Source organism: Thalassospira sp. CH_XMU1458, assembly GCF_037027205.1.
Lineage (GTDB): Bacteria > Pseudomonadota > Alphaproteobacteria > Rhodospirillales > Thalassospiraceae > Thalassospira > Thalassospira tepidiphila.
In genome coordinates this window covers 743,942-857,104 of the sequence record NZ_JAYMDW010000002.1, presented here as the reverse complement: position 1 = coordinate 857,104, position 113,163 = coordinate 743,942, and the positions used below count along the sequence as shown (strand labels likewise).

The 113,163-nt window shown below is 54.3% G+C and carries 116 protein-coding genes and 1 tRNA gene (2 of these 117 only partly in view); 80 read left to right on the top strand and 37 right to left on the bottom strand.

The features are described from left to right. Window positions 1-1,728, bottom strand: partial view of a lytic transglycosylase domain-containing protein gene (locus tag WBY09_RS11425; protein WP_197147416.1) — the 5' portion only. Its footprint begins 309 nt before the window's first position; the window shows 1,728 of its 2,037 coding nt (coding positions 1-1,728); the start codon lies at window positions 1,726-1,728; the stop codon falls past the left edge of the window. A gap of 208 nt (window positions 1,729-1,936) precedes the next feature. Between WBY09_RS11425 and dapA the strand changes: the two genes are divergently transcribed. From dapA to WBY09_RS11405, 4 genes are all read left to right on the top strand, one after another. Next, window positions 1,937-2,818, top strand: a complete 882-nt coding sequence (dapA, locus tag WBY09_RS11420; protein ID WP_064789137.1) for a 4-hydroxy-tetrahydrodipicolinate synthase — start codon at window positions 1,937-1,939, stop codon at window positions 2,816-2,818. A gap of 17 nt (window positions 2,819-2,835) precedes the next feature. Beyond that, window positions 2,836-3,312 (top strand): SsrA-binding protein SmpB, encoded by a 477-nt coding sequence (smpB, locus tag WBY09_RS11415; protein ID WP_008891158.1) that lies wholly within the window; start codon window positions 2,836-2,838, stop codon window positions 3,310-3,312. Between the two features lie 123 nt (window positions 3,313-3,435). Next, window positions 3,436-4,095, top strand: coding sequence for a sulfite oxidase-like oxidoreductase (locus WBY09_RS11410; protein WP_336232753.1), 660 nt, complete (start codon window positions 3,436-3,438; stop codon window positions 4,093-4,095). Window positions 4,096-4,159: 64 nt separating this feature from the next. After that, entirely contained in the window at window positions 4,160-4,651 is a 492-nt protein-coding gene (locus WBY09_RS11405) for a glutathione peroxidase (protein WP_008891155.1), read from the top strand. Window positions 4,652-4,692: 41 nt separating this feature from the next. Here WBY09_RS11405 and recQ read toward each other — a convergent pair whose 3' ends face one another. The 3 genes from recQ to WBY09_RS11390 form a co-directional block, all read right to left on the bottom strand. Further along, window positions 4,693-6,525: a DNA helicase RecQ gene (recQ, locus tag WBY09_RS11400; RefSeq protein WP_064789277.1), complete on the bottom strand. Its 1,833-nt coding sequence runs from the start codon at window positions 6,523-6,525 to the stop codon at window positions 4,693-4,695. 19 nt (window positions 6,526-6,544) lie between these two features. Next, the gene (locus tag WBY09_RS11395; protein ID WP_008891153.1) at window positions 6,545-7,186 is read right to left on the bottom strand and encodes a uracil-DNA glycosylase; all 642 of its coding nucleotides are present in this window, start codon (window positions 7,184-7,186) and stop codon (window positions 6,545-6,547) included. Between the two features lie 84 nt (window positions 7,187-7,270). Next, window positions 7,271-7,879, bottom strand: a complete 609-nt coding sequence (locus tag WBY09_RS11390) for a LabA-like NYN domain-containing protein (RefSeq protein ID WP_008891152.1) — start codon at window positions 7,877-7,879, stop codon at window positions 7,271-7,273. Window positions 7,880-8,078: 199 nt separating this feature from the next. Between WBY09_RS11390 and folK the strand changes: the two genes are divergently transcribed. From folK to WBY09_RS11315, 15 genes are all read left to right on the top strand, one after another. Next, on the top strand, window positions 8,079-8,627 hold the full coding sequence (gene folK / locus WBY09_RS11385) for a 2-amino-4-hydroxy-6-hydroxymethyldihydropteridine diphosphokinase (protein ID WP_082923512.1): 549 nt from the start codon (window positions 8,079-8,081) through the stop codon (window positions 8,625-8,627). Window positions 8,628-8,736: 109 nt separating this feature from the next. Further along, on the top strand, window positions 8,737-9,069 hold the full coding sequence (rpoZ, locus tag WBY09_RS11380) for a DNA-directed RNA polymerase subunit omega (RefSeq protein WP_008891150.1): 333 nt from the start codon (window positions 8,737-8,739) through the stop codon (window positions 9,067-9,069). A 403-nt stretch (window positions 9,070-9,472) separates the two neighbouring features. Next, window positions 9,473-11,617: a RelA/SpoT family protein gene (locus WBY09_RS11375; protein WP_063089421.1), complete on the top strand. Its 2,145-nt coding sequence runs from the start codon at window positions 9,473-9,475 to the stop codon at window positions 11,615-11,617. Window positions 11,618-11,796: 179 nt separating this feature from the next. Continuing rightward, on the top strand, window positions 11,797-12,459 hold the full coding sequence (locus tag WBY09_RS11370) for a DUF2062 domain-containing protein (protein ID WP_231959728.1): 663 nt from the start codon (window positions 11,797-11,799) through the stop codon (window positions 12,457-12,459). After that, a complete protein-coding gene (locus WBY09_RS11365) occupies window positions 12,456-13,205 on the top strand; it encodes a pyridoxine 5'-phosphate synthase (RefSeq protein ID WP_008891147.1) in 750 nt (249 codons plus the stop codon). Before WBY09_RS11370 ends, WBY09_RS11365 begins: the two co-directional genes overlap by 4 nt. Next, a complete protein-coding gene (acpS, locus tag WBY09_RS11360) occupies window positions 13,206-13,601 on the top strand; it encodes a holo-ACP synthase (RefSeq protein WP_064789141.1) in 396 nt (131 codons plus the stop codon). Between the two features lie 25 nt (window positions 13,602-13,626). After that, a complete protein-coding gene (gene lepB / locus WBY09_RS11355) occupies window positions 13,627-14,373 on the top strand; it encodes a signal peptidase I (RefSeq protein ID WP_008891145.1) in 747 nt (248 codons plus the stop codon). Continuing rightward, window positions 14,373-15,056, top strand: coding sequence for a ribonuclease III (gene rnc / locus WBY09_RS11350; RefSeq protein WP_008891144.1), 684 nt, complete (start codon window positions 14,373-14,375; stop codon window positions 15,054-15,056). Before lepB ends, rnc begins: the two co-directional genes overlap by 1 nt. Further along, entirely contained in the window at window positions 15,049-15,987 is a 939-nt protein-coding gene (gene era, locus WBY09_RS11345) for a GTPase Era (RefSeq protein WP_008891143.1), read from the top strand. Before rnc ends, era begins: the two co-directional genes overlap by 8 nt. A 49-nt stretch (window positions 15,988-16,036) precedes the next feature. Next, the gene (locus WBY09_RS11340) at window positions 16,037-16,267 is read left to right on the top strand and encodes a hypothetical protein (protein ID WP_008891142.1); all 231 of its coding nucleotides are present in this window, start codon (window positions 16,037-16,039) and stop codon (window positions 16,265-16,267) included. Next, entirely contained in the window at window positions 16,267-16,434 is a 168-nt protein-coding gene (locus WBY09_RS11335) for a hypothetical protein (protein WP_156518943.1), read from the top strand. Before WBY09_RS11340 ends, WBY09_RS11335 begins: the two co-directional genes overlap by 1 nt. Before the next feature lie 9 nt (window positions 16,435-16,443). Further along, window positions 16,444-17,199, top strand: a complete 756-nt coding sequence (gene recO, locus WBY09_RS11330; RefSeq protein ID WP_336232751.1) for a DNA repair protein RecO — start codon at window positions 16,444-16,446, stop codon at window positions 17,197-17,199. 130 nt (window positions 17,200-17,329) lie between these two features. Beyond that, window positions 17,330-19,573: a DNA topoisomerase IV subunit A gene (gene parC / locus WBY09_RS11325; protein WP_008891140.1), complete on the top strand. Its 2,244-nt coding sequence runs from the start codon at window positions 17,330-17,332 to the stop codon at window positions 19,571-19,573. Between the two features lie 237 nt (window positions 19,574-19,810). Then, on the top strand, window positions 19,811-20,356 hold the full coding sequence (locus WBY09_RS11320; RefSeq protein ID WP_063089431.1) for a TRAP transporter small permease subunit: 546 nt from the start codon (window positions 19,811-19,813) through the stop codon (window positions 20,354-20,356). Continuing rightward, entirely contained in the window at window positions 20,356-21,729 is a 1,374-nt protein-coding gene (locus tag WBY09_RS11315; RefSeq protein WP_120226012.1) for a TRAP transporter large permease, read from the top strand. Before WBY09_RS11320 ends, WBY09_RS11315 begins: the two co-directional genes overlap by 1 nt. A 148-nt stretch (window positions 21,730-21,877) precedes the next feature. On the opposite strand, the gene WBY09_RS11310 is transcribed toward WBY09_RS11315, so the two are convergent. The 4 genes from WBY09_RS11310 to motA all read right to left on the bottom strand — a co-directional run bounded on the left by WBY09_RS11310 (window position 21,878) and on the right by motA (window position 25,886). Continuing rightward, window positions 21,878-22,972 carry a TRAP transporter substrate-binding protein gene (locus WBY09_RS11310; RefSeq protein ID WP_008891137.1) on the bottom strand — a complete coding sequence of 365 codons (1,095 nt, stop codon included), beginning with the start codon at window positions 22,970-22,972 and terminating at the stop codon, window positions 21,878-21,880. A 184-nt stretch (window positions 22,973-23,156) separates the two neighbouring features. Continuing rightward, window positions 23,157-23,897 carry an arginyltransferase gene (locus tag WBY09_RS11305; RefSeq protein ID WP_064789146.1) on the bottom strand — a complete coding sequence of 247 codons (741 nt, stop codon included), beginning with the start codon at window positions 23,895-23,897 and terminating at the stop codon, window positions 23,157-23,159. A gap of 119 nt (window positions 23,898-24,016) precedes the next feature. Continuing rightward, window positions 24,017-24,991 (bottom strand): flagellar motor protein MotB, encoded by a 975-nt coding sequence (locus WBY09_RS11300; protein WP_336232750.1) that lies wholly within the window; start codon window positions 24,989-24,991, stop codon window positions 24,017-24,019. A 40-nt stretch (window positions 24,992-25,031) separates the two neighbouring features. Continuing rightward, window positions 25,032-25,886, bottom strand: a complete 855-nt coding sequence (motA, locus tag WBY09_RS11295; RefSeq protein ID WP_008891134.1) for a flagellar motor stator protein MotA — start codon at window positions 25,884-25,886, stop codon at window positions 25,032-25,034. 256 nt (window positions 25,887-26,142) lie between these two features. Between motA and WBY09_RS11290 the strand changes: the two genes are divergently transcribed. Further along, window positions 26,143-26,625: a flavin reductase family protein gene (locus tag WBY09_RS11290; protein WP_336232749.1), complete on the top strand. Its 483-nt coding sequence runs from the start codon at window positions 26,143-26,145 to the stop codon at window positions 26,623-26,625. Between the two features lie 95 nt (window positions 26,626-26,720). Here WBY09_RS11290 and WBY09_RS11285 read toward each other — a convergent pair whose 3' ends face one another. Beyond that, a complete protein-coding gene (locus tag WBY09_RS11285; protein WP_064781451.1) occupies window positions 26,721-27,941 on the bottom strand; it encodes a threonine ammonia-lyase in 1,221 nt (406 codons plus the stop codon). Window positions 27,942-28,295: 354 nt separating this feature from the next. Then, window positions 28,296-29,783 carry an aldehyde dehydrogenase family protein gene (locus tag WBY09_RS11280; RefSeq protein WP_336232747.1) on the bottom strand — a complete coding sequence of 496 codons (1,488 nt, stop codon included), beginning with the start codon at window positions 29,781-29,783 and terminating at the stop codon, window positions 28,296-28,298. Window positions 29,784-30,033: 250 nt separating this feature from the next. Between WBY09_RS11280 and WBY09_RS11275 the strand changes: the two genes are divergently transcribed. After that, window positions 30,034-31,206 carry a type III PLP-dependent enzyme gene (locus WBY09_RS11275; protein WP_063090104.1) on the top strand — a complete coding sequence of 391 codons (1,173 nt, stop codon included), beginning with the start codon at window positions 30,034-30,036 and terminating at the stop codon, window positions 31,204-31,206. A gap of 158 nt (window positions 31,207-31,364) precedes the next feature. Continuing rightward, window positions 31,365-32,882: a malonate--CoA ligase gene (locus WBY09_RS11270; RefSeq protein ID WP_336232745.1), complete on the top strand. Its 1,518-nt coding sequence runs from the start codon at window positions 31,365-31,367 to the stop codon at window positions 32,880-32,882. 107 nt (window positions 32,883-32,989) lie between these two features. Here WBY09_RS11270 and WBY09_RS11265 read toward each other — a convergent pair whose 3' ends face one another. Further along, window positions 32,990-33,148 carry a DUF1127 domain-containing protein gene (locus tag WBY09_RS11265; protein ID WP_081579314.1) on the bottom strand — a complete coding sequence of 53 codons (159 nt, stop codon included), beginning with the start codon at window positions 33,146-33,148 and terminating at the stop codon, window positions 32,990-32,992. Between the two features lie 479 nt (window positions 33,149-33,627). On the opposite strand from WBY09_RS11265, the gene WBY09_RS11260 reads away from it, so the two are divergent. Further along, entirely contained in the window at window positions 33,628-34,599 is a 972-nt protein-coding gene (locus tag WBY09_RS11260; protein ID WP_336232743.1) for an HAD-IIA family hydrolase, read from the top strand. 75 nt (window positions 34,600-34,674) lie between these two features. Here WBY09_RS11260 and hemB read toward each other — a convergent pair whose 3' ends face one another. The 4 genes from hemB to WBY09_RS11240 all read right to left on the bottom strand — a co-directional run bounded on the left by hemB (window position 34,675) and on the right by WBY09_RS11240 (window position 39,147). Continuing rightward, window positions 34,675-35,682 carry a porphobilinogen synthase gene (gene hemB / locus WBY09_RS11255; protein ID WP_197147424.1) on the bottom strand — a complete coding sequence of 336 codons (1,008 nt, stop codon included), beginning with the start codon at window positions 35,680-35,682 and terminating at the stop codon, window positions 34,675-34,677. 56 nt (window positions 35,683-35,738) lie between these two features. After that, the gene (locus tag WBY09_RS11250; protein ID WP_336232742.1) at window positions 35,739-36,932 is read right to left on the bottom strand and encodes an MFS transporter; all 1,194 of its coding nucleotides are present in this window, start codon (window positions 36,930-36,932) and stop codon (window positions 35,739-35,741) included. A gap of 34 nt (window positions 36,933-36,966) precedes the next feature. Then, entirely contained in the window at window positions 36,967-37,728 is a 762-nt protein-coding gene (locus tag WBY09_RS11245) for a DeoR/GlpR family DNA-binding transcription regulator (protein WP_336232741.1), read from the bottom strand. A gap of 132 nt (window positions 37,729-37,860) precedes the next feature. After that, a complete protein-coding gene (locus WBY09_RS11240; RefSeq protein ID WP_064781443.1) occupies window positions 37,861-39,147 on the bottom strand; it encodes an O-acetylhomoserine aminocarboxypropyltransferase/cysteine synthase family protein in 1,287 nt (428 codons plus the stop codon). Between the two features lie 227 nt (window positions 39,148-39,374). Between WBY09_RS11240 and WBY09_RS11235 the strand changes: the two genes are divergently transcribed. The 10 genes from WBY09_RS11235 to WBY09_RS11190 all read left to right on the top strand — a co-directional run bounded on the left by WBY09_RS11235 (window position 39,375) and on the right by WBY09_RS11190 (window position 48,966). Beyond that, complete coding sequence (locus WBY09_RS11235; RefSeq protein ID WP_336232740.1) at window positions 39,375-40,514, top strand: acyl-CoA dehydrogenase family protein; 1,140 nt, start codon at window positions 39,375-39,377, stop codon at window positions 40,512-40,514. A 3-nt stretch (window positions 40,515-40,517) separates the two neighbouring features. After that, window positions 40,518-41,609: an enoyl-CoA hydratase/isomerase family protein gene (locus WBY09_RS11230; RefSeq protein ID WP_336232739.1), complete on the top strand. Its 1,092-nt coding sequence runs from the start codon at window positions 40,518-40,520 to the stop codon at window positions 41,607-41,609. 83 nt (window positions 41,610-41,692) lie between these two features. Further along, window positions 41,693-42,583: a 3-hydroxyisobutyrate dehydrogenase gene (mmsB, locus tag WBY09_RS11225; RefSeq protein WP_286792477.1), complete on the top strand. Its 891-nt coding sequence runs from the start codon at window positions 41,693-41,695 to the stop codon at window positions 42,581-42,583. 123 nt (window positions 42,584-42,706) lie between these two features. After that, window positions 42,707-42,898 carry a DUF6898 family protein gene (locus tag WBY09_RS11220; protein ID WP_008891119.1) on the top strand — a complete coding sequence of 64 codons (192 nt, stop codon included), beginning with the start codon at window positions 42,707-42,709 and terminating at the stop codon, window positions 42,896-42,898. 352 nt (window positions 42,899-43,250) lie between these two features. Continuing rightward, window positions 43,251-44,174, top strand: a complete 924-nt coding sequence (locus WBY09_RS11215; protein ID WP_008891118.1) for an ABC transporter permease subunit — start codon at window positions 43,251-43,253, stop codon at window positions 44,172-44,174. Further along, window positions 44,174-45,694, top strand: a complete 1,521-nt coding sequence (gene livM / locus WBY09_RS11210) for a high-affinity branched-chain amino acid ABC transporter permease LivM (RefSeq protein ID WP_286792478.1) — start codon at window positions 44,174-44,176, stop codon at window positions 45,692-45,694. Before WBY09_RS11215 ends, livM begins: the two co-directional genes overlap by 1 nt. Further along, window positions 45,691-46,545: an ABC transporter ATP-binding protein gene (locus tag WBY09_RS11205; protein WP_063089455.1), complete on the top strand. Its 855-nt coding sequence runs from the start codon at window positions 45,691-45,693 to the stop codon at window positions 46,543-46,545. The genes livM and WBY09_RS11205 overlap by 4 nt, the downstream gene beginning before the upstream one ends. Window positions 46,546-46,565: 20 nt before the next feature. Then, entirely contained in the window at window positions 46,566-47,276 is a 711-nt protein-coding gene (locus tag WBY09_RS11200) for an ABC transporter ATP-binding protein (RefSeq protein WP_008891115.1), read from the top strand. A gap of 11 nt (window positions 47,277-47,287) precedes the next feature. Then, window positions 47,288-47,644: a DUF6867 family protein gene (locus WBY09_RS11195; RefSeq protein WP_008891114.1), complete on the top strand. Its 357-nt coding sequence runs from the start codon at window positions 47,288-47,290 to the stop codon at window positions 47,642-47,644. Window positions 47,645-47,850: 206 nt separating this feature from the next. Further along, window positions 47,851-48,966 (top strand): branched-chain amino acid ABC transporter substrate-binding protein, encoded by a 1,116-nt coding sequence (locus tag WBY09_RS11190; protein ID WP_008891113.1) that lies wholly within the window; start codon window positions 47,851-47,853, stop codon window positions 48,964-48,966. A 122-nt stretch (window positions 48,967-49,088) separates the two neighbouring features. Here the strand turns inward: WBY09_RS11190 and WBY09_RS11185 are convergent, their stop codons facing one another. Next, the gene (locus tag WBY09_RS11185) at window positions 49,089-49,508 is read right to left on the bottom strand and encodes a MucR family transcriptional regulator (RefSeq protein WP_064781437.1); all 420 of its coding nucleotides are present in this window, start codon (window positions 49,506-49,508) and stop codon (window positions 49,089-49,091) included. A gap of 464 nt (window positions 49,509-49,972) precedes the next feature. Between WBY09_RS11185 and rpiB the strand changes: the two genes are divergently transcribed. The 9 genes from rpiB (at window position 49,973) to thiL (ending at window position 57,092) form a co-directional block, all read left to right on the top strand. After that, window positions 49,973-50,416: a ribose 5-phosphate isomerase B gene (gene rpiB / locus WBY09_RS11180; RefSeq protein ID WP_008891111.1), complete on the top strand. Its 444-nt coding sequence runs from the start codon at window positions 49,973-49,975 to the stop codon at window positions 50,414-50,416. Window positions 50,417-50,503: 87 nt separating this feature from the next. Continuing rightward, window positions 50,504-51,778, top strand: coding sequence for a serine hydroxymethyltransferase (glyA, locus tag WBY09_RS11175; protein WP_336232737.1), 1,275 nt, complete (start codon window positions 50,504-50,506; stop codon window positions 51,776-51,778). A gap of 24 nt (window positions 51,779-51,802) precedes the next feature. Next, a complete protein-coding gene (nrdR, locus tag WBY09_RS11170) occupies window positions 51,803-52,276 on the top strand; it encodes a transcriptional regulator NrdR (RefSeq protein ID WP_008891109.1) in 474 nt (157 codons plus the stop codon). Next, window positions 52,276-53,397 (top strand): bifunctional diaminohydroxyphosphoribosylaminopyrimidine deaminase/5-amino-6-(5-phosphoribosylamino)uracil reductase RibD, encoded by a 1,122-nt coding sequence (gene ribD, locus WBY09_RS11165; RefSeq protein WP_336232734.1) that lies wholly within the window; start codon window positions 52,276-52,278, stop codon window positions 53,395-53,397. The genes nrdR and ribD overlap by 1 nt, the downstream gene beginning before the upstream one ends. Before the next feature lie 4 nt (window positions 53,398-53,401). Next, a complete protein-coding gene (locus WBY09_RS11160) occupies window positions 53,402-53,989 on the top strand; it encodes a riboflavin synthase (RefSeq protein WP_336232733.1) in 588 nt (195 codons plus the stop codon). A gap of 6 nt (window positions 53,990-53,995) precedes the next feature. Next, complete coding sequence (ribB, locus tag WBY09_RS11155) at window positions 53,996-55,150, top strand: 3,4-dihydroxy-2-butanone-4-phosphate synthase (protein ID WP_336232732.1); 1,155 nt, start codon at window positions 53,996-53,998, stop codon at window positions 55,148-55,150. Between the two features lie 4 nt (window positions 55,151-55,154). Then, window positions 55,155-55,619, top strand: coding sequence for a 6,7-dimethyl-8-ribityllumazine synthase (gene ribH / locus WBY09_RS11150; protein ID WP_008891105.1), 465 nt, complete (start codon window positions 55,155-55,157; stop codon window positions 55,617-55,619). After that, the gene (nusB, locus tag WBY09_RS11145) at window positions 55,619-56,116 is read left to right on the top strand and encodes a transcription antitermination factor NusB (protein ID WP_063089462.1); all 498 of its coding nucleotides are present in this window, start codon (window positions 55,619-55,621) and stop codon (window positions 56,114-56,116) included. The genes ribH and nusB overlap by 1 nt, the downstream gene beginning before the upstream one ends. A 1-nt stretch (window position 56,117) precedes the next feature. Further along, a complete protein-coding gene (gene thiL / locus WBY09_RS11140) occupies window positions 56,118-57,092 on the top strand; it encodes a thiamine-phosphate kinase (RefSeq protein ID WP_336232731.1) in 975 nt (324 codons plus the stop codon). A 29-nt stretch (window positions 57,093-57,121) separates the two neighbouring features. On the opposite strand, the gene WBY09_RS11135 is transcribed toward thiL, so the two are convergent. Then, window positions 57,122-57,571 carry an outer membrane protein assembly factor BamE gene (locus WBY09_RS11135; protein ID WP_008891102.1) on the bottom strand — a complete coding sequence of 150 codons (450 nt, stop codon included), beginning with the start codon at window positions 57,569-57,571 and terminating at the stop codon, window positions 57,122-57,124. Window positions 57,572-57,736: 165 nt separating this feature from the next. On the opposite strand from WBY09_RS11135, the gene WBY09_RS11130 reads away from it, so the two are divergent. The 7 genes from WBY09_RS11130 (at window position 57,737) to WBY09_RS11100 (ending at window position 62,314) form a co-directional block, all read left to right on the top strand. Further along, entirely contained in the window at window positions 57,737-58,309 is a 573-nt protein-coding gene (locus tag WBY09_RS11130) for a ubiquinol-cytochrome C chaperone family protein (RefSeq protein WP_008891101.1), read from the top strand. Continuing rightward, window positions 58,302-58,880, top strand: coding sequence for a YceD family protein (locus WBY09_RS11125; protein WP_008891100.1), 579 nt, complete (start codon window positions 58,302-58,304; stop codon window positions 58,878-58,880). The genes WBY09_RS11130 and WBY09_RS11125 overlap by 8 nt, the downstream gene beginning before the upstream one ends. 255 nt (window positions 58,881-59,135) lie before the next feature. Then, complete coding sequence (gene plsX, locus WBY09_RS11120; RefSeq protein WP_063089467.1) at window positions 59,136-60,215, top strand: phosphate acyltransferase PlsX; 1,080 nt, start codon at window positions 59,136-59,138, stop codon at window positions 60,213-60,215. Between the two features lie 41 nt (window positions 60,216-60,256). Then, complete coding sequence (locus WBY09_RS11115) at window positions 60,257-61,228, top strand: beta-ketoacyl-ACP synthase III (RefSeq protein ID WP_336232730.1); 972 nt, start codon at window positions 60,257-60,259, stop codon at window positions 61,226-61,228. A 155-nt stretch (window positions 61,229-61,383) separates the two neighbouring features. Further along, on the top strand, window positions 61,384-61,674 hold the full coding sequence (locus tag WBY09_RS11110) for an integration host factor subunit alpha (protein WP_008891097.1): 291 nt from the start codon (window positions 61,384-61,386) through the stop codon (window positions 61,672-61,674). 12 nt (window positions 61,675-61,686) lie between these two features. Continuing rightward, entirely contained in the window at window positions 61,687-62,169 is a 483-nt protein-coding gene (locus WBY09_RS11105) for a MerR family transcriptional regulator (RefSeq protein WP_336232729.1), read from the top strand. Window positions 62,170-62,237: 68 nt separating this feature from the next. Then, window positions 62,238-62,314: transfer RNA gene (locus WBY09_RS11100), tRNA-Pro, on the top strand. A 46-nt stretch (window positions 62,315-62,360) separates the two neighbouring features. On the opposite strand, the gene WBY09_RS11095 is transcribed toward WBY09_RS11100, so the two are convergent. After that, on the bottom strand, window positions 62,361-62,939 hold the full coding sequence (locus WBY09_RS11095) for a histidine phosphatase family protein (protein WP_336232728.1): 579 nt from the start codon (window positions 62,937-62,939) through the stop codon (window positions 62,361-62,363). Window positions 62,940-63,056: 117 nt separating this feature from the next. Continuing rightward, window positions 63,057-63,302 carry a hypothetical protein gene (locus WBY09_RS11090; protein WP_064781426.1) on the bottom strand — a complete coding sequence of 82 codons (246 nt, stop codon included), beginning with the start codon at window positions 63,300-63,302 and terminating at the stop codon, window positions 63,057-63,059. A gap of 103 nt (window positions 63,303-63,405) precedes the next feature. Here WBY09_RS11090 and cutA point away from each other — a divergent pair, with 103 nt between their 5' ends. Together cutA and WBY09_RS11080 are read left to right on the top strand one after the other, a co-directional pair. Further along, window positions 63,406-63,762 (top strand): divalent-cation tolerance protein CutA, encoded by a 357-nt coding sequence (cutA, locus tag WBY09_RS11085; protein ID WP_008891093.1) that lies wholly within the window; start codon window positions 63,406-63,408, stop codon window positions 63,760-63,762. A gap of 63 nt (window positions 63,763-63,825) precedes the next feature. Beyond that, window positions 63,826-64,389 carry a septation protein A gene (locus WBY09_RS11080; protein ID WP_120226037.1) on the top strand — a complete coding sequence of 188 codons (564 nt, stop codon included), beginning with the start codon at window positions 63,826-63,828 and terminating at the stop codon, window positions 64,387-64,389. 83 nt (window positions 64,390-64,472) lie between these two features. Here the strand turns inward: WBY09_RS11080 and WBY09_RS11075 are convergent, their stop codons facing one another. Next, a complete protein-coding gene (locus WBY09_RS11075; RefSeq protein WP_336232727.1) occupies window positions 64,473-65,678 on the bottom strand; it encodes a bifunctional 2-C-methyl-D-erythritol 4-phosphate cytidylyltransferase/2-C-methyl-D-erythritol 2,4-cyclodiphosphate synthase in 1,206 nt (401 codons plus the stop codon). Window positions 65,679-65,794: 116 nt separating this feature from the next. Here WBY09_RS11075 and ccsA point away from each other — a divergent pair, with 116 nt between their 5' ends. The 11 genes from ccsA to WBY09_RS11020 all read left to right on the top strand — a co-directional run bounded on the left by ccsA (window position 65,795) and on the right by WBY09_RS11020 (window position 78,963). Continuing rightward, complete coding sequence (ccsA, locus tag WBY09_RS11070) at window positions 65,795-66,601, top strand: cytochrome c biogenesis protein CcsA (RefSeq protein ID WP_063089477.1); 807 nt, start codon at window positions 65,795-65,797, stop codon at window positions 66,599-66,601. Between the two features lie 275 nt (window positions 66,602-66,876). After that, complete coding sequence (gene dusB, locus WBY09_RS11065) at window positions 66,877-67,887, top strand: tRNA dihydrouridine synthase DusB (protein ID WP_336232726.1); 1,011 nt, start codon at window positions 66,877-66,879, stop codon at window positions 67,885-67,887. Window positions 67,888-67,943: 56 nt separating this feature from the next. Next, window positions 67,944-69,089 (top strand): two-component system sensor histidine kinase NtrB, encoded by a 1,146-nt coding sequence (locus WBY09_RS11060; RefSeq protein ID WP_008891088.1) that lies wholly within the window; start codon window positions 67,944-67,946, stop codon window positions 69,087-69,089. Beyond that, the gene (gene ntrC, locus WBY09_RS11055) at window positions 69,086-70,534 is read left to right on the top strand and encodes a nitrogen regulation protein NR(I) (RefSeq protein WP_336232725.1); all 1,449 of its coding nucleotides are present in this window, start codon (window positions 69,086-69,088) and stop codon (window positions 70,532-70,534) included. Before WBY09_RS11060 ends, ntrC begins: the two co-directional genes overlap by 4 nt. Next, window positions 70,531-72,807: a sensor histidine kinase NtrY-like gene (locus tag WBY09_RS11050; RefSeq protein WP_336232724.1), complete on the top strand. Its 2,277-nt coding sequence runs from the start codon at window positions 70,531-70,533 to the stop codon at window positions 72,805-72,807. Before ntrC ends, WBY09_RS11050 begins: the two co-directional genes overlap by 4 nt. Before the next feature lie 47 nt (window positions 72,808-72,854). Next, window positions 72,855-74,234, top strand: a complete 1,380-nt coding sequence (ntrX, locus tag WBY09_RS11045) for a nitrogen assimilation response regulator NtrX (RefSeq protein ID WP_008891085.1) — start codon at window positions 72,855-72,857, stop codon at window positions 74,232-74,234. 42 nt (window positions 74,235-74,276) lie between these two features. Beyond that, window positions 74,277-75,656: a Trk system potassium transporter TrkA gene (trkA, locus tag WBY09_RS11040; RefSeq protein ID WP_008891084.1), complete on the top strand. Its 1,380-nt coding sequence runs from the start codon at window positions 74,277-74,279 to the stop codon at window positions 75,654-75,656. Between the two features lie 63 nt (window positions 75,657-75,719). After that, complete coding sequence (locus tag WBY09_RS11035) at window positions 75,720-76,406, top strand: HAD family hydrolase (RefSeq protein WP_197147446.1); 687 nt, start codon at window positions 75,720-75,722, stop codon at window positions 76,404-76,406. 121 nt (window positions 76,407-76,527) lie between these two features. Next, complete coding sequence (gene hfq, locus WBY09_RS11030; RefSeq protein WP_008891082.1) at window positions 76,528-76,785, top strand: RNA chaperone Hfq; 258 nt, start codon at window positions 76,528-76,530, stop codon at window positions 76,783-76,785. Between the two features lie 7 nt (window positions 76,786-76,792). Beyond that, window positions 76,793-78,124 (top strand): GTPase HflX, encoded by a 1,332-nt coding sequence (gene hflX, locus WBY09_RS11025; RefSeq protein WP_414716644.1) that lies wholly within the window; start codon window positions 76,793-76,795, stop codon window positions 78,122-78,124. A gap of 14 nt (window positions 78,125-78,138) precedes the next feature. Beyond that, window positions 78,139-78,963 carry an inositol monophosphatase family protein gene (locus WBY09_RS11020; RefSeq protein ID WP_252724118.1) on the top strand — a complete coding sequence of 275 codons (825 nt, stop codon included), beginning with the start codon at window positions 78,139-78,141 and terminating at the stop codon, window positions 78,961-78,963. Window positions 78,964-78,969: 6 nt separating this feature from the next. Here the strand turns inward: WBY09_RS11020 and mazG are convergent, their stop codons facing one another. The 5 genes from mazG to ectA form a co-directional block, all read right to left on the bottom strand. Next, complete coding sequence (gene mazG, locus WBY09_RS11015) at window positions 78,970-79,794, bottom strand: nucleoside triphosphate pyrophosphohydrolase (RefSeq protein WP_197147448.1); 825 nt, start codon at window positions 79,792-79,794, stop codon at window positions 78,970-78,972. Between the two features lie 159 nt (window positions 79,795-79,953). Then, window positions 79,954-81,459, bottom strand: a complete 1,506-nt coding sequence (locus WBY09_RS11010) for an aspartate kinase (protein ID WP_197147449.1) — start codon at window positions 81,457-81,459, stop codon at window positions 79,954-79,956. An 83-nt stretch (window positions 81,460-81,542) separates the two neighbouring features. Continuing rightward, a complete protein-coding gene (locus tag WBY09_RS11005; protein ID WP_008891076.1) occupies window positions 81,543-81,944 on the bottom strand; it encodes an ectoine synthase in 402 nt (133 codons plus the stop codon). Between the two features lie 66 nt (window positions 81,945-82,010). Continuing rightward, window positions 82,011-83,294, bottom strand: a complete 1,284-nt coding sequence (gene ectB, locus WBY09_RS11000) for a diaminobutyrate--2-oxoglutarate transaminase (RefSeq protein WP_197147450.1) — start codon at window positions 83,292-83,294, stop codon at window positions 82,011-82,013. Between the two features lie 126 nt (window positions 83,295-83,420). Continuing rightward, window positions 83,421-83,969 carry a diaminobutyrate acetyltransferase gene (gene ectA, locus WBY09_RS10995; protein WP_286792491.1) on the bottom strand — a complete coding sequence of 183 codons (549 nt, stop codon included), beginning with the start codon at window positions 83,967-83,969 and terminating at the stop codon, window positions 83,421-83,423. A gap of 322 nt (window positions 83,970-84,291) precedes the next feature. Here ectA and WBY09_RS10990 point away from each other — a divergent pair, with 322 nt between their 5' ends. Together WBY09_RS10990 and WBY09_RS10985 are read left to right on the top strand one after the other, a co-directional pair. Then, window positions 84,292-84,780 carry a MarR family winged helix-turn-helix transcriptional regulator gene (locus WBY09_RS10990; protein ID WP_008891073.1) on the top strand — a complete coding sequence of 163 codons (489 nt, stop codon included), beginning with the start codon at window positions 84,292-84,294 and terminating at the stop codon, window positions 84,778-84,780. 198 nt (window positions 84,781-84,978) lie between these two features. Continuing rightward, window positions 84,979-85,917 carry an MBL fold metallo-hydrolase gene (locus tag WBY09_RS10985; RefSeq protein ID WP_252724119.1) on the top strand — a complete coding sequence of 313 codons (939 nt, stop codon included), beginning with the start codon at window positions 84,979-84,981 and terminating at the stop codon, window positions 85,915-85,917. Window positions 85,918-85,936: 19 nt separating this feature from the next. Here WBY09_RS10985 and WBY09_RS10980 read toward each other — a convergent pair whose 3' ends face one another. The 3 genes from WBY09_RS10980 to WBY09_RS10970 all read right to left on the bottom strand — a co-directional run bounded on the left by WBY09_RS10980 (window position 85,937) and on the right by WBY09_RS10970 (window position 87,992). Further along, window positions 85,937-87,031, bottom strand: a complete 1,095-nt coding sequence (locus tag WBY09_RS10980) for a YeeE/YedE family protein (protein WP_197147453.1) — start codon at window positions 87,029-87,031, stop codon at window positions 85,937-85,939. A gap of 110 nt (window positions 87,032-87,141) precedes the next feature. Continuing rightward, window positions 87,142-87,504, bottom strand: coding sequence for an ArsR/SmtB family transcription factor (locus WBY09_RS10975; RefSeq protein WP_040823953.1), 363 nt, complete (start codon window positions 87,502-87,504; stop codon window positions 87,142-87,144). A gap of 113 nt (window positions 87,505-87,617) precedes the next feature. Beyond that, a complete protein-coding gene (locus WBY09_RS10970; RefSeq protein ID WP_197147454.1) occupies window positions 87,618-87,992 on the bottom strand; it encodes a transcriptional regulator in 375 nt (124 codons plus the stop codon). Between the two features lie 120 nt (window positions 87,993-88,112). On the opposite strand from WBY09_RS10970, the gene WBY09_RS10965 reads away from it, so the two are divergent. From WBY09_RS10965 to WBY09_RS10915, 11 genes are all read left to right on the top strand, one after another. Further along, window positions 88,113-88,847 (top strand): cytochrome c biogenesis CcdA family protein, encoded by a 735-nt coding sequence (locus WBY09_RS10965; protein ID WP_197147455.1) that lies wholly within the window; start codon window positions 88,113-88,115, stop codon window positions 88,845-88,847. Between the two features lie 10 nt (window positions 88,848-88,857). Then, entirely contained in the window at window positions 88,858-89,475 is a 618-nt protein-coding gene (locus WBY09_RS10960; protein WP_197147456.1) for a SoxW family protein, read from the top strand. A 196-nt stretch (window positions 89,476-89,671) separates the two neighbouring features. Then, entirely contained in the window at window positions 89,672-90,133 is a 462-nt protein-coding gene (gene soxX / locus WBY09_RS10955; RefSeq protein WP_064781412.1) for a sulfur oxidation c-type cytochrome SoxX, read from the top strand. Between the two features lie 19 nt (window positions 90,134-90,152). Further along, the gene (gene soxY / locus WBY09_RS10950) at window positions 90,153-90,608 is read left to right on the top strand and encodes a thiosulfate oxidation carrier protein SoxY (RefSeq protein ID WP_008891065.1); all 456 of its coding nucleotides are present in this window, start codon (window positions 90,153-90,155) and stop codon (window positions 90,606-90,608) included. A 20-nt stretch (window positions 90,609-90,628) separates the two neighbouring features. Further along, window positions 90,629-90,955 (top strand): thiosulfate oxidation carrier complex protein SoxZ, encoded by a 327-nt coding sequence (gene soxZ / locus WBY09_RS10945; protein WP_336232721.1) that lies wholly within the window; start codon window positions 90,629-90,631, stop codon window positions 90,953-90,955. Window positions 90,956-91,016: 61 nt separating this feature from the next. Then, window positions 91,017-91,877 carry a sulfur oxidation c-type cytochrome SoxA gene (gene soxA, locus WBY09_RS10940; protein ID WP_197147457.1) on the top strand — a complete coding sequence of 287 codons (861 nt, stop codon included), beginning with the start codon at window positions 91,017-91,019 and terminating at the stop codon, window positions 91,875-91,877. Between the two features lie 118 nt (window positions 91,878-91,995). Beyond that, complete coding sequence (soxB, locus tag WBY09_RS10935; protein WP_197147458.1) at window positions 91,996-93,690, top strand: thiosulfohydrolase SoxB; 1,695 nt, start codon at window positions 91,996-91,998, stop codon at window positions 93,688-93,690. Between the two features lie 94 nt (window positions 93,691-93,784). After that, window positions 93,785-95,080: a sulfite dehydrogenase gene (gene soxC / locus WBY09_RS10930; RefSeq protein WP_286792493.1), complete on the top strand. Its 1,296-nt coding sequence runs from the start codon at window positions 93,785-93,787 to the stop codon at window positions 95,078-95,080. Next, complete coding sequence (locus WBY09_RS10925) at window positions 95,064-96,164, top strand: c-type cytochrome (protein ID WP_336232719.1); 1,101 nt, start codon at window positions 95,064-95,066, stop codon at window positions 96,162-96,164. The genes soxC and WBY09_RS10925 overlap by 17 nt, the downstream gene beginning before the upstream one ends. Further along, window positions 96,164-96,610 (top strand): c-type cytochrome, encoded by a 447-nt coding sequence (locus WBY09_RS10920; protein WP_286792495.1) that lies wholly within the window; start codon window positions 96,164-96,166, stop codon window positions 96,608-96,610. Before WBY09_RS10925 ends, WBY09_RS10920 begins: the two co-directional genes overlap by 1 nt. Before the next feature lie 49 nt (window positions 96,611-96,659). Further along, complete coding sequence (locus WBY09_RS10915) at window positions 96,660-97,934, top strand: NAD(P)/FAD-dependent oxidoreductase (RefSeq protein WP_286792496.1); 1,275 nt, start codon at window positions 96,660-96,662, stop codon at window positions 97,932-97,934. A gap of 27 nt (window positions 97,935-97,961) precedes the next feature. Here WBY09_RS10915 and WBY09_RS10910 read toward each other — a convergent pair whose 3' ends face one another. From WBY09_RS10910 to WBY09_RS10885, 6 genes are all read right to left on the bottom strand, one after another. Next, a complete protein-coding gene (locus WBY09_RS10910) occupies window positions 97,962-99,083 on the bottom strand; it encodes an AbrB family transcriptional regulator (RefSeq protein WP_336232717.1) in 1,122 nt (373 codons plus the stop codon). Further along, window positions 99,083-100,765 (bottom strand): methyl-accepting chemotaxis protein, encoded by a 1,683-nt coding sequence (locus tag WBY09_RS10905; protein WP_336232716.1) that lies wholly within the window; start codon window positions 100,763-100,765, stop codon window positions 99,083-99,085. The genes WBY09_RS10910 and WBY09_RS10905 overlap by 1 nt, the downstream gene beginning before the upstream one ends. 34 nt (window positions 100,766-100,799) lie before the next feature. Further along, complete coding sequence (locus tag WBY09_RS10900; protein WP_008891055.1) at window positions 100,800-102,338, bottom strand: tripartite tricarboxylate transporter permease; 1,539 nt, start codon at window positions 102,336-102,338, stop codon at window positions 100,800-100,802. Further along, the gene (locus WBY09_RS10895; RefSeq protein ID WP_336232715.1) at window positions 102,331-102,819 is read right to left on the bottom strand and encodes a tripartite tricarboxylate transporter TctB family protein; all 489 of its coding nucleotides are present in this window, start codon (window positions 102,817-102,819) and stop codon (window positions 102,331-102,333) included. Before WBY09_RS10895 ends, WBY09_RS10900 begins: the two co-directional genes overlap by 8 nt. 44 nt (window positions 102,820-102,863) lie before the next feature. Then, a complete protein-coding gene (locus tag WBY09_RS10890; RefSeq protein WP_197147460.1) occupies window positions 102,864-103,862 on the bottom strand; it encodes a tripartite tricarboxylate transporter substrate binding protein in 999 nt (332 codons plus the stop codon). A 317-nt stretch (window positions 103,863-104,179) separates the two neighbouring features. Beyond that, window positions 104,180-104,860, bottom strand: coding sequence for an IclR family transcriptional regulator (locus WBY09_RS10885; protein ID WP_197147461.1), 681 nt, complete (start codon window positions 104,858-104,860; stop codon window positions 104,180-104,182). Window positions 104,861-104,978: 118 nt separating this feature from the next. Between WBY09_RS10885 and WBY09_RS10880 the strand changes: the two genes are divergently transcribed. Continuing rightward, the gene (locus tag WBY09_RS10880) at window positions 104,979-106,196 is read left to right on the top strand and encodes a CaiB/BaiF CoA transferase family protein (RefSeq protein WP_197147462.1); all 1,218 of its coding nucleotides are present in this window, start codon (window positions 104,979-104,981) and stop codon (window positions 106,194-106,196) included. After that, a complete protein-coding gene (locus WBY09_RS10875) occupies window positions 106,193-107,038 on the top strand; it encodes a citryl-CoA lyase (protein ID WP_197147463.1) in 846 nt (281 codons plus the stop codon). The genes WBY09_RS10880 and WBY09_RS10875 overlap by 4 nt, the downstream gene beginning before the upstream one ends. 24 nt (window positions 107,039-107,062) lie before the next feature. On the opposite strand, the gene WBY09_RS10870 is transcribed toward WBY09_RS10875, so the two are convergent. Then, window positions 107,063-108,121, bottom strand: coding sequence for an ABC transporter substrate-binding protein (locus tag WBY09_RS10870; RefSeq protein WP_245227857.1), 1,059 nt, complete (start codon window positions 108,119-108,121; stop codon window positions 107,063-107,065). A 209-nt stretch (window positions 108,122-108,330) separates the two neighbouring features. On the opposite strand from WBY09_RS10870, the gene WBY09_RS10865 reads away from it, so the two are divergent. Both WBY09_RS10865 and WBY09_RS10860 read left to right on the top strand, forming a co-directional pair. Then, on the top strand, window positions 108,331-108,996 hold the full coding sequence (locus WBY09_RS10865) for a response regulator transcription factor (protein ID WP_008891048.1): 666 nt from the start codon (window positions 108,331-108,333) through the stop codon (window positions 108,994-108,996). Beyond that, a complete protein-coding gene (locus WBY09_RS10860; protein ID WP_197147464.1) occupies window positions 108,993-110,414 on the top strand; it encodes a sensor histidine kinase in 1,422 nt (473 codons plus the stop codon). Before WBY09_RS10865 ends, WBY09_RS10860 begins: the two co-directional genes overlap by 4 nt. Before the next feature lie 41 nt (window positions 110,415-110,455). On the opposite strand, the gene WBY09_RS10855 is transcribed toward WBY09_RS10860, so the two are convergent. Both WBY09_RS10855 and WBY09_RS10850 read right to left on the bottom strand, forming a co-directional pair. Continuing rightward, window positions 110,456-111,190: a response regulator gene (locus WBY09_RS10855; RefSeq protein WP_063089521.1), complete on the bottom strand. Its 735-nt coding sequence runs from the start codon at window positions 111,188-111,190 to the stop codon at window positions 110,456-110,458. Further along, window positions 111,171-112,376, bottom strand: coding sequence for a GAF domain-containing sensor histidine kinase (locus tag WBY09_RS10850; RefSeq protein WP_197147465.1), 1,206 nt, complete (start codon window positions 112,374-112,376; stop codon window positions 111,171-111,173). Before WBY09_RS10850 ends, WBY09_RS10855 begins: the two co-directional genes overlap by 20 nt. A 439-nt stretch (window positions 112,377-112,815) precedes the next feature. Here WBY09_RS10850 and WBY09_RS10845 point away from each other — a divergent pair, with 439 nt between their 5' ends. Further along, a protein-coding gene (locus WBY09_RS10845; RefSeq protein WP_063089524.1) for a substrate-binding domain-containing protein crosses the window boundary here: on the top strand, window positions 112,816-113,163 show its 5' portion. It continues 765 nt past the right edge of the window; only the first 348 of its 1,113 coding nucleotides appear in the window; its start codon is at window positions 112,816-112,818; its stop codon lies beyond the right edge, outside the window.

Below are 113,163 nucleotides of genomic sequence, written 5' to 3'. Positions count from 1 at the left end.
CTCGATCAGGCGATCGGTGTCGTAATCAAGCTTGAGCGACTGTGCCATGCGTTTTGCCGTGGCGGGCATCAGCTGCATCAGACCACGTGCGCCAGCAGATGAGACCGCCTGCGGGTTAAACAGGCTTTCCTGACGCATGATGGCATGGACCAGTGCCGGATCCGGGGCACGGCCCAGCGGAACCTGTTCATGGATCGGGTAGGCGGCATCAAGATAACCGCTGCCAGTCCGGATGCTGCGTTTGGCGGCAAGGATGCCCAGATCGGTGCGGCCATATTCGCGCGCCAGATCGGTCGCCATGGCGAGGTATTCCGGTTCATCATGTTCGTAAACCAGTGCCATGATGAAAGGACGGATGATATTGCCAAGGCCCATCGCGCCGAGCTTGCGGACAACCTGGGTCAGTTCCTGTGCTTCGAATTCGGCGCGTTGTTCGGCGGTCGGGACCGGCTGTTCAACCGAATAGGATGGCTTGCTGCCCAGTTTGTCGATGGCAAGCTGCCCATAGAAGGTGTGGGCATGTTCAGCCGCGATTGCATACCATTCCTTGGCGCGTTTCTGATCGCCAAGCGCCTCGTTTGCGCGCCCGGCCCAGTAAGAGCCGCGCGACAGGCTGATCGGGTATTGAACGACATCATAAAGGTTCTGGAAATGGGTCAGCGCGATGTCGGCATCACCCAAAAATTCAAGCGCGATCCAACCCGCATACCATTCGGCCTCGGCGATATCGCCCGGATCAACCTGCCCGTGGTTGGCGACCAAGCGATAGGCATCGGTAATATGGCCCTTTTGCAGGGCGCGGCGGGCCAGAATGGCCTTTTCCAGCCACCAGTATTGCGGCCGGATCGAGATATAGGCGAGGTCATTGGCCTGCGAGAGCAGAAGATCACGCGCATCCTGATCGCGGTCCTTCTTGCGGCGCCAGCGCACACGTTCGTAAATCAGGCCGGGATCGTCGCGGTATTTTTCCGGTACGCGATTGATCGCACCGTCAACACCGCCACTCATGGCGCGCAGGGCAGCGCGGGCCTCGGCCAGGCGACGGTAATCGTCGCTGACATATTTCATCATACGCGCGGCCGTCGTCAGACGACCTTCCCATAACAGGCGATCAAGGCGCTGTTGATGGGTTTCCTGATCAATATATTCGCCGTAGCGATCAAGGAAGCGGCGTTCCTGACCGCTGCCGAAATTCTCGTTAATCCAGCTATGGCGGACCAGTGCGATGGCCGCCGATTCCTGTCCAGCACCCAGCAACGCCTTGATCTGGCGGGTTGCGCCATCAGCCGTCACGGGGGCGGATCGTTTGAACCAGGCCAGAATTTCGTCATCGGGCACGGCATCGGTCATGGCTTCTTCGGCGCGCTGTCTTAGCAGCGCCTGATTGGGCCATTTCGGATGGGCATCGATGAAGGCGGTGATTTCTTCAAAGCTGTGCCCGGAATTGGGGGCGGTCAGCAGCATCCATTCCGCTGCCTTTTGCAGCAGGGGATCATCGAAGTTGGTCAGGAGTTGTTCGAAAATGTCGGTCTTGCCATCTTCAACCGCGTCCAGAAAGGCGTTCAGGCGCGCCCGGCTGACAGCAGAATACAGCGGCGAGGGCGGCTGCGTCTGAAGAACGTTGTCTTCATTCGTTGCGGCCTGCACCTGATAACTGCCTGGTATCAAGATCGAAAAGCCCAGTGCCAATGCGCAGATCGAAATCTTGCGGAAAGACGCTTGCGCCATGTGATGTTCCCCTTGTGCCTTGCGGCAACGAATGCTCTCTCGAGCCGGGCATTATGGCAGCGAAATTGATAAAAGCCAAACAGTCCTGACGGGAATTTTCAGACCCGATCCCGGATCGCCCGGATTATTGGATACAGTGCTTGCGGGAAACCCCAACAGCGGCTATTTTCGCGACCGCTTTCAATATATCCCGAATTTGGAGATCTCTATGTTTAAGGGTTCAATCACAGCTTTGATCACACCATTCACGCAAGATGGTGCGATTGATGAAAAGGCGTTCCAGTCTTTTGTGGATTGGCAGCTTAAACAGGGCACGACAGGTGTTGTGCCTGTCGGAACCACCGGTGAATCTCCGACCCTTAGCCATGCCGAGCATCATCGCGTTGTCGAACTGGCACTTGAAGTTGCCAAAGGCCGCGGTCCAGTTATTGCCGGCACGGGTTCGAATTCGACCGCAGAAGCGGTGTCGCTGACCCGTCATGCGCAGAATGCCGGTGCGGATGCCGCACTTGTGGTAACGCCGTATTACAACAAGCCGACCCAGAAAGGCCTGTATGCGCATTACAAGGCAATTCATGACGCGACCGATATCCCGATTGTGATTTACAACATTCCGGGCCGCTCGATCGTCGATATGCATGTGGATACCATGGCGCAGTTGGCCAAATTGCCGCGGATTGTCGGTGTTAAGGATGCGACCAGCGATCTGGAACGCCCGGCATTGACTCGCCTGGCAGCGGGTGCCGATTTCTGCCAGCTGTCGGGTGAAGACGGTACGATTGTGCCATTCCTGGCACAGGGTGGTCATGGCTGCATTTCCGTCACGTCGAACATCGCGCCGAAATTGTGTGCTGATCTGCACACGGCTTGGGCTGCGGGGAACATTTCGAAAGTTCAGGAGTTGAACTATCGACTGATGCCGGTTCACAAGGCGATGTTCTGTGAATCCAGCCCCGGACCGGTGAAATACGCAGCAGAGCTTCTTGGCCTGTGTGGCAGCCATATGCGTTTGCCGATGGTCGAGATTGCCGAAGAATCCAAACGCAAGGTCGAAGCCGCACTTAAGAATGCTGGTATTCTCGGCCAGTAAGCGATAACAAGCGTCTTATGGCACCCAAGAAAGAAACAAGTAACAACAAGATTGTCGCGCAGAACCGGCGGGCCCGCTTTGACTTTTTCCTAACGGAAACGTTTGAAGCCGGCATCGCCCTGCGCGGTACCGAAGTTAAATCGCTGCGCGATGGCAAGGGGAATATTCAGGAATCCTATGCCGAAGCGAAGAACGGCGAAGTGTGGCTGATCAACGCTTATATCCCTGAATATCAAAGCAAAATGCCGTTTGGCCACGAAGAGCGCCGACCGCGCAAGCTGCTTTTGCATAAGCGTGAAATCACCAAGATGCATGATGCCCTGAACAAGAAGGGGTTCACCCTTGTTCCGGTCAAACTGTATTTCAATGAGCGCGGTATTGCGAAACTTGAACTCGCCATTGCCGAGGGCAAGAAAAAGGCCGACAAGCGTGAAGCGGTCAAAGAACGTGACTGGCAGCGCGACAAGGCGCGTTTGATGCGCGACTTTGGCTGATTGAAAGATCGGTCGCGGGCATGTGACTTGCCGTGGCCCTGTGAAAAGAGATTAAATGGCGCTGACATGGTGAACGTGTTGGCGCCATTTTTCGTATGTCGATCATCAACCAAGGAATATCCAGTGACCGAGAGCTTTTCAGGCAAGATCAAAGACAAACTGATCGCGGCCAAGCGCAAGTGGGCCGAAGACGGGCGCTTGATGACCGGCGCGCCGGATACTGAGCGTGCGAAGCGTTTGCCGCCGGGCCAGCGTCTTGTCACGGATTGGCCGGTTCTGGATCTTGGTATCACGCCGCATGTGTCAGCGGATGACTATCAGCTTGAAATCAACGGGCAGGTCAGAAAGCCGATGACATTGAGCTTTTCCGATCTGCTTGATTTGCCGCATGTGACGGCCAAAAACGACATTCACTGTGTGACCAGTTGGTCACGATACGAAAATCGCTGGCAGGGCGTGTTGGCCACAACGCTGGCAGAGCTTGTTGATCCATTACCCGCTGCGCGTCACGTCCTGTTTACCGCCCATGACGGCTATACGACCAATGTCCGGATCGAACAGTTTCTGGATGATGATGTGCTGTTGGCCCATCATTGGGAGGGAGAGCCGCTGAGTGAAGAACATGGCGGGCCGCTTCGTGTTGTGATCCCGAAGCTTTATTTCTGGAAAAGTGCCAAATGGGTGAAAAAGATCACCTTTGCCCGTGATGACAAACCGGGCTTCTGGGAAGAACGCGGATATCACAACAATGCCGACCCATGGACGGAGGAGCGCTATGAATAGGCGGCAATTCGTTGTATTCTTTGTCTTTACTATTGTTGTCGTGAGTTTGTCCTGGAGGGAGACAATGGCATCGGATGATGCGCCATCTGCATACGACTTTTCTTTCCCGGCGATTGATGCCGGTGAAATCCATCTTTCAGAGTATAACGACAAAGTCGTTTTGCTGGTAAATACCGCCTCGATGTGCGGGTTTACGCCACAATATACCGGCCTGCAGAAACTGTGGGAAGATTACCGTGACGAGGGGCTTGTTGTCCTTGGTGTCCCGTCGGCCGATTTCGGCGGGCAGGAATATAGCGAGGATGCTGATATCCTTGATTTCTGTGAGGTCAATTTTGATGTCGACTTCCCGCTGACATCAAAAACCACGGTCAAAGGCCCGGATGCGCACCCGTTCTATAAGTGGGCAGAGCAGGAATTGGGGGCGGAAAACGCCCCGCAATGGAATTTCCACAAATATCTGATTGGCCGCGATGGCAAGCTTATTCAAAGCTTTGACAGTCGTACCAAGCCGGAAGATGAGGAAATTGTCAGCGCCATTCGCGCAAGCCTTTAGGGCAAAACTGCCAAAAGACGATTTGATGACGGGACGGCGGGTTACCGCCGTCCGTCCATGACATCAAGAAATGCCAATCCGTACTGATCAAGCTTTTTGACGCCGACACCGTTGATGGATGCCATATCTTCAAGGGTGCGGGGTTTGAAACGCACCATTTCCCAAAGTGTCCGGTCACTGAAGATCACATAGGGCGGCACATTCTGGCTGGTTGCCAGTTCGCGGCGGAGCGTGCGCAAACGTTCCCAAAGATCGCGGTCTTCCTCGTTTTCGAACTCTGTATCGAAATCGCGCAGGCGCTTGGTCATGGCGCGTTTGCTTTCGCCCGGGTCCTTGCGCATTTCGACGACTTTTTCGCCGCGCAGAACCGGTCGGGACTCCTCGGTCAGATAGACGCCGCCATGTCCTTCGACATCGACCTCGAGATATCCCATGGCAAGGAGCTGTCGGAAGACCGAGCGCCATTGTGGCTGGGCGATATCCTTGCCAATGGCATAGACCGAAAGCTTGTCATGGCCGTTTTGGCGAATTTTTTCGGTCTTGCGGCCCATCAGGACTTCGATGACATGCGCCGGGCCAAAGCGTTGGCCAGTGCGATACACCGCCGACAGCGCCTTGCGCGAGGCCTGGGTTGCGTCCCAGGTATCAACCGGTTCAAGGCAGGTGTCGCAGTTGCCGCACGGCTCGTGGCGATCTTCACCAAAATAGGACAGGATCACCTGACGGCGGCAACGGGTGGTTTCCGCAAGCCCAACCAGCGCATCGAGTTTACGCGATTCAATGCGTTTCTGGGCTTCGGGGGCGTCGGAACCCGCCACCATGCTTCGGATCGAAACGATATCAGACAGATCGTAATTCATCCACGCATTGGCCGGCAGTCCATCACGTCCGGCACGCCCGGTTTCCTGATAATAGGCTTCCATGCTTTTGGGCAGGTTGAGATGGGCGACAAAGCGGACATTGGGTTTGTCGATCCCCATACCAAAGGCCACAGTGGCACAGATGATCAGCCCGTCTTCACGCAGGAAGCGGTCCTGATGAAGTTGGCGTGTTTCCTGTGCCAGACCTGCGTGATACGGCAGGGCCGGTCGACCATTTTCCGAAAGCCATTGCGCGACGTCTTCGGTTTTGCGCCGTGACAGGCAATAGACAATCCCGGCATCCTTGGCATGTTCGCGATTAAGGAACGACAGCAGGCGTTGCTTGGCATTGCCCTTGGTTTCAATGCGATAGGTGATGTTCGGGCGGTCAAAACCGGTGATAAAGCACTGTGCATCTGTCAGATGCAGGTTTTCGGCAATGTCTTTGCGGGTGGGCGTATCGGCCGTTGCAGTCAGCGCAATGCGCGGCACATGGGCAAAGCGGGTTGGCAGCAAATCAAGGCGGCGATATTCCGGGCGGAAATCATGACCCCATTGCGACACACAGTGGGCTTCATCAATTGCAAACAGTGAAATGCTGATCCGGTCGAGCAGGTTCAAAAACCGGTCAGAGGCAAAACGTTCCGGCGCCACATAGAGAAGATCGATATCACCATCGACGGCACGCGTTTCAATTTCGCGCGCGGCATCGGGGGCAAGGGTCGAATTGATAAAGGCCGCCTTGACGCCCAGCTGATTAAGCGCATCGACCTGATCCTTCATCAACGCGATCAGCGGGGAAACGACAACTGCCGTTCCCGGACGACACAGGGCGGGCACCTGATAGCAAAGCGACTTGCCGCCGCCGGTCGGCATCAGGACCAGTGCATCATTTCCAGCGATGACATGATCAATGATTTCAGCCTGTTGGCCACGAAAGCTGTCATAGCCGAACACTTCTTGCAGAACGTCAATCGGCTGACGTTGTACAGGTCGGTCGAGAAGGTCGGGCATGGGCAATGTATCGGGCAAATTAACCGTCCAGATGTGCGCGAATTCCGGCAAAGACGTTTTCAAACATCTCTGGCGTCAGGCGATAGGTCTGGGTGTTGTAGCGCGAACAGTGATAGCTATCAAACAATGTGATGCCATTTTCCATTTTATGCGATGCGCCATGGCCAAATTTCAGCGATGAAAGCTTGAGCCCGAAGGTGCGCAGCATCGCCTGATGGGCCACCTGCCCAAGGCAAAGAATGGCCGACAGGTTCTTCATGGCATCAAATTCGCTGATCAGGAACGGACGGCAGGTATTGGCCTCTGGCCCGGTCGGCTTGTTTTCCGGTGGCACGCATTTCACCGCGTTGGTGATGCGGCAATCAAGCAGTTCAAGGCCATCATCCGGGCGTTTGTCATAGGTGCCCTTGGCAAAGCCGAACTTTTTAAGCGTGTCATACAACAGATCACCAGCATAGTCGCCGGTGAAGGGGCGGCCGGTGGCATTAGCCCCCTTAAGCCCGGGGGCAAGGCCAACGATCAGAAGACGCGCATCAAGCGGGCCGAAAGGACGCACCGGCCCGTTGTAGAATTCGGGAAACTTTTCCTGATTCTTGCGGCGGAATTCAACAAGGCGCGGGCAAAGCTGACAATCGATATCGGGTTGCTGATAGGCGGTCATGGCAAGTCTGACGTTTTGCCGGTTACAGTGCGGGCTGTAACCGGTGGTGATCAGGGCAGGGTGACGGGCGACGCGGTGTCGCGATCAATCGTAATCGAATTCTTCGAGATCGGGATGTTCGGGATGATCGTCGATATCGGGGTGATCGTCGTCGCGTCGTTGCTGAACCTTGCGCGCAATCGTGCCTTCAAGGGCGGTCAGTTCGATAAAGTTATCGGCCTGACGGCGCAATTCGTCGGCAACCATTGGCGGATTTGATTTGACGGTAGAAACAACAGTGACGCGCACACCTTTGCGCTGCACGGCGTCGACCAGACGGCGGAAATCACCATCGCCCGAGAAAATAACAACATGATCAAGGTGTTGCGCCATTTCCATGACGTCAATTGCCAACTCGATATCCATGTTGCCCTTGATCTTGCGGCGACCGGCGGCGTCGGTGAATTCCTTGGTCGGTTTGGTGACCATGGTGTAGCCGTTATAGTCCAGCCAATCGACAAGCGGACGGATCGGGGAATACTCCTGATCTTCAATCAGGGCGGTGTAGTAGAAGGCCCGGATCAGCTGACCTTTCTGGGCGAAAAGATCCAAAAGACGTTTGTAATCAATGTCAAAACCAAGGGCACGGGCAGCGGCATAAAGATTGGAGCCGTCGATAAATAACCCGATGCGTTCTTGCGGGTAAAAAATCATCGTTAAATTCCTCAAACATCAAATTTAATTATGCAGTTCCTAAAATACGGAACTTTCAAATACAGACCTTTCATGTTTACCGTGGGCACCGGGACAAAGAAAGGCGAAAATATCGTGGACAGAGCAGGGTGGCTCCCTTAGATATGCCGTCTTTCCGAACCTTGTCATACGCCCAATCACCGAACCGAAGGTCTTCTTTGTGCGCAATTCTTCACCGTCAGACACCAGCATGATCGCGGATGACGCTATCCTGATTGCTTTCGGTGCAAATTTGCCTACCGAAGAATATGGTGCGCCTGCACAAACATTGAAAGCCGCACTGCGTCGATTGGCCGAAAATGGCGACATTTCGATCGATCAGGTGTCATCGTTTTATGAAACGGCACCGGTGCCGATTTCCGATCAGCCTTGGTACGTGAACGGTGTTGCACGCATTTCGACGGGCTTGTCAGCGCATGATCTGCTTTTGCGGTTACATGACGTTGAGGCCGAATTCGGGCGTGTTCGGCGGGAACGCAATGCCGCGCGCGTCATTGACCTTGACCTGATTGCTTATGGGCGGGAACTGGTGCGTGAAGAGGGCGGCATTCAGGTGCCGCACCCGCGCATGGCGGAACGGGCGTTTGTCTTGCTGCCGTTGCGCGATGTGGTTGCCGACTGGGTTCACCCGGTTTTGAACCGCACCGTTGATGATCTGATTTCCGATCTGCCGGCCGATCAGCAGATTCGCAAACAAACGAATGGCTGATAAAGCATGCGAAAACCTGATCGAAAGAGTGGTTTCGCTGTTGCAACACACGTGATCCGACGCTATAAAGCTCGGTCTGGACACCCCAAAAGTATTTCTGGAGACATTTATGGCGCGCGTTACCGTCGAAGATTGCGTTGACAAGATTCCGAACCGCTTTGAGCTTGTAATGCTTGCAGCTCAGCGTGCACGCAACATCTCGGCCGGTGCAGAACTGACCATTGATCGTGACAACGACAAGAACCCGGTTGTTGCGCTGCGTGAAATCGCCGAAGTAACGGTTGATTTTGACGATCTGCGCAATGGCATGGTGCAGGGTCTGCAGCGGCATGTTGAAGCCGATGAGCCGGAAGAAACCGAAGACGATTTCGGTCCGAAACTGGTTGCTGAAGCTGTTGAAGAAGCTTCCGCTGGCGTTGTTGCTCCGTCGGAAGAAGAATAAGGTCAGACTGATTTTGATCTGAACCTTTCCAAAAGAAGAGCCACGGTGTTTATCTTCCGTGGCTTTTTTTTGTCCAGATCGTACTATCTTATGAAAGGGGATGGATTATATCCCCTTAGGGTCGAAACTCATTCACATGACCGATCCGGCAACTGATATGAGAGAAAAAGCTAGGAAAAGCCCGCAGAACGGGGTGATCCCCGATCAAGGGATTTGACGCAGAGGCTTTCTCTCATATCAGTTGTCCTTCGGATCTCCCGGATTTGCACGGGCTACTTTGTCGCAAAACCTTGAAAGATGTATATCTTTCTGCAGTTTTGCTTCGCGTATCCGCACAAATCCGGGAGACCGGAGCGATTATGTGAATGAGTTTGGACCCTAGAAACTGCGGAGACGCCCCTGAATGATGCGGCAATACGAACTTGTTGAACGGGTTAAGGCATACGACCCCGATGCGTGCGAAACCACGCTGAACCGGGCCTATGTCTATGCGACCCAGAAACACGGTTCGCAAAAACGCGCATCCGGTGACCCGTATTTTTCCCATCCGATTGAAGTCGCAGGCATTCTGACCAATTACAAGCTTGATTGCGACACGATCATCACGGCCCTTTTGCACGACACCATCGAAGATACCGATGCGACCCCTGAAGAGATCACCAAGCTTTTCGGGACCAACATCATGAAGCTGGTCGATGGTGTGACCAAGCTGACCCAGATCGAGCTTAAATCAGCCGATTCCAAGCAGGCAGAAAACTTCCGCAAGTTGCTTTTAGCGATGTCCGAAGACATTCGCGTGTTGCTGGTCAAGCTGGCCGACCGACTGCACAACATGCGGACGTTGCATTATATCTCCAAGCCGGAAAAGCGTGTGCGGATCGCTGCTGAAACGCTTGAGATTTATGCCCCGCTTGCCGAGCGCATCGGTATGCATGACATCAAGGAAGAGCTTGAAGATCTGGCCTTCCAGCATATCAATCCCGAAGCACGGGATTCGATCCTCGCCCGCCTGGAATTCCTGCGCGAGAAGGATGACAACGTCGTCAGCCGGATTGTTTCCGAACTGACCGAAGTCATTTCGCGTCAGGGGCTTAAGGTCGACATTTACGGGCGCGAAAAGCGGCCCTATTCGATCTGGCAGAAGATGCAGCGCAAGAACATCACCTTCGGTGAGCTGTCTGACATCATGGCGTTTCGCGTGCTCGTCGATGACATGCCCAATTGCTATGAAGTGCTGGGCTATCTGCACGCCAATTACAAAGTGGTGCCGGGCCGGTTCAAGGATTATATCTCGACGCCGAAACCCAACGGATATCGTTCGATCCATACCACGGTGCTCGGCCCGGAAAATCACCGGATCGAGGTTCAGATCCGCACCCGCCAGATGCACGAGGTCAACGAAAACGGTGTGGCCGCGCACTGGGCTTATAAACAGGAAGCACCGACCGGACAGCAGAAGGAAGGGGTGCAGTATCGTTGGCTGCGTGACCTTCTTGATATTCTGGAACATGCGTCCGAACCGGAAGAATTCCTTGAACATACCAAGCTTGCGATGTTCCAGGATCAGGTGTTCTGCTTTAGCCCGAAGGGCGATGTGATCGCCCTTCCGGCCCGCGCAACCCCGGTCGATTTCGCCTATATGATCCATACCCACATTGGGGATACCTGTGTTGGGGCCAAGGTCAATGGGGCGATGGTGCCGTTGCGTACGGTGCTCAATAACGGTGATCAGGTCGAGATCGTAACATCGAAGGCGCAAACGCCGAATCCGACCTGGGAACGGTTTGTTGTTACCGGTAAGGCGCGGGCGCGAATTCGTCGCTTTATCCGCCAGCAGCAGGAAGACCAGTACAAGGATCTTGGCAAGGCGATCTTGCAAAAGGCGTTCCGTCAGGAAGGCTATGACTATTCCGACAAGGCGCTTGAAGGGGTTCTTAAAATCTTCAAGCAGCCATCGGTTGATGCACTTTTGACCCTTGTGGGGGCCGGGCATCACACCGGGCGTGAAGTTGTTCATGCCGTGTTCCCGGGCACCAAGGACAAGGAAACGGCGCGCAAGGTTGTGCCACTTGATAAGGTGCGCGCCCGCAAACATGATCACGCCATCCCGATCAAGGGCCTTATTCCCGGTATGGCCGTGCATTATGCTGGCTGTTGCCATCCGTTGCCGGGGGACCGGATTGTCGGGATTGTTACAACCGGCAAGGGTGTGACAATCCATACGATTGACTGCGATACGCTTGAAACCTTTACCGAGCAGCCGGAACGCTGGCTTGATGTCGGGTGGGATAACGAGGGCGAACCGGAACACTTCATCGGTCGCCTTGGATTGACCGTGGGGCATGAGCAGGGGGCGCTTAGCTCAATCACCAGCGTGATTGCCAAGAACCATGGCAATATCACCAATCTGCGCTTTACCAATCGCACGACAGACTTCTTTGAAATGCTGATTGATATCGATGTGGTCGATGTCAAACACCTGACCAATATCATTGCCGCATTGCGTGCCACACCGGTGGTCAATGCCGTTGAACGCGCGCGCGGGTGACGGCGAACTGTAAACGCCTTCACCTTTTAGGCGAATTTGGCGCAAAAGCCTTGCCAATCGCGCAGTCAGCACTTACGCATATGCTTCAAGATTTTACAGCATTACGTGATTAGATCCAGAACTGACCCCGCATGTTTCGGCGCCGCAGCAAACCTTCATCCTTTCAGCGTGTACGCAACGTGGTATGGCCGCGCGGCGGATGGCGTCGTTCGTCACAGTATTTTGCCCATCGGGTCGCCCGTTTGCCGGGATCGCCCTATAGCATCGCTTCAGGTTTTGCGATCGGGGCGGCGGTGTCTTTCACGCCGTTTATCGGGTTCCACTTTGTCATCTCGACACTGCTGAGCCTTTTGACGCGCAGTAACGTGGTGGCGTCGCTTTTGGGGACAGTGGTTGGCAATCCCTGGACGTTTCCGTTTATCTGGTTGTGGCTTTATACCTGCGGCAATTGGATCCTTGGCGCGCATTCGGCAAGTTCGACAGTGCATTTCGATATGGCGGTGCTGTGGGAATTCGTTGTCCTCGGCCTGAACTATGTCGGTGGCGGGCTTATTTTCGGTAATTGGGATGTCAGCGATCAGCAGGCACTGGGGCAACTTTGGGCCAGCATTGTTGATATCATCTGGCCGATGGTGGTTGGCTGTATTCCGACAACGATTGTTATCTGGATACTGTTTTACTTCCCAATCCGCCGTGCGGTTGTGATTTATCGCCATAACCGCATTTTGCGCCGGATGAAAAAGACCGAGCGTCATGGCCTTGGCCCGATGCTTGAAAGTGCCAAGGAAAAGATCGGAACCGCCGCAAAGCACGCCACCAAAAAGCAGGATGAAACATCATGAATGCGAAGCTGCGCCTCGGGGTCAATATTGACCATGTTGCGACCATTCGAAATGCCCGCGGCGGCGATCTGCCCGACCCGGTGCGGGCAGCAGAGCTTGCAAAGGCGGCTGGTGCGGATGGTATCACCGCGCACCTGCGCGAAGACCGTCGCCATATCCGTGATGCGGATATGCAGCGCCTGCGCGAAGAAGTTGATTTGCCGCTTAATTTCGAGATGGCGGCAACCGATGAAATGCTGGCCATCGCAATTCAGACCAAGCCGCACGCGGTTTGCCTGGTGCCGGAAAAACGCGAAGAACGCACGACCGAAGGCGGGCTGGATGTTGCCGGTGGGCATAATCATCTCAAACGTTTTGTCTCGGACCTTGGTGATGCCGGCATTCGCGTTTCACTGTTTATCGAGGCATCCGAGGCACAGCTTGATGCGGCCAAAAGCCTTGGCGCGCCGGTGGTGGAAATCCATACCGGCGCCTATTGCGATGCGAAGACCGATGAAGAACGCGCCCGCGAACTGGACCGTATCCGCCATGCTGTGCAATATGGGGCAGGGATCGGACTTGAAATCCACGCCGGTCACGGTTTGAATTTCGAAACCGTCAAGCCGATTGCCGCCATGCCGGAAATTGCCGAGCTTAATATCGGGCATTTCCTGATTGGTGAGGCGGTGTTTGTCGGGCTTGAAGCGGCGATTGCCGAGATGCGCCGTTTGATGGATGAAGCACGCACGCAGGCAGGTTATGCGTAAATGATCATTGGGATTGGCACAGATTTATGCGATATCCGTCGGATAGAGGCTACTCTTGAACGCCATGGCGAGCGTTTCATGAAGCGTGTCTTTACCGATATCGAGATTGCGCGTGCCAAACGCAAGCCGCACCGGACTGCCTCGTCGCTGGCCATGGCGTTTGCCGCCAAGGAAGCCTGTTCAAAGGCGCTTGGGACCGGTTTTCGTCGCGGTGTTTATCATAACACCATGGGTGTGGTACATCAGCCCAGCGGCAAGCCCGATATGGTTTTGATTGAAGGTGCGCAAGCACGACTTGAAGAATTGACCCCGGATGGGAAAACTGCCTCTGTGTATGTGACCCTGACGGACGAATATCCGATGGCCAATGCGGTCGTTGTGATTTCGGCAGATTGACAAAAATTGATTGGTTGAACACGGAATGGAAAAGCTTGTGCATAAGAAGAAAACGGGTGGTTTGCTCGACACCTTGAAGACCGTTTTCTGGGCCATTGTCATTGCACTTATGGTTCGGACCTTTGCTTTCGAACCGTTTAATATTCCGTCTGGCTCGATGATCCCGACCTTGCTGGTGGGGGATTATCTGTTTGTGTCGAAATTCTCTTATGGGTATTCGAAGCATAGCATGCCGTTCAGCCTGCCGATCATTCCCGGCCGTGTATTTGAAAGCGAACCGGAACGTGGCGATGTGGTTGTCTTCAAACTGCCGTCTGATACCTCGCAGGATTACATCAAGCGTGTGATTGGTCTGCCGGGCGATACGGTTCAGGTCAAGGAAGGCCGCCTTTACATCAACAACAAGATGATCGAGCGCGAGCGCATCGAGGATTACATCCTGACCGATGGTGGCGGGCGATCGGCCGCAGTGCCGCAATATATCGAAACCCTGCCCAATGGCCGTGTGCATCGTATTCTTGAGATGTTTGGCGATCAGGGGCCGAGCGACAACACCGAAGCTTTCACCGTTCCCGAAGGTCATTTCTTCATGATGGGTGATAACCGCGACAATTCGGCAGACAGCCGTGCGTTCCCGTCGCGCTTCCGGTTTGTTCCGATTGAAAACCTGGTCGGGCGTGCTGAATTCCTGTTCTATTCCAAGGACAGCTCTCAGCCGGTTTATGACCTTGGCAGCATCCGCTTTGATCGCCTGTTCCAGGGGGTTAACTGATGAGCGACGGCCTGCCGGTGATCGCCGAGATTGATCACGGTTTTTCCGATCCCGACCTTTTGCGTGTGGCGCTGACCCATCGCAGTGCCGCCAAGGGCAAGGATATGCTAAGCGGCGGCAACGAGCGCCTTGAGTTCCTTGGCGACCGTGTGCTGGGTCTTGTCGTGGCAGAGATGCTTTATACCCGGTTCGGACGTGAGCGCGAAGGTGCCATGGCCAAACGGTTTGTCGCACTGGTGCGCCGCGAGACTTTGGCGCGCGTGGCAGAACAGATCAAACTGGGTGAACACATCCAGATGGCCAAGGGTGAACGCGCAGCAGGGGCGGATACCAATCCGGCGATTTTATCTGATTGCATGGAGGCGGTGATTGCCGCACTCTATCTTGACGGTGGTCTTGAACCGGCGCGGCGTTTCATTGAAAAGCTGTGGACGCCGCTTTTGGATGAAGCCAACAAGCCGCCGCAGGATGCCAAAACGCAATTGCAGGAATGGCTGCAAGGGCGGGGCAAGCCGTTACCGAAATACGAGATGGTCGGCCGTGAAGGCCCGGCCCACGCGCCGTTATTTACCATCGAACTGACGACCGGCGACGGTGACAGTGTCAGTGCGGAAGGCAAATCGAAACGCGAAGCGGAACAACTCGCCGCAAAATTGATGTTGGATAAACTTAGTGATGAATGAGGTTCCCACACCGGTGGCCGAAGACAGATTACCTTATCAGCAACGTTGTGGCTTTGTGGCCCTCGTTGGTGCGCCGAATGCCGGCAAATCGACACTTTTGAACCAGTTGGTTGGTACGAAAGTGTCCATCGTCTCGCCGAAGGTCCAGACGACGCGGACGCGCGTGCGCGGTATCGTCATGACCGAAGACGCGCAGATTGTTTTCATTGATACGCCGGGCATCTTTGCACCCAAACGCCGTCTTGACCGTGCGATGGTCAAGGCCGCCTGGAATGGGGCAGATGACGCGGACCTTGTTGTTCTGGTGATTGATGCCGGAAGCGGCATCACGGACGAAGACCTGGCCATCATCAAGACGCTTAAGGAACAGAACCGCAAGGCGATTTTGGCGTTGAACAAGGTCGACAAGGTATCGGACAAGGAAAAGCTTCTGCGTCTGTCCCAAGACCTGTTTGCCCATGAAGTCTTTACCGATGTCTTCATGATTTCGGCCAAAAAGGGTGCGGGTACGCAAGATCTGGTGAATTTCCTTGCCGCCAAGATGCCCGATGGCCCTTGGATGTTCCCGGAAGATGATGTTTCGGATATGCCGCTGCGACTGCTTGCGGCCGAAATTACCCGTGAAAAGCTTTATTACCAGCTTCAGCAGGAACTTCCTTATTCAGCAACGGTCGAGACCGAGCTTTGGGAAGAGCGCAAGGATGGATCGGTCAAGCTTGAACAGACCATCTTTGTCGAGCGTGAAGGCCAGAAGGCGATCATCCTTGGCAAGGGCGGTAAACGTATCAAGGCGCTTGGCAGTGACGCCCGCAAGGAACTGGAAGCCATTTTCGAACGCCGGGTACATTTGTTCCTATTTGTGAAGGTGCGTGAAAACTGGGGCGATGATCCCAACCGCTTTGCCATGTGGGGTCTTGATCACAACGCCTGATCGCGTTGACTGGTCCCATATCGAGTGACCACAAATTGCCGGGTAAGTAATGGAAATCGGATCCGTCTGGGGAATTGTCATGATCATTGTTGGCGCTGCTGCCGCAATGATTGTTGCGCGCGTCGCCAGACGTCCGTTCCGCAACCGCAATTCCAGTGCGTCTGTGCAACGTGAAAAATCGTTCCTGCACAAACCACTTAACCTGATTGCACTTCTGATCGCGATCGCCGTCTTTGTGCTGGGCCTGTTCTGGCGCATGACGGGTGGAGGCCCGACCTAATGCGTAATGACTCATCTGATCCGCTGTCTGATGCCATCGAAGAAATCCCGAACCGCCCGATCCTGCGCAAGGTTGTGTTCGGTTTGGCGTTGTTCAGTCTTGCGTCCTGCCTGCTCGGGTTCTTCTTCCTTGTCACCCGCCTCATTGTACCCAGCGGCTTTTTCTAAGGTACGCTGATGGATTGGCGGGATGACGGTATCGTTCTTTCGACACGCAAGCTGGGTGAAAATTCAGTCCGTCTTTCCGTCCTGACCTGTGATTATGGCCGCCATGCCGGTCTGGTACGGGGTGCTACCAGCAAATCCATGCGTGGTACCCTTGAACCCGGCAATGAAATCCGGGTGGGGTGGTCTGCCCGGTTGGCGGAACATCTGGGGCAATTTCGCTGTGAATTGACCGGCGCGCATGCCGCGGACCTTTTGCTGCATGCTGGCCCCTTGATGGCGATGAGTTCGGCCTGTGCGATGCTTGATGCGACGCTTCCGGAACGCGAAGCCCATCCGGATCTTTATCGCGGAACCGTCGCGCTGATTTCGGCACTCAAGTCCGAGCAATGGTTGCCTGCCTATATCCGTTGGGAAGTCGGGTTACTGGAAGAGCTCGGTTACGGATTGGCACTGGATCGATGTGCCGCGACCAACGAGACCGAAAACCTTGCCTTTGTATCACCCAAAAGCGGCCGCGCCGTTGGCGAGGCATCAGGGCAGGCGTATCGTGACCGGATGTTGCCGTTGCCGGCCTTTCTTGCTTCTGGGCGTGCGTCTCAATTGTGCAAGGAAATGTCTTTATCAGAACAGTTGCGCGATGGCCTGAAACTGACCGGTTTTTTCATTCACCGCGATATTTTCGAAGCAAAAGGTATCAAACCTGTTGCTGCTCGGGACCGACTTGTCAGCCATGTCTGGCGCACGGATATCGGAGCAGAAAAATAAATTCGGCAATTTGCGCGCCATATGTTGACCAAGACCATGCCCGGCGTAGTATGTTGCCAATAACGTAAGGTGTTCGGGTCCGAACGCACTTGCACATGTCCATTTTGACAAGCAACAAGAAAAATCGTTCATGAGCACCAAGACTTCCGATCCGGCCAGTGCCGGACAAATCCGGGAAACCCGGCTTGCAGACGCGCTGAGCGAACGATATCTCGCCTATGCGATGTCGACAATCATGTCGCGTTCCCTGCCTGATGTGCGTGATGGCCTTAAGCCAGTGCATCGTCGTCTTCTTTACGCCATGCGTCAGCTTAAACTGAACCCGGAACAGGGGTTCAAGAAATGTGCGCGTGTTGTCGGTGACGTGATCGGTAAATATCACCCGCATGGTGATCAGTCGGTCTATGACGCGCTGGTACGTCTGGCACAGGATTTCGCGGTTCGTTATCCGCTTGTTGATGGTCAGGGCAACTTCGGCAACATTGACGGCGATAACGCGGCGGCAATGCGTTACACCGAAGCCCGCATGACAGCGGTTGCCGCGGCGTTGATGGATGGCCTTGACGAAGATGCCGTTGATTTTCGCCCGACCTATGACGGCGAGGAAAAAGAACCGGTTGTGATGCCGGCTGCTTTCCCGAACCTTTTGGCCAATGGGGCCTCTGGTATTGCCGTGGGTATGGCGACCAACATCCCGCCGCATAATGCAGGCGAGCTGTGCACGGCCCTGATCAAGCTGATTGATGATCCGGAAACCTCGATTGCGCAGCTTGTTCGTTGCGTGCCGGGGCCGGATTTCCCGACCGGTGGTGTTCTGGTCGAGCCGCGTGAGAACATTCTCGAAGCCTATGCGACCGGGCGTGGATCATTCCGCCTGCGTGCAAAATGGGAAGTCGAGAAGCTTAGCCACGGTCTTTATCAGGTGGTGATTACCGAAATTCCCTATCAGGTTCAGAAAGCCAAGCTGGTTGAACGGATCGCCGATCTGATGGTGGCAAAGAAATTGCCGCTTCTGAACGATGTGCGCGATGAGTCGACCGATATCATTCGTCTGGTTCTGGAGCCACGGACCCGCGCGGTTGAGCCGGAACATCTGATGGAGATGCTGTTCAAGAATACCGAACTGGAAATCCGGTTCGGTTTGAACATGAACGTTCTGGACGGCGATAACACGCCACGCGTGATGAACCTGCGTGAAGTTCTGCGCGCATTCCTAGCACATCGTCAGGACGTTCTGATCCGTCGTTCCAATCATCGCTTGGCCAAGATCAATCACCGTCTTGAGGTGTTGGAAGGCTATCTTGTTGCCTATCTGAACCTTGATGAAGTGATCCGGATCATCCGTTATGAGGATGAGCCGAAAAACGCATTGATGAAGGCGTTTGACCTGACCGAAGTGCAGGCTGATGCGATCCTTAACATGCGTCTGCGGTCGTTGCGCAAGCTCGAAGAGATGGAAATCAAGAACGAGCATGCCAAACTGACCGAGGAAAAGCAGGGTCTCGAAGCACTGCTGGCCAGCGAAAGCCTGCGTTGGGAGAAAATCCGCGACGAGATCGAGGTGATGCGTGAAAACTTTGGCAAGAAAACTGCCATTGGCAAGCGTCGCACCGAGATTGGCGATGCGCCGGAAGAGATTGAAGTTCCGCTGGAAGCATTGATCGAACGTGAACCGATTACGGTGATCTGTTCGAAAATGGGCTGGGTGCGTGCGCTTAAGGGCCACGTTGCCGATATCAGCGACCTGAAGTTCAAGGATGGTGACGAGCATCGCTTTGCGCTTAAGGCATTTACCACCGACAAGCTTCTGATCCTGTCGACAGCCGGGCGTTGTTACACCATGTCGTGTGACAAACTGCCGGGTGGGCGTGGCCATGGGGAGCCGATCCGTCTTTCCATCGATTTGCCGCAGGAACATGACATTGTTTCGATGGTGGTGCACAAGGAAGGCCGTAACCTTCTGGTGGCAAGTTCCGGTGGACGTGGCTTCCTAGTGGCCGAGAAAGAAGTGGTTGCGCAGACCAAAAACGGCAAGCAGGTGCTTAACCTTGGAACTGGTGAAGTTGCCAAGATCTTCCTGCCGGTTGAGCAAGATCATGTTGCCGTTCTGGGCGATAATCGCAAATTGCTGATTTATCCGGTTTCGGAAATTCCGGAAATGACGCGTGGCCGCGGTGTGATCTTGCAGAAATACCGCCAAGGCGGGCTTTCGGACCTTATCCTGTTTAACCTTGAAGAAGGTCTCAGCTGGACCATGGGCGGCAGCGAAGGTCGTACCCGGACTGTGACCGAACTGGCCGAATGGATTGGCAAACGGGCCGGGGCAGGGCGCCTGCCGCCAAATGGCTTCCCGCGGTCCAACAAGTTTGAATAACGGGTGTTAAAACGCCTTGATAAAAGCCGGGTGGTGCCAAGCCATCCGGCTTTTTCTTTGCCTGAATGACGAAAATTGATGCACTACCTGTGATTTGTTGCATTTCCCGGCAGAAATGGCCGAAATTCGGTGCAAAAGATATAGCGTTTTCGGTGGTTAATCTGTAACTTCCCAACCTGTTTAACAGGAAGCCCGCAATTTTCCTGTGAGATTCAAAAAAGGGCTTGGGAGTGAAAAGTGAAGTTTCTGGGAAATTTCGTCCGCGCCGTCGACAGTCTTAATGACTGGATCGGACGCGGAGTAGCCTGGCTGGTGATCCCCATGGTGGTGATCACATTTTTGGTGGCAACGTTGCGTTATGGCTTTGCGGTCGGCTGGGTGTCGATGCAGGAAAGCTATATGTGGCTTTACGGCATCATGTTCATGGTCGGCGCGGGTTACACGCTGCTGCATGGGGGGCATGTGCGTGTTGACGTTTTCTATCGTCCGGCATCGGCGCGCTACAAGGCATGGGTAGACCTTTTTGGTTCCCTGTTCCTGCTTGCGCCTGTGGTTATCATGATCCTGATGTACAGCTATCCTTACGTTGTCACGAGCTGGCACCGTCTGGAAGGATCGCATGAAACCGGCGGGCTTCCGGGACTGTTCCTGTATAAGTCTGTGATTTTGGTCTTTGGTGTCCTGATGCTGCTGCAGGGGCTGTCTTTGGCAGCGCGCAGTGTTCTGGTCCTGACCGGTCACAAAGAGTTTGAAATCAAAGAAGAAGAGCACGAGGGCGTCTGATGACGGGGGAAATTCTTAGCCTGGTGATGTTCGCCGTAGCTTGCGGCGTGCTTCTTCTTGGTTTTCCGGTTGCTTTCTCACTTGCGGGCACCGGTCTTGCTTTTGCGCTTATTGGCAACGCCATGGGCACATTCGATATGCCACTTCTGGGCTCTTTGCCGTCACGCTATTTCGGTGTGATGACCAACGAGCTTTACGTTGCGATCCCGTTGTTCGTGTTCATGGGCGTCATGCTTGAACGCGCACGGATCGCCGAGAAGCTTCTGACCACCATGGGCATGCTGTTTGGCACCATGCGTGGCGGCCTTGGTATTTCGGTCGTGATCGTCGGCATGTTGCTGGCGGCATCCACCGGTATTGTCGGTGCGACGGTTGTGACCATGGGCTTGCTCAGCCTGCCGGCGATGCAAAAAGCCGGTTATGATCCGAAACTGTCGACCGGTGTGATCTGTGCATCGGGTACGCTGGGTCAGATCATTCCGCCGTCGATCGTTCTGGTTCTGCTGGGGGATATCCTGCAGGGGGCCTATGCCGAAGCGCAGCGTGCGCTGGGCAACTGGGCACCGGAACCGATTTCGGTGATGGATCTGTTTGCCGGTGCCTTCATTCCGGGAATTATGCTGGTTGCCCTTTATATCGGCTGGATCATCATCAAATCCCTGATTGATCCGGAATCTGCACCCGCACTTGTCGAAGGCAAACGCCCTGCAGGCCTTTGGGGTGAAGTGCTGCGCGCATTGCTGCCGCCGGCATTGCTGATCGTGGCGGTTCTGGGCTCCATCCTGACCGGGATTGCAACGCCGACGGAATCCGCGGCATTCGGCTCGGTCGGTGCGACCATTCTGGCTGCGTTCTATCGCCGTCTTGATATGCCTGTGCTGCGCCATGTGGTGCGCCAGACGGTTCAGGTCAGTGCGATGGTGTTTGTCATCCTTTTGGGTGCGTCGGTGTTCTCGCTGGTGTTCCGTGGTCTGGGTGGCGATCATCTGGTTGAAGAACTGCTGCACAACCTTCCGGGGGGTGTGTTCAGTGCGATGCTGGTCGTGATGTTGCTGATGTTCGTCATGGGCTTCTTCCTCGACTTCATCGAGATCGTGTTCGTTGTGATCCCGATTGTCGGCCCGATCCTGCTTAAGCTTGATGTCGATCCGGTCTGGCTGGGTGTGATGATTGCAATCAACCTTCAGACCAGCTTCCTGACACCGCCATTCGGCTTTGCGCTGTTCTATCTGCGCGGTGTGGCCCCAGCGGCGATCAAGACGTGGGATATCTATCGCGGGATTGTACCGTTCGTGGTTATCCAGATGCTTGGCCTGTGCCTTGTGGCTGCCTTCCCGTGGTTGGCAACCTGGCTTCCGAGCGTTCTGTTCTAAGAACGACGGCGACATATCATCAAAGAAAAAGGCACCCGTCACGGGTGCCTTTTTTGCATCAGTGACCGGCTCTGATAGGTTTGGAGCAGGCCCAAATAAAAAGGGCTGGCAAATGCCAGCCCTTTGTTGTTTTCCGAAGTCGGAGAACTTAGTATTTGAACGGCAGGACACGTGCCTGTGCGAATGCCGCTTCCGAGAATTTCGACCATGCGATCGACTGGGTACGGAAGGCGATAAGGCTTTCGAAGACTTCCTGCGACAGCGGGTTCGACGAAACCAGGTCACGCAGAACTTCACCCGACAGTTTGCCAAGGCCGGTCAGAATGTCGTCAGAGAACGGACGAACATCAACGCCGTGCTTGTTACGCAGGGTGTCGAGTGCCTGAACGTTACGTGCGGTGAATTCGGACAGAACCATCTGGTTCACAGCGCGGTTTGCCTGCTCGACAATGGCTTTCAGATCATCCGGGAGTGCATTCCATGCATCCAGGTTGATGAAGTTGTCGAGAACGGTCGCCGGCTCGTGCCAGCCCGGATAGTAGTAGTATTTGGCCGATTTATAGAGGCCAAAGGCCAGATCGTTATACGGACCAACCCATTCGGTTGCGTCAATCGCGCCCGACTGAAGTGCCGGCGGAATTTCACCACCCGGAAGGTTCACAACGTTGGCGCCAGCAGCTTTGACAACTTCGCCACCAAGGCCCGGAATACGCATTTTCAGACCTTTATAGTCGTCAATGGTGTTCATTTCCTTGTTGAACCAGCCGCCCATCTGGGTGCCGGTGTTGCCCGACGGGAAGAACTTACAGTTCAGTTCCGCATAGACCTTATCGGCCAGTTCCTGACCACCACCCCACTGGAACCACGCATTCTGTTCCTGTGCGTTCAGACCGAACGGCATTGCTGCGATATACTGGGTCGCGTCGACTTTGCCTTTCCAGTAGTAAGGCGCGCCGTGGCCCATTTCGACGGTGCCGTTGCCAACCGCGTCGATGGCTTCGAATGCCGGAACAATTTCACCTGCGCCAAAAACGGTAACTTTCAGGCGACCTTCGGATGCCTTGGTGATGTATTCAGCAAGAAGGTTTGCGCCGGTGCCAAGGCCCGGAAAGTTTTTCGGCCAGGTGGTGACCATCCGCCATTCGCGGACGTCCTGGGCAATTGCCGGTTTGGCGAAAGTTGACGCGGCAGCAGCAGTCGCACCTGCTACGGCAGCGCCGGAAAGAAATTGGCGACGTTTCATTGGTTACAACCTCCCAAAGATGCAAGCTCATGATTTATCTGTAAAAGCTGGATGATCAGCTTTGAGACGAAGCTTATATGCGTCTTTACGGGCAGGCAACCGAGGATCGAGTTGTTGTATGGTACTTTAGTCTAATTGGGGAAAGTGGTTCGCGCAATTGGTGCAGAACACGAACTTTTACAGCTTAGTCCGCGTCGCTATCAGCGTCTTCCATCGAGACCCACTGACCATCGCGGAAGCCTTCAAGGGGTTGGAAGCGCATCTTATACGACATCTTGCGGCAATCGCCGATCCAGTAGCCGAGATAGACATGCGGAAGAGAGAGCATTCTGGCTTCGTCGATCAGATCAAGCACGATGTAGGTACCCAGTCCGCGACGGTCTTCTTCCGGGTCAAAGAAGCTGTAAACAGCAGATAACCCGTCGGCCAGAATATCAACCAGCGCCACAGCAATAAGGCTGTCATCATCCCGGCGATACTCGAAGATCGAGGTTTCCACAGTGCTGTCTTCGATCATTGCGCGGTAATCACGGGCATCCATACGCGCCATGTCACCATTGCCATGTCGGGCATCCTGATAGGTGCTGAACAGCTGATATTGTTCCTGTGTCGCGGACGGTGGCATCACCTTGCGGACAAGATCGTTGTTTCTGTTCTTGATGCGGCGGAACGACCGGCTGGGTTCGAACCCGTCACAACGGACGCGAACCGGAACGCAGGCATTGCAATCACTACATGCCGGCAGATAGGCGATTGAGTGGCTGCGGCGGAATCCTGCACGCGACAACAGATCGTGGACGTTGTTGGCCTCGGGCCCGCGCAACTCCGTGACCAGTTTACGTTCGAACCGGCCGGGCAGGTATGGGCACGGCATCGGTGCGGTCATAAAATAGTGCTGTGTCAAGCGCCGCTGATTAACTGTCATTTGATCCGATCAGTCCCGGTCACATCAAAGAGAACTATTCTATGAGATTAGGTGTTGTTTATGACAGTTTAAAGGCCTGACGGTCAAAAGGGCACCGATTTCTGTAACCGGATTTCAAATCACCGTTGTGACGGAACCGAGAAGGTCGGGCGGCGCTGGTTTTCACCCTGTGCCGGTTGTTGGGTAGGCGATGGTGCCGGGCCAGCGGGCGCTGCACCAGTCGGTGCAGTTTGTCCGTTTTGGCCAGCTTCGCCGGTGCCTTCAAGCGCGGAACGTTCGCCGGTACCACGCAGCAAGGTGATGCTGATGCGGCGGTTGCTTTCATTTTCCGGTGCCTCGGGCAGGAGCGGATCGGTATCCGACAGACCGGCAACCTTGGCAAAGCGTCCGGTTTCAAGCCCCATGTCTTCAAGCGCACGACGGGTGGCCAGCGCACGATCAGCTGACAGTTCCCAGTTGGAATATCCGTCTGTCCGGTTGAACGGCACGGCGTCGGTATGGCCTTCGATCGAGACATCCTGTGGCATATTTTCAATCACGCCTGCGACTTGTTGCAGCAGAAGGCGGGTATGATCAGCCATGGCGGCACTACCGCTGGGGAACATGGCGGTGCCGTCTTCGTCCAGGATCTGGATGCGAAGTCCCTCATCGGTGTTTTCGATGCGGATGTTCTTTTCAAGGCCCTGAAGTTCCTCGTTGGCTTCGATTGCCTTAAGAAGTTCTTCTTGGGCCTTGTTGAATTCCTGTTCTTCCATCTGGGCAACACGGATGGCTTCGCGTTCTTCCGGTGTTTCGACCGGCGGGATTTCCATGCTGATGGATGGTGATCCGAATTCGGAACGCAGTGCACCTTCTTCGGCAAGGCTGGTGCCGCCCAGCAAACCGCCAGAACCCGATTCATTTTGCGAGATGGTTTCGGGCGTGAAATACATCGACACGCCTTGCAGCTGTTCCTCGGTCGCGCTTGAAAGCAGCCACAGCAACAGGAAGAATGCCATCATCGCCGTCACAAAGTCGGCATAGGCAACTTTCCAGGCACCACCATGATGCCCGTGCCCACCTTTTTTGATCTTTTTTATGACGATATCGGGCATTTGCTGCGTTGTCCTCTAAACCAGATCTTTTATCGCAAAATCAAGCCGTGGGCGCGTCTTGCAGCGCTTCGTCAAGCTCTTTGAAGCTGGGTCGAAGATTATGCGGGAGGGTTTTACGGGCGAACTCCACCGAGACCTGCGGGGCATATCCCTGCATGTGACCAACCAGGGCGGCTTTGATGCAGCTGTAATATTTGCCGTCAGCGTCCACGGTGTTTTTGATGATCGAGGCGGTCGGTCCGACAAAGCCATAGGCACCCAAAATACCAAGGAAGGTACCGACAAGGGCCGCCGCAATCAGGCCACCGAGAATTTCAGGCGGTTCTGTCACCGAGCTCATGGTGACGATAACGCCAAGAACCGCCGCCACAATGCCAAGTGCCGGCAGGCCGTCACCAGCCGTTTGCACAGCAGACGCAACTGCGTGTTCTTCTTCGTGATGGGTTTCAAGTTCCTGATCCATCACCGCTTCAAGTTCATAGGCGTTGGTCGTGCCAAGGGTAAGCAGGCGCAGATAGTCACACATGAATTCCATCGCATGATGATCTTTCATCAGCATCGGAAAATTGGAAAACAGACTGGAGCTTTCCGGGTTTTCAACGTGGCTTTCAAGCGCAAGATCGCCTTTGGATTTCGCAAGGCGGAAAATCGCATAAAGGCAGATCAGAAGTTCCAGATAGGCGGCCTTTTTCTTTGGGCCTTTCATGGCGCGAATGGTGTAGGTGAAGGATTTCTTCACGATGCCAAGCGGGTTGGCAGTCAAATAGGCACCAAACGCAGCCCCGAAAATGATCAGAACTTCAAGCGGTTGTACAAGAATGCCAAAGTCGCCATGCGGCAGATAGCCACCCAAGACAGAGCCGACTACGACGATATAACCAATGATCAAGAACATTCTTTTTTCTTCTCCGCTACCCCAAGCCAGATACCTGAACGATCAACCCCGAGTTCATCGAAACATCTGCCTTCTGCGGCAGTGCAGAACGTGTTTCTGATATCTATATGCTCTTATTAAGTTTTAATCTTATTAACATCGCGTTTAAATTAGCTGCGAGTTAGGTTTGACAGCGCGGTGAATAGACGCCATTTTCCCCAAGCTCCATTCGGGACGCGTCACCCATCCATATTGGTATACGAGAGCTTCCTTCAATATGTCTTTCTCTGCGCGCGATTTTCGCGATTGCCTTGGTCAATTCACAACCGGCGTTGCCGTTGTAACCACCCGCGCCCAAGACGGTGCAAAAGCGGGCATTACCATCAACAGCTTTGCCTCGGTGTCGCTTGATCCAGCACTGGTATTGTTTTCGGTTGATCACCGTGCGGCGACTCACGCGCTGTTCACTGGGGATGCCAAACGGTTTTGCATCAATATCCTGAGCCAGAGCCAAAAGCAGGTATCCGAGCTGTTTTCAGCCCCCGGGCAGGATGGTTGGGACAATGTTGCATATGAAGATGACAGTCTTGGCATGCCGCGCCTTAAAGGCAGTGTTGCGGCCCTTACCTGCGAACGTCACGCGCTTCATGAAGGCGGTGATCACAGCATCATCGTTGGTCATGTTCAGGAACTGGTGATGGGCGAAACCGGTGCGCCGTTGCTGTATTATGGTGGGCGGTATCGCACGCTGGGTGACTGATTTTGTTGCTTGCGATGTGATGTAGTTCACAAAACAAAAAGGGCCGTGGTGAAACACCAACGGCCCTTTGTCGTTTTCAGATGCAGGGGGCGGCCTTAGTCGAGGGACGTGTTGCCAAGCAGGCGGCCACCGAATCCTTCCTTGATCAGGCGGTCGATCACCTGTTGCCCATGCTGGGTGTCGCGTACTTCAAGCACCATGTCGACATCTGTCTGTTTTGCCGGCACGTCATAGAAATGGCGCTGGTGATAGACTTCAATGATGTTGGCGTCTTCTTCGCCGATCAATGCACTGATCGTGGATAGTGCGCCCGGCACATCCGGAATTTCGATCCGGACACGAACAAGGCGGCCTTCACGGGCCATGCCGCGCATCAGGACTTGGGCCAGCAGGCGGGTGTCAATGTTCCCACCACTGATAATCAGGCAGACTTTCTTGCCCTTGAAGCGATCCGGGTGATCAAGCAGGGCGGCAAGCGGAGCGGCACCGGCACCTTCGACAACGCTTTTCTCGATCTCGATCATCATCTGGATGGAGCGTTCGATCGAGCTTTCTTCGACCAGAACGACGTCATCGAGCTTTTCTTTACAGATTTCAAGCGTCAGGCCGCCGGGCTGTTTGACAGCGATGCCTTCGGCAATGGTGACGCCACCGCCGGTGAATTCTTTGCCATGTATGCCTTCATACATGGACGGGTAAAGCTTGGTCTCAACCCCGATCACTTCGATGTCGGGGCGGCGCGACTTGATCGCGGTGACAACGCCCGATGCCAGACCGCCACCGCCGATCGGTACGACAACCGTATCGATGTCTTTGTTTTCATCAAGGATCTCGAGCCCGACAGTGCCCTGGCCTGCGATGATATGCGGATCATCAAACGGATGGACGAAGGTCAGACCGCGTTCTTGCTGGATGCGGCCGGCGGCCTCAAGGCTTTCGGCAAAGACGTTGCCGGTCAAAACGACTTCGGCACCATGCGAGCGCGTATGGTGGACCTTGGTGTAGGGGGTGTTTTTGGGCATCACGATGGTGGCCGGAATGCCAAGTCGTTTGGCGTTATAGGCAACACCCTGTGCGTGGTTGCCAGCCGATACGGCGATAACACCTTTTTCGCGTTCTTCCGGAGTCAGGCTTGCCAGTTTGACATAGGCGCCACGTTCCTTGAAAGACGCGGTATATTGCTGATTTTCAAGTTTCAGATAAACATCGGCCTGGCAAATGTTTGAAAGCGTTAATGATTTTACCAGTGGTGTTTTCGCAACAATGCCTTCGAGCAGGCCCGAGGCGCGAACAATATCGTGATAGGAAACAGTCATGATTTCCGTACTCCTGCGGCCATCCGCAATCTGATGCGATGGCTATAGTAATATTTTATGGCGTGAATAGCGGTATTAAACCGGTCCTGTCATCCGCAGATGACAGGGATCACATTCGCAGGTCGGAAATACCCATAATCATGGCGATCACACCGGCACGAAGAGGCGGGCAAGAGTGTGATGCGAGGATGTCAGTAGCTGCAGACATAGCCATGTACTTTCCGGGTTTCGATGTGTTTGAGAAACGCACCTTTGCGGATTGCGCGCGCAAGGTCAAGCACCGGAAAAGAAAAACCGGGTTGCGTCACGTGCAACCCGGTTTCTTGTGGTCAATCGTTTCAAGCGACAGACAGGTTATTCCATGTTCAGGATAATGGTCTTCTTGTAGGTGAAGTGTTCGAGCATGCTTTCAAGCGATGCTTCCTTACCCAGACCGGAAAGCTTGATGCCGCCATAAGACAGGTTCGGCTGGACAACAAGGTTCTGGTTGACCTGAACGAAACCGGCTTCGAGGCGCTTGGTGGCGACAAGAGCGGTTTTAAGATCCGTCGTCCATACGGTCGCAGCCAGGCCAAAGTCGCTGTCATTGGCAAGTTCAAGGGCCTCTTCAAAGGTTTTGAACTTGAACACACAGGCAACAGGACCAAAGATTTCTTCACGGGCAATCCGCGCGTTCGGATCGACATTGGTGAAGATCACCGGACGGACAAACAGGCCATCGGAAAGGGTGCTGTCAGTGGGAAGGGCGCTTAGTTCATTCTTGGTCGCACCCTCTTTTTCACCGACTTCGATATAGCCACAGACCTTGTCGAACTGTTTGCGGTTGATGATCGTGCCGATGTCGGTTTCTTCATCCAGCGGATCACCCATTTTAAGGGTGTTGACCTTATCAATCAGGCGTTTGACGAATTCATCATGCAGGCTTTCATGCACCAGCATGCGTGACGCCGCCGTGCAGCTTTGCCCCTGACGGGTAAAACGCATGCCGCCAATCGCACCGGCAATCGCCTTATCAAGGTCGGCATCACCCATGACGATCATCGGGGATTTGCCACCCAGTTCAAGGGTGACCGGAATGAGTTTTTCGGCAGCGGCGCGATACACCGTGCGGCCGGTTTCAACCGATCCGGTGAAGGAAACCTTTTTGACATCCTTGTGTTCGACCAGCGGGCCACCGCAAGACGGACCAAAGCCCGACAGGATGTTAAAGACGCCAGCCGGAAGAACTTCCTGCATGATCTGACACACGCGCAGAACCGCAAGCGGGGTGTCTTCGGCGGATTTGACGACGACTGCGTTGCCGGCAACCAGTGCCGGGGCGACCTTGATCGCCATCAGCATCATCGGAACGTTCCACGGAATGATCGCACCGACAACGCCAACAGCCTCACGCGTGGTTAGGGTCATCATGTTCGGATTGAACGGAACTGTTTCACCTTTAAGCTCTGACGCAAGTCCGCCGAAAAAGACGAACATGTCGGCCAGAACCGATGCCTCGACCCGGCTTTCGGTGCGAAGGGCCTTGCCCGATTCAAGGGCGACCAGACGTCCCAATTCCTCGGCATGGGACATCAGGATACGACCGCATTCCGCCAACAGCTTGCCGCGTTCACGCGCAGGGCGTTCGGCCCAATCTTTCTGGGCGGCCTTGGCGGCTGCAACCGCAATCGCGACATCGTCGGCGTCACCGTCGGCAGCCTGACCGATGACCTTGCCCGTGGCAGGATTAAGAACATCAAAGGTCTTGCCGTTTTTCGGGGCGACAAGTTTACCGTTGATCAGATGATAACCGGACAGCTCCTTGGCCAGAACGGATGGATCAAGGATCGGATCGATGGGCATTTCAGGCTCCCTGTGGGTTGGCGTGCATCTGCGGTAAACCGCGCGGGGCGCACGATATTGGTTATTTGGTATTGGTTTACCAAATTATCGACAGGGCGATGCAATATCAAGCGCAATTAGTACCCTAATCGGTGTGGTGCACATGCAAGTCGCATGACAGGCGGCAAGAGGGCTGTTACCCTAACTCAAAGGCCAGCCCGGCGGCGGTACGTGTCTGGGCGCCTGATATTGGTAAACGATGGAGTATATTGTGCCACGTCATTTCGATACGACGTTCGATGTTGTTAAGGAACTTAAGCCTTCCTATCCGGTGTATTGCCTTAGACCCAATATTCTTCGAGAAACAGCGCAGCGCTTTGTCGAAATGTTCCCGGGAGACGTCCTGTATGCGGTGAAATGCAATCCGCATCCGGAGGTCATGCGATATCTTCACGAAGGCGGGGTGCGTCATTTTGATACCGCTTCGCCTGAGGAAATCTCTATCGTGCGGCGCCAATTCCCGGGGATGAAGGCCTATTTCATGCATCCGGTCAAAAGCCGCGATGCCATCCGCAATGCCTATCGGGTATTCGGGATTGATCACTATGTGATTGATACCGCCGAAGAGCTTGAGAAAATCCGCGAGGAAACCGAGGGTGACACGAACCTGGTGATCCATGTGCGCCTTGCAACGCCGCCCGCCGGTGCGACCTATAACCTGTCAGCCAAGTTTGGTGCCCGCCCGATGGTGGCGGCCGAGCTTCTGAAAAAGGTTGATGAATATGGTTACCATGCGGGCTTGTGTTTCCATGTCGGGTCGCAATGCACGACACCGACCGGGTATCGGATCGCTGTCGAGCTTATCCGTCAGGTCGTTGATTTTTCCGGTGTGAAGGTCAAGCATATCGATGTTGGTGGCGGTTTCCCCGGCCAGTATATGAACCAGCGCGGTGCCAGCCTTGAAGAGTTCATGGACGAGATCAAGGATTGTATACGTTGGCTTGATATGCCCGATACGACCTATATGTGCGAACCGGGCAGGGCGCTGGTATCGAGCGGTATTTCCCTGATCACGCAGGTTCACTTGCGCAAGGAAGATACGCTGTTCATCAATGACGGTGTTTACGGCAGCCTGTCGGAAACCGTGACCGGGCAATTGCGTTATCCGGTGCGTCCGCTGCGCATTGAGGGTGATTTCGATCCGGAAGAAACGCTGGAATTCACCATCTATGGGCCGACCTGTGACAATATGGATGTCTTGCCGGCGACCGTGACCTTGCCCGCCGATATCCGCGAAGGCGACTGGATCGAGTTTGGTCACATCGGGGCATATAGCAATGCGCTGGCCACCCATTTCAACGGCTTCCATCCCGAGGTGCAGGTGACGGTCAGTGAAGCGTTCCCGTATATCGACGGGGAGTTCCCGTCGGTTGCGCTGGACTAGCGCCGCAAGGCAAAAACAGTCTGATCGACAGACAAAATCGATCATTGCGGTAAAAAGGTACTTGTTTACCTATAATGGTTGGTTGCACTATGCTGCCCGCAGAAAAGACCGGCAGGGGAAACCTGCCGGTCAAAACGAATTCTCGGGGAAGCAGTACAGTGACCAACAGCCTTTTCATGCGCATCCGCGACCGGTTTCCGGCCGATCTGTCTTCAGTTCTGATTGAGACGCCTGATGGCAAGACCTATAGCTATGGCGATGCCAACACAGCATCGGCACGGATCGCCGGTCTTCTGACGTCGCTTGGTGCGAAAAAGGGCGACAGAGTTGCCGTTCAGGTCGATAAATCCCCCGAAGCACTGTTTCTTTATCTTGGCTGCATTCGTGCGGGCCTTGTTTATTTGCCGCTGAATACCGCGTATCAGGCGGGCGAGCTTGCCTATTTCATGGATAACGCGTCGCCGGTGATCTTTGTTTGTCAGCCCCATCGCGAAGATGAGGTCAAGGCCATCGCGGACGAGCAGGGCGTTGCGCATGTTCTGACACTGGGCATGCAGTCTGAGGGCAGCCTTATGGACGGGGCGGCATCGCAAGCATCTGACTTTGCGCCGGTCGCGTGCGAAGACGATGAATTGGCGGCCATTCTTTATACGTCGGGCACAACGGGCAAGCCCAAGGGTGCGATGATGACCCAGATGAACCTGTGGTCGAACGCATCAACGCTTGAAAAGCTTTGGGGCTTTAAGGGTGACGATACCCTGCTTCATGCCTTGCCGATCTTCCATACCCACGGGCTTTTCATTGCGTGTCATTGTGTGATGCTGTCGGGATCGAAGATGTTTTTCCTGCCGAAATTTGATCGTGACCAGGTGATGGCGCTTTTGCCGCGCAGTACGGTGATGATGGGCGTTCCGACGTTCTATGTGCGTCTGTTGTCGGGCGATGATTTCACCAAGGATGTCACCGCAAACATGCGTCTGTTCATTTCCGGGTCTGCGCCGCTTTTGCCAGAGACATTTACCGCCTTCAAGGAACGAACAGGAAAGGCGCTTTTGGAGCGCTATGGCATGACGGAAATGGGCATGGCGACATCCAATCCGCTCAATGGCGAACGTATCGTTCACACCGTCGGCCCGGCATTGCCAGACGTCGAAGTACGCGTGTGTGATGAAGACGGCAATGTTCTGGCGACGGATGAGATTGGCGTGCTGGAAGCACGCGGGCCGAACGTTTTTGCCGGTTACTGGCAGATGCCCGAAAAAACCGCCGAGGAGTTCCGCAAAGACGGGTTCTTTATCACCGGCGATATCGCCAAGATCGATGCCAAGGGATATGTCCATATTGTCGGGCGCGCAAAGGATCTGGTGATTTCCGGCGGGTTTAACGTTTATCCCAAGGAAATCGAAACCCTGATCGACAAGATGGAGGGCGTTGTTGAAAGTGCCGTGATTGGCGTTCAACATCCCGACTTTGGCGAGGCGGTTGTAGCCGTGATCGTGCCGGAAGTAAAAGGTGGCTTAAGCGAGGAGGGCGTGATTGGTGCGATCAAGTCGGAGCTTGCCAACTTCAAGGTGCCCAAGCGTGTGTTCTTTGTCGATGAACTGCCGCGTAATGCGATGGGCAAGGTGCAGAAGAATGTCCTGCGTGAAGAGCACAAGGCCCTGTTTGCCAACTAAGACGATGCAGGCAAAGCGGATCTTTTCGCGGCCATCCCAAAATCCGGACAAAGAAAAACCCCGACAGATACTGTCGGGGTCTTCCTCATGGACGCTACGGTCGTGGCTTAGCGACCGAAAGCAACACGGTGTGCTACATCATCGATCATGTCGCGGTTCAGACCGATGTCTGCCAGTTCGCGCGGGTCAAGCTTACGCAGCGCAGTCTGGGTCTGGTACTGAACGCGCAGAGCGCGAAGGAAAGCAAAAATCTTGGTTACGATCATTTCATCACCTATTTCAAACCGGCCGATTATTCGGCGTCTGTTCAGTTAACCGGCATGTTCTCACCGAGATATTCCGCACAGGAATAGTTAGCTGGTTTGACGTGTCGGTTTGCATGGGATGTATCGAATGATCAACTGCTTGGTGGCGCATTCATCAGTCGATACGTCCTATTCATTTCGTGAAGGCAATCTAAGGGTGATTGCGGATATAATCCAATGCGTTTTTTGCATGTCAGCGGATTGAAAAGCGCAGAAATCCCTGAAATCTCTCGTTAACTGTTCTAAAGTGGATGGCGGACGCAGGTTTGATACTATTTATTGCCATGCGTGTGGTGCATGGGTAATGAAGTTGCGTGATGTGTTCTGGTTGATTATCCGCGTTTGTGGTGTTGCGAATAATTTTGGGTGTAATTAACGCGCTAATCGGTTTGAATACGCCAGAATTTTAATAACGTGCCGTTCGTGTGGGAGAAATGACGATGAGTGCCAATCGGTTGCAACTGGATTTTGCGCAGGCCCTGGATGCCTATTTGCGCTATGCACCGCGTCTGCCAAAGGTCACGCCCGATGCCGTTCCGGCAGCAACCGATTATGTCGACAACCTTCTGGCGATTGCCGATCAGTTTGATCTGATCGTGTTTGATGCCTTTGGTGTGCTAAATAGCGGGCAAAGTGCCATTCCCGGTGCGGTCAAGACGGTCGCGACCTTGCAGGAAATGGGCAAGAAGATCGCGGTTGTTACCAATGATGCCTCAAGCTCGGGCGAGGCCATTCTGGCGCGTCATCGCAAGCGCGGTTTTGATTTCGACAATAACAGCCTGATCAGCAGCCAGCAGTTTGTTGCCCCGCTGATGGGCGAATATGCCGACATCACCCATTGGGGGGCAATGGCGCCGACCGACTGGCCGTTTGATATTCTGCCCGGTCGGGTCGAGCCGCTTGGCAGTGATCCTGCGCTTTACGATGCGGTTGGTGGTTTCCTGTTGATCGATTCAGACAGTTGGACCGATACCCAGCAAGCCCTTCTGGAGCAGAGCCTTAAGGATAATCCGCGGCCGGTTCTGGTGGGGAATCCCGATATCTGTGCGCCGATGGGTGATTTCCTGTCAGTTGAGTCGGGCTATTTCGCGCATCTGGCGGGGGATGCATCCGGTGTCATGCCGCAATGCGTTGGCAAACCATATCACCACGTGTTCGAGGAAGTCCTGAAACGCCATCCCGGTGTTGATCGCAGCCGTGTGCTGATGGTTGGCGATACGGTGCATACCGATGTGCTGGGTGGATTGGCGTCGGGCATCAAAACCCTTTTGGTCCATCAGGGCGGGTTCCTTGATGGGCAGGATATCGAAGGCGTATTTGCCCGGTCCGGCCTGCGCCCGCATTTTTGCGCGCGGGCGATTGGCCATGGCATTGAAGATGATGCGGATGGCATTGCGGCGAAGTCCGCATGATTTGATGTTCGCCTCCCAAAACAAAAGGGCCTCGATTGAGGCCCTTTTTTATTGCTTGTCGTGGTGGCGGGGAGATCAGCTTTCCAGTGCCTCGGCAACTTCAATCGCGCTATAAGTCAGAACACCGGATGCCCCGGCGCGCTTGAAGCAGGACAGGGTTTCAATCGCGCAGCCGATATAATCAAGCCAGCCATTCTGACCGGCCGCACGCATCATCGCGTATTCACCAGAGACCTGATAGGCAAAGACCGGAACGCCAAATTCCTGTTTGACGCGATAAAGCACATCAAGATAAGGCAGGCCCGGTTTGACGATGACCGAGTCTGCACCTTCATCAAGGTCATAGGCGACTTCGCGCATCGCCTCATCACTGTTGGCCGGATCAAGCTGATAGGTTTTCTTGTCGGCCTTGCCAAGCGCACTGGCTGAACCAATCGCATCACGGAACGGACCATAGAAGGCGGATGCGTACTTGGCCGAATAGGCCATGATCTGAACGTTTTTGAGGTTTGCTTCCTCAAGAATCTTGCGGATCGCACCGATGCGACCATCCATCATGTCGGACGGTGCAACCACGTCACAGCCTGCCTGCGCCTGAACAAGGGCCTGACGGACAAGGGCCTCGGTCGTTTCGTCATTGAGGATTTGGCCGTCGACAACAATGCCGTCCTGTCCGTCGGCGTTGAAAGGATCCAGCGCGACGTCTGTGATCACGCCCAGATTGGGGCAGGCGTCCTTGATCGCCTTGACCGCGCGGCACACGACGTTGTCGGGGTTATAGGCTTCGCGGGCGTCCTTGGTTTTCAGGCTGGCATCGATATAGGGAAACAGGGCAAGGGCCGGAATGCCGAGCTTTTCGGCATGTTTGGCGGTTTCAACCAAGATATCGACCGACTGGCGTTCAACGCCGGGCATGGACGGGATCGGGGTGCGTTCGTTTTTGCCGTCAATGACAAAGACAGGCAGGATCAGATCATGGGAGGTCAACCGCGTTTCCGCGACCATGCGGCGCGACCAGTCGGTCATGCGGTTGCGGCGCTGCCGGGTGCTGGGGAAGGTGCCATAGGCGAATTTGTTGACCATGATCTGTTCTCTATAATGTGAGGCTGGGCAATTTATGGGACAGATTGCGCCGTTGATCAACCATTGGCCGCAATTTGCAAACGCCTGCGCATGGTTAACAGGTAAACCGGGATAATCATGGCCAGGAATGCCGATGTCAGGGCAAAGGCCGTGACCAGCCCGAGGGCTTCACCAATGGCACCGATCACCGGTGGCCCGGCCATGATGGCGGAATAGCCGGTTGCGGCAATGATCGAAACAACCGCACCACCACCTTTGCCCGTTGTCTGGGACGCCGCAGACAGCAACAGCGGCAGAATCACCGCAAGCCCCATGCCGGCAATCCCGCAGCCGATCCAGGCGATGACGATATTGGGAGACAAGGTCAAAACAAGGGTGCCAAGGGATGCCAGCACCGAACTTGTCAGCAATACCGGCACGCGACCATACCGGGTGACCAGTGCATCACCGGACAAGCGGGTGGCGGCCATGGCAAAGGAATAGATGGCAAAGCCGACGGCGGCCAATGTCGGGCCGGACGACAGTTCGGAATTCATAAACACCGTCGCCCAGTCGGTCAGGACACCTTCACCGAATTGGCCGATAAAGGCGCAGACCCCGAACGGCAACAGCATCAGGAACAGATTGCGATCCTTGGTCTTTGCGGCTGTGGTTTGGCTGGCATCCTTCGGGCCAGACAGATGTTCCGTTGCCGCCTGATCCGACAGAAGGCCCGCTTGTGCGATGATGTGCGCGATCAGAAACAGCGAGAGAACGATTGGCAGATGGAATTCATTGCCAACGGGCAGGGCGAACCAGGCGGCGGCAATCCCTGCGCCGACAAAGCCACCGAGACTCCAGAAACCATGTAACCCGGACATGATGCTGCGGCCCTTGACGCGCTCGACCTGCAGGCCATTGGCATTCATCGCGACATCCAGAAAGGCACCGGAAAAGCCCAGGGCGAACATCGCGATCGAAATGCTGAGATAATCGGGCATGAAGGCAGGCACGCCAACCGCGATGAAATAAAACAGCCCCGAATAACGCACCACGCGTTCGCTGCCAAACCGGTCTGCCAGTCTTCCGGCGATCGGCATCACGGCAAGCACCCCGATGGCCGCCGCCAGCAAAATGCCACCAAGTTCGTCATGGCCAAGGCCAAGACGTTCCTGCACCAGTGGGATATGCGGCACCCAACTTGAAAAAGCGGCACCATGTAAAAAGAAGATGGCGCGCACCCGGTTATGGGCAGTGGCGTGGGTTTGCATTTAACGAGTTTCTCCGCAAGGCGAGGGAAGGCGATCAGGCCTGAATGACGTTCAAACCACGCCGGGTGTAATTGGCAAGATAGCCGGTTGAAAGTTTGCGCCCGGTGACGAGATGGGAAATCGCATCAATGTCGCAGACCCGGTGCGGTAGGCTGGTTTCAAGTTTGTCGGCGGTGGTGATGGCAATGACTTCGGCCGATTGGGCGATCATGGCCGCCTTGGTGGCGCGTTCTTCGGTGCTGCTGGTCGAAAGGCCTGCCTCCGGGTGAAGCGCGCAGGTGCCAAGCAGTGCGATATCGGCATTAAAGTTTCTAAGCTGATCAAGGGTCGTCGGGCCGCACACCACCATATCTGTTTTGCGAAGCGTGCCGCCCAACATGATGACTTCGGCATTCGGATGACTGGCGAGCTCGACCGCGATCATCGGATTGACTGTAATCACCGTGCCGCGAAAGGAAGGTTTGAGGTTGCGTGCAACTTCACAAACGGTTGTGCCGCTATCGAAAAATGCCACGCAATCATCGGGGATCAATTCGCGTGCGGCCTTTTGGGCAATCGCAGTCCGTTCGGGTTGAAGTTCCTGCGCCCGTTCCGCGTAACTTTCCTGTGCCAAATTGGGCAGGACCGCACCCCCATGAATGCGGCGTAAATAACCATCTTCCTCCATCTGGCGCAGATCACGCCGGATCGTATCAAGGGATGCGTGAAACAGGGCGGCCAGATCGTGGATATGAACCGTGCCCTGACTGCGCAGAAGTTTCTGGATTTCGTCCTGACGGCTTGAAACGCTCGACATCGGTATGCCTGTTTTGCATGTTGTGCATGTATTGCCGATATGGGTTAGCCCGGACATGGAAAAGCGTCAATAGAAAAACCGGCCAGACGAAGGTCTGACCGGTTTGTCCGTAAAGCAATCTTTGGCGGTTTATCAGGCTTTATCAAGCGCCTGGGTCAAATCCGCCAGAATGTCATCAATATGTTCGATGCCAATCGACAGGCGGACATAGCCATCAGTCACACCCGATGACAGGCGATCTTCTTCTGAGAGCTGGCTGTGAGTCGTGGTGGCCGGGTGAATGGCAAGCGACCGCGTGTCACCGATATTGGCCACGTGGTAGAACAGCTCCAGCGAGTTGATGAATTTCTCGCCGGCATCTTTGCCGCCCGCCAGTTCAAAGCCCATCAAAGAGCCCAGACCACCCTTGAGGTATTTGTCGGCACGACGGCGGGCTTCGCCATCCTGTTTGCTGGGATGGATGACCTTGGTGACTTTCGGGTGGGATGCCAGGAAGTCGGCAACCTTAAGGGCGTTTTCGCAATGGCGTTCCATCCGAAGCGGCAAGGTTTCCATGCCCTGAATGGTTTGGAAGGAATTGAACGGCGATGCCGCCGCACCAACATCACGCAGCAACGTGCAGCGCAGTTTGATCGCGTATGCCACCGGTCCGATCGGTTTGACAGCCTCGGTCCAGACAGCACCGTGATAGCTCGGATCCGGTTCGTTCAGAAGCGGGAAGCGTTTGGCGTGTTTTTCCCAATCAAACTTGCCCGAATCAACAACGATGCCGCCAACCGAGGTGCCATGCCCGGCGATGAATTTGGTGGTCGAATACATGACGATGCTGGCGCCGTGGTCGATCGGTTTACAGATCACCGGGGCGGCGGTGTTATCGACAATCAACGGAATACCCAAATCATCCCCGATATCGGCAACCTCGCGGATCGGGAAGACCTGCAGTTTCGGGTTGGGCAGGGTTTCGGCATAGAACGCACGCGTCTTGTCATCGGCAAGGCGACGGAAGTTTTCCGGATCGGCCGGATCGGCAAAGCGGACTTCGATGCCCATTTGCTTGAAGGTGTTGGCAAACAGGTTCCAGGTGCCACCATAAAGATCGGTAGAACTGACGATGTTGTCACCCGCCTGCGCGATGTTCAGCACCGCAAAGGTCGAGGCCGCCTGGCCCGATGCCAGTGCGACCGCCGCAGCACCGCCATCAAGGGCCGCCACGCGTTGTTCAAGCACATCATTGGTCGGGTTCATCAGGCGGGTATAGATGTTGCCCAGTTCCTTAAGCGCAAAAAGGTCTGCGGCATGCTGGGTGTCACGGAACTGATAACTGGTGGTTTGATAGAGCGGGACGGCGACAGAACCGGTTGTCGGTTCGGCGCGATAGCCTGCATGAAGGACAATTGTTTCCGGCTTGGTCGAAGACATGATGACTGTTTCCCTGATTTATTGTGATTCCTGAGGCGAGGAGGGTATGCGCAGCGGCCCTGTATTCGCAAGGAAGATTTGGCGAAATGCCAGAGTGCTATGCACGTGAGGGGCGTTCAGGATGAGAATTGTGATAATTCGGTACGATTATACCGAATGAATTGACAAGCAGCAGATTTCACGTTTACGTAAAGGGAAAATAGAAAATCAAAAGAGGCGGCGATCCAATGGAATTCAACCTGTCTGAAGATCAGCAGGCATTTGCCCAAGCTGCGCGTGATTTCGCGCAGAATGAAATGGCGCCATATGCGGGCGACTGGGATGCCAATCATACATTTCCCGAAGAAACCCTGCGCAAGGCAGCCGAACTTGGCTTTGCCGCGATCTATACCGGTGAGGAGCATGGTGGCACAGGGCTTGGGCGGCTTGATGCGGCTGTTATTTTCGAAGAGCTTGCGGCAGCTTGCCCGTCAACAGCGGCCTATATTTCGATCCATAATATGGCCTGCTGGATGATCGATACGTTTGGCGATGATGCGCAACGTGCGAAATATCTGCCCAAGCTGGTCACGATGGAGCATTTCGCGAGTTATTGCCTGACCGAGCCGGGGGCAGGATCGGATGCCGGGTCTCTTCGCACCAGGGCCGAACGCGATGGCGATCATTATATCCTGAATGGCGAGAAGGCGTTTATTTCCGGCGGGTCGCGCAGCGATATCTATGTCGTCATGGCGCGCACGGGCGATGACAGCCCGAAAGGCATATCCACCTTTATCGTGCCAAAGGATGCCGAGGGGCTATCCTTTGGCAAGCTTGAAGAAAAAATGGGCTGGAACAGTCAGCCGACCGCAGCCGTTATCTTTAGTAATTGCAAGGTGCCGGTCGAAAACCGTCTGGGTGACGAGGGCGAAGGTTTCAAATTCGCCATGAAGGGCCTTGATGGTGGGCGGTTAAATATCGCGGCCTGTTCGATCGGTGGTGCGCGTGCGGCAATGGAACATGCCCGTGAACACATGAAAGTCCGCAAACAATTTGGCAAAAGCCTTGATCAGTTTCAGGCATTGCAGTTCAAATTTGCTGATATGGTGACCGAACTCGAAGCCGCCCGGCTGATGCTTCATAAAGGGGCATGGAAGCTGGATCACAAAACCGATGATGCCACGCAATTCTGTGCGATGGCCAAACGGTTTGCGACCGATGTCGGCTTTAATGTCTGTAACGAAGCACTGCAGCTTCATGGCGGATATGGTTATATTCGCGAATACCCCATCGAGCGGCTTTTGCGTGACTTGCGCGTGCACCAGATCCTTGAAGGTACCAATGAAATCATGCGCCTGATCATCGCGCGTGCAGCCCTGAAAGACTAGGTTATGAGCACAGTTTCAAATTCGCCGACTGAGACCGCAGACGCACCGGTTCTGTTTTCGCAGGACGGGCCGGTTGGGCGTATCCTGTTGAACCGTTCCAAGGCGCTAAACGCGCTTGATCTGGTGATGGTCGATATGATGCTGGCGCAGCTGAAATCCTGGGAACAGGATCCTTCGGTGAAAGTCGTCATCATTGAAGGGATGGGGGAGAAGGCATTCTGCGCGGGTGGTGATATCCGCGGCCTTTATGATGCCCGCAAAGTTGATGACGAAGAGATGCTTGATGCGTTTTATCGTCGGGAATATCACCTAAACCATTATATCGCGACCTATCCAAAGCCCTATATCGCGCTGATTGATGGGATCACCATGGGCGGTGGTGTCGGGGTTTCAATCCATGGCCGGTTCCGGGTCGTGACCGAACGGACGTTGTTTGCCATGCCTGAAACCGGCATTGGATTTTTCCCGGATGTGGGCGGCGGCTATTTCCTGCCACGGTGTCCTGGCAAAATCGGGATGTATCTTGGTTTGACTGGGGCGCGGATCAAGGCCGCAGATTGCCTTTATGCCGGACTTGCAACCCATGGGGCGGAAAGTGCGAAACTGGATGCCATCAAGAATGCGCTGGCAAGTGCGGCGTGGGACGGTGATGGCTTTGCGACTGCCGAGGATATCCTCAACAAGCATGAAACGCCGTTCGGTTCAGCGCCACTTTCAGAAATTCGTAGCGAGATCGATCATTGCTTTGCTGGCGACAGTGTCGCGGCGATCTTTGAAGCCTTGCGGAATGCGGCCAGTGCATTTGGCACAGAGACCCTTGAGACGTTGCTGGGCAAATCGCCGACATCCCTTTGCGTCAGTTTCGAGCAAATCCGTCAGGGCAGTGATATGTCGTTGGCAGAAGTCCTGAACATGGAATACCGAATGTCGCAGCGCATGGTGTGCAAGCCGGATCTGTTTGAAGGTGTGCGGGCGGTGATTGTTGATAAGGATCACGCGCCGAAATGGCAGCATGGCGATATCGGTCAGGTCGATCCACGCGAAGTGGCGGAATATTTCGAAAAGCTGCCAAAAGACAAAGAGCTTAATCTTTAGACTATTGGGCTGGGAACATCACCCTGCCAGATCACCATAAATCAGAACAAAACACCCAGATAGGGTGTCAGAGGAGACTTCAAATGGCGAATATCGGTTTTATCGGTCTGGGCAATATGGGCGGCCCGATGGCGGCCAACCTTGTGAAGGCTGGACATGCGGTCAAGGTCTTTGATCTGTCGGCAGATGCGGTGGCAAAGGCCGTGGAGGCCGGTGCCTCAAAGGCGGCATCGGTCGGCGCAGCGGGCAGTGATGTCGAATTTGTTGTCACTGTTTTGCCCGCGGGCAAGCACGTGCTGGGCGTTTATGATGGACCGGACGGTGTCATTGCACATGCCAAGCCGGGCACCGTTCTGATCGACAGTTCGACAATTGATGTGGACTCGGCCCGCAAGGCAGCCGAACTGGCCCGTGCGGCGGGTCTTGGTGTTGTTGATGCCCCGATCTCTGGCGGGACGGCCGGTGCGGCGGCAGGTACGCTGACATTCATGGTTGGTGGATCTGAGGCGGACTTTGCCAGTGCACAACCCATTTTGGCGGGCATGGGCAGCAATATCATCCATGCCGGTGACAGCGGTGCCGGGCAGGCGGCAAAGATTTGCAACAACATGGTGCTTGGTGTCAGCATGATTGCGGTTTCCGAGGCCTTCATGTTGGCAAAGCGCCTTGGCCTGGATGCCCAGAAGCTGTTTGAGGTGTCTTCAAAGGCATCAGGTCAGTGCTGGGCTTTGACAAGTTATTGCCCGGTCCCGGGGCCGGTTCCGACGTCCCCGGCCAACCGCGATTATCAGCCGGGCTTTGCGGTGGATATGATGCTGAAGGACTTGAAGCTTGCCCAGCAGGCATCAGCGGCATCTGGTGCAACAACCCCGATGGGGGCGTTGGCCGAAAGCCTTTATGCGCTTTATTCAAATGGCGGCAATGGTGGCATGGACTTTTCGGCCATCGTTAAAATGCTGGATGGCGACAAATAGAAGTACCCAGAAGCGGTACCAAACGAGCGGGTCCGGATTTCCGGGCCCGTTTTGTTATATGTTGCGTTGTCTGAAAATGGGAGCACAATAGACAAGTCCATTTTTGATAACAGCAGTGCATCAATGACCTCACGCTATAACACCTCGAACGAGATTTATTTTGAGCTTCGGCAAGTCGGCACCTATCTGCGGTGTACGGCCATTGACGGCAAAACTGGCGTGGAAGTGACTGTTGCCGGACCTGTCAGCCGGAATCCGGAACAACTGAAGCGCGTTGCTGCACAAAAACTTGAATACGTTCTCAAAAAGGGATAATTTATACAATATAAAGCGTGGGTGACTTTCGAAGTCAGTGTTTTATGCCAATTTCAAATCCTGTTTTGGTGATTTTCACTAAAATGTCAAAGCGGCTTGCAGGGTTTGAAATCGTGTGTCTAATGTCCTCGCTCTAATCGCGCTCTTTATGTAATGGTCGCAAAAAGAATGACCGGCATAGAGGGTTAAAACCGGGGGTTACCCGATAACAATAAGACGGAGGCTTTGCGGGTTTGCCAGGGGGCTATGGGGAGACAGTGTCTCATCCAATCATTACATCTGTGTGTGAATTGATACCTTCTGCTGATCTGGCGAAGTCCTTGTATGTCTGTGCCAAATCTAAGGTTGTGCAATGGATTGGGCTTATTTCCTACAACAATTGATCAATGGTCTGACGCTGGGGGCCATTTATGGTCTGATCGCCATCGGTTACACGATGGTTTATGGCATTATTGGCATGATCAACTTTGCGCACGGTGAGATCTATATGATCGGTGCGTTCCATTCCCTGATTACCTTCCTGATCTGTCAGGCTGCCGGTATCAGTGGAATTCTACCTCTTACCCTTCTTTTGATGCTGTTCGTTTCAATGGTTCTGACCTCTGTCTATGGTTGGGGCGTGGAACGAGTGGCATATCGGCCGCTGCGCGGCTCATTCCGTCTGGCAGCTTTGATTTCTGCCATCGGGATGTCCATTTTCCTGCAGAACTTCGTTCAGATTTCGCAGGGCGCGCGCGTGAAACCGATGCAGCCGCTTGTTGAGGGCGGCATTACCCTGATGGAAAGCGCGAATTTCGACGTTCAGCTTAGCTATATGCAGATCGTGATTATCGTTCTGACATTTGTGCTGATGGTTGTCTTCTCGCTGCTGATTGCCAAAACGTCCCTGGGCCGCGCACAGCGTGCCTGTGAGCAGGACCGTACGATGGCAGGCCTTCTGGGTGTTAACGTTGACCGCACCATCTCGACCACGTTTGTCATGGGGGCTGCCCTGGCATCGGTCGCGGGAATGATGGTGACGTTGTATTACGGCGTGATCGACTTCTATATCGGCTTCCTTGCCGGTGTTAAGGCGTTCACCGCAGCCGTTCTTGGCGGTATCGGATCTTTGCCGGGCGCAATGCTTGGCGGTCTTCTTATCGGCCTGATCGAGGCCTTCTGGTCGGGTTATCTCACGATTGAATACAAGGATGTCGCAACGTTTGGCATTCTGGTTCTTGTGCTGATCTTCCGTCCGTGGGGTCTGCTCGGCAAGCCGGAGGTGGAGAAAGTCTGATGTCTGCTGCATTTGCTTCTTCTCGTACCAATGGCTCGGAAGTGGTCAAGGAACTTGCGTTCTTTGCCGTGATCGCGCTGTTGATGTCGGTCATGCTCCTTGGTGTCGAGACGGTTGACCGTCCGACCGGTCTGGAACTGGCTGTGCGTTGGGATCTTGTCCTGATTGCAATCGGGGCGACTGTGATCGGGCGTCTTGGCCTGATTTTCCGCCGCGAGAACATTTCACGTCTCGGCCAGGCCGTTCTGATTACGCTTTCTGCCGTTGCCGTTTTTGAAATGTTCGTACGTTTCCGCGAACTTGACGACCGTTGGGTTTCGCCGGTGGTTCTTGATATGGCGTTTGGCAGTGTGGTCAGCACCATCGTCGGTATCGCGTTTGTGGCGATCATTTTTGCCACGGCCTATTTCACGATGAAAGACAAGACCGCGGCTGATGTCGATGAAAGCGCCAAACTGTCGTCCAAAATCCAGTTGGCGTATCGTTCGAACACCAAGAAAATCGGTATGATCGGGATTATCTTCTTTATCATTTTCCCGTTCATCTTTGGCGAAGACCGTTCCGCAATCGACCTTGCGACCCTTGTGATGATTTACATCATGCTGGGGTGGGGCCTGAACATTGTGGTTGGTCTGGCAGGTCTTCTGGATCTGGGCTATGTGGCGTTCTATGCGGTCGGGGCTTACTCCTATGCATTGCTGTCACAGAACTTCGATCTGAGCTTCTGGCTGTGCCTGCCGCTGGCCGGTATCTTTGCGGCAAGCTTCGGGATTATCCTTGGCTTCCCGGTTCTGCGTCTGCGCGGTGATTATCTTGCGATCGTGACCCTTGGTTTCGGTGAGATTATCCGCGTTGTTCTGATCAACTGGTATGACCTTACCGGTGGTCCGGACGGGATTTCGTCAATTGAACGTCCGAGCTTCTTTGGTATGGCCGATTTCTCGCGGCGTGTTCCGGACGGGGCGATTGGCTTTAACGAGCTGTTCGGCATGGAATACTCGTCCATGCATCGCCTGATCTTCCTGTACTACCTGATCCTTGTGCTGGCGCTGGTGACGAACTTCGTGACCCTGCGTCTGCGCAAACTGCCGATCGGTCGTGCCTGGGAAGCGTTGCGTGAAGACGAGATCGCCTGCCGTTCGCTTGGCATCAACCCGACCAACACCAAGCTGTCGGCATTTGCCATCGGCGCGATGTTTGGTGGCTTTGCCGGCGCGTTCTTTGCAACCCGTCAGGGCTTTATCAGCCCGGAAAGCTTCACCTTCCTTGAATCGGCTGTGATTCTTGCGATTGTGGTTTTGGGCGGCATGGGCAGCCAGATCGGCGTCGTGTTGGCGGCAATTGTGATGATCGGTTTCCCGGAAATGTTCCGTGAACTGGCCGAATATCGCATGCTGATCTTCGGGGCAGGTATTGTTGCCATCATGCTCTGGCGTCCGCGCGGTCTGTTGTCCTTCCGTGATCCGACCATTCTGCTCAATATGAGCCAGAAAGAAAAAGTTGCCGGAGAAGTCAAATGACCGACAACAAACTGCTTGAAGTCGAACATCTGACCATGCGTTTCGGTGGTCTGGTCGCGATTGATGATCTGTCTTTCAATGCCAACAAGCGTGAAATTACAGCCATCATCGGCCCGAACGGGGCAGGGAAAACCACTGTGTTTAACTGCCTGACCGGGTTCTACGTTCCGACCGAGGGTCGCCTGACCCTTCATGCCGACGATGGCCCGCGGTTGCTGGAACGGACCGAAGGGTTCCGCATTCCACGTAACAAAGGTGTTGCCCGCACGTTCCAGAACATCCGCCTGTTTACCGGGATGACGGTTCTGGAAAACCTGATCGTTGCCCAGCATAACCGGTTGATGGAGGCCTCTGCGTTCTCTCTTGCCGGTTTGTTCAACCTTGGCAAATATGCCAAGGCGGAAAAGGAAGCGGTCGAAAAGGCGGAGTTCTGGTTGGAGAAGGTTGGTCTGTATGCGCAGGCTGACTGGAATGCCGGTAATCTGCCATATGGTTCCCAGCGTCGCCTGGAAATCGCACGTGCCATGTGCACCGACCCGTCACTGCTTTGTCTGGACGAACCGGCTGCGGGCCTTAACCCGCGTGAGTCGGCGGAACTGAACGTTCTGTTGCAGAGCATCCGTGATGATCAGGGCGTTGGCTGCCTTCTGATCGAGCATGATATGAGCGTTGTCATGCAGATTTCCGACCATGTGATCGTTCTTGATTACGGTAAGAAGATTGCTGATGGCAATCCAGAAGCCGTCAAGAATGATCCGGCTGTTATCCGCGCCTATCTTGGCGAAGAAGAGGATGACGAGCTTCCGCCGGAAGTTGCTGCCGACCTTCATCTTGATCCGAAAGCGCAGTGAGGGAGTCCATCGATATGTCCATGCTTAAAATCGAAGGTGTTCATACCTTCTATGGCAATATCGAAGCCCTCAAGGGCATTGATATGGAAGTCAATGAAGGTGAAATCGTCACCCTGATCGGTGCCAACGGTGCCGGCAAAACCACGTTGCTTATGACCTGCTGCGGTTCGCCGCAGGCCAGCAAGGGGCGCATTCTGTTTGAAGGCCAGGATATCAGTCGCATGCCAATGCATGAGATCTGCCAGCTTGGTATTCAGCAGTCCCCGGAAGGGCGTCGTATTTTCCCGCGCATGTCGGTTTATGAAAACCTTCAGATGGGCGCGATCACCCAGGATCCGAAATATTTCAATTCGGATATCGAAATGGTGTTTGATCTGTTCCCGCGTCTGAAGGAACGCATCAACCAGCGTGCCGGCACGATGTCTGGTGGTGAACAGCAGATGTTGGCGATTGGCCGTGCGCTTATGGGCCGTCCGCGTCTTCTTCTGCTTGATGAGCCGTCACTTGGTCTGGCGCCACTGATCGTGAAGCAGATTTTCGAAACGGTTGAGAAGATCAACCGCGAGAAAAAGATGACGGTCTTCCTCGTTGAGCAGAACGCATTCCATGCGCTTAAACTGGCTCATCGTGGATATGTGATGGTCAATGGCAATATCACGCTCTCGGGGACGGGTGCGGAACTTCTGGCAAACCCGGAAGTCCGCGCAGCCTACCTCGAGGGTGGCCACTAGGGAGTTCTGAGATGGAAGCGATTACGGGTACCAGCATTGGTGTCACAATCGGAATGACCATCATCCTGATGGGGTTCTGCGGTTTCATGACCGGTCAGGCCATCGCAAACACCTGGCGTCCGGCCTGGCAGCTTGTGCCTTATGCACTGCTGCTTGGTTGCGTTGACCGCTTCATGGTTTTTGCCCTGTTTGAAGGTGAGCTTCTTTCACTTTCCGGCTACATTTTTGATACGGTAATCCTGTTTGCGATCACCTTCGCGGCTTTCCGCCTGACGCAGGTGAACAAGATGCTGTCGCAATATCCGTGGCTGTATGAACGGGTTGGTCCGTTTGCGTATCGCGCCCGCGAAGGTGCTGATGTTCGCTGATATTTGCGGGGACGTAACGCGTCCCCGCATGGTTGCCCGATAACGGGCAATCATCTGGTTTGTACTCATGCGCCCCGAATACGGAGCGCTATGGTGCGAGGGAACTGAAACCGGTAATCGGCGATAAACACGGGCCGGTTTCAGATCCAAAAAGATGATTCTGTCATGGTGATGGAATCAACCTTTGGAACAGGGAGACTTCTCTTATGTCGAAAACCAAGCTCGGCCTTCTTGCCACTGCTTCCGCGCTTGTTCTTTCAATGGGTGTAGCAAAAGCTGACATCGTTGTTGCGACCGTTGGTCCGATGACCGGTCCGTATGCTGCATTTGGCGAACAGATGACCCAGGGTGCAGAGAAAGCAGTTGCTGACATCAACGCAGCTGGTGGCGTGAACGGCGAAATGCTCGTCCTCGAAATCGGCGATGACGCTTGCGATCCGAAACAGGCTGTTGCTGTTGCCAACCAGTTGGTTAGCAAAGACGTTGCACTTGTTGCTGGTCACTTCTGCTCTGGTTCCTCGATCCCGGCTTCGGAAGTTTACTTCGAAGAGGGCATCATCCAGATTTCCCCGGCTTCGACCAACCCGCAGCTGACCGAACGTGACATGGACAACGTGTTCCGTGTTTGCGGTCGTGACGATCAGCAGGGTGAAGTTGCTGGTAAATACCTGGCTGCAAACTATGGCGACAAGAAAATCGCCATCGTTCACGACAAACAGGCTTATTCCAAAGGTCTGGCTGACGAAACCAAGAAAAACCTCAATGCGAACGGCGTAACCGAAGCCCTTTACGAAGCAATCACCCCGGCTGAGAAAGACTACTCGGCTCTGGTGACCAAGCTGAAATCCGAAGGCATCGAAGTTCTGTATTATGGTGGTTACCACACCGAACTCGGTCTGATCGTTCGTCAGATGCGCGCACAGGGCATGGACACCATGGTCATGTCTGGTGACGCGATCAACACCCTTGAATATTGGGCAATTACCGGTGATTCCGGCGAAGGCACCATCTTCACCGCATCGCCTGCAATTGAAACCGATCCGCGTAACGCCGACCTCGTCAAATACTTCGACGAAATCGGTTACAAGCCGGAAGGTTACACCCTGTTCACCTATGGTGCGATCCAGGCTTGGGCACAGGCTGCCAACAAAGCTGGCTCGACCGACTTCGAGCCGGTTGTAGATGCCCTGCATTCCGAGAAATTCGACACCGTTCTTGGCGAAATCTCGTTTGACGCCAAAGGCGACGTCGATGCTCCGGGTTACTGGATCTACACCTGGAAAGACGGTCAGTACACCGACGGTGCTATCCAGAATCCGTGATCAACTGCAAACGGTCAGTCCGGCCTAAAGCTGGACTGACCCGACTATTGCAGTCGGATACGAAAAACGCCGCCCTGAATGAGGGCGGCGTTTTTTCTTTCGGTATTTGACTGGGGAAGGCGTTATTTCGCCTTGCGACCCAAACCGATCTTCTTGGCAAACTGCGAACGCTGCTTGGCGTAATTCGGTGCGACCATCGGGTAATCTGCCGGCAGGCCCCATTTCGCACGGTATTCTTCCGGGGTGAGGTTATAGGTCGTGCGCAGGTGACGTTTGAGCATTTTCAGCTTTTTGCCGTCTTCGAGGCAGACAATATAATCATCGCCAATAGATTTTTTGATCGGAACAGCCGGTTTCAACGGTTCCTGTTCCGGTTCTTTTTCAACACCGTGTATATCATCAAGAGAAGCAAAGACAGTCGAAATCAGTTCCGGAATCTGTGCCGCGGCAAGCGCATTGTTGCTGACATAGGCAGATACAATGTCGACGGTCATCTGTAAAAGTTCGTCGCGATTAAGCACGCTGTTCTCGGTTTCAGCCATAATTGAAGTAATCCTTCATTTGATAAATCACATTAAACTTAATGCACTATTCAATCGGTATAGTCAAACCACAGAAAAACACAAGGTTATTTGTTTAATAGACCCTGTTTTGGTTTATAGGGGTGTTATATTAAAGTTTATGCTTTGGCGGCGATGATTAAACCCTCTTAAATTTCAGGTCGCACAGGAAATACAACCAAACAGATTGCGCAATAATACTGTTTATATGGCTGGATCGTACTTTACGGCCATGGCGGCATTCTGATACCTGCATGGACCTTGTTGACGGCGTTAAAGCTGACATATGTGTTCAATATACGGAGCGTTTGAACCATAACGGTTTTACTGCGTCAGTTCTGTTTGGAAAACTTGCTGTTTTGCATGAGCTGCGCGTTGGCAGCCCCGACGCTATATGCTACAAGGCGCTCAAATTTTAACTTTTGCTTTTGAATAAAGGCACGCCTATGACCGTCAAAACCCTCGCGATTGCCTCCGACCACGGTGGTGTGGAGCTGAAATCAACCATTGCTGAAACCTTGAAAAAGCGCGGGATTGAAGTGCTTGATCTGGGCACAGATGGTTCGGCTTCTGTTGATTACCCCGATTATGCGCAGGCAGTGGCCAAGGCCCTTATCGATGGCAAGGCCGAGGCGGGTATTCTCGTCTGTGGATCTGGCATCGGTATGAGCATGGCAGCCAACCGCTATCCGCAAATCCGCGCAGCGCTGGTTCATGACCGTCTTTCCACGGAACTTTGCCGTCAACATAACAACGCAAATGTTCTTTGCCTTGGTGCCCGCCTGATTGGTGAAGCCACGGCACTTGATTGCGTTGATACCTTCTTGTCGACCGAATTCGAAGGCGGTCGTCATGAAGGTCGCGTCGCAAAAATGTCCTGCTCCGTCTGATTTTCTCGCCATCTGGCATCAACCGGAACGGGCAGGCGGTTCCACAGGAATCGTTACCCGTCACATCGCATCGAAAGAGGCCCCCGCATGTCGTTCAAAGGCTTTTTCACCACCAGCTTGGCCGAAGCTGATCCGGCACTGTACAAATCTGTCACCGACGAGCTTGATCGTCAGCAGAACCAGATCGAGATGATTGCTTCGGAAAATATTGTTTCCAAAGCGGTTATCGAGGCACAGGGCACTGTCCTGACCAACAAATACGCCGAAGGTTATCCTTCGCGCCGTTATTATGGTGGTTGTGAATATGTTGACGTTGCCGAACAGCTGGCAATTGATCGCGCCAAGGAAATCTTCGGCTGCGAGTTTGTCAACGTTCAGCCCCATTCCGGTGCGCAGGCAAACGGTGCGGTGATGCTGGCCCTTTGCAAGCCGGGCGACACCATTCTGGGTATGTCGCTTGATGCTGGTGGCCACCTGACCCACGGTGCGCGTCCGGCACTGTCGGGCAAGTGGTTCAACGCGGTTCAGTACGGTGTTCGTGAAGACGACCTGACCCTTGATTACGATCAGGTCGAAGCCCTTGCTGTTGAACACAAACCGGCCCTGATCATTGCCGGTGGTTCGGCCATTCCGCGTCAGATCGATTTCAAGCGTTTTCGCGAAATCGCTGACAAGGTTGGAGCGCTTCTGATGGTTGATATGGCGCACTTTGCTGGCCTGGTTGCCGGCGGCGTTCATCCGAGCCCGCTTCCTTATGCCGATGTCGTGACCACCACCACGCACAAAACCCTTCGTGGTCCGCGTGGCGGCATGATCCTGTCAAACAATCTCGAGATCGGCAAAAAGATCAATTCCGCCGTCTTCCCGGGTCTGCAGGGCGGTCCGCTGATGCATGTTATTGCGGCCAAGGCTGTTGCCTTTGGCGAAGCGCTGCGTCCGGAATTCAAGGCATATGCCCAGCAGGTTGTTGATAACGCCAAGGCACTTGCCGAAGTTCTCGTGAAACGTGGCTTTGACATCGTGACCGGTGGTACCGATACGCACCTGATGCTGGTGGACCTGCGTCCGAAGGGCCTGAAAGGCAACACGGCGGAAGTCGCACTGGAACGTGCAGGCATCACGTGTAACAAAAACGGTATTCCGTTTGACACCGAAAAGCCGACCATTACGTCTGGTGTGCGTCTTGGTACGCCGGCTGGTACCACGCGTGGTTTCGGTGTTGCCGAATTCCAGCAGATCGGTGTGCTGATTGGTGACGTTCTGGATGCCATGGTCGACAACCCGGAAGGCAATGCCGAAGTCGAGGCCGCCGTCCGTGCGAAGGTTGAAGACCTCTGCAAGCGTTTCCCGATCTATTCCTGATCGATTTGAGGCTTAGATAAAAATATGCGTTGCCCGTTTTGCGGACATACCGATACCCAGGTTAAGGACTCCCGTCCGACCGAAGAGCATCATGCCATTCGCCGTCGCCGGTTCTGTCCTGCCTGCGGGTCGCGCTTCACGACATTTGAACGTGTCCAGTTGCGTGAATTGATGGTTGTGAAAACAGATGGGCAACGCGAATTGTTCGACCGCGACAAATTGGCGCGGTCGATCTTTCTTGCCTGTCGCAAACGCCCGATTGAAGACGAACGTGTTGAAAAGGCCCTTAATGGCATCCAACGCCGTCTTGAAAGCAGTGGCGAAAGCGACATTTCCACCGATACCATTGGCGAAATGGTGATGGAGGCGCTGAATGCCCTCGATCAGGTGGCTTATGTACGCTACGCTTCGGTGTACAAGAATTTCCGTGAAGCCCGCGATTTCGAACAATTCGTCGAAAAAATGCATGATGGGGAAGAAGAGGCGGACGCAGAGTAATGACAGCCCCCGCGTTTAGCGAAGACGACCGGCATTTCATGCGGGTCGCATTGAGCCTGTCAAAACGCGGTTTGGGAAATGTCTGGCCGAACCCGTCGGTTGGCTGTGTCCTTGTTTCTTCTGATGGCGCGATTGTTGGCCGTGGTCACACACAACCCGGTGGCCGCCCGCATGCCGAACGTGTTGCCCTTGAAGTGGCCGGTCCCTTGGCCCGCGGTGCAACCGCCTATGTCACCCTTGAGCCGTGTAGCCATGTTGGCAAAACGCCACCCTGTGCAACCGGCCTGATTGAAGCCGGTGTGTCGCGCGTTGTCAGCGCGCTGACCGATCCGGATCCGCGTGTGTCGGGCAAGGGGCATGAAATGTTGCGTGAGGCGGGTATTCAGGTTGATGTCGGGCTTTATGCCATTGATGCCCGCCGTGTGAATGAAGGCTTCCTGTCCAAGGCCGAGCGTTCCCGTCCGTTTATCACCCTTAAACTGGCATCGACCCTTGATGCGCGATCTGCCACTGCCAATGGCGAAAGCCAGTGGATTACAGGTGCCAGCGCTCGCGAAGCCGGTCACATGCTGCGCGCGAACCATGACGCCATTCTGGTCGGTGCCAAGACGGTCATCGCCGATGATCCAAGTTTAACCTGTCGCCTTGCCGGGCTGAGCCATCAATCCCCGGTGCGTATCATTCTGGATCGCGCAGGCGACGTGTCGGTTACTACCAGGCTTGTCCAGACGGCCGACGACGTGCCGACATGGCTGGTGACAGCCGACAAGAATTTCGCCGAACTATCGGAAAAATTTGAAAGAACTGCGGTAAAAGTGATTTCTGCAGGATGCGCAGATGATCATTTGGACCTACATGATGTGCTGCGTACGCTGGCAGATGAAGGTCTGACGCGTGTCCTTGTTGAAAGTGGCGGAAATCTTGCCGCCGGTTTGATCGGGGCGGGTGTTGTCGATCGTATCATTCATTTCGTCGCGCCATCGTTGATTGGTGGCGACGGCAAGGCAATGATTGCAGATCTTGGTTTGAAACAGCTTGCCGACGCACCGCATTTCAAACGTACTTCAGTTCGTGAAGTGGGTGCGGATATTGCGGTAACCTACGATAAAATAACGGAATAAATGAATGTTCACTGGCATCATCACCGACATCGCAACCGTTCGTGCAATCAAGAAAACCGGCGACACCCGGTTTGAGTTCACCACATCGTTTGATACCTCAAAGATCGTTTTGGGGGCATCAATTGCGTGCAATGGTGCCTGCATGACCGTGATCGAAACCGGGGGTGACTGGTTTGCCATCGAGGCATCGGCAGAAAGCCTGTCGCGGACGACACTGGGTGATCTTGTTGTCGGATCCAAGGTCAATCTCGAGCAGGCAACGCGTGTCGGCGATGAGTTGGGTGGTCACATCGTATCCGGGCATGTCGACGGGGTCGCAACGCTGACCAAACGCGTGCCAGAGGGTGATTCATTGCGCCTGACATTCGAAGTGCCCGAAGCCTTTGCGAAATATATCGCATCCAAGGGATCGGTGACACTTGAAGGTGTGTCATTGACTGTCAACGAGGTTGACGGAAACACATTTGGTATCAATCTGATACCGCATACCCAAAACGAAACTACATTGGGTTCAAAGAAACCGGGCGACCGGATCAACTTTGAAATCGATATGCTGGCACGCTACGTCGCGCGCATGCTGGGCAAGGATTGATCAACAATGTCGCATAATTATCTTTCGCCAATCGAAGACGTTATCGAAGAAGCCCGCAATGGCCGGATGTTTATTCTTGTCGATGACGAGGACCGCGAAAACGAGGGCGATCTGGTTATTCCGGCCCAGATGGCAACGCCCGATGCCATCAACTTCATGGCAACCCATGGTCGCGGCCTGATTTGTCTGACGCTTGAATCGGAGCGCTGCGACGAGCTTGGCCTGACCATGATGAGTGCGCATAACGGCACGCGCCACGAAACAGCCTTTACCGTATCGATCGAAGCCAAGACTGGCGTCACTACCGGTATTTCCGCCCCTGACCGTGCGCGGACTGTGGCCGTTGCGATTGATCCCAATGCCGGTCGCCACGATATCGTGACACCGGGGCATGTATTTCCGCTTCGTGCCCGTCCGGGTGGGGTTTTGGTACGTGCCGGTCACACAGAGGCGTCTGTTGATATCGCGCGCCTTGCGGGCCTGAACCCGTCTGGTGTGATTTGTGAAATCATGAGTGATTCGGGTGAAATGGCGCGATTGCCAGAACTGGTCGAGTTTGCCAAGAAGCACAATCTCAAGATCGCACAGATTGCCGATCTGATCCGTTATCGCCGCAAGCATGAAAAGGTCGTTCAGCGTAAGGCCACCACCAAGATCAAAAGTGTGAATGGCGGCGAGTTTGACATGCATCTTTACGTTAACAACGTCACCTATGCCGAACATATTGCACTGGTCAAAGGTGATATTTCTGATGATGCGCCGGTTCTGACCCGTGTGCACGCCCTAAATGTGATAGAAGATGTATTGGGCGATACGCAAACGGGCCATCAGGGCCAACTTTCGGCCGCCATGCGCCAGATCGGCGAGGAGGGGCGTGGTGTGGTTGTCCTGATCCGTGAACCGCGTCCGAACACGCTTTCTGCATCGATTGCCAAACTGATCGAGATGAATGGCGGTGATGGCGATGCCCTGCGTCAGGAACTGGCGAATGAAAACGGTGATGGCGATTTGCGAGACTATGGTGTCGGCGCGCAAATCTTGCATGATCTTGGCATTCGCGACATGATTCTGCTTTCAAATACCAAACGCCACATTGTAGGACTTGACGGCTTCGGTCTAAATCTGGTTGATCAGCGTCCGCTTGTCGTCTCGGAGGAATAAAATCATGAGCAACGCCCCCCACATTCTGATTGTGGATGCGCCGTATTACACGCATATCGTCGAAGACCTTGTCAAAGGGGCAGCTTCGACGCTGCAAGCTGGTGGCGCGACATGGGACCGAATTTCGGTCGCGGGTGCGTTTGAAGTGCCAATTACCATCCGTTATGCTGTGCAGTCGATGGAAGAACTGGCCACCGGTCCGCGCTATGACGGTTATCTTGCGCTGGGGTGTGTTATCCGTGGCGAAACCACGCATTACGACCACATTTGCGAAGAAGCCAACCGTGCGCTGATGCAGCTTTGCCTTGACTACAACCTGGCAATCGGCAATGGCATCCTGACTGTCGAGAACGAGGCGCAGGCACTTGCACGGGCCAAGGCTGACGAAAAGAACAAGGGCGGCGAGGCTGCCAAAGCTGTTCTGCGTCAGATTGAAGTTCAAAACCACTTTGGAATACATCACAAGTAATGACCGAGAAATCAAAGGCATCAGCCGCACAACGGCGCAGCGCGGCGCGTTTTGCCGCTATTCAGGCGCTTTACCAGGCAGAGCTTTCGCAGCTGCCTGCCGCTGATATCGTGCGCGAATATTCCGACTTCCGCCTTGATGGTACGGGTGGTCGCGATCTTGATGTGCCAAACGAAGACCTGATCGATCCGGATCGCGGCTTTTTCGCCGATCTGGTTCAGGGTGTTGCCGCGCGCATGGTTGATCTTGATGCGCTGATCAATGGTGCGCTTGAAAAGGGCTGGACCACGCAGCGTCTTGAGACGGTCCTGCGCAGCATCTTGCGTGCGGGCACGTATGAACTGATCGCACGTGAAGACGTGCCGATGCGGGTTGTCATCACGGAATATGTCGACGCAGCCCATTCGTTCTTTGACGAGAACGAACCGAAGCTGGTCAATGCCGTGCTGGATCGCATCGGGAAAACCTTGCGTCCCGGTGAAGCCGGACAGAATTGATATGGCAGCGCGATCTAGCGAATTTGAACTGATCGCGCGCCATTTTGCGCCCATTGCGCAAAGTGATCCGGCCGCATTGTCTTTGAAGGATGATGCGGCCGTATTTTCACCACCAGCCGGGCACGAGGTTGTTGTCACAACCGATGCGCTGGTGGCTGATGTCCATTTCCGAAGCATTGATGAACCGGAACTGATCGCGAAGAAAGTTCTGCGCGTGAACCTGTCGGACTTGGCGGCCATGGGCGCCCGACCGGGCGGCGTCGTCTTGAGTTCGGGTTATAATCGCGATCTTTCTGATGACTGGGTTGCGCGATTTGCCAAGGGCTTTGGCGAAGACTGTGCGGCTTATGATGTTTCACTTTGGGGCGGAGATACGGTTGCAACGCCGGGACCGACATTCTTCAGTCTGACGGCATTTGGCTATGTTCCAACGGGCAGGGCCCTGCGACGTGATCTGGCAAAGCCGGGCGATGTTTTGGCCGTCACCGGAACGTTGGGTAATGCGGCCTTGGGGCTGGCGCTACTGAACGGTGAATTTCCCGATCTTGCACCGGATTTGGCCGAGTTCCTGAAAGACCGTTATTGGTTGCCGCAGCCGCGGATGACGGAAAGTGCGGCCTGTATCGCATCGAAACGACGCCTGGCTGCCATGGATATTTCCGACGGGCTTGCAGGTGATTGTCGCAAAATTTGCTCTGCTTCGGGTGTCGGTCTTGTGATCAACCGCGATGCTGTTCCGCTATCTAAGGCGGCACGGGCTGTGTTGGATGGTGATGACGACCAGTGGTCGCGCATTCTTGCGGGCGGTGATGATTACGAACTTCTGATTGCGGGCGCACCCGACGATGTTGCTGCCCTGGGTGATGCCTTCACCGTCATCGGTGGGGTGACGGATGAAGTTGGGGTGGTGTCGTTGATCGGGACGGATGGAAAAATGGCCGAACTCGCAGATGGCGGGTTCGACCATTTTAAGTAACGACAGATCTCTTAATCTGCTCAGGCGGCTTATTTCTGCTCGCTGAAGCGGCCGAGGTTGCCGAACAGCTGTTGCAGGATGGTGATTTCACGACCGGCAGTCGGTGTAACGCGGTCCGTCGGGATAACCGGCTTGCCGTCTTCGAGGTCATATTCACTCAGGATTTCGACGCGATTGGCCGCATCGAAGCTGATCAGAATCACTTTCTGCTGGACGGTTTCGGGTTCGAAGAACGCAACGGTCTCGGTCACACTGGAAATATAAAGCCAGACATTTTCGTCAAAGGCGGCAACCGATGATGGCGATCCCAGAATATTGGTGACATCACCCTTGGTCGATTCTCCGACAGAGATCTGTTCAAGCTGTTCTGGGTCCGGCGCGTGGCCGCGGGTCGCAATTCTGGGGCTGCAGGCAGCGACAAAGGCAATAGCCAGCCCTGCCAGCATGATCAGGGGAATGCGGGTAGTTTTATTATCCATGAAGCTCACCTGAGCGACCCTCTTCTTGAAGCGAAACCGGAATTGCCTTGAGTTTCTGCGCGAGGCGCATGATATTGCCGGGCAATGCATGGGGCAGACATGCCCCAATGAGATTTACGGCATTCTGCGTGCCACGACAGGAATGTCAACGAAGGAGTGTTACTGTTGTTTGGATGGCTTAAGAAAAAAGACCGCAAGCAAACTGCTGCGTTCGAGCTTTACACGGCAATGGTAACCCAGGCGCGCCAACCGGACTTCTACGCAAAGCTTGGCGTTCCCGATAAGATGGAAGGGCGCTTTGACCTTATTCTCGTTCATGCATTCATCCTGTTTCGCCGTTTGAAGGCCGATGATGGTGACCGTGATCTTGCACAGCGCATCTTTGATGTGATGTTTTCTGATCTTGATCAGAACATGCGTGAAATGGGGATCGGCGATGTCGGTATCCTGAAACGGATCCGCAAGATGTCTGAATCCTACCATGGGCGCATTGTTGCCTATGAAGAAGGTGTTCAGTCTGGCGCAGCCGAGCTTGCCGCCGCACTGGACCGTAATCTTTACGCTGACTGTAATGTTAGCAATGAACAACTTATGGCGATGGTCGGCTATATCCACGACGCGCTGACCAGCCTTGAAAATCAAACCATTTTGCAAATGCAGAACGGCGCGGTTCATTTTCCCGATGTCCCGGCTGTTGCTGTATCTGACTCGCACGAGAAAGAACGACCTGATGCCTGATAATTTTACCCCCGAGTTTTCCCGTATTGTCAAAACCGATGAAATGGTCAGTGGCAAAGAGAAACTTGTTATTGAAGCCAACGAAAAGGAACGTGCCGAACTGGCAAAACGGTTCGAGCTGGTTTCAATTGATAGCTTGCGCGCCGAGCTCGAAGTTAAAACCGCGTCAAACGGCGAAGTTACCGTGCGTGGCCCGATGAGTGCCGAAATCGTTCAGCGCTGTGTCGCAACACTCGAGCCCGTGCCGGAAACCGTTGAAGATACGGTCGAGGTTCTTTTCTCGCCGCATGTTTCCGAAGAAGACATGCCGTCAAACCCGGACGATCTTGAAAATCTGTCGGAAGCCGAATTGATGGCGCTGCTTGAACAGCCCGAGCCGCTTGTTGATGGCATGATTGATCTGGGCGAGGTTGTTGCACAGTTCCTTGCCGTTGCGATGGACCCTTATCCGCGCAAGGATGATGCAGAGCTGCCGGACTCGATCCAGACCGAAGAAGAGGCCGACGCCGACAAACCCAACCCGTTTGCGCAGCTTGCAGGCCTTAAAGAACAGCTTGAAAAGAAAAAATAGTGGTCATCCGGGCGGGAACGTCTGATGATTAGGCTTGTTGAATATGCCGGTATTTACCGGCATTTCACATTTTGACTGCACTATGATCGCGTTCACGCTGTTATGGTGTGGGCAGCCGGAATGTGCTTTACCTTGTATCTGGTCGAGAATTCCGGTAATTACGGGCGTTCCGGCCCATTGATGACAAGCTTTGCCTATTGGCTTGCCTGCCGGATATCCGGTTCAGAGATTTTAGAACAACCATAAGAGAATACGTTGCCTGAACAGGTTTGCATATCACTTGACGCGATGGGAGGAGACCACGCGCCTGAGATGGTTTTGGCTGGTGCCGAAATTGCACTCAAGCGTTTGCCCCATCTCAAGTTTCTGATGTTTGGTGATGAAGCGAAACTCAAACCGCTTTTGGCCAAATATCCAACACTGGAAGCTGTCAGCGACATCCGCCACGCTTCGCAGGAAGTCATGATGGAAGACAAACCTTCCGTCGCGCTTCGCCAGCGCCGTGATTCCAGCATGCGTCTTGCCATCAACGCCGTCAAAGAGGGCGACGCACAGGGTGTCGTGTCTGCCGGGAATACCGGTGCGCTGATGGCGATGGCCAAGTTCGTTTTGAAAACTGTGCGTGGCATCGATCGCCCGGCAATCGCCACCTATATGCCGACACAGCGCGGCGAGACGGTGATGCTTGACCTTGGCGCAAACATCGAATGTGACGAACACAATCTTGTGCAGTTTGCCCTGATGGGGGAAGTCTTCACACGGATCCTGTTTGGTCTTGAAAAACCGTCTGTCGGTTTGCTCAACGTTGGTATTGAAGAACTCAAGGGGAATGAGTCGGTCAAGAAAGCCGCGGCGATTTTGCGCGACATTGATCTGCCGATCCGTTTTGAGGGCTTTGTCGAAGGGGATGACCTGGCCAAGGGGACGGTCGATGTGATCGTGACCGACGGGTTTACCGGCAACGTTGCGCTGAAAACCGCAGAAGGTACTGCGCGTCTGCTGGTGCATTTCCTGCGCGAGACGTTCAAAAGTTCGTTCTTTGCCAAGATCGGTTATCTTCTTGCCCGTCGTTCGCTTCAGCGTTTCCGTGATCGCATGGATCCGCGCCGTTATAACGGGGCCATGTTGCTTGGCCTGAATGGCATTGCGGTCAAAAGCCATGGCGGCACTGACGCGCTTGGTTTTTCCAACGCCATCGGGGTTTGCCACGATCTGATCGTGAACAACCTCAATGACAGCATCAAGCACGAGCTTGCACTATTTGAAGAGGCCATGAGCGGCCTTGAAAATGCGGAGCAAGAAGACGTTGCCGTTCCTGTTGGTCAAGCCAACTGATTAACCCACCAGAAAAACAGAAAACCGGCGGTCCCCAAATCATGACAACTCGTTCTCGCATTATTGGTTGCGGTTCATATTTGCCTGCAAACGTTGTAACCAATGATGATCTGGCCAAGCGCGTTGACACGTCAGATGAATGGATTGTTGCCCGTACGGGCATTCGTCAGCGCCACATCGCGGCCGAAGGTGAAACCACCAGTGATCTTGCCTTTGCTGCTGCCAAAAGCGCGATGGAACATGCCGGTGTCACATCTGATGACATCGATCTGATCATTGTTGCGACTGCGACCCCGGACAACACATTCCCGGCGACAGCCACCAAGGTGCAAAATCGCCTTGGGGTCAAAGGGTTCGCCTTTGATGTTCAGGCGGTTTGTTCGGGCTTTATCTATGCGCTGACGACGGCGGATATGTATATTCGTAACGGTCAGGCCAAAACCGCGCTTGTCATCGGGGCGGAGACTTTTTCGCGTATCCTTGATTGGGAAGATCGCCGGACTTGCGTGCTGTTTGGGGATGGTGCGGGGGCTGTCGTCGTGCAGGCCGTTGAAGGCATGGGCACGATTGAAGACGTTGGTATTCTTGCCAACCGTCTGCATTCTGATGGCAGCAAGTATGAGCTTCTTTATGTCGATGGTGGGCCGTCTGCGACCCAGACCGTCGGGCATTTGCGCATGGAAGGTCAGGAAGTCTTCCGCCACGCTGTGACAAACCTTGCAAGCGTTATCCGCGAAGTTCTGGCCGATACCGGCCTTGAGCCGGGCGATATTGACTGGCTGGTACCGCATCAGGCCAACCAGCGCATTCTCGATAGTACGGCGCGCAAGTTTGGTATTTCCAAGGATAAGGTGGTTGTGACGGTTGATCGTCACGCTAACACGTCTGCGGCGTCAATCCCATTGGCATTGGCCGAGGCCGTCCATGATGGACGTGTCAAACGCGGTGATATTGTCGTGCTGGAAGCCATGGGTGGCGGATTTACCTGGGGCGCATCGTTAATGCGTTGGTAAAGCCGGACCATTTGTACGGAATGACACAAATTCACGTGAAATTCTTAATTTTCACAACATTCCGTCAAAAAGCATTGTATCCTGTTGATATTGAGTGATTTCGCTACCAGATATAGCCTTGTAAATTAAGTCCCGTAATTAGGAGGCGGCCTGTCATGTCGGAAACAACGATTACCCGTGCGGATCTCGCGGAAGCCGTTTATCAGGAAGTTGGTCTGTCGCGGAATGAATCCGCCCAACTGCTTGAAACTGTTCTCGATGAAATTTCATCGGCACTGATCAAGGACGAAGTTGTAAAAATTTCCTCTTTCGGAAGTTTCTCTGTTCGTCAAAAAGGTCAGCGTATCGGACGAAACCCGAAAACGGGTGAAGAAGTACCGATCCTTCCGCGTAAGGTGCTTGTCTTCCGGCCTTCACAGGTCCTGAAAGCCCGAATTAACGCTTAAGAAAAAGAAGTCATGAAAACGAACTTGGGGGCTGCGGCGGGAACTTCCCGCCGGACAGCAAAGTCTGACTCTGCTTTTCGTACAATTAGCGAGGCTGCAAAGGAGCTTGGTCTTCAGCAGCACGTCCTGCGGTTCTGGGAATCCAAGTTTCCCCAGATCCAGCCGATGAAACGGGCAGGGGGCAGACGTTATTATCGTCCAGAAGACATTGATTTCCTTGCCCATATTCGCACGCTGCTGCACGATCAGGGCTTTACGATCAAGGGGGTGCAAAAGCTCCTTGATCAGAACAAGGGCAAGTTGCCATCGGAAATCGCTGTAACCGGTCAGGACGCAGAGACGGGCGCATCGGATATGGCGCCGGGCGCTACTGTGTCTGGAATGACCAATGTCTCCGGTCCGGACAAAACAGCCCTGAAAGCTGTTTTGGGCGAACTCGAAGAACTTCAGGCGATCCTGCGTACAGGCCTGCAGGACGTTAAAAAAAATCCATAAAAACCATTTGCGTCTTTGGCGTGGCGCCGCTATTTATCGAGCCGCGCCAAACGGCGCAACTCTACGGTCGGAGCGTGGCGCAGCCTGGTAGCGCACCTGCATGGGGTGCAGGGGGTCGGAGGTTCGAATCCTCTCGCTCCGACCAATTATCTCCCCTTTGATATTATTGCGAAATTTCGCGTCTTGGAATGTTACGGCATCAGGCGCGCAAGCACGTCCAGTTCCTTGCCATCATCAGACATCCTGAACAGAATGATTTCACCGGACCGCGGGAAAATGTCGGTCAGGGCGGTGATGTTCACCTGATGGGTCACCAGTAACAGCTTTTCATCACCAGAAAGGCTGGCAAGCTTTGCTTTGATTTCGGCGGTCTGTGCCGCTCCTGTGCTGCGATTGCGGAAAAAGGAATTTAGTGCGGGCTCCTCGGTCACCTGGCCAAGGTCAAGCAACCGTGCGGTATCAACGCAGCGGCACCACTGGCTTGTCAGGATTGAGGTTAGTTCAATCCCCATCTCGCGGATGCGATCGCCGGTTTGACGCGCTTGTTGGCGGCCGGTGTCGTCCAGATTGCGCTGTGTCGTGCAATCGCCAAGGGTGAAGTTTGCCGGATCGCCGGTGCCCGGCGCAATGGCATGGCGCATCAAGGCATGAACACCGTCAGACTGCCAGATCTGCCACGCTTCGTCGGAGGCGGCAGCCGCCAGAGGAAGGCATAGCAATGCACCCAGAACAGTAACCACCCGGAACATATTTCGCAGCAATATCGGCATGAACCTTACCCATCAGTTGCCATCAGCAAGATGAGTCTGATACCCGCAATCATCGGGATCGGATCAGATCGGTCAGGATTTTGCGGGTTTGGCAGGCCAAGCGTAGGGGAGGGAACGTTAATTGCCTGCGCTTGCGACCCGACGCCCTTCATCTGTCAGCTTGCAGATCAGCCAATCGGGTTTGACAGGGTTGTCAAACCACGGTGCTGCCCAGCCATGATCAATACAGCTTCGAACCGTTTTTTCGCTGATCTGTTTGCCATTGCCGTCAAAAAGCGGCAATTTGCCACCGGGCTGGCTGAGACCACGGCGCAGCCATTCAAGCTGCACATCGGTCGGTTTCGAATGTTTTTTCCCCGTCATCGGTACTCCTCGCACCGTTATGATATGATTGGTGATACAAACATCGGATGTTAGGTCCTGACCCTGATCAGTGTGACGGATTATCAACCATGGAGCAATCGCAATGACGCCAGAAGAGTTCCAACCAAGTGAGATGTCATTTCTGTATGTTACGGTGCCTGACATGGATATGGCGCGTGTGATTGCGGGTGGTGCTATTCGCGAAAAACTGGCGGCCTGTGCCAATGTCTTGCCTCATATGACTGCGATCTATGAATGGGATGGCGATGTCGAGGAAGAAACCGAGGTGGTGGTTATCCTTAAAACGTCAAAAACAAAGGCGCTTGAATTGGCGCAATGGGTCGAAGATCACCACCCATATGAGGTTCCCTGTATTCTTGAGCTCCCGTTGGGGCGTGGCAATCACGACTATGTTTCATGGCTGCAAACCCAATTGGGATCCGGATCACGGCTGATGTGATTGCATCTGGTGGGCATGCCCCCTAGGATGGCGCAAATTTATTCCATGGGATGATACGAGTTAATGAACCAGCTTACCAAAATGGCCCTCGAAATGGGGCCGTTGGTCCTGTTTTTTGCGGTGAATGCAACGACCAACCTGATGACAGCAACGGCAGTGTTCGTCGCCGCCACCGTCGTAGCACTCGCGACGTCATATGCGCTGGCGCGAACCATCCCGGTGATGCCGCTGATCGGTGGGGTGTTCGTCATCGTGTTTGGTGGCCTGACGCTGTATCTCGATGATGAATTGTTCATCAAGATCAAGCCAACCATTGTGAACTTGCTGTTTGCCAGCATCCTGTTTGGCGGACTGGCAGCAAGAAAACTGTTCCTGAAGCTGGTTCTGGAAAGCGCGTTCAAGGCAACCGATGAAGGTTGGCGCATTCTGACCTGGCGTTGGGCGTTCTTCTTTGTGTTTCTTGCCGTGGTCAATGAAATCGTCTGGCGCAATTTCTCGACTGATACCTGGGTGGCCTTCAAGGTCTGGGGCATTATGCCGATCACCATGGTGTTTGGCATGGCGCAGGTGCCGGTGCTGATGAAGCATCAGTTGCCAGAAGAAGAAGGCGACAAGGCCGCGTCCTAAGTTTCTGATGCGCGCGCATATCCTTGAAATGCAAAAGGGCAGGATTTTGATCCTGCCCTTTGTTTGTTGGTCTTCGCGGTTGATCAGTTGATCGGAAGGGCAACACTGACGGCCGCCTGTGCGGCAATGCCTTCTTCGCGCCCGGTAAAGCCAAGTCGTTCGGTCGTCGTGGCCTTGACGTTGACGCGGTCCACATCAATCCCAAGAATTTCCGCGACTTTTTGACGCATTGCCGGGGTGTGTGGCCCGATTTTCGGACGTTCACAGATCAGCGTCACATCGACATTCACAATCCGCCCGCCACGCTTGCGGACAAGGTCGGCCGCGTGTCTAAGGAAGATGTCAGACGCCGCACCTTTCCATTGCATGTCGCTTGGCGGGAAGTGTTGGCCAATGTCGCCTGCGCCAATCGCGCCCAGAATCGCATCGGTCAGGGTATGCAGGCCAACATCGGCGTCGGAATGGCCTTCAAGGCGCGCGCTGTGCGGGACTTCTACCCCGCAAAGGATGCAATGATCCCCGGGCGCGAAGCGATGAACATCAAATCCGGTGCCAGCCCGATATTCTTCTTGCGACATGTGCGCTGTTTCCTTGTCTGTCGTATTTGCCCAGCTTTGTGCCCGGCCAAAATCATCCCGGTGAGTGATCTTGTCATTGTTGGTGGTGCCGGCAACACAGATTACATCAAGCCCGATGGCCTCAAGCAGGGCTGCATCGTCGGTAAATTCCTGGCCTTCGAATTTCTGATGCGCATCGAGAATCGTTTTGAAATCAAACCCCTGTGGGGTTTGCGCACGTTGCAGGGTTTCGCGTGCAATCGTTTTGGTGATGACGCCATCGCGATCTGTCTGCTTGATGGTGTCTGCAACGGGAAGGGTGGGTATCGCCCCCGGATGGATCTGAAGTGCTGTCATAACCCGATCAATCACATCATCGGATATCCCCGGGCGTGCTGCGTCATGGATCAGAACAATATCCGGTCCCTTGGCCTCAAGGGCGCGCAATCCGTTCAGAACCGATTGCTGCCGGGTGTCACCACCTGGCACTGGTGCTGGGAGTGATCCGGTTTTATCCAAGGTCGCTGTTGCGCTTTCATACCAGTCCTGATGGGCGGGATTATAGACCACCTGAATAAGGTCGGGATCGGTATGACGTGCAAAGCATTCGATGCAATGTGCAAGAATGCTTTTGCCGCCAAGCATGTGATATTGTTTTGGTATCGGGTCGCCAAATCTGCTACCGCTGCCGGCAGCGACGATGACAACGCCTGTTTTTTGGGTCATAAACATAAAGCCATGGCTTGTCGTGAGTGCGCCGCAGGCTATCTTTCTGCGGAGGTTTTGCCAAGTCGGCAAATGCAATATCGGGGTCGCGATTGATCCTGGAGACTGAAACGGGTTTCAAGATGCTTGCAGCATATATCCATATCCTTGCCCTGTTGCCCCTGACCGGACAGATCATGCGCCCTGAACCACGGCGTGATATCTGGCTTTATGCATCCATTTGTCTGGCGGCTGTCGGCACGATGGTGTTGCTGGGGGTTACCGGCGAGGAAGTTCAGTCCCGCGGCTTTGCTGCAGCCCTGCATTGGTCGGAACTAACGGTGATCCTGATTTTCGGTGGGCTGGTAATTTGCAAGGGCCCGCATCAGGTCTGGCGATTGGCTGGGTATATCGGCGGCTATCTGCTTCTTTTCGCGGTTTTGGCGGCGGTCTTCCGGGTATTTGGTAACAACGTTGCTGAAACCGTGGATGGGCCGGCACTTTATTCCGGTTGGCTTTGGGCGCATATCGGCAGTTCATTGATCACCTATGCGCTTGTGACTTTGGCAGCGATTGCGGCGATGGCTTATGTCGTTCAGGAATACGCCCTGAAAAAACGCAAGCCGACCCGTTGGAGCCGCCGTCTGCCGCCGCTGCGCGACAGTGAATACATGTTGGTCGGGTTTTTGAAATGGTCGGCCTGGATCCTGATCATCGGGATCATTTCGGGCTTTGCGCTTCGGTATGTTGAAGGTCAGAGCCTGTGGGAAATCGACCACAAGATGCTTCTGACCTTGCTGGGTTTTGCGACCATTTGTGTGCTGATCTTTATCCATGAACGCTCTACCTTGCGCGGGCGCATGGCCGTGCGCTTTGTTCTTGGCGCCTGGTTGCTTTTGACCTTGGCGTTTCCGGGCGTTCGGTTGGTAACCGGCTATATTATCGGCTAGCCCGAAAGCAGGACGACCAGATAGCCCTGCCAGATTGTGTCTTGCTCAATTTTTACGATCATCCTTTTGATGTATGCATAATTGCTAGTCATTATTCTGGCATGTACAAGCATTCCTGATCGGATGGTTAGTCCCGGCAATGTTGAACTTTCGTCGGATTTTCCTAGAATTTTCAGGTTTGAAACAACGATAATTGCATCAACAGGCTGAGAGTTGTTGCATGTCGTGGCCAGTTTTATTAATCTGCCCAAGTTTTAGGCAATTGGAATTCCTTCATGTCATTGCAGATCGGTTCTGTACATGTGCCAGAGAATGTTGTGCTGGCACCGATGTCAGGTGTGACTGACCTTCCGTTTCGACAACAGGTCCGCCAGTTTGGCGGACATCTTGTTGTGTCCGAAATGATTGCGTCGGATGCCATGACCCGCATCCAGCGGCATGAAAAAGAAGTCCGTAAAATGCATGGCGATTGTGCGGCTGAAAGCCCGCTTTCGGTTCAGCTTGCCGGCACCGAACCCGAAGAAATGGCCGAAGCAGCCAAGATGAACGAAGCCCGCGGGGCCATGATCATCGATATCAATATGGGGTGCCCGGCCAAGAAGGTGACCAAGGGCTATGCCGGTTCGGCACTGATGCGTGATGAAAAGCTGGCCGCCGATATTATCAAGGCGACGGTGGATGCAGTGTCGGTTCCGGTGACGTTGAAAATGCGTCTTGGCTGGGATGATGATAACCGTAATGCCCCGAAGCTTGCCCGCATTGCCGAGGATCTGGGGATTGCGATGCTGACCATTCATGGGCGCACGCGCTGCCAGTTCTATAAGGGTGATGCCGACTGGGATGCGATTGCACTGGTCAAGGAAGCGGTATCGATCCCGGTTCTTGGCAACGGCGATGTAAACAGCGAAGAAGACGCCAAGGAACTGCTTGAACGATCCGGTGCAGACGGGGTCATGATCGGACGTGGGGCTCAGGGGCGCCCGTGGTTCCTTGCACAGGTGTCACACTATCTTGCGACGGGGAAAAAGCTTCCGGCGCCAACACTCGAAGTTCAGCTTGAGACCATCCTGCGTCACTATGATGCGATGATTGATCATCATGGCCGTCAGGGTGTGCGCATCGCGCGCAAGCATCTTGCTTGGTATTGCAACAGCCTGCGCAATGCGACGGAATTTCGTCGCGTTGTCAATGTGTTGGATGATCCTGCCGAAGTCAAAAATCAAATCCGGTCGTTCTATGAACCGTTGATCGAAAACGAAATCAAACTGGATCAGGCAGCCGCCTGATTACCTCATAACAATAATATGGCGACGGTCAAAAACTGTTGTCGGGGAAGATATGCATGAGACTGGGATTTGGAAAAGGCAATGGGGTCGACCCGACCGGCGTTCTGAACGCGATTGCGAGTGCTGTTGTCGTGGCCAACCGGGATGGCAAAATCAAGTTCGTCAATCAGGCCACCGAGCAACTGTTTAACACAAGTGCCGCCGTGCTGTGCCGCAGTGACCTGACGGATTTCATCCCGCAGGACAGCCCTGTTTTTTCCCTGATCAGACAGGCCGTTGATGAAGCAACCTTGGTGGCCGATCATAATCTTTTGATCGAAAGCCCCAAAATCGGCAAGCACACGGTTAACCTTACCGTCGGGTCCATGCCTGATGACAGTGATTGTGCGGTTCTGACTTTTGAGCCGCGTTCGATCGCGCAAAAGATCGATAACCAGTTGCTGAGCCGAAACTCTGCACGCTCTGTCAGTGCCATGGCGGCCATTCTGGCGCATGAAATCAAAAACCCGCTTTCGGGTATTCGTGGTGCCGCGCAATTGCTTGAGCAAACCAGCAACGAAGATGATCGTGTGCTGACACGCCTGATTTGTGATGAAGCCGACCGCATTGTCGAACTCGTTGACCGGATGGAGATTTTCTCTGACAAGCCTCTGGAACGTGGCGCTGTCAACATCCATACGGTTCTTGAGCATGTGCGTCGTCTGGCCGAAAACGGCTTTGCCAAGAACCTGACATTCGAAGAAATCTACGATCCGTCGTTGCCGCCGGTATTTGGCAATCGGGATCAGCTTGTTCAGGTGTTTTTGAATCTGATCAAGAATGCCGGTGAGGCGGTCGATCCAAAGGATGGGGTTATTACCATTTCGACCCGCTATCAGCATGGTATCCGCCTTGCTGTGGCAGGCGGTGACGCACGTGTTCACCTGCCACTGGTGGTGTCGGTGCGTGATAACGGGCCGGGTATTCCGCAAGACATGCGCGAAAGCCTGTTTGACCCGTTTGTCACGACAAAGCCGACTGGATCGGGACTTGGCCTTGCGCTGGTTGCGAAAATTATCAATGACCATGGCGGTGTGATTGAAGTGAAAGATGTGCCCGGGGGAGGTGCAGAGTTTCAAATCATGCTGCCAATTTACAATCGGGCATTGGCCGAGGGGGCCGCTGATCCGATCATAATTAATAACAGGGAAGAAACCGCATGAGTACGAGCCCTGCGAGAATTCTGGTTGCCGACGATGATCGGGCCATTCGCACTGTCCTGACGCAGGCATTGTCCCGTCAGGGACACGAAGTCCGAAGCACTGGCCATGGCCGCACACTTTGGGACTGGATCGCCGATGGGGATGGCGATCTGGTGATTACCGATGTGATGATGCCTGACGAGAACGGGTTGGATATGGTGCCGCGCATTCGCAAGCTGCGCCCGGACCTTCGCGTTATTGTCATGAGTGCTCAGAATACGCTGATGACGGCGGTGAAGGCCGCGCAGCGCGGCGCATTTGAATATCTTCCAAAACCGTTTGATCTTAATGAGTTGATGGGGATTGTTGATCGCGCACTTGAGACGCCGCAGGCAAATGAAACCGGTAAGTCCGAGGATGAGGAGGGCGATGATCGCCTGCCACTGATCGGCCGTTCACCGGCGATGCAGGAAATTTATCGTGCGCTGGCGCGTTTGATGAATACCGACCTGACGGTGATGGTGACCGGGGAAAGCGGTACGGGCAAGGAACTGGTTGCGCGTGCACTGCATGAATATGGCGGACGCCGCCATGGTCCGTTTGTTGCCATCAACATGGCCGCCATCCCGCGCGAACTGATCGAAAGCGAACTGTTCGGCCACGAAAAAGGCGCCTTTACCGGTGCAAACGAACGCAAGGTCGGCCGGTTTGAACAGGCCGAGGGCGGTACGCTGTTTCTTGATGAAATCGGCGATATGCCGCTTGAAGCCCAGACCCGCTTGCTGCGCGTTTTGCAGGAAGGCGAATATACCCGCGTTGGCGGGCGTACGCCCATTCGGGTCAATGTGCGCATTGTCGCGGCCACACACCGTGATTTGCGCAAGCTGATCCGCGAAGGCACGTTCCGTGAAGATTTGTTCTATCGCCTGAATGTCGTGCCGATCCGTCTGCCGTCGCTGCGTGAACGGCTGGAAGATATTCCGGAACTGGTCAATCACTTCCTGATGCAGGCCAGTGAAGAGGGCCTTCCGCGCAAGACGCTGTCGTCCGAGGCGATGGCGCGCCTAAAAGCGCACCGCTGGCCGGGCAACATCCGAGAACTTGAAAACATGGTGCGTCGCCTGACGGCGCTTTATTCGCATGATGTCATCGGTGTCGATGTCATCGAGACCGAGTTTTCCGAGAATAATATCAGCGAAGCCACACCAACTGCAGAACCACAGTCGCTTTCAGAATCCATTGAACGCCATGTTCGCGAGTATTTTGATGCCCATGATGATGATCTGCCTGCGAACGGTCTTTATGATCGCATTTTGCGGGAAATGGAGCGTCCGCTTTTGAACGTGACGCTTGAAGCAACACGGGGCAATCAGGTCAAGGCCGCAGAGGTTCTTGGCCTTAACCGCAATACGCTGCGCAAGAAAATCCGTGATCTTGGACTGGAAGTCGTCAGGGGCACGAAATGAATAATACCGACCGTTCGATCTCCAACCGGTTCTTGCGGTCGGGCTTTGTACGGTTTCTGGGGCGGCTGGGACAGTCACGGCGTTTTGCGTTCGGATTGGTTACGGCTGCCCTTGTTTCGGTAACGGCGACCTATCTGGCGATGACGGGGACGGCGCCATTCCGGCCTGATCCGCGCCTGATTTTGTTGCTATTGAACATCGACCTCGTGTTGGTGTTGCTGTTGGCGACTCTTGTGGCGCGCAAGCTTGTCCAGATCTGGGTGGAACGGCGGCGCGGCGTTGCCGGGGCCAAGCTTCATACCCGTATGGTTTTGATGTTCTCGCTGGTGGCGGTGACACCGGCGATTGTGGTTGCAATATTCTCGGCACTTTTCCTGCATTTCGGTATTCAGGGCTGGTTTAGCGACCGCATCAGAACCGCCGTTGAAGAAAGTATGGTGATTGCCGATGCCTATTTGCGCGAACATCAGGAACTGATCCGCGCGGATGCCTTGGCAACCACCAGTGACTTGCAGCGTTTCGGCGTCAATTTCTCGACCAGTCCGGACCGCATTTCGAACTTTCTGACCGATCAGGCGCTGGCGCGCGGGTTGCCGGAAGTGATGATGGTCGACGGATCCGGTCAGATTATCGCCCAATCCGAATACAGTTTTTCCTACGATACCAATCAGGTTTCGGTGCCACCGGAAGTCTTTGATGAAGCACGGCAGAAAGACGTCGTGCTGATGATCGGATCAAGCGATAACCGCATCCGCGCAATCGCCAAAATCCCAAGCTTTATTGATGCCTTCTTGCTGGTTGGTCGTTTTGTCGACCCCAACGTTCTGGATCGCATCGACAAGGCGCGGCGTGCGGTTGACGCCTATGAGAGTCTTGAAGGTGAACGTTCGGGGATCGTGATTACCTTTGTCATGATCTTCGTTCTAATCTCTGTTGTGCTGCTTTTGGCGGCTGTGACGTTGGGTCTTATGGTGGCAACCCGTTTGGTCCAGCCTGTGTCGCAGTTGATTACCGGCGCGGAACGTGTGCGCGACGGGGATTTGTCTTTCCGTGTGCCGCTTGACGGGCAGGGCGATGAGCTTGAAGCGCTTAGTCGTGCGTTTAACCGCATGACAGCCCAGCTTGAAACCCAGCGCAATGAACTGATTGCAGCCAACCGGCTGAACGATGAACGGCGTCGCTTTACCGAGGCCATCCTTGGCGGGGTTACCGCCGGCGTGATTGGCCTTGATCCGGCACGCAAGATTGATCTTCCAAACCGCAGTGCATCGGATCTTCTTGGCGTTGATCTTGAGGATTACCTGGCACAGGAACTGACCGACGTTATTCCGGAGTTTCAGCCACTGTTTGACGATTTTGCCCGCGACGGAGATCGCAGCAAGCCACGCCAGATCGAAATTCGCCGTGATGGGGTTAACCTGACGCTGATGGCGCGTGTGACAGCGGAATGGGCCGATGATGGCACGGTGTTTGGCTATGTCGTGACCTTTGACGATGTCACGGAACTTCAGACCGCACAGCGTATGGCAGCCTGGGCTGATGTCGCGCGCCGTATCGCCCATGAAATCAAAAACCCGCTGACACCGATCCAGCTTTCAGCAGAACGTTTGAAGCGCCGGTATCTGAAGCAAATCACTGATGATCAGGAAGTCTTTACGACCTGTACCGATACGATCATCCGACAGGTTTCCGATATCGGGCGGATGGTCGACGAGTTTTCCAGCTTTGCCCGCATGCCATCACCAACCATGCGATTGGAAAACATCGGTGAGCTGGTGAAAAGTGCGGTCTTCCTGCAAAAACAGGCGCACAGCAATATCACTTATGATTTTGACCGCAGTGGCATCGAAGATCTGCAAATTTCGTGTGATGCGCATCAGGTCAATCAATGCCTGACCAATACGCTCAAGAATGCGGCAGAGGCGATTGAAGGCCGTGAAAAGCCCACAGAGGGTGAAGTGCCACCTGGCAAGATCGAGATTTCAGTCGCGGTGTCGCCCGACAATCAACGCGTTTTTGTGGCTGTGTCGGATAACGGCAAGGGCCTTCCGGCAGAACATCGCGAACGCCTGACCGAGCCCTATGTCACCACCCGATCAAAGGGAACCGGGCTTGGATTGGCGATCGTAAAGAAAATCATGGAAGACCATGGTGGAGAGCTTATACTCTCCGACGGCGTTGAAAGCGGAGCTACGATTACGCTATCTTTCCCAAAGGTTGTAGAAGCCGAAATTGATAGTATGGCTTCGGACGCACATTCCTCAGGCAATTGATTTAGTTGTCAAAATCGAAACAAGAAAAAGATTGATTTGGTCACGACATGGCGCACGACATTCTTATTGTCGACGATGAAGAAGATATCCGGGCTCTGATATCAGGCATCCTCGAGGACGAGGGTTATACAACCCGTCAGGCAGGATCAAGCCAGGGCGCGCTGTCAGAGGTTGCCGCCCGTCGGCCGAGCCTTGTGGTGCTTGATATCTGGATGGATGAAAGCGATCACGATGGCATCGAGACGCTTAAGCTGATCAAGCGCGAGCACAGCGAAGTCCCGGTCGTGATGATTTCCGGTCACGGTAATATTGAAACGGCACTCGAAGCGTCGCGCATCGGTGCCTATGACTTCATCGAAAAACCGTTCAATACTGACCGCCTTTTGATGGTGGTCGAACGCGCCATTGATGATGCGCGCCTGCGCCGTGAAAACCGTGAACTGACCTTGCGGGCCGGCGGCGATACCGAACTCGTTGGCAAATCATCGGTTTTGAACAACCTGCGCCAGTCGGCCGAACGGGTTGCGCGTACCGGCAGCCGCATTCTGATCCATGGGCCGGCCGGATCGGGCAAGGAAGTTGTCGCGCGCCTGATCCATCAGAAATCCGCCCGTGCCGAGGCGCCGTTTGTCGTGCTGAACTGTGCCAATATTTCGCCCGACACCATGGAAGAATCGCTGTTTGGTGCGGTTGCGACTTCGGATCGTGAGGCGCGCACAGGCGTGCTTGAATTGGCCCATGGCGGGACCTTGTTGCTTGATGAAGTGGCCGATATGCCGCTTGAAACCCAGGGCAAGATTGTCCGGGTTTTGCAGGATCAAACGTTTGAACGCGTTGGCGGATCGGTTCCGGTCAATGTTGATGTGCGCGTTATCGCAACAACTGCACGCGACCTTGAACAACGCATTGCCGAGCAGAAATTCCGCCAGGACCTTTATTACCGCCTCAATGTTGTGCCGCTTGAAGTACCATCCTTGCAGCAGCGTCGCGAAGATATTCCGATGTTGGCGGAAATGTTCCTTGATCGTTATGCCGATGCGACGGGGCTTCCCAAACGGAAACTTTCGCCCGAGGCAATGGCAACCCTGCATGCTTATGATTGGCCGGGCAATGTGCGCCAGTTGCGCAATGTCATCGAAAGATTGATGATCATGGCGCCCGATGATGACGACAAGGTGGATCTGATCAGTGGTAAAATGCTGCCATCAGAGCTGTTTTCTGACGTGCCGACGTCGCTAAGTTTTGACAAGACCAGTGAAATCATGGCATTGCCGCTCCGCGAAGCGCGGGAGATGTTTGAAAAAGAATATCTCCAGACACAGATCGACCGTTTTGGCGGGAATATCTCCAAAACGGCAAGCTTTGTCGGCATGGAACGCTCAGCCTTGCATCGCAAGCTGAAAAGCCTTGGTGTGAACGGTCAATAAGCCCAAACTCACCATGGACTGTTGTGAACGGGAGAATTCGAAATGAAGGTCATCATTTGCGGCGCCGGGCAGGTGGGGTTCCACATTGCCAAATATCTGGCTGCGGAAAACAATGATGTAACCGTGATCGACCAGTCCGAAGAACTGGTACGCAAGATTTCCGACACGCTTGAGGTCAAGGGCATCATTGGCTTTGGGTCGCACCCGGATGTGTTGCAGCAGGCCGGCGCCGAAGAGGCCGACATGCTGATCGCGGTGACCTTTGCCGATGAAGTCAATATGACAGCCTGTCAGGTGGCGCATTCGCTGTTTAACGTGCCAACCAAAATTGCCCGTATCCGCAGCCAGACTTATTTGCAGCCGGAATGGGCCAGCCTGTTTGGCCGTGAAAAGCTTCCGATTGATGTGGTGATTTCGCCCGAGATGGAAGTCGCGCGCGCGGTTGCACGCCGCCTTCAGGCACCCGGTGCGTTCGACATGATCCCGTTTGCCGATGACAAGGTCAAAATCCTTGGCATCCGGTGTAGCGATGATTGCCCGGTGATCAATACGCCGTTGCGTCAGCTTCATCAGCTTTTCCCGGATCTTAACATCTCGATCCTTGGCATGATCCGCGGTGACAAGGCCGTCTATCCCAAGGGCGATGACCAGATGCTGGCGGGTGACCTTGTGTATCTTGCCGTATCGAGCGACCAGGTGGATCGCGCAATGTCGGCCTTTGGTCATGAAGACCCCGAAGCACGCCGTATCGTGATTTTTGGCGGCGGGAACATCGCATTGTTCCTGGCCGAGGAAATCAACAAGAACTTCCCGGGGGTGACCACCCGACTGGTCGAAGCCGATCCGGAACGCGCGCGCTATGTCGCGCAGAAACTGCCAAAGAAAAGCGTTGTTCTGCGCGGGGACGTTCTTGATCCGGAACTGCTTGAAGAAGCCAATGTCGGCAATGCCGAGGCGGTTGTTGCGCTGACCAATGACGATGAAACCAACATTCTGGCATCACTTCTGGCCAAGCGGTATGGCTGCCCGCGTGCGCTGACCCTGATTAACAAAAGCACCTATAACTCGCTGGTTTCCGAACTTGGCGTGGATGTGGTGATCAGCCCGCGTATGACGACGGTGTCGACCATCCTGCATCATGTACGCCGCGGCCGTATTCGTGCCGTGCACAGCCTGTCAGAGGGCTTTGGCGAGGTTCTTGAGGCAGAGGCACTTGAAACTGCACCAATTGTTGGCAAGGCGATCAAGGATATCGCGATGCCGGCAAGCGTGGTCTTTGGGGCCATTTTGCGCGATGGCGAAGTTGTGATGCCGCGCGCCGCCACCGTGATCGAGGCCAACGACCGGATTGTCGTATTTGCCGGTTCGGAACAGATCAAGAAGGTCGAAAAGATGTTCGCTGTTCGTCTGGAATACTTCTGATAAATCAGAGCGCTGCCGTAATCCTCATACAATATATTCCCGATCCTGCCAACGGAAGTTCAAATGTCTGATCAATTGCCCCATCCGCCAAAGGCCGTCATATTTGACTGGGATAACACCCTTGTCGATAGCTGGGGAACGATCCAGGCAGCGCTTAACATGACATTTGACGACTTCGGGCTTGAGACATGGACGCTTGACCAAACCAAGCAGCGTGTCGCGCGCTCGATGCGAGACAGTTTCCCGATCTTGTTTGGTGAAGATCGCTGGGAGCAGGCCAAAGACAGCTTTTATGGTCACTTCCAGTCTATTCATCTTGAAACCCTGATGCCGTTGGCCGGGGCGCATGATCTGTTATGTGCACTGCGTGATAACGGCACTTATATCGGGGTGGTCAGTAACAAGAACGGGGATTTCTTGCGCAAGGAAGCCGATCACCTTGGGTGGACACCATTTTTTGGCAGGATTGTCGGTGCAACCGATGCCGCCAAGGACAAACCGGCACCCGATCCGGTGCATCTGGCGATGGGCGACTCTTCGGCGCCGCAATATGAGAATCTGTGGTTTGTTGGCGACAGCGTGGTCGATATTCAGTGCGCGCGCAACGTCGGGGCGACTGCAATTCTGATTGGCGATGAAATTACCGGTCACGGCGATACGCAGAATTCCGCGACTCTTAGCCCTGATTGGCATTTCGCTGATTGCGGGGCGCTTGTAGGGGTTGTAAAAGGCTTCTCGAAAGTCTTATAGTTCATAGAGGTCATTAAAAATGGGGCCGGAATCGTGACAGACCTTTAAGTCGACGGTTCCACATTTTCCTTGACCGCCCGAAACCAAAAAAACGCTCATAAAAGAAGGCTAGGTCTAACCGATGGCGGAAAAATCACAGAATGTTCAGGACGTCTTCCTGAATTATTGCCGTAAAAACAAAACGCCGGTTACCGTGTTTCTGGTCAACGGAGTCAAATTGCAGGGCATCATTACCTGGTTTGACAATTTCTCTGTTTTGCTGCGGCGCGATGCTCATACCCAGCTCGTATACAAACATGCGATTTCGACGGTAATGCCGACGACGCCGATCAAACTGTTTGATCCGAGCCAGCCTGCGACGGAAGAAGAAAATAGCTGAAGAATCTCTGACTTCGGGGGGCGGCGATACGCCAGAAGCTCCCCGGGTCCTAGTTTTCCACCCGGAACTAAAACGCGCAGACCAGACCGGTGCTTGGCGCGACGCATCGTCGCGTCTCGAAGAAGCGGTCAGTCTTACGGGTGCACTTGATTTTGAAGTGGTGGGCGCGGAAATTGTGCCCATCGCGAAATTGCGGCCTTCAACCCTGTTTGGCAAAGGCGTTACCGAACGTCTTGGTCTGCAGATCAAGGCCATTGAGGCCGACATTGTCATGATCAACGGCCAGCTTTCCCCGATCCAGCAACGTAATCTGGAACGCGAGTGGAAATGCAAGGTTATTGACCGGACCGGCCTGATTCTTGAAATCTTTGCTGATCGCGCGCGGACGCGTGAAGGCCGTTTGCAGGTTCAACTGGCACTGCTGAGCTATCAGCGGTCGCGCCTTGTCCGGACGTGGACGCACCTTGAACGTCAACGTGGTGGGCGTGGCTTCCTTGCCGGTCCTGGTGAACGTCAGATCGAGATCGACCGTCGTTTGATCGGTGACAAGCTTGCCAAGCTCCGTCGTGAGCTTGAAGAAGTCAAACGGACGCGCGAACTTCACCGTGAAGCACGCCGTCGGGTGCCGTATCCGATTGTGGCTCTTGTCGGTTACACCAACGCCGGTAAATCGACGCTGTTTAACCAGCTGACCGTGTCCGAGGTCTTTGCCGAGGACATGCTGTTTGCGACGCTTGATCCGACCATGCGTGGTTTGATCCTGCCAAGTGGTCGCAAGGTTATTCTGTCTGATACCGTGGGATTTGTGTCAGATCTTCCGCACGATCTTGTCGCGGCGTTCCGTGCAACGCTTGAAGAAGTTCTTGAAGCCGACCTGATTGTTCATGTCCGCGATGCGGCTTCGCCGGAAACCGAAGAGCAAAAGCTTGATGTGCTTGAAGTTCTTAAGGAGCTTGGGCTTAAGAAGGCGATTGACGGCGAGGAACTTGTCGAGGCGCTGAACAAGATTGATCAGCTCAAAGGCGAAGAACTGCAAGCCGTTTCGGAATATTCTGCGCGCCATGACAATACGATCGCGATTTCAGCCATCAAAGGTACCAATTGCGATGCATTGCTTGGCCTGATTGAAGACCGGCTGACCGAAGATATGCCGGTGTTTGAGCTTTGTGTGCCGTATTCGGATGGCAAATCACTGGCGCGGCTTTATGAGCAGGGCGAGGTTTTGAAACGCAACGAAGGTGCCGACGGCATTTCGGTTCAGGTGCGCGTCGATACGACCCGCGTTGGCCGTTTCGAAGACTGGTGTGCCAAGGCCGGGCTCGATGTTCATCTGGTTTGATAGGGAGAGAGCGCGTGGCGATTAAAGTCGATATGGACAAAGTGACCGAAATCATTCGGGAAGTGTCGGCTGCTGAAATTGCCCCGCGTTTTGGCCAGTTGGATGATGCAGATATCGATACCAAGACCCATGCGATGGATCTGGTGACGATTGCGGATACTGAAGCTGAGCGCGTTCTGACTCGCCGTTTGACCGATCTTTTGCCGGGCAGCCGCGCCCTTGGCGAAGAAGCCGCCCATGAAGACCCGACTTTGCAGGAGCGGATCTTTGCTGGCGATGATCCGTTCTGGATCATTGATCCGGTGGATGGCACCAAGAACTTCGCCCATCACAAACAACCGTTCCGTTGCATGGTCGGCCTTTATTCTGGTGGCGAAACCGTTGCTGCCTGGATTGTCGATCCGATTGAAGGGGCGGCAACCGTTGCAGAACTGGGGTCGGGGACGCGTTACCGGGATCAGCCGGTTTCCGTGCGTTCCAACATCACCAAGGCGTCTGATGCCAAAGGTTTTCTGATTTCCTACGCACGGGACCGCATCCGCAAGCATTACGGCCATCTCGATTTCTTTGCCGATGTTGCGCATTATTCCTGCTGTGGTGCCGAGTATGAGGAAACAGCGCGTGGGGCGTTTGATTTCTGTGCCTATCGGACACTTAAACCCTGGGATCATGCGCCGGGCACATTGCTGGTGCGTGAGGCTGGTGGCTATGCGCGCTATATCACTGCCGACAAGAACAATGAATATAACGCCAATGCCACGGCGGCCGGACTTTTGTGCGCCAGCTCCGAGGAGCTGTGGGCAGAAATCAATGAAATTCTGATACCGCTCTTTACCTGAGTTTGATCAGACCTGACCGCGTTCGGTCTTTTTCGCCACATCCCAGAGACTATCCATTTCAGCCAGATCGGAGTCCGCAGCCGTGCGGCCGTCGCGTGCCAGTTCGTCTTCGATGAAGTGGAAGCGTTTGGTGAACTTATGGTTCGCGCCGCGAAGGGCCACTTCGGGATCAACACCGATCTTGCGCGCAAGATTGGCCATCACAAACAACATATCACCAAGTTCATCCTGCAAACGGGCCGGATCCGGGTTTTCCGTCATTTCGGCTTTGAGTTCGTCGATTTCTTCGTGAAGCTTGTCAAAGACTTCATCGGTGCTGGGCCAGTCGAACCCGACACGCGCGGCGCGTTTGGTCAGTTTTTCCGCACGCATTAACGCGGGCAGGGCGCTTGCGACCCCATCAAGGGCGCTGTGGCGTTCGTGTCCTTTGTCTTCGGCCTTCCGGGCGCGTTCGGCGGCCTTGATCTTTTCCCAAGTCTGATTGACGCCATCGGTCGTCGTAGCATCCCCGTCGCCAAAAACATGCGGATGACGGCTGATCATTTTTGAAACGATGCTGTTGGCGACGTCTTCGAACTCGAAATGACCGGCTTCCTTCGCCATCTGGGCATGGAACACCACCTGCAACAGCAGATCGCCCAACTCGTTGCAAAGCTCTGGCATGTCATTGTCGGCAATCGCATCAGCCACTTCGTAGGCTTCTTCGATGGTGTAGGGGGCAATGGTGGAGAAATCCTGTTCGAGATCCCACGGGCAGCCACCATCGGGATTGCGCAGCTTTGCCATGACGTCGAGGAGTTCGTTGATGGCTTTGCTGTTATGCGTGGTCATGGTCGATGTCCCGTCTGTTTTGCTGGTGTGCCCCGATTATCCTTTAAGTCCTATCGCGCTGCATCAAAACTGACAAGCATATGATCAAGGCAAAACAAAACCCGCAAGGCCAATGCGGCACTTGCGGGTTTTGCTGTGATGTTCGGATGCCCTTTTGGCTTATGCAGCCTTGAGCTTTTCCTGTTTTTCGGTGCTGTCATCCTTGGTTTGCTTGGATGATGCTCTTTCTTCTTTTTTGCCTTCGACGAGGCCGCGATGCAGGGCGACAATTGCCTTGTTGAAGTCGCCTTCGGCAACAACAAACTGCAGATCAACGCGGCGGCTCGGATAGTGGGAGGCCACCAGTTCAACACCGGCATCATCAAGGATCGATACCGCGCGGGCGAACAGACCCGGCTGTTCGATGTTGGCACCAATCACCGAGACAATAGCGACCTTACGGGTCTGAACGGTTGCCTCTGGCTGATTTGCCTCGATCTCGTCAACGCAGCGGCGGATCTGCTTGAGCGGTGCCGACACGTAATGCGTAATCGTATTGGCGTTCAGGTTCTTGGTAACGGTCGGGACCTTGTAACGTTTCAGAACGTTCAGGATCGCTTCCTCGCCACCTGGAACACCAACCATATCCTGATTGAAGACTTCAATCTCGAACGCGGTCGGAACGCCAGTCACGATTTCAACACGGCTGTTTTCCGGCTCCCAATGATCGTCAATAACCGTGCCCGGATGTTCCGGTTCAAAGGTATTGGCAATCCTCAGCGGAATATCGTTCTGACGAAGGCCTTTGGCCGCACGCGGGTGGATGGCTTCCATGCCCATGTTCGACAACTGGTCGGCCACGTCGTAGCTGGTGCGGCCAATCGGGCGCACAGCATCTTCGCCGACGATGCGCGGATCAGCACTCGACAAGTGGAATTCCTTGTGAATGATCGCTTCGCGCGCCTGGGTCAGGCAGGCAATGCGCGAGAAGGTCACTTCACTGTAGCCACGGCCATAGATGCTCATCAGGCCTTCGCTGCACTGGGCATAGCCCGTCGCAATGGCAAGCTGCTTGGAAAGGTCGATGTCATCAAACACCTTCCCAATACGACCATCAAGGGTAGAGGCCTCTGGCTCACGCCAGCCCGAAAGATCGGCAAAGACCGCATTCACACCCTTGGCGCGCAGGAGAAGCATGGTGTTGTGCGCACTGTGCGCTTCACCAATGGCTGACAGCATTTCACGTACGGTCAGAAGATGCTTTTCAAGCTTGAAGTGACCGAAGCTGCACAGACGATGAAGATCCATCAGGCAGCTGCGCGTGCCTTCAATGCGTTCCTGTACAAAGGCATTGGCAAGTTTCAGTTCCGGCGCGTCGCCAAAAATTTCTTCGTTAATGGCGCACATCTTTTCGGAGACCTTGGTCAAGGCATCGCCCCAGGCCCAATCGGTTTCCGAGCCGGCGTAAAGCTGATAGACGCCCGGTTCACCGGTCTTTTTGTTTTCCAGCAAAAGGTCGGTAAAACCGCCATATGCCGAAACAACAAAGACACGGTTGTAAAGCTCGTCTTCCTTACGGTTGCCGACAAGAATGTTGTCCATGACCGCATCAACCTGGGTCATCGACGTACCGCCGATCTTGTGAACGCTATGCCCTGCGTCCTTGTTTTTCTGGGCTGAAAGCATGTTGCCTCCTTTAGGGGCGTTTCCTTTAAAGAATATGCTTTAAATGGTCGGGCAGTCGTTAGGTGCCGCCCGACCAGAAATTGTTAGCTTGCGAGTGCTTCGCCATCGAGCGGATAAACACCGTTCTCGTCATGCACTTCACGGCCATTCAGCGGCGGGTTGAAGGCACAGGCAACTACCATGTCCTCGGTGCCGCCACGCAGATAGTGGCGGTCATGCTTGTCAAGGATGTAAACCGTGCCCGGCTCGATCTTGTATTTCTTGCCGTCAGCAATGGTTTCGACTTCGCCGTTGCCCGAGATGCAGTAAACCGTCTCGAAATGGTTGGCGTAGCATATCTCGGTTTCGGTGCCGGCATAAATGGTGGTGATGTGGAACGAGAAACCCATGCCATCTTCGGCGAGCGACAGGCGGGTGCTTTCCCAGTTGTCCGAAACCACGCGGCGACCGGATGCTTCACATTCTTTCAGAGTACGAACAATCATTTTTAACTCTTTGATATAATTAAGTTGTGGGGCCGGGCGACGCAGTTAAGCGTCGCCCAAACTATGTTACTCAGCGGCTGCTTTGGACGGGGAAACGTCCTTGCCCATGGCTTTGGCGGTTGCCAGTTCAAGGATTTCCAGTCCATGTGCCAGATCCTGCTTGGAGATGATCAGCGGCACAAGGCATTTGACCACTTCATCTTCCGGACCACTGGTTTCGATCACAAGGTTATGCTTGAAGCATTCCTTGGTGACCTTCGATGCCAGTTCGCCACTTTCAAAGCAGATACCCTGCATCAGGCCACGGCCCTTGCGATAGAGTTTGCCATCGCCATAGCGATCAATGATTTCATCGAGGCGCGTTTCGAGGAACGCAGCCTTGTCGCGTACATCAGCAGCAAACTTGTCATCCGACCAGAAATGGTCAAGCGCAGCAGCGGCAGTCACAAACGCGTGGTTGTTACCACGGAAGGTGCCGTTATGTTCGCCCGGATGCCAGACATCGAGTTCCGGCTTCATCAGAACTACGGCAAGCGGAAGACCATACGCCGAAAGGGATTTCGACAGCGTGATAACGTCCGGCTTGATGCCAGCAGGTTCGAAGCTAAAGAACGTACCGGTACGGCCACAGCCCGCCTGAATGTCATCGACAATCAGAAGGATGTCATGCTTGCGGCAAACCTTTTCCAGGTTCTTGAGCCAGCCAAAGTCAGCGGCATTCAGGCCACCTTCACCCTGAAGGGTTTCGACGATCACGGCTGCGGGCAGGGCGATGCCGCTGGAGTTGTCCGAAAGGACACGGTCCAGATACTCGGTGGTATCAGCACCGTCACCCATGTAACCGTCAAACGGTACTGCAACAGCATTATCAAGCGAGACGCCAGCAGCACCACGATGATGTTCGTTGCCCGTGATGGCAAGCGAACCAAGCGTGCAACCATGGAAGCCGTTGGTAAACGAAATCACGGTTTCGCGGCCCTTGACGCGACGGGCCAGTTTAAGAGCAGCTTCGACGGCGTTGGTGCCGGTCGGGCCAGTAAACTGGACCTTGTATTCCATGTCGCGCGGCTTGAAGATTTTCTCTTCGAGCGCTTCAAGAAAGGCTGCCTTGGCCTTGGTGTGCATGTCCAGACCATGGGTTACGCCGTTTGATTTGATATAATCAATCAGCTTTTCCTGCAGGACAGGATGGTTATGGCCATAGTTCAGCGTGCCGGCACCGGCAAGGAAATCAAGATAGCGGTTGCCATCGACATCGGTCAGCCAAGCGCCCTCAGCACTTTCAAAGGTTACGGGGAAGGAGCGTGCATAGCTCTGAACTTCCGATTCAAGGCGATCAAATACAGTCATAGTTCCCTCTTTCAGATTGGGAAAATCAAGTCCACCTGTCATACCGAACGTTCCGGCGTGCCGGATGTTCCAGAAATGGTCGATGCCATTTCGCGTATGACAAGTGGGGAAATTAGGTCAGCCGGATTAGGCGGCGACGCGTTCGACGTCTTCGCGCTCGAACGGACCGATCTGCCAAAGAATTTCGCTGGCAGCGGCGCCTTCGAAGTGTGTTTCGCGTTCAAACTGGACCTTGCGCTTAACATCAGCACCCAGTTCGCGCGCAACGGAACGGAAGACACCCTGCGACGGTGCGTTCGTCGAGGTGATCGTTGTGTTCAGCTGCGAGACGTTGTGGCAGGACGGACGATCCAGAATGTCAAGGATCAGACGCTTCGCCAGACGCAGGCCTCGGGCCTTGGGCGAAACTGCCACCTGCCAGATGAAAAGCTGATCAGGCTGGTCGGGGACGATATAGCCCGAAACGAAACCGACGGCTTCGCCGTTCAGTTCGGCAATCGCGCACGTGCCTGAGAAGTGCGAGCACTGCAGCAGATTGCAATACATCGAGTTTTCATCCAGCGGCTTGCAGTCGGCAATGAGGTTATTCACCGCAGCGCCGTCTGTGGCCTTGGGTTTACGGATAATCAGGTTGGCTTTCTGGCCGGTATTGCCGTTTGTGTTGGCAATTTTCATCGGTCTGCCTGCTCTGTTATTTCGATACACGATCATTTATGTCGCGAGAGATGTATAGAACAACGATACAAATTGATCAACCCCTTCTCTGTGACTTTCCTGTGAAACTCTATAAGTTATTGATATTAAGCTAAACATTGATGTATCGCCCTTCGATAAGGATAATATTCTTTCGATGAAATATTGTTTCCTGAATAGAGCGATAATCGATGGAATAAATGATCGAAATTCGATATAAAAGTGTCTTAAAGCGTTGCGCAGCCGCGGGTCCGGGGCTAAAACAACGCTTGCTATAGAAACGAAAAACGTCCGGAAAATAACAATGGATAAATTGCATGAAGCGTTGATCTCCATCCGCCGCATTTTGCGGGCGAGTGATATCCACGCCAAAAAGCTTGGTAAAGTGACCGGGCTTAAAACATCCCAGCTTCTTGTTTTGCAATCGCTTGAGGAATTCGGTGAGATGACGGTTGGCCAGATCGCGGCCAAGGTTAATCTGGCCCAGGCATCGACCACGGCGCTTGTCGACAAGTTGCAGGCGATGCGGCTTGTGACACGCGAGCGCGGCGACACCGACAAGCGCAAGGTGTTCGTCAGGCTTACCGATCAAGGCAGGGCCATTCTGGATCGCGCGCCGATGGCGCTTCATGACCGTTTTTCGGACAAGTTCAACAATCTTGAAGAATGGGAACAGACGTTTCTCATCGCAGCCCTGCAACGTGTTTCAGGGATGATGGATGCCAGTGATATCGACGTCGCCCCCGTTCTGGACCACGACGAGATTGTTGAAAGGGCGGTAGATCGACACTGAATGCAGTGAGATCAATGTTTCCTTTAGTTCGTTGTAAATAAAGAAAAAAGTACACGACGCGACCTAGGTGTCGTACCTGGGCTTTGGTGTGGCATCCGGGGCTGTTGGCGTGTGGAAAGCTCCACTTGGTATGTTTTTAGGTTGACCAAATCAACCATGAGTGCATTCATTCAAAAAAACATATATGTGGAGGATGCAATGTCTGGAAGCAATTCCTGGTCTCGTCGTAATGTTCTGAAATCTTCGTTGGCACTGGCGGGTATGGGGGCAACCGGGTTGTTTCCCGGGGCTGCGTCAGCGCTTGGTTCCCTGAAACTTGGTGCGTCAGACATCACGGTCATATCGGATGGTAATCTGATGTTGCCGTTATCTTTTGCCTTTCCTGATGTGTCACAGGATGAACTGGTTGCTTTGCTTAAGGCCGAGGGGCAACCAACGGATGCGTTGCTGCCCGATTGCAACATCACCGTTTTGCGCCGTGGTGATCGGGTGGTGATGTTTGATGTTGGCGCTGGCCCGAATTTCATGCCGTCAGCCGGCAAGCTTATGGACAACATTGATGCGGCCGGTGTCAGCCCGGATGAAGTGACCGATATTGTTTTTACGCACGCGCATCCCGACCATCTGTGGGGGCTGATTGATGATTTCGACGAATTGATCTTTGCCGACGCGCGCTATCACATGAACCGGATCGAGTGGGAATACTGGCAGGCCGAGGATACGCTTGAAAAAACGCCCGACGCGCGCAAAAGCTTTGTGGTCGGGGCGCGCAACCGCATGGCCTTCCTTGAGGATCGTATCGAGTTGTTCGATTATGACGCAGAGGTGGTACCCGGTGTCGAGGCAGTCGATACTGCCGGTCACACACCCGGGCATACATCTTTCATGATCCATGACGGATCAAACAGCGCACTTGTGGTGGGCGATGCCATTACCAATGTTGCCGTCTCCTTGATCCATCCAGAATGGCCAAGCGGATCTGATCAGGATGCCGAAAAGGGCATTGCCACGCGCAAGATGCTGCTCGATCGGCTTGCCGTCGATGGATCGCGGATTATCGGCTTTCACATGCCGCATCCAGGCCTTGGCGTGATCGAGCGGGCACGTCCGGCATATCGGTTTGTTGTGGCGGGATAATTGCTGCGTGGGTTTTGGTTTAACCGTGCTTGCGCAGCGATATTGCGCGCAGGAACCCAAACGGTGATCCTTCAAGAAGGACGCCAAGGCCGACCCGCGCGCCGATGGCAATCGAGATCATTACAATCGGCGAAGAAATTGCCAGCGTGGAGAACGCGCTGACACCTTGGCCGATGGTGCAGCCAAGGGCAAAAACGCCGCCAGTTCCCATCAAAAATGCGCCAAGCAGGTGGCGACCAAGTTCGCGGGCGTCATCGCAGGCTTCCCAGCGCATGTCGTTGCTTTTCCAAGCTGCCAGTGCCGCGCCCAGAAACACCCCAATCACCAATCCAACCCCGTAATCGGGCAGGGCCCCGGTAACGGTGATGATCTGCATGATTGTATCGCCAACCGGGGTGACAAAGGAGCCTGCCTCGATCTGGGTTTCAACAAAGCGATATTTTGCAAAGCTCGTCGTCCAGATCCAACCAAGCGATATGCAGGCACCAATTGTGATGGCGCCAAGCGCCTTTGCGCGTTCGGCACGGAAATCAGAACTGCGAAAGACCCACCAAAGGCCGATGGCACTGATCAGCAGGGCAATCGGATAGTGCAGATCAAATCCGCTGGCGTTTGATGCGATCGCGCCAATCGATTGCGATCCGGCCGAGGTGAACTCAATCGACAGCGGATCAAGAAACCAGACACGAAAATGGCCCGTTACGCCGCGAAGGGCAGCAATGGCGGCTAGTCCGATACCGGTCAGGACAACCAGTGCACGCAGATTGCCACCGCCCAGACGAATGATCGCGCCAAATCCGCATGTGCCGACAAAGGCCATGCCAAAGCCAAACATCAGCCCGCCCAGAATGCTGCCTGCAATCGGCAGGGTCGGGGTAATGTAGAAACTGTTGGAAAGATCAATAACGCCAAGGGCGATAAACGTTTGGGTGCAGAACAGTGCAGTGATGGCCGCCAGCACCCAGGCGCGCAGACCGATGCTATTGGCGGCAAACCAATAGCGTTCAAGGGCTGCCATCGTGCAGAAATGTTGTCGACGTGCGACAAATCCCACCACGATGCCGGTCAAAACACCGACAAGCGGCAGGGCCCAAGGATTATCCAAACCCAGCATGACGTTTTCCTCCCGCCTTGTTGATTGTAATTTTTTGCCAAGGCGTCGGCGGAATCGTGACGTTTTTTCTGTTCTAATTCAAGGAAGCTTTTTCGATCAGCAGTTGTCGCCTATTCGGCAGCGGCCTTTTCTTCGTCGCGGACCGGGGCGCAGAACAAGTCATAAAGCGTACCAATGATGGTCGCCATTTCTGTATCGACAATGCGGTAATAGATCATGCGGCCTTCGCGGCGGGCCGAGACCAGACCATCAATGCGAAGCCGTGCCAGTTGCTGTGATACAACGGCCTGGGGCATGGACAGAATTTCTTCGAGATCGGATACCGACTTTTCGCCTTCCTGGAGGATGCAAAGGATCAGCAAGCGTGTCTCATGCGACAGCGCCTTGAGCATCTCGCTGGCCTTGCGCGCCTGCTTGAGGAGAGCTTCGGCTTCGGTCGAGTCCATGTTTTGCTTGAAACGTGGTAGGGCCATCGTTTGCTGTGCTCGTCGGTTAAAGGGCCAAAGCCGTTAGATGTCCGATTATACCAGACATCGAGGTCAATACACGATTGGATACTGTGCTTCAAACCGAATATACAGTTTTCCTAATCGTTCGGCAATTGCGAGAGCATCTCGTCAAGCATCGGCCAGAAAAAATGATCGCCGGGATAACCCCGCAGGCGGGCGACTTCCCGGTTGTTGCTGATTAACACGAATGTCGGTGTAACACGTTCACGCGCGATGTGATCAAGGTCTTCGGGCCATTCCTGAATATCAACACGGCGAAGAGGGGCCAGTTTGCCCTGATCGGTGTTGGGGTAGGCTTCGCCGATTTCCTGATGCCAGCGGACACACCATGCGCATCCCTTTTGTTCAAGCATCAGCAATTCGGTCGCCAATGCAGAGCCGATCCACATCTGTGATGCGAAAATCATGGCCAGAGTGAGCCGGAACACCCGGGAAATGTGCGGTTTTTTCATATGTCTGGATTCTACATAAAGTTATGATTGAATTATATATATGAAAAATACTATTCTTTGAATAGGCGCTGATAAACAAATTCCAAAATCAGATACCCACAGTGCCGGGAGGAACATGAATTGCTCGATATTGGTTTCGGCGCAGCCTTCCTTGCGGGGGTGTTGTCGTTCTTTACGCCATGTGTTTTGCCGATTGTGCCGCCATACCTTGCCTATCTGGCAGGGGTCAGTGTGGCGGATCTTGATGATCGCGCGGTCGCAAGTGCGAAGTCACGCCAGGTGTTCTTTACGGCATTGGCCTTTGTCGCGGGTTTCAGCACGATTTTCATCGCCCTTGGCGCGACGGCGAGCGTCATTGGTCAGTCACTGGCCAGCTATTTTGACATTTTATCGATCATTGCCGGGATCATGATTGCGGTCATGGGCCTCCATTTCATGGGGGTGTTCCGGATATCGCTTTTGTATCGCGATGCGCGGGTCAACGTTGCGAAAAAGCCGGCGGGTCTTGTCGGGGCCTATGTGATGGGGCTTGCCTTTGCCTTTGGCTGGACACCGTGTGTGGGGCCAGCATTGGCCGCAATCCTGTTTGTTGCCGGGGCGGAAAGCACGGCATTGCGCGGGGCTGGGTTGCTTGCGGTTTATTCGCTGGGAATCGGTTTGCCCTTTGCGCTGGCGGGGCTTTTCGCCGGGCAATTCGTTGGCTGGTCCCGAAAATTCAAACGACACATGCACACTGTTGAACGTGCGATGGGGATCTTGTTGGTGTTGACCGGTGTCTTGTTCATGACCGGGCAGATGTCGGCCATCGCCCAATGGTTGCTTGAAACTTTCCCTTCGCTTTCGACCCTCGGATAGGAGTTGCGTCATGAATATGCGTCATCTGCTGCGTGGAGTGCCTTTGGCGAAATATCTGCTCGCCGGTTTGCTGGTAATGAGTTGGTCACACGGATCGCACGCGGAAACCGTGGGCGAAGATGGTCTGCACAAGCAGGACTGGTTTTCGATCACATTTCGCGACATTGCCGACGATATCGCGGCCGCCCGGGATGAAAACAAGCGCCTCGTGATGATCTTTGAACAGCGTGGCTGCATCTATTGCGCCAAGATGCATACCGAACTGCTGAGCGATCCAGAGGTATCCGACTATATCAAGGAGAACTTCAAGGTCGTCCAATACAACATGTTTGGCGACGAAGAAGTGACTGATCTCGATGGCGACGTGCTGAGCGAGAAAACCGCCGCCCGCAAGTGGGGCTATGTCTTTACCCCGACCATCGTTTTTCTGCCTGAAGAAGCACCGGAAGACGGCAAAAATGCCGCCGAGGCCGCGGTTGCGACCATGCCCGGTGCGTTTGGCAAATGGACGTTCCTGAATATGTTTCGCTGGGTAAACGAGAAGGGCTACGAAACCGACGAGCACTTCCAGAAATATCATGCCCGCATCATTCAGAAGCTTCAGGAGGAGGGGCGATTAGGGCAGTAACAACCCCTTGCAATGTATGCATAATTAATAGTTCAGAACATGAAACATTAAAAATATCATATTTATGTGTTGAATTAAAAGTTGAGTTTGAATAACTTGAACTAAAGGCGCCGTCAGAGCCGCCAGATGTCAGACCGGGGATGTTCATATGCCACACAGAGGGCAGGGGCATCGTCACAGGAGGAACCACAACGCCATGTCTTGGAAACCAAGAACCTTTCTTGCGTGCCTGATCGTTGGCCTTCCGGCCCTTGCCGCAGCTGATGCACTCGCACCTGCCGATGTCAAATTCGATGACATGTCTGTATCCCAGTCATTGACCAGCCAGCCGGGAGACCCGGAAAACGGGCGTAAGGTCTTTGCCAATCGTAGCCTTGGCAACTGTCTGGCATGTCACGCTGTCAAAGATCAAAGCGACCAGCTGTTCCACGGCGAAGTCGGGCCGCCGCTTGATGGTGCTGCCGACCGCTGGAGCGAGGGCGAACTTCGCGCCATCGTGGCTGATGCCAAAGAAGTTTTCTCCGAAGAGACGGTTATGCCGGGTTTCTATTCGCTGAATGTCGGCATCAATGTCCGCGAAGATCTGGTCGGCAAAACAATCCTGACCGCGCAGGAAGTTGAAGATGTCGTGGCCTATTTGGCGACGCTCAAAGAATAACAACCACCGAGGAACCAAGATGAATCTCACACGACGCCAAATGCTTTGTGCATCGGTCGGTGCAGCTGCAGCCGGAGTGTTCGGCTTCTCGCTGTCCGCCTCTGCCACGCCGGAAGCCACAGCCGAAAGCATCAAAAACTTTGCCGGTGGTAAAGAGCCCGCGATGGGTGGTGACCTGACCCTGACGACGCCGGAAATTGCCGAAAACGGCAACACCGTGCCGATCGAGGTGTCTGTGGCAAGCCCGATGACGGATGACGATTACGTTGAGTCGGTTGTCATCTATGCCGAAGGCAACCCCAACCCGGATGTCGCTGTATTCCACTTCACGCCGATGAGCGGTGCAGCCGAGGCGAAAACCCGCATGCGTCTTGCGAAAACCCAGAATGTGGTTGCGGTCGCAAAGACCAGTAAGGGGCAGGTTTTCATGGATAAAAAAGAAGTCAAAGTGACCATCGGTGGTTGCGGCGGCTGATCGGATCGGGAGAAAGTCAAATGGAAAATATCAAGCCGCGTGTAAAGGTGCCGAAATCCGCATCGGCTGGTGAGATCATCACCATCAAGACCCTGATCAACCATCCGATGGAATCAGGTTTGCGCAAGGGCAAGGATGGCAATCTCATCCCGCGCCAAATCATCAACAAGTTCACCTGTGAATTCAACGGCAAGCCCGTGTTTTCCTGTGAACTCGAGCCGGCAATTTCCGCCAACCCCTATATCGAGTTTTCCGCCAAGGTTAACGAGGCTGGAACATTCAAGTTCAGCTGGTTGGATGATGACGGTTCTGTCTACGAGACTGAAAACAAGATCGCCATGAAATGATTCGGGACGGGTCCTTGATCCAGGTGATCACGGGCCCGCCACTGCATCGGGAGGGAATGTCTTGAGAAACCAAATCATAGCCAAAGCTGCTGCGGTTGCCATGACCGCACTTGTCCCGGGGATTGCGTTTGCCGGTGGGCCGGTTGACGATGAACTCGTCATCGACGGCGAAATCCAGATGATCACCCGTGCAGCACCGCCAGAAGGTCACCCGCTTGACGAGGTGCTGTCAGGCTGGCTGTATCGAACCGAAGAAACGCGTCTTCTGGAAACCGATACCTTTGAAAATCCCGGAATGCTTGAAGTGCAGGACGGTGCGGATCTTTGGAATACGGTTGACGGAAGTGCCGGTAAATCCTGCGCATCCTGTCACGGGGATGCCGAGGAAAGCATGGCTGGTGTCGGGGCAAGCTTCCCGAAATGGGATGAAGCATCCAACCGCCCGATCAATGTGGAACTTCAGATCAACAAGTGCCGCACCGAAGAGATGGAGGCAGAGGCCTATAAGTTTGATGCGCCTGAGCAAAAGGCGTTGACCGCCTATGTCAAACATCAGTCTTTGGGCACGCCGGTCGCCATCGATCTTGCCGAAGGGCACATGCAGAGCTGGTGGGAGAAGGGCAACGAGCTTTATTACACCCGGACCGGGCAGCTCAATCTTTCCTGTGCATCTTGTCATGAACAGAACAATGGCAACTACATTCGCGCCGACCATCTCAGTCAGGGCAATGTCAACGGGTTCCCGACCTATCGCCTGAAGCAGGCCAGTCTGGTGTCACTGCATAACCGTTTTCGCGGTTGCATCCGTGATACCCGTGCGGAATTCCCGGCTGCATTTTCTGACGAACTGATGGCGCTTGAGGTCTATGTGACCTGGCGTGGCACCGGCTTGTCCGTCGAGACACCTGCAGTTCGCCAATAAGATTCAAAAGTTACTACAGGGGTGATTGGCTTATCCTCCCGGTTGCCCCGCCTTTCTTCCTTTAAATGCCTCGGCCGCGTTGCCGAACAGGTGAATATTGCCCGGAGGCCACCAATAAATGTTTTCGCGCCGTGAATTTTTGCAATGGGCAGCTGTGACCACCGCAGCGACCGGCTATATGGGTAGTTTGACCCGTGTGGCTGCCCAACAGCGTCTGACTCAGGACGATCTTTTGAAGTTTGACAGCAAAGGCAGCATTACGCTTTTGCACTTCACCGATGTTCATGCCCAGCTAAAGCCGGTCTATTTCCGCCCGCCATCAGAAAACTACGGTGTCGGGGCGTTTGAAGGCATTCCGCCGCATCTTGTTGGCGAGGAATTCCTGTCCCACTTCGGGATAAAGCGCGGCAGTCCGCTCGCCTATGCGCACACCATGGTCGATTATGTCGATATGGCGCGGACTTACGGACGGCTTGGCGGCCTTGATCGCACCGCGACGCTGGTCAAGGCGATCCGTGCGGAACGCGGGGATAGCAACGTTCTGTTCCTTGATGGTGGTGACACCTGGCAGGGGTCTTACACGTCGCTCAAGACCAATGGGCAGGACATGGTTGATTGCATGAAGCTGCTCAAGCCGGACGCGATGGTCGGGCACTGGGAATTCACCTTTGGCGAAGATCGGGTCAAGGAGATCGTTGATGATCTTGGTTATCCGTTCCTGGCCAGCAACGTTTTTGACACGGAATGGGATGAACCGGTTTTCGAACATACCGCGTTTTATGAAACCGGCGGGCACAAGGTCGCGGTGATCGGGCAGGCCATGCCCTATACCCCGATTGCCAATCCGCGCTGGATGATCCCGAACTGGTCGTTTGGTATTCGCCCGGAAGTCATTCAGGCCAATGTCGACGCCGCGCGCGAGGCCGGGGCCGCTGTGGTCGTCCTGTTGTCGCATAACGGATTTGACGTGGACCAGAAACTGGCGACCGTTGTGAACGGCATTGATGTCATCCTGACAGGCCATACCCACGACGCGGTGCCCGAGGCGATCAAGATCGGCAATACATTGCTTTTGTCATCGGGTTCACACGGCAAATATCTGGGGCGCGTTGATCTGGAAGTTAAAGATGGGCGCGTAACCGATTATAATTCAGCACTTATTCCGGTGTTCTCGGATGTAATCGATCCGGATCCGGAAATGGCCGCCAAGATTGACGAGGTCCGCGCACCTTATGAGGCGGAGTGCAATCGCGTCATCGGCAAGACATCAGGTCTGCTGTATCGCCGCGGTAATTTCAACGGGACATGGGATGACCTGATTTGTCAGGGCATCATGGAAGAACGAGATGCGGAACTGGCATTTAGCCCGGGATTCCGTTGGGGTACGACATTGCTTCCGGGTGACGATATCACCATCGATGATCTTTATAACCAGACCAGCATGAATTACCCGTCGGTTTATCGTCTGGAATTCACTGGCACGCAGATCAAGGAAATCCTCGAGGACGTTTGTGACAACCTGTTTAACAAGGATCCGTTCTTCCAACAGGGGGGTGACATGGTTCGTGTCGGTGGCATGGCCTATAGCTGTGCACCCAAGGAAAGCATCGGCAACCGTATCTCGAACATGACAATGATCAAGACTGGCGAGCCGATTGAAGCGGATCGCAGCTATGTTGTCGCCGGTTGGGCATCCGTCAACGAAGGCGTTGAAGGACCAGCGGTCTACGATCTGATGGAAAACTACATCACCCGTCACAAGGTCATTGATATTCCACGCAATGACACCGTGAAAGTGATTGGAATGAACTAGGCGAAATCACCTGGCCGGTTCCAATCACCGGGCAGGGCATTTTTCGCCTCAATATATATAAAATATCGAATGTGTAGGGAGGGCACCAAGAGCCATGTCCAAACAACCTCAGAAAGATAAGAATTTTGTGCCAAGTCGGCGCAGCTTTCTTCAGGGTGGTCTAACAGCCGCCGGTGGGGCGGCGGTTGCCGCAATTGGTGGCGGTGCTGCGTTGGCGGCCGGAACCCCGGATCCGGCGATCACGGAACTCAAGGACTGGAACCAGTATTCCGGTCCGGGCGTGGATGCCGCACCTTATGGTGTGCCGTCACCGTTTGAAGCACATGTCGTACGTCGCGATGTGCCATGGCTGACCGCCGATCCGATATCGTCGATCAACTTCACACCGTTGCATGAACTTGACGGCATCATCACGCCCAATGGTCTTTGCTTTGAGCGTCATCACAGCGGGGTCGCCGAAGTGGACCCGGCCGAGCATCGCCTGATGATCAATGGTCTGGTCGACAAGCCGCTTGTCTTTACCATGCAGGATCTGATGCGTTTTCCGCGTGAAAACCGGGTCTACTTCCTTGAATGTGCGGCGAACTCTGGCATGGAGTGGCGTGGCGCGCAGCTTAATGGCTGCCAGTTTACCCACGGTATGCTGCATAACGTGATGTATACCGGCGTTCGCCTGCGCACACTTCTGGAAGAAGCCGGTGTTAAACCAGCCGGAAAATGGATCCTGGCCGAAGGTGCCGATGCATCAGGTATGGGGCGTTCGATCCCGATTGAAAAGGCGCTTGATGACTGCCTTGTTGCTTTCAAAATGAATGGCGAGGCCCTGCGCACCGAACAAGGATATCCGGTGCGCCTGTGCGTTCCGGGATGGGAAGGCAATATGTGGGTGAAATGGCTGCGCCGGATCGAGGTCGGCGATAAGCCATGGCAGCTCCGCGAAGAGACGTCGAAATATACCGATCTTATGCCTGATGGGCGTGCACGGCGGTTTACCTGGGCGATGGATGTCAAATCGGTTATCACCAACCCAAGCCCGCAGGCGCCGATCACCCATGGCCGCGGCCATACGATCATTACCGGCGTTGCATGGTCTGGCCATGGCAAGATCAAGCGCGTTGATGTGTCGATTGACGGTGGCCGCAACTGGCAGCATGCCCGGATTGACGGGCCGAGCCTTAGCCGGTCGCTGCATCGCTTCTACTACGAATTCAACTGGGACGGATCGCCGCTTTATCTGCAATCGCGTGCGATTGATGAGCAGGGTTACGTTCAGCCGACCAAGGACGCCCTGCGCGCGGCACGCGGCGATAACTCCATCTATCACAATAATGGCATCCAGACCTGGTATCTGAAGTCGAACGGAGAGGCGGAAAATGTCGAAGTTTCTTAAGTTTACCGCAAGCATCGTTCTGCTTGGCGCAGCATGGGCAACCAATGCCAACGCGCAAGATGCAGATGCCGGCGAAAAGGTTTTCCGCAAATGTGCCGCCTGTCACGCCGTGGGTGAAGGGGCCAAAAACAAGGTTGGACCGGAACTCAATGAAATCTTCGGGCGCGTTGCCGGGTCGCTTGAGGATTTCAAATATTCCAAGGCGATGACCAAGGCCGGTGAAGAAGGTTTGGTTTGGGTTCACGACAGTCTGACCGAATATCTGGCGAAACCGCGCGACTATGTCAAAGGTACGAAGATGGCTTTTGCCGGCCTGAAAAAGGACGACGAGATTGCCAATGTGATCGCCTATCTGGCAACCTTCTCGGAAAGTGCAGAGCAAGCCGCAGCGGAACCTGAGTCCGCACCGGCATCAGAACCTGTTGAAACCGCATCAGCAACGGAACCTTCTGTGAATGCAGCGGATGCAGTGATCCCTGAGCATGGTGTTTATCATCTTGGCCGCGAAGCACTGCCAGAAGAAATTGCAGCATGGGATATTGATGTTCGTCCGGACGGTGTCGGGTTGCCTGTCGGCAGTGGTACGGTGGCCGATGGTGGCGTGCTCTATGATGAAAACTGCGCGGTGTGTCATGGCGTGTTTGGTGAAGGCGAGGGACGCTGGCCGGTATTATCGGGTGGCTTTGATACCCTGACGGCGGACCGTCCGGTCAAGACCATCGGGTCCTATTGGCCGTTCGCCTCGACGATTTTTGACTATGTCCATCGGGCAATGCCGTTTGGTAATGCCCGGTCGCTGAGTGCGGATCAGACCTACGCAATTACAGCTTACCTGTTGTATTTGAACGACATTGTCACAGAAGAAGACTTTGAGTTATCCAATGAAACCTTTAGCGAGATTTCGTTGCCCAACGAAGAGAACTTCTATCCCGATGATCGTCTGGAAGAGCCAAATTTCGCGACCAATGTTGAACCCTGCATGGAAAACTGTGGCGATGGACCGGCCGAGATCGTGATGCGCGCGCGTATTCTTGATGTCACACCGGACGGTGATGAAGAAAACGGTGCCGAGGGGATCGATTAATGCGTGACTGTCACCGGAAACATCATGAAACGGATGGTGGCAGGGCTTTGACGGCGCGCGTGTTTCGGGTGCTGGGCATTGATAAGATTTGGCTGTGTGTTGCGTTCGGGATCTTCTTGATCCCGAACTTTTCGTTTGCGGAGTCCGGTGCGGAGAAAACGACACCGGACACGCCATTGGGTGAGGCCATCGGACAGGTGTTGGCAATGCCAGGTGATGCAGATTATGGCGCTTATCTCGCAACAGAATGTGTGACGTGTCATCAGCGACACGCTGCCAATCATGCGATCCCGGTGATCGACGGCTTGCCGCGCGAGTATTTTGTCGAGGCGATGCTGGAATACAAATACCGCCTGCGCGACAATTCAGTGATGCAGGCAATCATGGCAAGCCTTGGTATGGAAGAATTGGCAGCGCTTGCGACCTATTTTTCGACGAAGGACTAAAGGTTGGAGTTTGTGAAACGTCGTTAATCAACGGATCAGGAACAAGAAAATGAGCAATGTCACAAGGCGAACGTTCAACAAGTTTCTCGGTGCCGGTGCAGGTGTCATGGCAATGCCGGGCATTTTGCGTGCCCAAGGCCGCAAGAATGTCGTGATTGTTGGCGGCGGTGCCGGTGGGGCAACGGTGGCCCGTCATTTGGCGGAAAAGGCCGGTGAGGCAATCAACATCACCCTGATTGAGGATTCCGAGAAATACACGACCTGCTTTTTCTCCAACCTGTACCTTGGTGGCTATCGCGATTTTGCGTCGATCACGCATGGCTATGATCGACTGGTCAATGATTTCGGCATTCGCAAAGTGACAGCCCGGGCAGAAGAAATTGATCGCACGGCGCATCAGGTGCGCACATCAACCGGGGAAACCATCCCCTATGACCGGCTGGTCCTGTCACCGGGTATTGATCTGATATTTGATAGTGTTCCGGGATATTCGGCGGAGCTGGCGGAAATTGCCCCGCACGCCTGGCAGGCGGGACCACAGACACAATTACTTAAATCAAAAATCGATGGCCTTAAAAACGGTGATCAGGTGGTGATGGTAGCGCCACCCAATCCGTATCGCTGTCCGCCGGGCCCGTATGAACGTGTTTCCATGATTGCCCATACGCTTAAGGCCCGCGGGCTCACTGACTGCACGATTGTTGTTCTGGATCCGAAAGAGAAATTCTCCAAACAGGGACTGTTTGCGGAAGGGTGGGAGAAATACTATCCGGGCATGGTGGAATGGTATGGGCCCAATATCCACGGGGGTATCAAGGGTGTCGATGTCGAAGCTGGAACGGTGGAGACTGATTTTGATACCTTTGGCGGTGCGTTGCTCAATATCATTCCGGCCCAACAGGCCGGACGCATTGCCATCAGTGCGGGGCTTTCGGATGAGACTGGATTTTGCCCGGTGGATGCCGAAAGCATGCGGTCCAAACGCGATCAGAACATCTTTGTCATCGGTGATGCGTCCATCGCAGGCGCTATGCCAAAGTCAGGATCAGCGGCCAATAGTCAGGCGAAAGTGGTAGTGATGCATCTGATGGCAGATCTGATGGATACGCGGGTCTTTCCAGCGCGTTATCTCAATACGTGCTGGAGCCTTGTCGAAACCAATGACGGGATCAAGGTCGGGGCGCAATATGGCAATGTTGACGGCGCGATCGCCAGCACTTCATCCTTTATCAGCCAACCCGATGAAAGTGCCGATGTCCGCCGGCATACATTTGAGGAATCTGTTGCCTGGTATGACGGGATCACCAAGGACATGTTTGGCTAATCAAACCAGAGAAGCGTCCGAAACAGATTAATCTTGCCGTGCGGCTTTCTTTTGCATGTGGCGTTGAAACCACTTGGCAAGGAGTGGCGCCAGCAACACGATCTCGAAAATGCGCACGATATGGTGAAAGGCGACAAAACTCGGTTCGACATTGAGGGCCAGCGCAATCAATGACATTTCAGCAACGCCACCCGGCGCAAAGGCCAGCAATACGGCAATGAAATCAAGATCCAGCCATTGCGATACGAACCATGCAACCCCACCGGTAAAGGCCAGGACAACAAAGGTTGCCAGCACCGAATAGCCCGCAAGACGGACAAGGACGGCGATCTTGACGCCCGAAAACCGGCTGCCGATGGCAGAGCCGAGGATCAACAGGCTTCCAGCAAGCAACCAGTCGGGCAGGTTACCCTCTACGATGCCCGATACGTGCAACACCATGCTAGCCGCCATCGCACCGGTCATATAGGCCGCCGGGATGCGCAGCTTGCGAAAGACCAGAACTGTGATGATCGCGCAACCTGCGGTCAGAAGGCCTTCATTCAGTGTCATTTGAACCGATTGGCTATCGCCATGGCCGTTTGCCACAACGCCCGTGATCATCAAAACAATCAGCGGTGCCGACATCACCAGCAGCAAAACACGCAAACCCTGCGTCAGGGCGATTTCCTGTTCATTGCCACCAGCCGCGGCCCCAAGGACGACCATCGGTGTCAGACCACCCGGTGTTGCCGAAAACAGCGCTGTCGCCGGATCCAGGCGGGCAATGCGGGAATAGAACCATGTGATCACGAATGTGATGATCGGAACATACAGCAGAACCGCGATCATGCTGATCGGCCACTTTGCGGCCTGATCAAGCGTATCGGGGGTAAAGGATGCGCCAAGGAAAATACCGATGACGCCAAGGATGCCAGAGCGAAACTGCATCGGGACACCCATCGGTACGCGCAGTAGACTTGCGACAAACGTAGCGAGCATCGGGCCCATCATCCAGGCCAGAGGCATATTGATGAAATGGGCGATCAAGCCGCCCATAAGGCCAATCCCCAAAGCAATCGACAGTTTTTTGAAAAACTGGGGTGTCAAAACACCGGAAAGTCGGTTGATCCAATGGGCGCCTGAGCGACCATCCGGTGTTCTCGTCATTATGCTTCGGCCTTGTTCTTCTCGATTTGTTCAAGGAAGCCATCAATTGCGTTACGCAGTTTGGTCGCTTCGTCATTCAATGTGCTGGTGGCGCGCGTTACGTTTGCAGAACCGTTATGCACGCGGGCTGTTTCGTTATCTAGTGCGCCAACCGCCTCGGCCACGGTCCGCATACCGCCATTGGCATCCTGAATGCTGTCGGAAATACCGGCTGTAGAGGCCTGTTGTTCTTCAACGGCAGCAGCGATGGCAGCGGCCGACTGATCCACCTCGCCAATCACATCGGCAACACCGTGCAAGGCATTGACCACGTTGTCGGTAAGGCCACGAATTTCTTCGACCTGACTTGCGATATCTTCGGTCGCGCGTGCGGTCTGGGAGGCGAGGTTTTTAACTTCGCCCGCGACCACGGCAAAGCCCTTACCGGCGTCGCCGGCGCGTGCGGCCTCGATCGTGGCATTCAGGGCAAGCAGGTTGGTCTGGTTGGCGATGTCTTCGATCAGGCTGACGATATCACCGATCCGTTGGGTGGCGTTGGTCAGCTGTTCAAACAGGGCGCGTGACTGTTCGCTTTCGGAACGTGCACGTCCGGCAACCTCGGCCGAGTTCTGGGCCTGTTGGCCTATTTCAGCAATGGCCTCGGACAAGCTTGCGGTCGTCTGGGAAACAGCTTCGATGTGATGAAGAACCTGCTCGGAATGCTGGTTCGCGTCGGCTGACCGTGCGCTGGCAAGGGTTGCAATCTGTTCCATGTCGCTGGCAGATCCGTTGAGCGAGCTGAATTCCTGATCAAACCCGGAAAGGGCTTCCTGAACGACGCGCTGGAAATGATTGGTGGCGTCGATCAGGTTCTGCTGGCGCTGTCTTTCAAGGCCACGCACGCGTTCGCGTTCCTGACGCAGGACTTCTGCTTCCTTCGACTGATCCCGCAGCACCATGACAGAGCGCGCAACCTTGCCAATCTCATCAGCGCGTTGTCCGCCGCGAACACTCACATCAAGATCGCCATTTGAAATTTGTTCGATTAATTCGGCAAGGTCGGTCATTGGCCGTGAAATGCGCCGGGAGACAAAGACAGACACGACAACCGCAACAACCACAACAATCAGTGCAACGATGACAAAGACACGCTGCAGGGCTTCAGCCTGCGCATAGGCATCGGCAAACGAGGTGGTGGCAATTTCATGCGATTGGGCAAGGATATCGTTGAGCGGCGCCTGAAGGGCCTGGAAGGTTTCATCTGCCTGGGCAATGACTTCCAGCGCGCCATAAATGTTCATTTCACTTTCAATAAGGAACTGGTTCACCTGTTCCATGTATTTCGCATAGTTCTCGGTAAAGGCATCACCACCCACAGCGGCAAGACGCTGGGCAAGGGGGGCGAGTTCTTCTTCGAGTTTGGCGACCTGTTCGCGAAGATCGGGTACAACAGCAGCATTAATGCCGTTGGAGTCCCAGGTCAGGATACGAAACAGCGATCCGTGCGCCTCGTTCAGGGCGTTGCTGAGTGTTAGCGCATCGGATCGCCGTTCATAGGCTTCAACGCGAAGGCTGGTAAGGGTGTCTTTCTCGCTTTCAAGGGTTGCCACGGTGGCAATCCCCATCGCGACAATGACGATCATCAGGAAGACCGGAACCAAAAGGGTTTTGGGACCAATCGACAGATTATCAAGAAACCGCATTACCAATATCCTTCACGTCGCTCAGAGGCAGATCTTAGAGTTCACCATCATTGGGAAGCGCTGATTTGCGGTTTGCCAACCAGCTGCGCAGATTGCCGATCAACGGGGCTGCAAGGAACAGAATGCTGATCAACAGGATCACCAGCGTGATCGGGCGTTCCCAAAGGAACGAAATGGAACCGTCGCTAATGGCCAGTGCACGACGGAGGTTTTCTTCCATCATCTTGCCCAGAATGAAGCCAAGCAGCATCGGCGCCATCGGATAGTTCAAAAGACGCAGGCCGATCGCGATTGCAGCTGCAATCACCATCATATGGATGTCCATGGTGTTAAAGGTCACCAGATAGACACCAACCAGCGAGAAGAACAGAACGAACGGCACAAGAAGCTGCTGGGGCAGGGCCAGAAGACGCGAGATATACGGGATCAGCGGCAGGTTCAGAACCAGCAACACGATATTGCCGATATACATCGAAATGATCACCGACCAGAACACGTCAGGCTGTTCAACAAACAGACGCGGACCTGGCTGAACACCATAGGAAATCAGAGCACCCATCATCACAGCCGTGGTGCCCGAACCCGGAATACCAAGGGTCAGAAGCGGTACGAAGGAACCAGAACACGCAGCGTTGTTTGCGGTTTCAGGCGCCGCAAGACCACGGATAGAACCCTTGCCAAAGCCGAGCTTTTCCTTGGCCGAGGCAATATTGCGTTCCATGCCGTATGCAAGGAAGGATGCAATCGTTGCACCGGCACCCGGCAGAACGCCGGTAAAGAAGCCAAGAACCGACGAACGGCCGATGACCGGGATCATGATCTTGACTTCTTCCTTCGACAGCTTCATCGAGCCCAGGCTTTTAAGCGCCTTTTCTTCCTCGGAACGGGTGTCCTTGGTCGGACGCAGGATCGAGAGCAGGGCCTCGGAAAGGGCAAAGGTCGACATGGCCAGCAAAAGGAAACTGATGCCGTCCACAAGATCCATGCTGCCAAAGGTAAAGCGGGCAACGCCAGCCGCCGGATCCGTGCCGATGGTCGAAAGCATGATCCCGAACAGGGTCATGGTAATCGCCTTAAGGACCTGTCCCTTGCCGGCAAAGGCAGACACAGCCGTCAGGCCAAGCACCATCAGTGCGAAATAGTCACCCGACTGGAACGACAACGAAACTGATGCCAGTGCCGGTGCGGCAACCAGCAGGAAGATCGCAGCAATCGTACCGCCAGAGAAAGACGAGTAGGCGGCAATGGCCAGTGCCTTGCCAGCCTGGCCCTTTTGGGCCATCGGGTAACCGTCAAAGGCGGTTGCAACCGTTCCGGCAACACCCGGCGCGTTGATCAGAATAGAAGAGGTCGAGCCGCCAAAGATTGCCCCGTAATACACGCCCGCCATCAGAATAAGGCCGGTGGACGGATCAAACCCGTAGGTGATCGGGATCATCAGGGCAATGGCAGTGATTGGGCCAAGACCGGGAAGCATCCCGATAAAGGTGCCTGCGAAACAGCCGACCGCAACCATCAACAGGTTGATCGGCATGACAGCGGTCGAAAGACCGGAGAAAATTCCCTCAAGCATCGTTTGACATCCAACCGAGATAATAGAAGAAATCGCCCGGGGTCAGGTAGATGCCCATGGCATAGAGCAAGCCCCAGAAAGCAAGCGTGACACCGACAGCCGTCAGGATCAGAACCAGCGGACGGCGTTCGCCAAGCGTATAGAAACCGCCCATCAGGAAGAGCGATGTTGAAATCGGGAAGCCCAGCTGGCGGATGGTCAGGCCATAAAACACCATCAGTGCCGCCAGGATAACAACGCGTTTCCACTTAAGGCCGCGGAAAGCGTGTTCGAGGCTGCCGGCCTCTTTGTTGGTCGGCAGTATCAGTTGGATGAAGGAAACCACACCAAGCAACCATGCAAGGGCGTTAGGGAGGGTTCTGGCATTGAACGGGGCATCCTCGTCGCCAAACAGCAGCGGGATGTCATCGACATAGAAGCCATATATCAGCGCAAGGCAAAGAAATAGCAGCGCGCCGAATTTGTCGCGATTGATGGACATGGCGTGGTTTCCTTCGGAGGTCTTTTTACTTGTGTATTAACGGCTTATTTCAGGAAGCCAAGGTCGCGCATCAGGTCGCCAACGACCTTTTCCTGATTTTCCATGAAGGCAGAAAACTCAGCACGCGGCTTGTAGATTTTTTCCCAGCCATTGCGGGTACGAACGGTTTCCCATTCCGGGGTTGCCTGAACGTCCTTGAGGATCGCAGCATAGGCATCCGCTTTGTCAGCCGACAGAGACGGCGAACCGAAGTAACCGCGCCAGTTGACGAATTCAGCATCAATGCCGAGTTCACCGAGCGACGGAACGTCCGGAGCAGCTTCAACGCGTTCTTTCGAGGTTACAGCCAGAATGCGAACCTGACCTGCCTTGGCAAGTTCAAGCAGCTCACCCAGACCGGTCGACAGAACTTCGGTTTCACCCGACAGAAGGCCAGCGATTGCTTTACCGCCTGCGTCATACGGAATGTATTTTACCTGTTTGGCATCGCCGCCGCCCTGCTGAACAGCATAGGCTGCAACGATGTGGTCCATACCGCCACGGACCGAACCGCCACCGAACTTGACCGAAGACGGATCAGCTTTGACCGCGTCAACAACGTCGGTGAAGGACTGATACGGGCTGTCAGCCGGAACAGCAAATGCTGCGTATTCAGCAACAACGGCTGCGATCGGGGTCAGGTCGCGGAAAGACTGCGGGAAGACACCGGTCAGCGAACGCACGATGATCGGGGTGGAGTTGACCATCAGGGTGTTGTCAAGACGATCAGCAGCTTCGATCATGTAGGCAATCGCCTTACCGCCGCCGCCGCCCGACATGTTTTCGTAGGACGCGGTGCCAACGAGACCCGATTTGGTCAGGGCTTCACCGGTACCACGTGCCGTGCCATCCCAGCCGCCGCCTGCGCCGCCTGGAATGACGAAGTGAATTTCGTCGATTTCTGCAGCTTTGGCATCCATTGCACCAAATGCAGCAGTCGAAACAGCAACAGCCGTGGCTGCTGCGATAAATCCGCGACGCGAGAACATCGACAGTTTGTTCATCAGGGTCTCCTCCAGACACTAAAGCAATTTCCCAGCCACCCGAATAGTGGCAAGCCGATCAATGGAACAAAGCACCAGCAAGGGGAGTCCGAACACCGCTTTCAGAGGCATGAATGCCCACCTGACCCCGGAAATTGACCTGACCTCCCTTGCCGAATTTTCTTCTTGTTTGTTCCGGGGCCAATTTATGACTCACGGATCGGCAGTGGCGGGACGGTAACAGCCAAACCTGTCACCAACCTGTCATTGGCAAAAAATGGGTGAAAAAAGTTCATATGATTTATGCGTTAACGGCAAAGATGGGCGGCAGTTTGTAATCATGAAGACATGCGTTTACCGCAATCCGCTGCACGTGATTGCAGCGAAGCCAGGCATTTGAGACGCTTTTCCGGGGTGAACCGACTGATCGGACCGGAAAGGGCAAGTGCACCGAGCAGGTGGTTCTGGCGATCCAGTACCGGTACGGCAATCGCCGAAACATCCGGATCACGTTCACCTTCGCTCAGGGCAAACCTGTCTTCGAGGACCTGTAACGAACGGTCATCGACGCCATCGCCCCAGGCGCGGATGACGTGGCCAGCAGCCCCTAATTCACAAGGAAGAATAGCGCCTTCTTCAAGATGATGACGCAGGCTGCTTGGGGAGTTTTCGCGAAACAGGCACAGGCGATTGGCGCCTTCGGGCACGTAAAAGGACGCGGTTTCACCGCTTTCTGAAACAAGGATCGAAAGGTGTGGGCGGACGATATCGTCCATGCCGTATGATCGCCGGTAAATGGAGCCAAGACGCCAAAGTGCCGGGCCGAGGCGATAGCGGCCACGACCGGAAATCATCAAAAAACCACAAGACTCCAACGTTCCCGCCAGTCTCGAGATGGTGCTTTTATACATTCCGGTACGCTCGGACAGATCCTTGAGCGACAGGTCATGGTCCTGATCGGTGAAGGCATCAAGAATTCCCAAGGCGCGCTCAACCGCTGTAACGTTTTGTTCTGACATGGTTAAATCCGTCTCGTGCTCTGATTTGGCGCAGTGAGAGCGCCAAGACCATTTTGTCCAAGCTTAAAATTCTATATAATGGAACATAATTCTACCAGACAGAATTTAGGAAATAACCATGAGTGGACCAAAATCTCTTTCCGGAATAACGGTTCTTGACCTGACCAATGTGTTGGCCGGACCGTTTTGCTGTCACCAGCTGGCCCATATGGGGGCGGATGTCATCAAGGTTGAAGCGCCGGGGCGTGGCGATCTTGCCCGCCAGCTGGGTGCCGACATGGAGCTCAATGAAAAGCTGATGGGCGTTTCATTCATGGCACAAAACGCCGGTAAACGTTCGATCACGCTGAACCTTAAGGACCCGCGTGGGAAGGAAATCCTCAAAAAGCTCGTGGCCAAAGCCGATGTTCTGGTCGAGAACTTTCGTCCGGGTGTCATGGATCGCCTTGAACTTGGCTATGATGTGCTGTCAAAGGTGAATCCGGGGCTGGTTTATTGCGCGATTTCCGGCTTTGGCCAGAGTGGCCCGATGAAGAAGCTTCCTGCCTATGACCAGATTGTCCAGGGCTTGTCGGGGATTATGACGATCACTGGCGAGGAAGGCAAAGGGACCTATCGCGTCGGGTATCCGATGGCCGATACCATTGGCGGCATGACAGCGGCCTTTGCGATCAGTTCAGCGTTGGCGGGGCGGGCCATGGGAAACAAGGATGCCAAGGGCAGTTTCATTGATATTTCGATGCTGGAATCGGTGATTGCCACGATGGGTTGGGTGGTCTCGAACTATCTGATTGCCGGCAAGGAGCCGACAGCCAATGGTAATGACAACTTCACGTCTTCACCATCTGGTGCCTTTGCCACGGCAGATGGCCAGATCAACATTGCCGCAAACAAGCAGGAACAGTTCGAAGCTCTGTGTGGTGTTCTCGGTCTTGAAACGCTTATCAAGGATCCGCGGTTTGTGTCGCGCAAGGAACGGCTCGAAAACAGATCGGCTTTGACCGAACTGCTTGAAGAAGTGCTGGTTAGACAAGAAACCGATTACTGGGTTGAAAAGCTTAACGCCGTTGGTGTTCCGGCCGGTGCGGTTCTGACCGTGCCACAGGCGCTTTCGCTGCCACAGATTGCTGATCGCGGGATGCTGGCGTCGTTTGAGAATGTGCCAGGCGCTGATCGGGATATCCGCATCCTTCGAACCGGAATCAAAATGGATGGTGATGCACCGTCGGTGAGTGCACCGCCGCCGGAACTTGGACAAGACAATCAGGACATTCTGTCGTCGCTTGGCTTTTCCAATGATGAAATCGATAACTTTGCCAAGGAGGGCGTGCTGTGAGTTCGAAAACCGTTGAAGACGTTGAAAACGAAGTGCGCGACTGGTGGCAGACCGGCATCATCGATATGGAGCCAGGCAAAATCCATTATGGCGGTTACGCGATTGAGGATCTGATTGGCAATATCAGTTTTCCGACCATGATCTGGTTGATGACACGCGGCGAATTGCCATCGACCCCGCAGGCCAAGCTGCTTGAAGCAGCGCTTGTTTCGGCCGTCGATCACGGGCCGCAAGCCCCCAGCATCGCCATTGCCCGTATGGCGGCAACTTGTGGCGTTGGTCTGAACAATGCCATGGCCAGTGCGGTTAATGTGTTGGGTGATGTGCATGGCGGGGCGGGCGAGCAGGCAGTTGCCCTTTATCATGATATCGCAGCACGCATGGATGCCGGACAGGATATGGCCGCGGCGGTTTCAGACGGCCTTGATCATCAAATCGCTGAGCATGGCAAACATGTGCCGGGCTTTGGCCATCGGTTCCACCCGGTTGACCCGCGTGCACCACGGCTTTTGGCACTCGTAAGCGCTGCAGCACAGGACGGTCATGTGTCGGGGCGGTATGGCGAAATTGCCAGCGCGATCGAGGCAGAGCTTTTGGCGCGTAAAGGCAAGCGGATCCCGATGAATATCGATGGTGCAACGGCAGTTATTTATGCCGAACTTGGATTTGCGCCGGAATTGGCGCGTGGGCTGTTTTGTCTTTCGCGGTCGGTGGGCATTCTTGCCCATGCATGGGAACAAACCCAACAGGGTGGCCGCAACAAGGGACCAATCCCGCGCCGGATGATCTGGAACTATACCGGTCCTGATCGTCGTCCGGTACCCGATAGTGCGAAGTCTTAAAAGGCACTTGATCGGCAGGGTGCGCTACCGGCGGTTCAGCAGTGCATCCTGCCAGCGGCGCAGGAATCGCTGACGCTTGGCCTGATCAAGGTAAACCAGCAATCCCGGGCCGACCGGGAAGGAGCGCACGCGTTCGCCATACCGGTCAAAGATCAGCGAAGAGAATGTGCTGGGCGGAACGTCGGCGCGTACCGGGTTGAAGTTGCCTTCATTTTGCAATACGCTTTGGCCCTTGATCGACAACATGAAATCAAGGAACCGACCGCCAAGGTCGGGGTTGCGTGCGCCACGCGGGATGATGGCAATCCTTGAATAAACGACGATAAAATCGTCCGGCAGGATGACGCCAAGGTTCGGGTTTCGTTGGGTAAAGGTTTCCGCATACGATCCCAACAGGTTATAGCCAAGCACCACCTGACCGGATGCGATTTTTTCAAGCATCGGAGAGGTATTGGAATAAAGCTTTACCTTCGCCTGACCCAGAATTCGGACAAAATCCCAGATACCGGGGAAAAATCGTTCATCGCGCGCCAGAAACAGGAAGCCGACACCGCTGCGTTCAATGTCATAGGTCGTGACTTTTTCACTCAGCAACTCGTCGTGGTTGACAAGCAGCCGGATAAAGTCTTCGCGGGTTCTGGGCGGTTCAAGTTCGTTTTCGCGGAAAAACTCGCGGTTATAGGCGATGACGGCGGGTTCTTGCGTTACGGCGAAGGCTTCGTTGCGCCAGCGCGCCCAATGGGGTAAAGCGTCTGTTTCACTGCTTTGATAGGATGTGGCATATCCGTCATTGGCCAGTTTCATCTGCAGATCCATCGAGGAACTGATGATCAGGTCCGCCGTTGGTTCACCGTTGGCGCGCTGGCTTTGGGTAATGTCATACATCTCAAGCGTTTGCAGCTGATGGTATTCAACACCAATAAACGGGTTGTCTTGCTGAAAGGCTTCGATCACCGGGACAAAGGCACCGATATCGGCGGAGCCATAGATAACGGCCATCGGTTGTGTGCTGGTCAGCAGTGATTGTTCTGGATCGGATGCCTGGGACGAACGCAATGCTGGATAGGTGAAAACTTCGGCCATCGCAGAAGAAACTTGCATCGCGAGGGCGATGAAACATAAACCAATACAGATACGGCCCGAAATCATGCTGCAATACTCTGTGTCACGGATGGTCATTGGCATATGGTGCCGGGGCGAGGATATCGCTTGTTCTTGAATGCCTTTGCCGGGAAAATGGCAGAATAGAAATTACCTCTGTCGAGGTTTATCAGGGAAAAGTCGCGCAAACAATGAGAGTCCTTGTTGTCGAAGATCATGCCGCACTGGCAGATGGAATTGCAGGATCCCTGCGACAGTCTGGCTATGCGGTCGATGTGATTGCCGATGGCGAGGAAGCTGACGACGTTCTGCGCACACAGGAATATGGCCTGGTGGTACTTGATCTGAACCTGCCGAAACTTGACGGGCTCGAGATCCTCAAACGTTTGCGTCATCGCGGCGCAGAAAGTGCCGTTCTGATCCTGACCGCGCGCGGTGACATCGAAGACAGGGTCAAGGGACTTGATCTTGGTGCGGATGACTATCTGGCCAAACCGTTTGAGCTGGTAGAGCTTGAAGCAAGGGTGAGGGCGCTTATGCGGCGTAATGCCGGGACGCATAATACCCAGCTTAAATGTGGGAAGCTCAGTTTCGATACAGTGGCGCGGAGGGTAACCGTTGATGGCACGGATGTCGATATTCCAAAGCGTGAGCTTAATATCCTTGAAATCCTGTTGATGCGGGTCGGTCATGTTCTGAGCAAGGAGCAAATCGTTGATCAGCTGGCCGGGTTTGAAGACGATATCAGTGCCAATGCGGTTGAGCTTTATATCAGTCGATTGCGCAAACGGGTCGAGGCGGCCGATGTAAAAATCCAGACCGTTCGCGGTCTTGGCTATCTGTTGAAAAAAACATGAAATGGCGTAATCGATCGCTTCGGCGCAGGCTTGTCATATCGCTGCTGATCCCGCTTTTGGTGGTCAGTTCCCTGATGCTGCTTGAAGTCCGTAGTAACGCGGTTAATTCGACAAACCAAGCATTTGACCGCGCACTTTTAAGTTCTGCATTAGCCATTGCTGACCGTGTTGTTTTGATTGGTGGCAAGATCGAGGTGGACGTTCCCTATGTTGCACTTGAGATGTTGACAAGTGCGGCAGAAGACAGGGTTTTCTATCAGGTCAGTACTGCGCAGGGCGAATTCATTACAGGCTACGAAGATCTGCCGCCGGTGCCTGAGAAGTTCCTGCCTTTGCGTGAAGAACCGGTTTTCTATGATGCGGTTTATAACGGCGAGACGGTCAGGATCGGCGCGCTTTCACGCTATGTGGCGAGTGTTCGCAAAGCGACCCGTTTTCATGTGCTGGTTGCCGAAACCATGGGAACCCGCACAAGGCTTAGCGAGGATATTCTTGCCAGTGCCGCGGCGCGCCAGATCTTGCTGATTGTCATTGCCGCCATGATCGTCTGGTTCGGGATCGGTCAGGGCCTGAAGCCGCTGGCCCGCCTGGAGGAGGCGCTCAATCGCCGTTCTCCGAGTGATCTCAGACCGATTTTGCACGATGTGCCGATCGAGGTGCGCCATCTGGTGGGCGCTATCAACCAGCTTTTTGGCCGGTTGGAAAACAGCCTGAAGACCATGCAACGCTTTACTGCAGATGCAGCGCATCAGCTTAGAACGCCTTTGGCCGCACTTCGAACCCAGGCCGAACTTGGTCAGCGTGAAAAGGATCCCGAGAAAATCCACCAGATCATGGATACCATCGCGGCCTCGACCCGGCAGACATCACATCTGGCCAATCAGTTGCTGGCATCGGCACGTGCCGCACCCGAAGGCCTTGCCGGCCGACCATTTGACAAGATCGATCTGTGTGAAATTACCCGTGCGGTAACCGGATCAAAAGTTCCGGTCGCAATCGAACGTGGCATTGACCTTGGATATGAGGGGATCACCGATCCTGCGTGGATTATGGGTGATGCGACCTTGATTGAAGAGTTGCTTAAAAACCTTGTCCATAACGCACTGACTTACTGCCCAAGTGGCAGCGCTGTGACCGTTCGGCTTGAACAGAACACTGCCAAAAACAAGGTGATATTGACCGTCGAAGATAATGGACCGGGTATTCCGGTCGAACATCGCAAGGATGTCTTCAAGCGGTTCTATCGGATCAATGATGCCGGATATGACGAGGGATGTGGACTGGGACTTTCCATCGTCAAGGAAATCGCCGCCCGGCACGAGACCAAGGTAAAACTGACGCAACCCAAAGAGCATAGCGGGTGCATCTTCAGTATAGGTTTCGATATGGCACCTTTGGACGAGCGCAAAGAAAGCTGATTGGCCAGGGGTCCTGCTGACTGGTGGTGCCGAACAAGAACCTAGTCCAGTGGCACTGGTTGACCTGCAAGCCAGGCGGACAGTTCCTTGTTGGCACTTATCAACCCCTCGCGATTGATGACCTTTCGGGCAATGGCACTGGAAACGGCGCGTGTGCGTTTGTTAAGCACAATGCCCATTTCGTTCTGGTCCTGTGACTCAACTTCAAGCTTGTCATAAAGCGACAGCAATCTGTTCTGGACGGTACGGAGCGACAGTTTTCGGCGCATGGCAATTGCCTTGTCAGGAAGTCCTAACGCCAGATCAAGCAAGATCAGATATTCGAATTCTGTCAGCGCACTGCGCGAGCGCATCTGCTGTGCCTGGATCTGGTGGACTTCACGATCAACAACAATTTGTGCTTCGATAAGGACGGCACGCAACGCCAGTCGCATCTTGTCCGGTGTTGCGGTTTTAAGGACATATCCATAGGCCGCTTGATCAGGAACGATCCGGGTGATTCCCCGCAGATATGCCTCATCCGAATAGTTCGACCAGAAAAGTATCCTTGTGTGGGGGCGTTCTGCCCAGATCGTTCGCGCGGCTTCAATGCCGTTATGTTCCTTCATGCGCAGGTCCATTACGACGGCTGAAATCTGATGTAGATGGGCAAGTTTTTCGGCCTCCTTGCCGTTATGGGCAACAAGGATTTCGTCAAATTCCGGCAAAGCGTTTTCGACGATTTCCATCAGGAAATCCGCATGCATGTTGTCATCTTCAACCAGCAATATTTTCATTGATCGTTTCTCCTTGTTGTCTGGTCGCTTGATGCAACTGAATTGTTATTTGTGTGCCGTCGGACGTTGAAAGGTCATATTTTGCACCGATCAGGCGGGCGCGTGTTTTCATATGTTCCAAGCCACTGGACGGTTTTCTTGGATGTGGCTGGAAGTTTCCGTTATCCGAAACGCGGATCGTCAGACAGTCATCCGGGCTTTTGGTAATCAAGACTGAAACAAGTGACGCATTCGAATGCAGAACTGCATTGTTGATGGCTTCCTGGCAGATACGGAAGACTGCGATGCGGGTTGTTTCAGGCAATAGGTCAATCGCCCCATCTGTTTGATCATCGACCTTGAAGCGCATTATGCTGTCATAGCTTACAGCCCGTTCCAGATGCGTCTGGACAGCATGGTGGAAGCCAAACAGGTCAAGAATCGATGGGATCGAGGTATCAATGATGTCGCGCAGTCCCTGGATCATGTTTTGGACTTGCTGCTGCAGTCTTAGATACTGTGCCTCGCTCAGTCCCGGGCGAAGATCCCGTGCAATGCGTGTCAGATCAGCCAAGGTTTGATCATGCAAATCCATACCGATGCGTTGGCGTTCGGCCTCAAGCGCATCAGTAAGGCTGAGTGCGCCAAGACGCAGACCTTCTTCGCGTGCAAGGATTTCAGCGCGAATGATCGCCTCCTTGTTGGCCTTTTCGTTGGCGCGCAAGGCATAGAAATACGGGGCCAGCATGTCGGCCAAAATACGCATCTGTTCAAGATGACTGTCGTCGTAGAAACCTTCCTTTTTCGAAGAACAATTCAACGATCCAACGACTTCCCCGAGAACCTTCATGCCGACACTGACGCGGCTGCGAAGTTCGTGGTCAATAATCGGCGCACTTACCGCGCCGGGGAAAAGGAAACGGGGATCGTCAAGGGCATTTCCCGTCATTAGATGGTCCGTTTTACCCAGCAGAATGTCGCGGATAGGCGCCTTTCGCACATGGGAGCGCATCTTGCTCCAGGCTGTTTCGACGCCAACCTCATAGGCTGTTGCCCACCTTTTGTCCGTGTCAATCAAGCACACATCAAGGTGATCAAACTCGATAATCTTCTCGATCTCGGTTTTGACCGAGCTGAGCGCCGAGTGAATATCAAGGTTCCCCGCAAGCAAGTTGGAGATGCGAAGGTAATGAGCAAGATCCGACATGAGTGGTTTCCTCCAGCTCTTCGATAATATTCACAGGCATTTCTCTTGTCTTGCGGGAACCCGCAACTTGGATGCGTAACACCGTATGCGTTCTGCGGAAACTGCTCTTTACGATTTAATCGGAACTGATGAAGATTGCGCCATGGTTTGGTGTCTGATTTTCAGGCATTGACCACTCCTTGCCGCACGACGGTAAAGAGCCAAACAAAAACAATAAGTCACATGCTGACATCAGGGGGGAAATCTCGGTTCACGCCAAACCGGCGTGAGAACGAAATTTCTCTGAAAATACCAGAAGAACCGACCCTTGTGATCTTTGATCAGAAGGCTCGTCGTCGGCATGCGACAAACGAGACGTCAAGAACTTGCACAATGCGGGCAGGGGCGCTGACCTGCTGAGGAAGCGATAAAGAACAGCGCATCCAACGGGAGGACTACCATGAAAAAATTACTGACGATGACGACAGCCACTGTCGCATTGATGATGACTGCACAAGTTGCGTTTGCCGGGCCGAACACTGTTGCTGGTCCGGGTGCTGATCCGGCGTGCTTCACACCGGTTTCCGATGATACTGCCTATTTCCAGTGGCCTGCACGCGAAGGGCCTTACAAGATTGCGCTTGTAAACGGCTTCATCGCCAATGACTGGCGCGTTCAGATGATCGCAGTCGCAAAGGCCTATGCCGCACAGCCGGAAGTCGCGGCCGAGATCGAAGAATTCAAAGTTGTGTCGGTTGGTGAGGACATCGCCGCACAGATTGCCGCGGCCAACAACTTTATCGATCAG

What these genes read in the sequence shown, in the direction of transcription:
- dapA (WP_064789137.1), top strand. Translation starts at nt 1,937, where the DNA reads ATGTTTAAGGGTTCAATCACAGCTTTGATCACACCATTCACGCAAGAT.
- smpB (WP_008891158.1), top strand. Translation starts at nt 2,836, where the DNA reads ATGGCACCCAAGAAAGAAACAAGTAACAACAAGATTGTCGCGCAGAAC.
- WBY09_RS11405 (WP_008891155.1), top strand. Translation starts at nt 4,160, where the DNA reads ATGGCATCGGATGATGCGCCATCTGCATACGACTTTTCTTTCCCGGCG.
- recQ (WP_064789277.1), bottom strand. Translation starts at nt 6,525, where the DNA reads ATGCCCGACCTTCTCGACCGACCTGTACAACGTCAGCCGATTGACGTT.
- WBY09_RS11395 (WP_008891153.1), bottom strand. Translation starts at nt 7,186, where the DNA reads ATGACCGCCTATCAGCAACCCGATATCGATTGTCAGCTTTGCCCGCGC.
- WBY09_RS11390 (WP_008891152.1), bottom strand. Translation starts at nt 7,879, where the DNA reads ATGATTTTTTACCCGCAAGAACGCATCGGGTTATTTATCGACGGCTCC.
- rpoZ (WP_008891150.1), top strand. Translation starts at nt 8,737, where the DNA reads ATGGCGCGCGTTACCGTCGAAGATTGCGTTGACAAGATTCCGAACCGC.
- WBY09_RS11375 (WP_063089421.1), top strand. Translation starts at nt 9,473, where the DNA reads ATGATGCGGCAATACGAACTTGTTGAACGGGTTAAGGCATACGACCCC.
- WBY09_RS11365 (WP_008891147.1), top strand. Translation starts at nt 12,456, where the DNA reads ATGAATGCGAAGCTGCGCCTCGGGGTCAATATTGACCATGTTGCGACC.
- acpS (WP_064789141.1), top strand. Translation starts at nt 13,206, where the DNA reads ATGATCATTGGGATTGGCACAGATTTATGCGATATCCGTCGGATAGAG.
- lepB (WP_008891145.1), top strand. Translation starts at nt 13,627, where the DNA reads ATGGAAAAGCTTGTGCATAAGAAGAAAACGGGTGGTTTGCTCGACACC.
- rnc (WP_008891144.1), top strand. Translation starts at nt 14,373, where the DNA reads ATGAGCGACGGCCTGCCGGTGATCGCCGAGATTGATCACGGTTTTTCC.
- era (WP_008891143.1), top strand. Translation starts at nt 15,049, where the DNA reads ATGAATGAGGTTCCCACACCGGTGGCCGAAGACAGATTACCTTATCAG.
- WBY09_RS11340 (WP_008891142.1), top strand. Translation starts at nt 16,037, where the DNA reads ATGGAAATCGGATCCGTCTGGGGAATTGTCATGATCATTGTTGGCGCT.
- WBY09_RS11335 (WP_156518943.1), top strand. Translation starts at nt 16,267, where the DNA reads ATGCGTAATGACTCATCTGATCCGCTGTCTGATGCCATCGAAGAAATC.
- recO (WP_336232751.1), top strand. Translation starts at nt 16,444, where the DNA reads ATGGATTGGCGGGATGACGGTATCGTTCTTTCGACACGCAAGCTGGGT.
- parC (WP_008891140.1), top strand. Translation starts at nt 17,330, where the DNA reads ATGAGCACCAAGACTTCCGATCCGGCCAGTGCCGGACAAATCCGGGAA.
- WBY09_RS11315 (WP_120226012.1), top strand. Translation starts at nt 20,356, where the DNA reads ATGACGGGGGAAATTCTTAGCCTGGTGATGTTCGCCGTAGCTTGCGGC.
- WBY09_RS11310 (WP_008891137.1), bottom strand. Translation starts at nt 22,972, where the DNA reads ATGAAACGTCGCCAATTTCTTTCCGGCGCTGCCGTAGCAGGTGCGACT.
- WBY09_RS11305 (WP_064789146.1), bottom strand. Translation starts at nt 23,897, where the DNA reads ATGACAGTTAATCAGCGGCGCTTGACACAGCACTATTTTATGACCGCA.
- WBY09_RS11300 (WP_336232750.1), bottom strand. Translation starts at nt 24,991, where the DNA reads ATGCCCGATATCGTCATAAAAAAGATCAAAAAAGGTGGGCACGGGCAT.
- motA (WP_008891134.1), bottom strand. Translation starts at nt 25,886, where the DNA reads ATGTTCTTGATCATTGGTTATATCGTCGTAGTCGGCTCTGTCTTGGGT.
- WBY09_RS11290 (WP_336232749.1), top strand. Translation starts at nt 26,143, where the DNA reads ATGTCTTTCTCTGCGCGCGATTTTCGCGATTGCCTTGGTCAATTCACA.
- WBY09_RS11285 (WP_064781451.1), bottom strand. Translation starts at nt 27,941, where the DNA reads ATGACTGTTTCCTATCACGATATTGTTCGCGCCTCGGGCCTGCTCGAA.
- WBY09_RS11280 (WP_336232747.1), bottom strand. Translation starts at nt 29,783, where the DNA reads ATGCCCATCGATCCGATCCTTGATCCATCCGTTCTGGCCAAGGAGCTG.
- WBY09_RS11265 (WP_081579314.1), bottom strand. Translation starts at nt 33,148, where the DNA reads ATGATCGTAACCAAGATTTTTGCTTTCCTTCGCGCTCTGCGCGTTCAG.
- WBY09_RS11260 (WP_336232743.1), top strand. Translation starts at nt 33,628, where the DNA reads ATGAGTGCCAATCGGTTGCAACTGGATTTTGCGCAGGCCCTGGATGCC.
- hemB (WP_197147424.1), bottom strand. Translation starts at nt 35,682, where the DNA reads ATGGTCAACAAATTCGCCTATGGCACCTTCCCCAGCACCCGGCAGCGC.
- WBY09_RS11250 (WP_336232742.1), bottom strand. Translation starts at nt 36,932, where the DNA reads ATGCAAACCCACGCCACTGCCCATAACCGGGTGCGCGCCATCTTCTTT.
- WBY09_RS11245 (WP_336232741.1), bottom strand. Translation starts at nt 37,728, where the DNA reads ATGTCGAGCGTTTCAAGCCGTCAGGACGAAATCCAGAAACTTCTGCGC.
- WBY09_RS11240 (WP_064781443.1), bottom strand. Translation starts at nt 39,147, where the DNA reads ATGTCTTCGACCAAGCCGGAAACAATTGTCCTTCATGCAGGCTATCGC.
- WBY09_RS11235 (WP_336232740.1), top strand. Translation starts at nt 39,375, where the DNA reads ATGGAATTCAACCTGTCTGAAGATCAGCAGGCATTTGCCCAAGCTGCG.
- WBY09_RS11230 (WP_336232739.1), top strand. Translation starts at nt 40,518, where the DNA reads ATGAGCACAGTTTCAAATTCGCCGACTGAGACCGCAGACGCACCGGTT.
- mmsB (WP_286792477.1), top strand. Translation starts at nt 41,693, where the DNA reads ATGGCGAATATCGGTTTTATCGGTCTGGGCAATATGGGCGGCCCGATG.
- WBY09_RS11220 (WP_008891119.1), top strand. Translation starts at nt 42,707, where the DNA reads ATGACCTCACGCTATAACACCTCGAACGAGATTTATTTTGAGCTTCGG.
- WBY09_RS11215 (WP_008891118.1), top strand. Translation starts at nt 43,251, where the DNA reads ATGGATTGGGCTTATTTCCTACAACAATTGATCAATGGTCTGACGCTG.
- livM (WP_286792478.1), top strand. Translation starts at nt 44,174, where the DNA reads ATGTCTGCTGCATTTGCTTCTTCTCGTACCAATGGCTCGGAAGTGGTC.
- WBY09_RS11205 (WP_063089455.1), top strand. Translation starts at nt 45,691, where the DNA reads ATGACCGACAACAAACTGCTTGAAGTCGAACATCTGACCATGCGTTTC.
- WBY09_RS11200 (WP_008891115.1), top strand. Translation starts at nt 46,566, where the DNA reads ATGCTTAAAATCGAAGGTGTTCATACCTTCTATGGCAATATCGAAGCC.
- WBY09_RS11195 (WP_008891114.1), top strand. Translation starts at nt 47,288, where the DNA reads ATGGAAGCGATTACGGGTACCAGCATTGGTGTCACAATCGGAATGACC.
- WBY09_RS11190 (WP_008891113.1), top strand. Translation starts at nt 47,851, where the DNA reads ATGTCGAAAACCAAGCTCGGCCTTCTTGCCACTGCTTCCGCGCTTGTT.
- WBY09_RS11185 (WP_064781437.1), bottom strand. Translation starts at nt 49,508, where the DNA reads ATGGCTGAAACCGAGAACAGCGTGCTTAATCGCGACGAACTTTTACAG.
- rpiB (WP_008891111.1), top strand. Translation starts at nt 49,973, where the DNA reads ATGACCGTCAAAACCCTCGCGATTGCCTCCGACCACGGTGGTGTGGAG.
- glyA (WP_336232737.1), top strand. Translation starts at nt 50,504, where the DNA reads ATGTCGTTCAAAGGCTTTTTCACCACCAGCTTGGCCGAAGCTGATCCG.
- nrdR (WP_008891109.1), top strand. Translation starts at nt 51,803, where the DNA reads ATGCGTTGCCCGTTTTGCGGACATACCGATACCCAGGTTAAGGACTCC.
- ribD (WP_336232734.1), top strand. Translation starts at nt 52,276, where the DNA reads ATGACAGCCCCCGCGTTTAGCGAAGACGACCGGCATTTCATGCGGGTC.
- WBY09_RS11160 (WP_336232733.1), top strand. Translation starts at nt 53,402, where the DNA reads ATGTTCACTGGCATCATCACCGACATCGCAACCGTTCGTGCAATCAAG.
- ribB (WP_336232732.1), top strand. Translation starts at nt 53,996, where the DNA reads ATGTCGCATAATTATCTTTCGCCAATCGAAGACGTTATCGAAGAAGCC.
- ribH (WP_008891105.1), top strand. Translation starts at nt 55,155, where the DNA reads ATGAGCAACGCCCCCCACATTCTGATTGTGGATGCGCCGTATTACACG.
- nusB (WP_063089462.1), top strand. Translation starts at nt 55,619, where the DNA reads ATGACCGAGAAATCAAAGGCATCAGCCGCACAACGGCGCAGCGCGGCG.
- thiL (WP_336232731.1), top strand. Translation starts at nt 56,118, where the DNA reads ATGGCAGCGCGATCTAGCGAATTTGAACTGATCGCGCGCCATTTTGCG.
- WBY09_RS11135 (WP_008891102.1), bottom strand. Translation starts at nt 57,571, where the DNA reads ATGGATAATAAAACTACCCGCATTCCCCTGATCATGCTGGCAGGGCTG.
- WBY09_RS11125 (WP_008891100.1), top strand. Translation starts at nt 58,302, where the DNA reads ATGCCTGATAATTTTACCCCCGAGTTTTCCCGTATTGTCAAAACCGAT.
- WBY09_RS11115 (WP_336232730.1), top strand. Translation starts at nt 60,257, where the DNA reads ATGACAACTCGTTCTCGCATTATTGGTTGCGGTTCATATTTGCCTGCA.
- WBY09_RS11110 (WP_008891097.1), top strand. Translation starts at nt 61,384, where the DNA reads ATGTCGGAAACAACGATTACCCGTGCGGATCTCGCGGAAGCCGTTTAT.
- WBY09_RS11105 (WP_336232729.1), top strand. Translation starts at nt 61,687, where the DNA reads ATGAAAACGAACTTGGGGGCTGCGGCGGGAACTTCCCGCCGGACAGCA.
- WBY09_RS11095 (WP_336232728.1), bottom strand. Translation starts at nt 62,939, where the DNA reads ATGCCGATATTGCTGCGAAATATGTTCCGGGTGGTTACTGTTCTGGGT.
- WBY09_RS11090 (WP_064781426.1), bottom strand. Translation starts at nt 63,302, where the DNA reads ATGACGGGGAAAAAACATTCGAAACCGACCGATGTGCAGCTTGAATGG.
- cutA (WP_008891093.1), top strand. Translation starts at nt 63,406, where the DNA reads ATGACGCCAGAAGAGTTCCAACCAAGTGAGATGTCATTTCTGTATGTT.
- WBY09_RS11080 (WP_120226037.1), top strand. Translation starts at nt 63,826, where the DNA reads ATGAACCAGCTTACCAAAATGGCCCTCGAAATGGGGCCGTTGGTCCTG.
- WBY09_RS11075 (WP_336232727.1), bottom strand. Translation starts at nt 65,678, where the DNA reads ATGTTTATGACCCAAAAAACAGGCGTTGTCATCGTCGCTGCCGGCAGC.
- ccsA (WP_063089477.1), top strand. Translation starts at nt 65,795, where the DNA reads ATGCTTGCAGCATATATCCATATCCTTGCCCTGTTGCCCCTGACCGGA.
- dusB (WP_336232726.1), top strand. Translation starts at nt 66,877, where the DNA reads ATGTCATTGCAGATCGGTTCTGTACATGTGCCAGAGAATGTTGTGCTG.
- WBY09_RS11060 (WP_008891088.1), top strand. Translation starts at nt 67,944, where the DNA reads ATGAGACTGGGATTTGGAAAAGGCAATGGGGTCGACCCGACCGGCGTT.
- ntrC (WP_336232725.1), top strand. Translation starts at nt 69,086, where the DNA reads ATGAGTACGAGCCCTGCGAGAATTCTGGTTGCCGACGATGATCGGGCC.
- WBY09_RS11050 (WP_336232724.1), top strand. Translation starts at nt 70,531, where the DNA reads ATGAATAATACCGACCGTTCGATCTCCAACCGGTTCTTGCGGTCGGGC.
- ntrX (WP_008891085.1), top strand. Translation starts at nt 72,855, where the DNA reads ATGGCGCACGACATTCTTATTGTCGACGATGAAGAAGATATCCGGGCT.
- trkA (WP_008891084.1), top strand. Translation starts at nt 74,277, where the DNA reads ATGAAGGTCATCATTTGCGGCGCCGGGCAGGTGGGGTTCCACATTGCC.
- WBY09_RS11035 (WP_197147446.1), top strand. Translation starts at nt 75,720, where the DNA reads ATGTCTGATCAATTGCCCCATCCGCCAAAGGCCGTCATATTTGACTGG.
- hfq (WP_008891082.1), top strand. Translation starts at nt 76,528, where the DNA reads ATGGCGGAAAAATCACAGAATGTTCAGGACGTCTTCCTGAATTATTGC.
- mazG (WP_197147448.1), bottom strand. Translation starts at nt 79,794, where the DNA reads ATGACCACGCATAACAGCAAAGCCATCAACGAACTCCTCGACGTCATG.
- WBY09_RS11010 (WP_197147449.1), bottom strand. Translation starts at nt 81,459, where the DNA reads ATGCTTTCAGCCCAGAAAAACAAGGACGCAGGGCATAGCGTTCACAAG.
- WBY09_RS11005 (WP_008891076.1), bottom strand. Translation starts at nt 81,944, where the DNA reads ATGATTGTTCGTACTCTGAAAGAATGTGAAGCATCCGGTCGCCGCGTG.
- ectB (WP_197147450.1), bottom strand. Translation starts at nt 83,294, where the DNA reads ATGACTGTATTTGATCGCCTTGAATCGGAAGTTCAGAGCTATGCACGC.
- ectA (WP_286792491.1), bottom strand. Translation starts at nt 83,969, where the DNA reads ATGAAAATTGCCAACACAAACGGCAATACCGGCCAGAAAGCCAACCTG.
- WBY09_RS10990 (WP_008891073.1), top strand. Translation starts at nt 84,292, where the DNA reads ATGGATAAATTGCATGAAGCGTTGATCTCCATCCGCCGCATTTTGCGG.
- WBY09_RS10985 (WP_252724119.1), top strand. Translation starts at nt 84,979, where the DNA reads ATGTCTGGAAGCAATTCCTGGTCTCGTCGTAATGTTCTGAAATCTTCG.
- WBY09_RS10980 (WP_197147453.1), bottom strand. Translation starts at nt 87,031, where the DNA reads ATGCTGGGTTTGGATAATCCTTGGGCCCTGCCGCTTGTCGGTGTTTTG.
- WBY09_RS10975 (WP_040823953.1), bottom strand. Translation starts at nt 87,504, where the DNA reads ATGGCCCTACCACGTTTCAAGCAAAACATGGACTCGACCGAAGCCGAA.
- WBY09_RS10970 (WP_197147454.1), bottom strand. Translation starts at nt 87,992, where the DNA reads ATGAAAAAACCGCACATTTCCCGGGTGTTCCGGCTCACTCTGGCCATG.
- WBY09_RS10960 (WP_197147456.1), top strand. Translation starts at nt 88,858, where the DNA reads ATGAATATGCGTCATCTGCTGCGTGGAGTGCCTTTGGCGAAATATCTG.
- soxX (WP_064781412.1), top strand. Translation starts at nt 89,672, where the DNA reads ATGTCTTGGAAACCAAGAACCTTTCTTGCGTGCCTGATCGTTGGCCTT.
- soxY (WP_008891065.1), top strand. Translation starts at nt 90,153, where the DNA reads ATGAATCTCACACGACGCCAAATGCTTTGTGCATCGGTCGGTGCAGCT.
- soxZ (WP_336232721.1), top strand. Translation starts at nt 90,629, where the DNA reads ATGGAAAATATCAAGCCGCGTGTAAAGGTGCCGAAATCCGCATCGGCT.
- soxB (WP_197147458.1), top strand. Translation starts at nt 91,996, where the DNA reads ATGTTTTCGCGCCGTGAATTTTTGCAATGGGCAGCTGTGACCACCGCA.
- soxC (WP_286792493.1), top strand. Translation starts at nt 93,785, where the DNA reads ATGTCCAAACAACCTCAGAAAGATAAGAATTTTGTGCCAAGTCGGCGC.
- WBY09_RS10925 (WP_336232719.1), top strand. Translation starts at nt 95,064, where the DNA reads ATGTCGAAGTTTCTTAAGTTTACCGCAAGCATCGTTCTGCTTGGCGCA.
- WBY09_RS10920 (WP_286792495.1), top strand. Translation starts at nt 96,164, where the DNA reads ATGCGTGACTGTCACCGGAAACATCATGAAACGGATGGTGGCAGGGCT.
- WBY09_RS10915 (WP_286792496.1), top strand. Translation starts at nt 96,660, where the DNA reads ATGAGCAATGTCACAAGGCGAACGTTCAACAAGTTTCTCGGTGCCGGT.
- WBY09_RS10910 (WP_336232717.1), bottom strand. Translation starts at nt 99,083, where the DNA reads ATGACGAGAACACCGGATGGTCGCTCAGGCGCCCATTGGATCAACCGA.
- WBY09_RS10905 (WP_336232716.1), bottom strand. Translation starts at nt 100,765, where the DNA reads ATGCGGTTTCTTGATAATCTGTCGATTGGTCCCAAAACCCTTTTGGTT.
- WBY09_RS10900 (WP_008891055.1), bottom strand. Translation starts at nt 102,338, where the DNA reads ATGCTTGAGGGAATTTTCTCCGGTCTTTCGACCGCTGTCATGCCGATC.
- WBY09_RS10895 (WP_336232715.1), bottom strand. Translation starts at nt 102,819, where the DNA reads ATGTCCATCAATCGCGACAAATTCGGCGCGCTGCTATTTCTTTGCCTT.
- WBY09_RS10890 (WP_197147460.1), bottom strand. Translation starts at nt 103,862, where the DNA reads ATGAACAAACTGTCGATGTTCTCGCGTCGCGGATTTATCGCAGCAGCC.
- WBY09_RS10885 (WP_197147461.1), bottom strand. Translation starts at nt 104,860, where the DNA reads ATGTCAGAACAAAACGTTACAGCGGTTGAGCGCGCCTTGGGAATTCTT.
- WBY09_RS10880 (WP_197147462.1), top strand. Translation starts at nt 104,979, where the DNA reads ATGAGTGGACCAAAATCTCTTTCCGGAATAACGGTTCTTGACCTGACC.
- WBY09_RS10870 (WP_245227857.1), bottom strand. Translation starts at nt 108,121, where the DNA reads ATGGCCGAAGTTTTCACCTATCCAGCATTGCGTTCGTCCCAGGCATCC.
- WBY09_RS10865 (WP_008891048.1), top strand. Translation starts at nt 108,331, where the DNA reads ATGAGAGTCCTTGTTGTCGAAGATCATGCCGCACTGGCAGATGGAATT.
- WBY09_RS10860 (WP_197147464.1), top strand. Translation starts at nt 108,993, where the DNA reads ATGAAATGGCGTAATCGATCGCTTCGGCGCAGGCTTGTCATATCGCTG.
- WBY09_RS10855 (WP_063089521.1), bottom strand. Translation starts at nt 111,190, where the DNA reads ATGAAAATATTGCTGGTTGAAGATGACAACATGCATGCGGATTTCCTG.
- WBY09_RS10850 (WP_197147465.1), bottom strand. Translation starts at nt 112,376, where the DNA reads ATGTCGGATCTTGCTCATTACCTTCGCATCTCCAACTTGCTTGCGGGG.